The sequence below is a fragment of the Ruegeria sp. B32 genome (assembly GCF_025141855.1).
In the GTDB taxonomy this organism is placed as follows: domain Bacteria; phylum Pseudomonadota; class Alphaproteobacteria; order Rhodobacterales; family Rhodobacteraceae; genus Ruegeria; species Ruegeria arenilitoris.
The window spans coordinates 3,201,713-3,315,116 of the sequence record NZ_CP081106.1 but is presented as its reverse complement, the minus strand read 5'-3'; the positions used below and the strand labels follow the sequence as shown (position 1 = coordinate 3,315,116).

General features: G+C 62.4%; 108 protein-coding genes, 1 tRNA gene and 1 riboswitch (2 of these 110 cut by a window edge). Of the genes, 57 read left to right on the top strand and 52 right to left on the bottom strand.

Features of this window, described 5'->3' with window-relative positions; all coding sequences use genetic code 11:
- The 3 genes in view from gltB to K3752_RS16760 are tightly spaced (at most 29 nt apart) and all read right to left on the bottom strand, a layout consistent with a single transcriptional unit that may run on beyond the window.
- Positions 1–3,999 carry the 5' portion of a glutamate synthase large subunit gene (gltB, locus tag K3752_RS16770; protein WP_260063860.1) on the bottom strand. The gene continues 534 nt to the left of window position 1, outside the view, so the window shows 3,999 of its 4,533 coding nt (coding positions 1–3,999); its start codon is at positions 3,997–3,999; the stop codon falls past the left edge of the window.
- Positions 3,996–4,433 carry a GFA family protein gene (locus K3752_RS16765; RefSeq protein WP_170459404.1) on the bottom strand — a complete coding sequence of 146 codons (438 nt, stop codon included), beginning with the start codon at positions 4,431–4,433 and terminating at the stop codon, positions 3,996–3,998. The genes gltB and K3752_RS16765 overlap by 4 nt, the downstream gene beginning before the upstream one ends.
- Positions 4,434–4,462: 29 nt before the next feature.
- Positions 4,463–5,896: an NAD(P)-dependent oxidoreductase gene (locus K3752_RS16760; protein WP_260063859.1), complete on the bottom strand. Its 1,434-nt coding sequence runs from the start codon at positions 5,894–5,896 to the stop codon at positions 4,463–4,465.
- Between the two features lie 228 nt (positions 5,897–6,124).
- Here K3752_RS16760 and K3752_RS16755 point away from each other — a divergent pair, with 228 nt between their 5' ends.
- Positions 6,125–6,928, top strand: a complete 804-nt coding sequence (locus K3752_RS16755; protein ID WP_260063858.1) for an undecaprenyl-diphosphate phosphatase — start codon at positions 6,125–6,127, stop codon at positions 6,926–6,928.
- On the opposite strand, the gene K3752_RS16750 is transcribed toward K3752_RS16755, so the two are convergent.
- Entirely contained in the window at positions 6,929–7,912 is a 984-nt protein-coding gene (locus K3752_RS16750; protein ID WP_260063856.1) for a complex I NDUFA9 subunit family protein, read from the bottom strand.
- Between the two features lie 211 nt (positions 7,913–8,123).
- Here K3752_RS16750 and K3752_RS16745 point away from each other — a divergent pair.
- Positions 8,124–8,210 (top strand) — tRNA-Leu (locus tag K3752_RS16745).
- A 56-nt stretch (positions 8,211–8,266) separates the two neighbouring features.
- Here the strand turns inward: K3752_RS16745 and K3752_RS16740 are convergent.
- From K3752_RS16740 to K3752_RS16685, 12 genes are all read right to left on the bottom strand, one after another.
- Positions 8,267–9,247 carry a hypothetical protein gene (locus K3752_RS16740; RefSeq protein ID WP_260063855.1) on the bottom strand — a complete coding sequence of 327 codons (981 nt, stop codon included), beginning with the start codon at positions 9,245–9,247 and terminating at the stop codon, positions 8,267–8,269.
- 91 nt (positions 9,248–9,338) lie between these two features.
- Positions 9,339–9,791, bottom strand: coding sequence for a carbon monoxide dehydrogenase subunit G (locus tag K3752_RS16735; protein WP_093963846.1), 453 nt, complete (start codon positions 9,789–9,791; stop codon positions 9,339–9,341).
- Between the two features lie 106 nt (positions 9,792–9,897).
- On the bottom strand, positions 9,898–10,710 hold the full coding sequence (locus tag K3752_RS16730) for an XdhC family protein (protein WP_170447156.1): 813 nt from the start codon (positions 10,708–10,710) through the stop codon (positions 9,898–9,900).
- Positions 10,711–10,722: 12 nt separating this feature from the next.
- Positions 10,723–11,913: a VWA domain-containing protein gene (locus tag K3752_RS16725; protein WP_260066346.1), complete on the bottom strand. Its 1,191-nt coding sequence runs from the start codon at positions 11,911–11,913 to the stop codon at positions 10,723–10,725.
- Complete coding sequence (locus tag K3752_RS16720; protein ID WP_254430801.1) at positions 11,913–12,713, bottom strand: MoxR family ATPase; 801 nt, start codon at positions 12,711–12,713, stop codon at positions 11,913–11,915. The genes K3752_RS16725 and K3752_RS16720 overlap by 1 nt, the downstream gene beginning before the upstream one ends.
- A 167-nt stretch (positions 12,714–12,880) precedes the next feature.
- Positions 12,881–15,298, bottom strand: coding sequence for an aerobic carbon-monoxide dehydrogenase large subunit (locus K3752_RS16715; RefSeq protein WP_170438855.1), 2,418 nt, complete (start codon positions 15,296–15,298; stop codon positions 12,881–12,883).
- Positions 15,295–15,789: a (2Fe-2S)-binding protein gene (locus K3752_RS16710; RefSeq protein WP_093963851.1), complete on the bottom strand. Its 495-nt coding sequence runs from the start codon at positions 15,787–15,789 to the stop codon at positions 15,295–15,297. Before K3752_RS16710 ends, K3752_RS16715 begins: the two co-directional genes overlap by 4 nt.
- A gap of 14 nt (positions 15,790–15,803) precedes the next feature.
- Entirely contained in the window at positions 15,804–16,637 is an 834-nt protein-coding gene (locus tag K3752_RS16705; RefSeq protein WP_260063854.1) for a xanthine dehydrogenase family protein subunit M, read from the bottom strand.
- A gap of 133 nt (positions 16,638–16,770) precedes the next feature.
- Positions 16,771–17,847, bottom strand: coding sequence for an MHYT domain-containing protein (locus tag K3752_RS16700; RefSeq protein WP_260066344.1), 1,077 nt, complete (start codon positions 17,845–17,847; stop codon positions 16,771–16,773).
- Between the two features lie 141 nt (positions 17,848–17,988).
- Entirely contained in the window at positions 17,989–19,527 is a 1,539-nt protein-coding gene (locus tag K3752_RS16695) for a tripartite tricarboxylate transporter permease (protein ID WP_170361033.1), read from the bottom strand.
- Positions 19,528–19,536: 9 nt separating this feature from the next.
- On the bottom strand, positions 19,537–19,968 hold the full coding sequence (locus tag K3752_RS16690; protein ID WP_170340610.1) for a tripartite tricarboxylate transporter TctB family protein: 432 nt from the start codon (positions 19,966–19,968) through the stop codon (positions 19,537–19,539).
- Positions 19,969–20,046: 78 nt separating this feature from the next.
- Positions 20,047–21,015, bottom strand: a complete 969-nt coding sequence (locus tag K3752_RS16685) for a tripartite tricarboxylate transporter substrate binding protein (RefSeq protein ID WP_170361035.1) — start codon at positions 21,013–21,015, stop codon at positions 20,047–20,049.
- A gap of 157 nt (positions 21,016–21,172) precedes the next feature.
- Between K3752_RS16685 and K3752_RS16680 the strand changes: the two genes are divergently transcribed.
- From K3752_RS16680 to K3752_RS16670, 3 genes are read left to right on the top strand one after another with little or no spacing between them, the layout of a single operon-like run.
- Positions 21,173–21,844 (top strand): response regulator transcription factor, encoded by a 672-nt coding sequence (locus tag K3752_RS16680; RefSeq protein ID WP_170340612.1) that lies wholly within the window; start codon positions 21,173–21,175, stop codon positions 21,842–21,844.
- Positions 21,837–23,234, top strand: a complete 1,398-nt coding sequence (locus tag K3752_RS16675; RefSeq protein WP_260063852.1) for a sensor histidine kinase — start codon at positions 21,837–21,839, stop codon at positions 23,232–23,234. The genes K3752_RS16680 and K3752_RS16675 overlap by 8 nt, the downstream gene beginning before the upstream one ends.
- A complete protein-coding gene (locus K3752_RS16670) occupies positions 23,231–24,271 on the top strand; it encodes an ABC transporter substrate-binding protein (RefSeq protein ID WP_260063851.1) in 1,041 nt (346 codons plus the stop codon). Before K3752_RS16675 ends, K3752_RS16670 begins: the two co-directional genes overlap by 4 nt.
- On the opposite strand, the gene K3752_RS16665 is transcribed toward K3752_RS16670, so the two are convergent.
- The 3 genes from K3752_RS16665 to K3752_RS16655 are packed head-to-tail and all read right to left on the bottom strand — an operon-like array spanning position 24,268 to position 27,819.
- A complete protein-coding gene (locus K3752_RS16665; protein ID WP_170510682.1) occupies positions 24,268–25,776 on the bottom strand; it encodes a heme biosynthesis protein HemY in 1,509 nt (502 codons plus the stop codon). The genes K3752_RS16670 and K3752_RS16665 overlap by 4 nt on opposite strands.
- A gap of 10 nt (positions 25,777–25,786) precedes the next feature.
- Positions 25,787–27,052 (bottom strand): COG4223 family protein, encoded by a 1,266-nt coding sequence (locus tag K3752_RS16660; protein ID WP_260063850.1) that lies wholly within the window; start codon positions 27,050–27,052, stop codon positions 25,787–25,789.
- A gap of 53 nt (positions 27,053–27,105) precedes the next feature.
- Entirely contained in the window at positions 27,106–27,819 is a 714-nt protein-coding gene (locus tag K3752_RS16655; RefSeq protein ID WP_260063849.1) for a uroporphyrinogen-III synthase, read from the bottom strand.
- A 97-nt stretch (positions 27,820–27,916) separates the two neighbouring features.
- Here K3752_RS16655 and tsaD point away from each other — a divergent pair, with 97 nt between their 5' ends.
- Genes tsaD through K3752_RS16635 form a run of 4 tightly spaced genes read left to right on the top strand, consistent with a single transcriptional unit; the run spans position 27,917 to position 30,666 of the window.
- Positions 27,917–29,014 (top strand): tRNA (adenosine(37)-N6)-threonylcarbamoyltransferase complex transferase subunit TsaD, encoded by a 1,098-nt coding sequence (tsaD, locus tag K3752_RS16650; RefSeq protein WP_260063848.1) that lies wholly within the window; start codon positions 27,917–27,919, stop codon positions 29,012–29,014.
- Entirely contained in the window at positions 29,011–29,973 is a 963-nt protein-coding gene (locus tag K3752_RS16645) for an NAD(P)H-dependent glycerol-3-phosphate dehydrogenase (protein WP_260063846.1), read from the top strand. Before tsaD ends, K3752_RS16645 begins: the two co-directional genes overlap by 4 nt.
- A gap of 1 nt (position 29,974) precedes the next feature.
- Complete coding sequence (locus K3752_RS16640) at positions 29,975–30,244, top strand: YciI family protein (RefSeq protein WP_170539601.1); 270 nt, start codon at positions 29,975–29,977, stop codon at positions 30,242–30,244.
- Positions 30,244–30,666, top strand: a complete 423-nt coding sequence (locus K3752_RS16635; RefSeq protein ID WP_260063845.1) for an EVE domain-containing protein — start codon at positions 30,244–30,246, stop codon at positions 30,664–30,666. Before K3752_RS16640 ends, K3752_RS16635 begins: the two co-directional genes overlap by 1 nt.
- A gap of 218 nt (positions 30,667–30,884) precedes the next feature.
- On the opposite strand, the gene K3752_RS16630 is transcribed toward K3752_RS16635, so the two are convergent.
- Complete coding sequence (locus K3752_RS16630) at positions 30,885–31,226, bottom strand: DUF2853 family protein (protein ID WP_170340632.1); 342 nt, start codon at positions 31,224–31,226, stop codon at positions 30,885–30,887.
- Between the two features lie 188 nt (positions 31,227–31,414).
- Between K3752_RS16630 and K3752_RS16625 the strand changes: the two genes are divergently transcribed.
- Entirely contained in the window at positions 31,415–32,062 is a 648-nt protein-coding gene (locus K3752_RS16625; RefSeq protein WP_260063844.1) for a DUF899 family protein, read from the top strand.
- Between the two features lie 54 nt (positions 32,063–32,116).
- On the opposite strand, the gene ahcY is transcribed toward K3752_RS16625, so the two are convergent.
- Complete coding sequence (gene ahcY / locus K3752_RS16620; protein WP_170361058.1) at positions 32,117–33,505, bottom strand: adenosylhomocysteinase; 1,389 nt, start codon at positions 33,503–33,505, stop codon at positions 32,117–32,119.
- Positions 33,506–33,604: 99 nt separating this feature from the next.
- Complete coding sequence (locus tag K3752_RS16615) at positions 33,605–33,919, bottom strand: hypothetical protein (RefSeq protein WP_170340637.1); 315 nt, start codon at positions 33,917–33,919, stop codon at positions 33,605–33,607.
- 204 nt (positions 33,920–34,123) lie between these two features.
- Here K3752_RS16615 and K3752_RS16610 point away from each other — a divergent pair, with 204 nt between their 5' ends.
- Together K3752_RS16610 and K3752_RS16605 are read left to right on the top strand one after the other, a co-directional pair.
- Complete coding sequence (locus tag K3752_RS16610) at positions 34,124–34,717, top strand: HD domain-containing protein (RefSeq protein WP_170361062.1); 594 nt, start codon at positions 34,124–34,126, stop codon at positions 34,715–34,717.
- Between the two features lie 294 nt (positions 34,718–35,011).
- Positions 35,012–36,085 (top strand): alpha/beta hydrolase, encoded by a 1,074-nt coding sequence (locus K3752_RS16605; RefSeq protein ID WP_217353462.1) that lies wholly within the window; start codon positions 35,012–35,014, stop codon positions 36,083–36,085.
- A 50-nt stretch (positions 36,086–36,135) separates the two neighbouring features.
- Here K3752_RS16605 and K3752_RS16600 read toward each other — a convergent pair whose 3' ends face one another.
- Positions 36,136–36,690: an ActR/PrrA/RegA family redox response regulator transcription factor gene (locus K3752_RS16600; protein ID WP_170368977.1), complete on the bottom strand. Its 555-nt coding sequence runs from the start codon at positions 36,688–36,690 to the stop codon at positions 36,136–36,138.
- Positions 36,691–36,770: 80 nt separating this feature from the next.
- Positions 36,771–37,397 carry an SCO family protein gene (locus tag K3752_RS16595; protein ID WP_170340640.1) on the bottom strand — a complete coding sequence of 209 codons (627 nt, stop codon included), beginning with the start codon at positions 37,395–37,397 and terminating at the stop codon, positions 36,771–36,773.
- Between the two features lie 90 nt (positions 37,398–37,487).
- Here K3752_RS16595 and regB point away from each other — a divergent pair, with 90 nt between their 5' ends.
- The 8 genes from regB (at position 37,488) to trxA (ending at position 49,313) form a co-directional block, all read left to right on the top strand.
- On the top strand, positions 37,488–38,885 hold the full coding sequence (gene regB, locus K3752_RS16590) for a sensor histidine kinase RegB (protein ID WP_093963869.1): 1,398 nt from the start codon (positions 37,488–37,490) through the stop codon (positions 38,883–38,885).
- A 66-nt stretch (positions 38,886–38,951) separates the two neighbouring features.
- Entirely contained in the window at positions 38,952–40,460 is a 1,509-nt protein-coding gene (locus K3752_RS16585) for a PAS-domain containing protein (RefSeq protein WP_260063843.1), read from the top strand.
- 41 nt (positions 40,461–40,501) lie between these two features.
- Entirely contained in the window at positions 40,502–40,972 is a 471-nt protein-coding gene (gene tsaE, locus K3752_RS16580; RefSeq protein ID WP_170361068.1) for a tRNA (adenosine(37)-N6)-threonylcarbamoyltransferase complex ATPase subunit type 1 TsaE, read from the top strand.
- Positions 40,969–41,973: an aminoglycoside phosphotransferase family protein gene (locus K3752_RS16575; RefSeq protein ID WP_170361070.1), complete on the top strand. Its 1,005-nt coding sequence runs from the start codon at positions 40,969–40,971 to the stop codon at positions 41,971–41,973. Before tsaE ends, K3752_RS16575 begins: the two co-directional genes overlap by 4 nt.
- Entirely contained in the window at positions 41,970–42,656 is a 687-nt protein-coding gene (locus tag K3752_RS16570; protein ID WP_260063842.1) for a nucleotidyltransferase family protein, read from the top strand. Before K3752_RS16575 ends, K3752_RS16570 begins: the two co-directional genes overlap by 4 nt.
- The gene (gene addB, locus K3752_RS16565; RefSeq protein ID WP_260063841.1) at positions 42,649–45,576 is read left to right on the top strand and encodes a double-strand break repair protein AddB; all 2,928 of its coding nucleotides are present in this window, start codon (positions 42,649–42,651) and stop codon (positions 45,574–45,576) included. Before K3752_RS16570 ends, addB begins: the two co-directional genes overlap by 8 nt.
- Positions 45,573–48,932, top strand: coding sequence for a double-strand break repair helicase AddA (gene addA / locus K3752_RS16560; protein ID WP_260063840.1), 3,360 nt, complete (start codon positions 45,573–45,575; stop codon positions 48,930–48,932). Before addB ends, addA begins: the two co-directional genes overlap by 4 nt.
- A 60-nt stretch (positions 48,933–48,992) precedes the next feature.
- Positions 48,993–49,313, top strand: coding sequence for a thioredoxin (trxA, locus tag K3752_RS16555; protein ID WP_093963876.1), 321 nt, complete (start codon positions 48,993–48,995; stop codon positions 49,311–49,313).
- A 124-nt stretch (positions 49,314–49,437) separates the two neighbouring features.
- Here the strand turns inward: trxA and K3752_RS16550 are convergent, their stop codons facing one another.
- The gene (locus K3752_RS16550) at positions 49,438–49,632 is read right to left on the bottom strand and encodes a DUF1127 domain-containing protein (RefSeq protein WP_170361078.1); all 195 of its coding nucleotides are present in this window, start codon (positions 49,630–49,632) and stop codon (positions 49,438–49,440) included.
- Positions 49,633–49,827: 195 nt separating this feature from the next.
- Between K3752_RS16550 and hslV the strand changes: the two genes are divergently transcribed.
- On the top strand, positions 49,828–50,385 hold the full coding sequence (hslV, locus tag K3752_RS16545) for an ATP-dependent protease subunit HslV (RefSeq protein WP_093963878.1): 558 nt from the start codon (positions 49,828–49,830) through the stop codon (positions 50,383–50,385).
- A 3-nt stretch (positions 50,386–50,388) separates the two neighbouring features.
- On the opposite strand, the gene K3752_RS16540 is transcribed toward hslV, so the two are convergent.
- Positions 50,389–51,630 (bottom strand): MFS transporter, encoded by a 1,242-nt coding sequence (locus K3752_RS16540; protein WP_260063839.1) that lies wholly within the window; start codon positions 51,628–51,630, stop codon positions 50,389–50,391.
- Between the two features lie 200 nt (positions 51,631–51,830).
- Between K3752_RS16540 and hslU the strand changes: the two genes are divergently transcribed.
- The 3 genes from hslU (at position 51,831) to K3752_RS16525 (ending at position 55,554) form a co-directional block, all read left to right on the top strand.
- Positions 51,831–53,138, top strand: a complete 1,308-nt coding sequence (hslU, locus tag K3752_RS16535) for an ATP-dependent protease ATPase subunit HslU (protein ID WP_170342594.1) — start codon at positions 51,831–51,833, stop codon at positions 53,136–53,138.
- A 101-nt stretch (positions 53,139–53,239) separates the two neighbouring features.
- Entirely contained in the window at positions 53,240–54,337 is a 1,098-nt protein-coding gene (locus K3752_RS16530; RefSeq protein ID WP_170342596.1) for an alpha/beta hydrolase, read from the top strand.
- 71 nt (positions 54,338–54,408) lie between these two features.
- Positions 54,409–55,554 carry an MFS transporter gene (locus tag K3752_RS16525; RefSeq protein WP_260063838.1) on the top strand — a complete coding sequence of 382 codons (1,146 nt, stop codon included), beginning with the start codon at positions 54,409–54,411 and terminating at the stop codon, positions 55,552–55,554.
- On the opposite strand, the gene K3752_RS16520 is transcribed toward K3752_RS16525, so the two are convergent.
- Genes K3752_RS16520 through K3752_RS16510 form a run of 3 tightly spaced genes read right to left on the bottom strand, consistent with a single transcriptional unit; the run spans position 55,551 to position 57,834 of the window.
- On the bottom strand, positions 55,551–56,138 hold the full coding sequence (locus K3752_RS16520; RefSeq protein ID WP_260063837.1) for a Smr/MutS family protein: 588 nt from the start codon (positions 56,136–56,138) through the stop codon (positions 55,551–55,553). The genes K3752_RS16525 and K3752_RS16520 overlap by 4 nt on opposite strands.
- The gene (locus tag K3752_RS16515) at positions 56,138–57,178 is read right to left on the bottom strand and encodes a murein transglycosylase A (protein ID WP_260063836.1); all 1,041 of its coding nucleotides are present in this window, start codon (positions 57,176–57,178) and stop codon (positions 56,138–56,140) included. Before K3752_RS16515 ends, K3752_RS16520 begins: the two co-directional genes overlap by 1 nt.
- Positions 57,175–57,834, bottom strand: coding sequence for a Tim44/TimA family putative adaptor protein (locus K3752_RS16510; RefSeq protein WP_170340666.1), 660 nt, complete (start codon positions 57,832–57,834; stop codon positions 57,175–57,177). Before K3752_RS16510 ends, K3752_RS16515 begins: the two co-directional genes overlap by 4 nt.
- A 108-nt stretch (positions 57,835–57,942) precedes the next feature.
- On the opposite strand from K3752_RS16510, the gene K3752_RS16505 reads away from it, so the two are divergent.
- Positions 57,943–58,437, top strand: a complete 495-nt coding sequence (locus K3752_RS16505) for an FxsA family protein (RefSeq protein WP_170373143.1) — start codon at positions 57,943–57,945, stop codon at positions 58,435–58,437.
- 54 nt (positions 58,438–58,491) lie between these two features.
- Positions 58,492–58,992 carry a protein-export chaperone SecB gene (gene secB / locus K3752_RS16500; protein WP_170342607.1) on the top strand — a complete coding sequence of 167 codons (501 nt, stop codon included), beginning with the start codon at positions 58,492–58,494 and terminating at the stop codon, positions 58,990–58,992.
- Between the two features lie 25 nt (positions 58,993–59,017).
- Here secB and dnaQ read toward each other — a convergent pair whose 3' ends face one another.
- From dnaQ to K3752_RS16480, 4 genes are read right to left on the bottom strand one after another with little or no spacing between them, the layout of a single operon-like run.
- Entirely contained in the window at positions 59,018–59,740 is a 723-nt protein-coding gene (gene dnaQ / locus K3752_RS16495; RefSeq protein ID WP_170391391.1) for a DNA polymerase III subunit epsilon, read from the bottom strand.
- Positions 59,733–60,326, bottom strand: coding sequence for a dephospho-CoA kinase (gene coaE, locus K3752_RS16490; protein ID WP_260063835.1), 594 nt, complete (start codon positions 60,324–60,326; stop codon positions 59,733–59,735). The genes dnaQ and coaE overlap by 8 nt, the downstream gene beginning before the upstream one ends.
- The gene (locus tag K3752_RS16485) at positions 60,323–61,156 is read right to left on the bottom strand and encodes a shikimate dehydrogenase (RefSeq protein WP_260063834.1); all 834 of its coding nucleotides are present in this window, start codon (positions 61,154–61,156) and stop codon (positions 60,323–60,325) included. The genes coaE and K3752_RS16485 overlap by 4 nt, the downstream gene beginning before the upstream one ends.
- Positions 61,153–61,752 carry a nucleoside triphosphate pyrophosphatase gene (locus K3752_RS16480; protein WP_170370397.1) on the bottom strand — a complete coding sequence of 200 codons (600 nt, stop codon included), beginning with the start codon at positions 61,750–61,752 and terminating at the stop codon, positions 61,153–61,155. The genes K3752_RS16485 and K3752_RS16480 overlap by 4 nt, the downstream gene beginning before the upstream one ends.
- Positions 61,753–62,155: 403 nt before the next feature.
- Between K3752_RS16480 and K3752_RS16475 the strand changes: the two genes are divergently transcribed.
- From K3752_RS16475 to K3752_RS16445, 7 genes are all read left to right on the top strand, one after another.
- The gene (locus tag K3752_RS16475) at positions 62,156–62,605 is read left to right on the top strand and encodes a CopD family protein (RefSeq protein ID WP_093963892.1); all 450 of its coding nucleotides are present in this window, start codon (positions 62,156–62,158) and stop codon (positions 62,603–62,605) included.
- A gap of 135 nt (positions 62,606–62,740) precedes the next feature.
- Positions 62,741–64,012 carry a transcription termination factor Rho gene (rho, locus tag K3752_RS16470; protein WP_093963893.1) on the top strand — a complete coding sequence of 424 codons (1,272 nt, stop codon included), beginning with the start codon at positions 62,741–62,743 and terminating at the stop codon, positions 64,010–64,012.
- 31 nt (positions 64,013–64,043) lie between these two features.
- Positions 64,044–65,330: a tRNA uridine-5-carboxymethylaminomethyl(34) synthesis GTPase MnmE gene (gene mnmE / locus K3752_RS16465; RefSeq protein ID WP_260063833.1), complete on the top strand. Its 1,287-nt coding sequence runs from the start codon at positions 64,044–64,046 to the stop codon at positions 65,328–65,330.
- Positions 65,331–65,342: 12 nt separating this feature from the next.
- The gene (gene mnmG / locus K3752_RS16460) at positions 65,343–67,211 is read left to right on the top strand and encodes a tRNA uridine-5-carboxymethylaminomethyl(34) synthesis enzyme MnmG (protein WP_260063832.1); all 1,869 of its coding nucleotides are present in this window, start codon (positions 65,343–65,345) and stop codon (positions 67,209–67,211) included.
- Positions 67,208–67,831: a 16S rRNA (guanine(527)-N(7))-methyltransferase RsmG gene (gene rsmG, locus K3752_RS16455; protein ID WP_260063831.1), complete on the top strand. Its 624-nt coding sequence runs from the start codon at positions 67,208–67,210 to the stop codon at positions 67,829–67,831. Before mnmG ends, rsmG begins: the two co-directional genes overlap by 4 nt.
- On the top strand, positions 67,824–68,627 hold the full coding sequence (locus tag K3752_RS16450) for an AAA family ATPase (protein WP_311201679.1): 804 nt from the start codon (positions 67,824–67,826) through the stop codon (positions 68,625–68,627). Before rsmG ends, K3752_RS16450 begins: the two co-directional genes overlap by 8 nt.
- Before the next feature lie 20 nt (positions 68,628–68,647).
- Positions 68,648–69,544, top strand: a complete 897-nt coding sequence (locus K3752_RS16445; RefSeq protein ID WP_260063830.1) for a ParB/RepB/Spo0J family partition protein — start codon at positions 68,648–68,650, stop codon at positions 69,542–69,544.
- On the opposite strand, the gene K3752_RS16440 is transcribed toward K3752_RS16445, so the two are convergent.
- From K3752_RS16440 to rph, 4 genes are read right to left on the bottom strand one after another with little or no spacing between them, the layout of a single operon-like run.
- Positions 69,534–69,887, bottom strand: a complete 354-nt coding sequence (locus tag K3752_RS16440) for a YbaN family protein (protein WP_170361108.1) — start codon at positions 69,885–69,887, stop codon at positions 69,534–69,536. The two genes, K3752_RS16445 and K3752_RS16440, sit on opposite strands and share 11 nt — an antisense overlap.
- Positions 69,888–69,889: 2 nt before the next feature.
- On the bottom strand, positions 69,890–71,044 hold the full coding sequence (hemW, locus tag K3752_RS16435) for a radical SAM family heme chaperone HemW (protein WP_260063829.1): 1,155 nt from the start codon (positions 71,042–71,044) through the stop codon (positions 69,890–69,892).
- Positions 71,034–71,648, bottom strand: coding sequence for an RdgB/HAM1 family non-canonical purine NTP pyrophosphatase (gene rdgB, locus K3752_RS16430; protein WP_260063828.1), 615 nt, complete (start codon positions 71,646–71,648; stop codon positions 71,034–71,036). Before rdgB ends, hemW begins: the two co-directional genes overlap by 11 nt.
- Positions 71,645–72,358 carry a ribonuclease PH gene (gene rph, locus K3752_RS16425; RefSeq protein ID WP_260063827.1) on the bottom strand — a complete coding sequence of 238 codons (714 nt, stop codon included), beginning with the start codon at positions 72,356–72,358 and terminating at the stop codon, positions 71,645–71,647. The genes rdgB and rph overlap by 4 nt, the downstream gene beginning before the upstream one ends.
- A 113-nt stretch (positions 72,359–72,471) precedes the next feature.
- Here rph and hrcA point away from each other — a divergent pair, with 113 nt between their 5' ends.
- Both hrcA and K3752_RS16415 read left to right on the top strand, forming a co-directional pair.
- Positions 72,472–73,536 carry a heat-inducible transcriptional repressor HrcA gene (gene hrcA / locus K3752_RS16420; RefSeq protein WP_260063826.1) on the top strand — a complete coding sequence of 355 codons (1,065 nt, stop codon included), beginning with the start codon at positions 72,472–72,474 and terminating at the stop codon, positions 73,534–73,536.
- Between the two features lie 10 nt (positions 73,537–73,546).
- Positions 73,547–74,110: a nucleotide exchange factor GrpE gene (locus K3752_RS16415; protein WP_093963902.1), complete on the top strand. Its 564-nt coding sequence runs from the start codon at positions 73,547–73,549 to the stop codon at positions 74,108–74,110.
- 33 nt (positions 74,111–74,143) lie between these two features.
- Here K3752_RS16415 and mutS read toward each other — a convergent pair whose 3' ends face one another.
- Entirely contained in the window at positions 74,144–76,756 is a 2,613-nt protein-coding gene (gene mutS, locus K3752_RS16410) for a DNA mismatch repair protein MutS (RefSeq protein WP_260066342.1), read from the bottom strand.
- A 160-nt stretch (positions 76,757–76,916) separates the two neighbouring features.
- On the opposite strand from mutS, the gene K3752_RS16405 reads away from it, so the two are divergent.
- A complete protein-coding gene (locus K3752_RS16405; protein ID WP_260063825.1) occupies positions 76,917–79,172 on the top strand; it encodes an NADP-dependent malic enzyme in 2,256 nt (751 codons plus the stop codon).
- Positions 79,173–79,176: 4 nt separating this feature from the next.
- On the top strand, positions 79,177–80,049 hold the full coding sequence (locus K3752_RS16400) for a ribokinase (protein ID WP_260063824.1): 873 nt from the start codon (positions 79,177–79,179) through the stop codon (positions 80,047–80,049).
- Here K3752_RS16400 and msrA read toward each other — a convergent pair.
- From msrA to K3752_RS16380, 4 genes are all read right to left on the bottom strand, one after another.
- Complete coding sequence (gene msrA / locus K3752_RS16395; RefSeq protein ID WP_260063823.1) at positions 80,046–80,711, bottom strand: peptide-methionine (S)-S-oxide reductase MsrA; 666 nt, start codon at positions 80,709–80,711, stop codon at positions 80,046–80,048. The genes K3752_RS16400 and msrA overlap by 4 nt on opposite strands.
- A 95-nt stretch (positions 80,712–80,806) precedes the next feature.
- The gene (locus tag K3752_RS16390) at positions 80,807–81,088 is read right to left on the bottom strand and encodes an SCP2 sterol-binding domain-containing protein (RefSeq protein WP_093963906.1); all 282 of its coding nucleotides are present in this window, start codon (positions 81,086–81,088) and stop codon (positions 80,807–80,809) included.
- 80 nt (positions 81,089–81,168) lie between these two features.
- Positions 81,169–81,567: a DUF1810 domain-containing protein gene (locus K3752_RS16385; protein WP_170596735.1), complete on the bottom strand. Its 399-nt coding sequence runs from the start codon at positions 81,565–81,567 to the stop codon at positions 81,169–81,171.
- Positions 81,568–81,599: 32 nt separating this feature from the next.
- Positions 81,600–82,826, bottom strand: coding sequence for an argininosuccinate synthase (locus K3752_RS16380; RefSeq protein ID WP_170596661.1), 1,227 nt, complete (start codon positions 82,824–82,826; stop codon positions 81,600–81,602).
- Positions 82,827–83,139: 313 nt separating this feature from the next.
- Between K3752_RS16380 and K3752_RS16375 the strand changes: the two genes are divergently transcribed.
- Together K3752_RS16375 and ilvA are read left to right on the top strand one after the other, a co-directional pair.
- Positions 83,140–83,727, top strand: a complete 588-nt coding sequence (locus K3752_RS16375; protein WP_260063822.1) for a hypothetical protein — start codon at positions 83,140–83,142, stop codon at positions 83,725–83,727.
- A 59-nt stretch (positions 83,728–83,786) separates the two neighbouring features.
- Positions 83,787–85,013 carry a threonine ammonia-lyase IlvA gene (ilvA, locus tag K3752_RS16370; RefSeq protein WP_260063821.1) on the top strand — a complete coding sequence of 409 codons (1,227 nt, stop codon included), beginning with the start codon at positions 83,787–83,789 and terminating at the stop codon, positions 85,011–85,013.
- A gap of 4 nt (positions 85,014–85,017) precedes the next feature.
- Here the strand turns inward: ilvA and K3752_RS16365 are convergent, their stop codons facing one another.
- Positions 85,018–85,344 carry an Hpt domain-containing protein gene (locus tag K3752_RS16365; RefSeq protein WP_260063820.1) on the bottom strand — a complete coding sequence of 109 codons (327 nt, stop codon included), beginning with the start codon at positions 85,342–85,344 and terminating at the stop codon, positions 85,018–85,020.
- A gap of 157 nt (positions 85,345–85,501) precedes the next feature.
- Here K3752_RS16365 and K3752_RS16360 point away from each other — a divergent pair, with 157 nt between their 5' ends.
- Complete coding sequence (locus tag K3752_RS16360) at positions 85,502–86,767, top strand: PP2C family protein-serine/threonine phosphatase (protein WP_260063819.1); 1,266 nt, start codon at positions 85,502–85,504, stop codon at positions 86,765–86,767.
- Here the strand turns inward: K3752_RS16360 and K3752_RS16355 are convergent.
- Positions 86,764–87,207 (bottom strand): NUDIX hydrolase, encoded by a 444-nt coding sequence (locus K3752_RS16355; RefSeq protein ID WP_170340705.1) that lies wholly within the window; start codon positions 87,205–87,207, stop codon positions 86,764–86,766. The genes K3752_RS16360 and K3752_RS16355 overlap by 4 nt on opposite strands.
- A gap of 76 nt (positions 87,208–87,283) precedes the next feature.
- Between K3752_RS16355 and K3752_RS16350 the strand changes: the two genes are divergently transcribed.
- The 8 genes from K3752_RS16350 (at position 87,284) to K3752_RS16315 (ending at position 96,531) form a co-directional block, all read left to right on the top strand.
- A complete protein-coding gene (locus K3752_RS16350) occupies positions 87,284–88,270 on the top strand; it encodes an Hsp33 family molecular chaperone HslO (protein ID WP_093963913.1) in 987 nt (328 codons plus the stop codon).
- Entirely contained in the window at positions 88,260–88,859 is a 600-nt protein-coding gene (locus tag K3752_RS16345; RefSeq protein ID WP_260063818.1) for a CoA pyrophosphatase, read from the top strand. The genes K3752_RS16350 and K3752_RS16345 overlap by 11 nt, the downstream gene beginning before the upstream one ends.
- On the top strand, positions 88,856–90,010 hold the full coding sequence (locus K3752_RS16340; RefSeq protein ID WP_260063817.1) for a CCA tRNA nucleotidyltransferase: 1,155 nt from the start codon (positions 88,856–88,858) through the stop codon (positions 90,008–90,010). The genes K3752_RS16345 and K3752_RS16340 overlap by 4 nt, the downstream gene beginning before the upstream one ends.
- A gap of 191 nt (positions 90,011–90,201) precedes the next feature.
- Entirely contained in the window at positions 90,202–92,052 is a 1,851-nt protein-coding gene (locus K3752_RS16335) for an ABC transporter ATP-binding protein (RefSeq protein WP_260063816.1), read from the top strand.
- Positions 92,049–93,881 (top strand): ABC transporter ATP-binding protein, encoded by a 1,833-nt coding sequence (locus K3752_RS16330; RefSeq protein WP_260063815.1) that lies wholly within the window; start codon positions 92,049–92,051, stop codon positions 93,879–93,881. Before K3752_RS16335 ends, K3752_RS16330 begins: the two co-directional genes overlap by 4 nt.
- Positions 93,882–93,920: 39 nt before the next feature.
- On the top strand, positions 93,921–95,150 hold the full coding sequence (locus K3752_RS16325) for a class I SAM-dependent RNA methyltransferase (RefSeq protein WP_260063814.1): 1,230 nt from the start codon (positions 93,921–93,923) through the stop codon (positions 95,148–95,150).
- A 20-nt stretch (positions 95,151–95,170) separates the two neighbouring features.
- A complete protein-coding gene (locus K3752_RS16320) occupies positions 95,171–95,956 on the top strand; it encodes an ion transporter (RefSeq protein WP_260066339.1) in 786 nt (261 codons plus the stop codon).
- 56 nt (positions 95,957–96,012) lie between these two features.
- Positions 96,013–96,531, top strand: coding sequence for a murein L,D-transpeptidase family protein (locus K3752_RS16315; RefSeq protein WP_260063813.1), 519 nt, complete (start codon positions 96,013–96,015; stop codon positions 96,529–96,531).
- Here the strand turns inward: K3752_RS16315 and K3752_RS16310 are convergent.
- The 7 genes from K3752_RS16310 to cysQ all read right to left on the bottom strand — a co-directional run bounded on the left by K3752_RS16310 (position 96,515) and on the right by cysQ (position 104,535).
- Positions 96,515–97,951: a nodulation protein NodH gene (locus K3752_RS16310; RefSeq protein ID WP_260063812.1), complete on the bottom strand. Its 1,437-nt coding sequence runs from the start codon at positions 97,949–97,951 to the stop codon at positions 96,515–96,517. The two genes, K3752_RS16315 and K3752_RS16310, sit on opposite strands and share 17 nt — an antisense overlap.
- A gap of 6 nt (positions 97,952–97,957) precedes the next feature.
- Positions 97,958–99,661, bottom strand: coding sequence for a beta-1,6-N-acetylglucosaminyltransferase (locus tag K3752_RS16305; protein WP_260063811.1), 1,704 nt, complete (start codon positions 99,659–99,661; stop codon positions 97,958–97,960).
- Positions 99,658–100,644 carry a glycosyltransferase family 2 protein gene (locus K3752_RS16300; RefSeq protein WP_260063810.1) on the bottom strand — a complete coding sequence of 329 codons (987 nt, stop codon included), beginning with the start codon at positions 100,642–100,644 and terminating at the stop codon, positions 99,658–99,660. The genes K3752_RS16305 and K3752_RS16300 overlap by 4 nt, the downstream gene beginning before the upstream one ends.
- A gap of 185 nt (positions 100,645–100,829) precedes the next feature.
- Positions 100,830–101,873 carry a glycosyltransferase family 2 protein gene (locus K3752_RS16295; protein WP_260063809.1) on the bottom strand — a complete coding sequence of 348 codons (1,044 nt, stop codon included), beginning with the start codon at positions 101,871–101,873 and terminating at the stop codon, positions 100,830–100,832.
- 7 nt (positions 101,874–101,880) lie between these two features.
- Positions 101,881–102,864, bottom strand: coding sequence for a UDP-glucose 4-epimerase GalE (gene galE, locus K3752_RS16290; RefSeq protein ID WP_260063808.1), 984 nt, complete (start codon positions 102,862–102,864; stop codon positions 101,881–101,883).
- Between the two features lie 73 nt (positions 102,865–102,937).
- Entirely contained in the window at positions 102,938–103,738 is an 801-nt protein-coding gene (locus K3752_RS16285; RefSeq protein ID WP_170391361.1) for a manno-octulosonate cytidylyltransferase, read from the bottom strand.
- On the bottom strand, positions 103,738–104,535 hold the full coding sequence (gene cysQ, locus K3752_RS16280; RefSeq protein ID WP_260063807.1) for a 3'(2'),5'-bisphosphate nucleotidase CysQ: 798 nt from the start codon (positions 104,533–104,535) through the stop codon (positions 103,738–103,740). Before cysQ ends, K3752_RS16285 begins: the two co-directional genes overlap by 1 nt.
- Positions 104,536–104,657: 122 nt before the next feature.
- Between cysQ and K3752_RS16275 the strand changes: the two genes are divergently transcribed.
- The gene (locus K3752_RS16275) at positions 104,658–105,479 is read left to right on the top strand and encodes an ABC transporter permease (protein WP_093963926.1); all 822 of its coding nucleotides are present in this window, start codon (positions 104,658–104,660) and stop codon (positions 105,477–105,479) included.
- Here K3752_RS16275 and K3752_RS16270 read toward each other — a convergent pair.
- Positions 105,476–106,078 carry an alpha-ketoglutarate-dependent dioxygenase AlkB gene (locus tag K3752_RS16270; protein ID WP_170447253.1) on the bottom strand — a complete coding sequence of 201 codons (603 nt, stop codon included), beginning with the start codon at positions 106,076–106,078 and terminating at the stop codon, positions 105,476–105,478. The genes K3752_RS16275 and K3752_RS16270 overlap by 4 nt on opposite strands.
- Positions 106,079–106,291: 213 nt before the next feature.
- Between K3752_RS16270 and dnaK the strand changes: the two genes are divergently transcribed.
- The 8 genes from dnaK to K3752_RS16230 form a co-directional block, all read left to right on the top strand.
- Positions 106,292–108,199, top strand: a complete 1,908-nt coding sequence (gene dnaK / locus K3752_RS16265; RefSeq protein ID WP_170342692.1) for a molecular chaperone DnaK — start codon at positions 106,292–106,294, stop codon at positions 108,197–108,199.
- A 74-nt stretch (positions 108,200–108,273) separates the two neighbouring features.
- Positions 108,274–109,416: a molecular chaperone DnaJ gene (dnaJ, locus tag K3752_RS16260; protein WP_170361153.1), complete on the top strand. Its 1,143-nt coding sequence runs from the start codon at positions 108,274–108,276 to the stop codon at positions 109,414–109,416.
- A 126-nt stretch (positions 109,417–109,542) separates the two neighbouring features.
- Positions 109,543–109,645: riboswitch (TPP riboswitch) on the top strand.
- Positions 109,646–109,691: 46 nt separating this feature from the next.
- A complete protein-coding gene (gene thiD / locus K3752_RS16255) occupies positions 109,692–110,495 on the top strand; it encodes a bifunctional hydroxymethylpyrimidine kinase/phosphomethylpyrimidine kinase (protein ID WP_260063806.1) in 804 nt (267 codons plus the stop codon).
- Positions 110,492–111,469 carry an FAD-dependent oxidoreductase gene (locus K3752_RS16250; RefSeq protein ID WP_260063805.1) on the top strand — a complete coding sequence of 326 codons (978 nt, stop codon included), beginning with the start codon at positions 110,492–110,494 and terminating at the stop codon, positions 111,467–111,469. Before thiD ends, K3752_RS16250 begins: the two co-directional genes overlap by 4 nt.
- Positions 111,453–111,647: a sulfur carrier protein ThiS gene (gene thiS, locus K3752_RS16245; RefSeq protein WP_260063804.1), complete on the top strand. Its 195-nt coding sequence runs from the start codon at positions 111,453–111,455 to the stop codon at positions 111,645–111,647. Before K3752_RS16250 ends, thiS begins: the two co-directional genes overlap by 17 nt.
- 2 nt (positions 111,648–111,649) lie before the next feature.
- The gene (locus K3752_RS16240; protein ID WP_260063803.1) at positions 111,650–112,420 is read left to right on the top strand and encodes a thiazole synthase; all 771 of its coding nucleotides are present in this window, start codon (positions 111,650–111,652) and stop codon (positions 112,418–112,420) included.
- Positions 112,417–113,013 (top strand): thiamine phosphate synthase, encoded by a 597-nt coding sequence (locus K3752_RS16235; RefSeq protein WP_260063802.1) that lies wholly within the window; start codon positions 112,417–112,419, stop codon positions 113,011–113,013. The genes K3752_RS16240 and K3752_RS16235 overlap by 4 nt, the downstream gene beginning before the upstream one ends.
- Positions 113,010–113,404, top strand: the beginning of a protein-coding gene (locus K3752_RS16230) for a ThiF family adenylyltransferase (RefSeq protein WP_260063801.1). Its footprint extends 568 nt past the window's final position; 395 of the gene's 963 nt are visible here — the first part of the coding sequence; it begins with the start codon at positions 113,010–113,012; the stop codon falls past the right edge of the window. The genes K3752_RS16235 and K3752_RS16230 overlap by 4 nt, the downstream gene beginning before the upstream one ends.

Below are 113,404 nucleotides of genomic sequence, written 5' to 3'. Positions count from 1 at the left end.
GCCGCCCGACAGGCCCTTGCCCACATAGTCGTTGGCGTCGCCCGACACTTCCAGCTTGAGCCCCGGCGCGGCGAAGGCGCCCAGCGACTGGCCGGCCGAGCCCTGCAGTTTCACATGCAGGTGGTCCGGCTGGAACGTGTTGCGCATCCCAAAGTTCTGCACGATGTGGCTGGACACGCGGGTGCCCACCGTCCGGTGCGTGTTCTGCACGGCATAAGACAGCTGCATCTTCTCGCCATCCTTCAGGAACCGCGCAGCGTCGCGCACGATTTCAGAGTCCAGCGTATCGGGCACCGCGTTGCGGGGCTTGTCACGGTCATAGACGATGTTTTGCGCGCCATCGACGGTGATCAGAAGCGGATTCAGGTCCAGATCGTCCAGATGCGCCGAACCGCGGCTGACCTGCGCCAGCAGATCGGCCCGGCCGATGATCTCGTCCAGCGACCGCGCGCCGATGCTGGCCAGAATCTCGCGCACTTCCTGCGCATAGAAAGTGATCAGGTTCACCACCTTGTCGGCATTGCCGGTGAACTTGGCGCGCAGGCTCTCGTCCTGCGTACACACGCCCACCGGGCAGGTGTTCGATTGGCACTGGCGCACCATGATGCAGCCCATCGCGATCAGGGCGGCGGTGCCGATGCCGTATTCCTCGGCCCCCATCATCGCCGCCATGACGATATCGCGCCCGGTGCGCAAACCGCCATCGGTGCGCAGGGTCACCCGCTCGCGCAGGTTGTTCATCGCCAGAACCTGGTGCGCCTCGGTCAGGCCCATCTCCCACGGCAGGCCGGCATATTTGATGCTGGTCGCGGGCGATGCCCCGGTGCCGCCATTGTGGCCCGAGATCAGGATGATGTCGGCCTTGGCCTTGGCCACCCCGGCGGCGATCGTGCCCACGCCCGAGGACGCCACCAGCTTGACCGTCACCTTGGCGCGCGGGTTGATCTGCTTGAGGTCATAGATCAGCTGCGCCAGATCCTCGATCGAGTAGATGTCGTGGTGCGGCGGCGGCGAGATCAGCGTCACGCCCTTGGTCGAGTGACGCAGGCGCGCGATCAGATCGGTGACCTTCATGCCGGGCAGCTGGCCGCCCTCGCCGGGCTTGGCACCTTGGGCCACCTTGATTTCCAGCTCTTCGCACTGGTTGAGGTATTCGGCGGTCACACCGAACCGGCCCGAGGCCACCTGCTTGATCTTGGCCGAGGGGTTGTCGCCATTCGGCTCGGGCACGAAGTGTGCGGGATCTTCCCCACCTTCACCCGAGTCGGATTTCGCGCCGATCCGGTTCATCGCCACGTTCAGCGTCTTGTGCGCCTCGGGGCTGAGCGCGCCCAGCGACATGCCCGGCGTGACGAACCGCTTGCGGATCGAGGTGATCGACTCGACCTCCTCGATCGGGATCGGCTTGCCAAGCGGTTTGAAATCCATCAGGTCGCGCAGATGGATCGGCGGGTTGGCCTGCATCTTGGCCGAATACTGCTTCCAAAGCTCGTACGAGGCGCGGTTGCAGGCCATCTGCATCATGTGCATCGAGGTCGCTTCCCACGCATGGGTCTCACCCGATTTGCGGGCCTTGTAGAAGCCACCGATAGGCAGAACATCCAGGCCACTCTTCCAGCCTTTGGCGTGGATTCCTTCAGCCTTGGATTGAATGCCGGTGACGCCGATGCCGGAAATCCGGCTGGTCATGCCGGGGAAATACTCGGCCACCATGGCGCGGCTCAGGCCCACGGCTTCGAAATTCAGGCCGCCGCGATAGGACGAGATCACCGAGATGCCCATCTTGGCCATGATCTTCAGCAGGCCCTGGTCGATCGCCTCGCGGTAACGCGCGACGTTTTCAGTCAGGCTGCCTTCCAGCAACCCGCGTTCGATCCGGTCGGCCAGCGAATCCTCGGCCAGATAGGCGTTCACCACGGTCGCGCCACAGCCGATCAGCACCGCGAAATAATGCGGGTCGATGCATTCCGCCGAGCGCACGTTGAGCGAGCAGAAGGTCCGCAGGCCCTGACGGATCAAGTGCGAATGCACCGCGCTGGTGGCCAGGATCATCGGCATCGCCACTTGGCCGGGGCCGGAATACTGGTCGGTCAGCACCAGGTGACCCGCGCCCGAACGCACGGCCTCCTCCGCCTCGGCGCGGATGCGCGCCAGCGCGGCGCTCAGCGCACCGGTGCCGGGGTCGAAGGTGCAGTCGATCTCGGCCAGCGGCGCATCGAAATTCGCCACCAGTTCTTCCCACTGGGCGTTGCCGACAAAGGGGCTTTCCAGCACCACGATCTCGGTCTGGCTGCTGTCTTCATCCAGCACGTTCTTGAGGTTGCCGAATCGCGTCTTCAGCGACATCACGCGGTATTCGCGCAGGCTGTCGATCGGCGGGTTGGTCACCTGGCTGAAGTTCTGGCGGAAGAAATGGCTGAGCGGCCGGTACTGTTTGGACAGAACCGCCGAGGGCGTGTCGTCGCCCATCGAGGCGATCGCCTCTTTGCCATCCTCGGCCATCGGTGCGAGGATCTGCTCCAGTTCCTCGACCGTGTAGCCCGCCGCGATCTGGCGCTTGCGCAGTTCCTCACCGGTGAACAGCGGCTTTTCGGCGACCTTCGCCAGCTTTTCGTCCAGATCGTTGATCTTGCTGACCCATTCGCCGAACGGCAGGGCCGCGGCCAGCTTGTCCTTGATCTGCTTGTCGCGGTACAGCTTGCCCTTCTTCATGTCGACGGCCAGCATCTGGCCCGGACCCAGCGCACCTTTTTCCTTAACGCTGGCCTCGTTGATGGGGACCATCCCCGCCTCGGACCCGGCGATCACCAGACCGTCGCCGGTGACGACATAGCGCATCGGGCGCAGGCCGTTGCGGTCCAGCCCGGCGCAGACCCAGCGCCCGTCGGTCATGGCCAGCGCGGCAGGGCCGTCCCACGGCTCCATCACCGAGTTGCAGTAGGAATACATGTCGCGCCAGGACTGCGGCAGTTCCACCGCCTGTTTCGACCAGCTTTCCGGCACCAGCATCGTCTTGGCCATCGGGGCCGAGCGGCCCGCGCGCACCAGAACCTCGAACACCGAATCCAGCGCCGCCGAATCCGACGATCCGCCGGCGATGATCGGCTTGATGTCTTCGGCATAGTCGCCAAAGGTCGCCGAGGCCATGCGGATCTCGTGGCTTTTCATCCAGTTGATGTTGCCCTTCAGCGTGTTGATCTCGCCATTGTGGGCCAGCATGCGGAACGGCTGCGCCAGCCACCATTGCGGGAAGGTGTTGGTGGAATAGCGCTGGTGATAGATCGCAAAGGCGGATTCGAAACGCTCGTCCATCAGGTCGGGGTAGAACACAGCGACCTGCTCGGCCAGCATCATGCCCTTGTAGATGATCGACCGGCAGCTGAGCGAGGCCAGGTACAGACCCGAAATCCCCGCGGCGGCGGCGGCTTTCTCGATCCGGCGGCGGATGACGTACAGCTCGCGCTCGAACGTGTCCTCGTCAACGCCCTTGGAATTCGAGATCAGGATCTGCTCGATCTCGGGCCGGGTCGCGTTGGCCTTTTCACCCAAGCAGGTGACATCCACGGGCACGTGTCGCCAGCCATAGATGTAGTAACCCATCCGCAGAACTTCGGTTTCCACGATGGTCCGGCAGCGCTCTTGCGCGCCGAAATCGGTGCGCGGCAGGAACACCTGCCCCACGGCGATCAGCTCGTCCATCTTGGGCTCGTGCCCGGTGCGGCGGATCTGGTCATAGAAAAAGGGGGCCGGGATCTGCACATGGATGCCCGCGCCGTCGCCGGTCTTGCCGTCGGCATCCACCGCGCCGCGGTGCCAGATCGCCTTGAGCGCATTGATCCCCGCCTCGACCACCTTGCGGCTTTTCTTGCCGTCAACCGAAACCACCAGGCCGACCCCGCACGAGGAATGCTCTTCCTGCTCGGAATACAGGCCATTTTCGGCCATCCACTTGCGCTTGGCTTCCTCGGCCCGGACCCAATCGGCATCATATTTCGTCATTGGCTGTCTCCTTCTTCCGACGGGGCGTACATGGCCATGACCTCGGCTTCGGTCATCTGGCGGCGCTCACCTGCGAACGCGTAACCTTCGGGCTTCTTGTCGATGTAAAGTTCAAGTTTCAGCGTGTTGCCGGCCGCGTTGTCGAACAGGCCTGCCGCGATCTGTGTCTGGCCGTGCATCTCGCCCGGCAGGGTGATCCGGTACCACAGTGCCGAGCCGCATTCTTCGCAGAAGGCACGTTCGGCCCAGTCGGACGAGGTGAAGGTCCTGACCGGCCCCAGCGCCGCATAGCCCGGCTGGGCCGGAAAGGTGACCAGCGCGCTGCTGGTCCAGCGGCGGCACATGTCGCAATGGCAGGCGCCCAGCGCGTCGCGGGCGGGGGTCGCGGTCACGGTGACCGCGCCGCACATGCATTGGCCTTGCAATTCGGGCATCCTGTCCCTCCTGTCGCTGGGCTGCGGGGTCACTCGGCCGCAAGCGCGGCCTTGCCGTTGAACCGGTCGATGATGGCCTGCGCGCAGTCACGCCCGTCGCGGATCGCCCAGACCACCAGCGAGGCACCGCGCACGATGTCACCGATGGCATAGACGCCGTCCATCTCGGTCTCGCCGGTTTCGAACGCGGCCTTGACGGTGCCCCAGCGGGTCACGGGCAGGTCGGGCTGGCCGAACAGGGTGGGCAGGTCCTCGGGCTCGAAGCCCAGCGCTTTGATGACCAGATCGGCCTCTTCGACGTAATCTGCGCCTTCAATCACTTCGGGGGCCTGGCGGCCGGTGGCATCGGGCTGGCCTAGGCGCATCTTCTGCACCATCACGCCGGTGACCCGCTCATCGCCAACAAAACCCTTGGGCGCGCTGAGCCATTCAAAGATCACGCCCTCTTCTTCGGCGTTCTGGGTTTCGCGCTGTGAACCCGGCATGTTCGCCCGGTCGCGGCGATACAGACATTTGACCGAGGTCGCACCCTGACGGATCGAGGTGCGGACGCAATCCATCGCCGTATCACCGCCACCGATCACGACCACCTTCTTGTCCTTGGCGTTCAGGCGGCCATCGTCGAACTCAGGAACCGCGTCACCAAAGCTTTTGCGGTTCGAGGCAGTCAGGAAATCGATCGCCTTTTCGATACCGGGCAGGCCGCTGCCGGGCATGGACAGATCCCGCGACTTGTAGACGCCCGTCGCAATGATCACGGCGTCATGTTTTGCGTGGATCTCGGCGAACTTGGCAGCGTCGACGTCACAGTTCAGCTCGAAAGTCACGCCGCCCTCGGCCAGCAGGTCGTTGCGGCGTTGAACCACGTCCTTTTCCAGCTTGAAGCCCGGGATGCCGTACATCAGCAGCCCGCCCGCGCGGTCATAGCGGTCATAGACCGTGACCTGAATCCCGGCCCGGCGCAGCATGTCCGCCGCCGCCAGGCCACCAGGCCCGCCCCCGATGATGCCCACGCTTTCGGGGCGCTCGGCGGTTGGAGCAACAGGTTTGACCCAGCCTTCTTCCCACGCGGTGTCGGTAATGTACTTCTCGACCGCACCGATGGTGACAGTGCCATGGCCCGATTGCTCGATCACGCAGTTGCCTTCGCACAAGCGGTCCTGCGGGCAGATACGTCCGCAAATCTCGGGGAAGGTATTGGTGGCCTGGCTGGTCTGATAGGCTTCTTCCAGCCGTCCGGTAGCGGTCAGGCGCAGCCAGTCCGGGATGTTGTTGTGCAGCGGACAGTGCGACTGACAGTACGGCACACCACACTGGCTGCAACGGCTGGCCTGCTCGGCGGCTTTTTCGGCAGCGTATTCGGCATAGATTTCATGAAAGTCCGCTCTGCGATCGGTTGCGGCGCGCTTTTCAGGCATGTCACGATCGATCTGCACAAATTTCAGCATCGCTTGCTTGGCCACGGTCAGACTCCATGAATTGGCTTGGTCGGATTTCTTTATGCGAAGCCAATTCGGATGAAAAGTCAATTGTACTGACCTAAATTGGAAAAAAACGGAAAGATCGATCTCTTTCGGCGACTTTCTGTGCATTTTTAGGGCCACTTCGGACCTAAATCCTGGCTTTCCTTTTGCTGATCGCGCTTATACGCCTTGAATGCAAAGAACGCAGGCGCAAACACGGGCGGGCAGATGAGTCTTTTTCAGCTGATTCTGGTGGCGATCATCCAGGGGATCACCGAGTTTCTGCCGATTTCGTCATCAGGCCACCTGATCCTGCTGCCCAGCCTCACCGGAATGGAAGACCAGGGGCTGGCCATCGACGTCGCGGTGCATGTGGGCACATTGGGCGCGGTGGTTCTGTATTTCTGGAGCGACGTGAAACTGGCCCTTGCGGGCCTGCCAAGTGCGTTGCGCGGGCGCATCGACACCCCACAGTCTCGACTGGCCATGGCCTTGATCGTGGCCACCATCCCGACCGTCATCGTCGGCGCGATCCTGCACCTGACCGGCCTCAGCAGCGCGATGCGATCCGTGGCAGTGATCGGGTGGACGATGCTGGGCTTCGGATTGCTGCTGTATTGGATGGACCAGAAAGGCCCCCAGACCAAAGAGGCCGCGGACTGGGGGCTGCGCGACGCGGCTATTTTGGGTCTGTGGCAGGTCCTGGCGCTGATTCCCGGCACCTCTCGGTCGGGGATCTGCATCACCGGCGCGCGGCACTTGGGATATACCCGCGAGGACGGCGCGCGCATTGCGATGTTGATGTCGATCCCCACGATCATCGCCTCGGGTGCGTTGCTGTCGCTGGACGTGATCGGGCAGGCCAACGCTCAGCTGGCCAAGGACAGCGCCATTGCAGCCGTATTCGCCTTTGTTTCGGCCCTGTTGGCGCTGAGCCTGATGATGCGTCTGCTGCGTAGCGTCAGCTTCACGCCATATGTGATCTATCGCGTGATTCTGGGTACGATCCTGCTGATTGTCGCTTACAGCTGATCAGATGCGCAGGTTCCGGGCCGAGTTCTGGATGTCGTCGTACTGACCCGACGGGCGGAATTTCCACAGGTATTCCGGCAGAACCGATTCCAGCGAAGCAGGCTCGATCCCCAGATCGGCGAAACCTTTCGCTCCTTCGGACACCACATTGTCACGGCGCAGGTTCTTCAACTGGTCGCGGGTCAGGATGTTGTTCGGAAACAGCTGGAAGCTGATGAATTTCAGCATGTCCAGAACCCCGGCCATGATCCGCCCAACCCAGAACGGCAGACCGATGATGATGCGGCGGCGGTGGATCACCTCGAGCATCTGCTGCATCAGTTCGCGGAAGGTCTTGGCCTCGGGTCCACCCAATTCGTAGACGCCCGTTGCGGCCTGGCCCAACACACCCTTGACCGCGGCCTGCGCCACGTCATCCACAAACACCGGCTGGAACCGGGTGTCGGCGCCAAAGATCGGAAGGAAGGGCGAGATACGGGTCATGCCGGCGAAACGGTTGAAGAACTGATCCTCGGTCCCGAAGATCACCGAGGGCCTCAGGATCACGGCATCGGGGATATGGGTCAGCACGGCAGCTTCGCCCGCAGCCTTGGTGCGTGCGTATTCGCTGTCGGAATTCGCGTCAGCACCGATGGCCGAAATATGGACCATACGGGAAATGCCTTGCTCGGCCGCCAGACGGGCGATGCGGCCCGCGCCTTCGTCTTGCACGGCGCCAAATCCATTCTTGCCCAGTTCGTTCAGAACGCCCACGCAGTTGACGACCGCATCGGCACCATGCATCGCACTGGCCACCGAGGCATCGTCGCGGATATTGCAAAGAATCGGCTCGACCTGGCCGACGACGCCATAGGTCTTGACGAAGATCGCCTCGTTCGGACGACGGACCGCCACCCGTACACGCCACCCTTCGTTGGCCATGCGTCGCGCGATATAGCGGCCGACGAATCCCGATCCACCGTAAATCGTGACCAGTTTGGACATGGTTGGGCTCCTGCTGTGTAGGTCTTGTTCCGATCTACCGCTCCAAAGCCCGGCAAACAAGGCGCAATAACGCCGCGCATCAGGCAAAAAACACTGCCGGAACCTGCGGGATCGCGCCGCGGGAAGATGGCTGAAAAAAAACTTTCGAAATTCCGTTCGAATCCTGTTGACGCCCTCGGCGAGTAGGCTTAAACGCCCCTCCACGACACCTGCCCAGGTGGCGGAATTGGTAGACGCGCTAGCTTCAGGTGCTAGTGTCCGTATGGACGTGGAGGTTCGAGTCCTCTCCTGGGCACCATATCCCCGAACAGATGTGACGACCGCACAAACCTTCCTCGAACGGGTGGTCGGCTCTCATTCCGTCTTCTGCAATTCCTCCATCTCGCGGCGACGGATCTTTGCCTGAGACCGCACCCGCTTGGTGAATTGCTGGGGAAGGTCCGGTCCGCGCAGCGCCGCGTAGGCCTTGCTGGTCGGGTCGCCGATCAGCTCGGCGTATTTGACCCATGTGCAGAAGGCAAAGACATCGCGCAGGCTGACATGCTCACGGGTGTTGCTGTCCCGGGCTTGTGCCGGAAGCTTGATCGACCTGAAATAGGCCTTTTCGATAGCAGGCCATTGCGGATCGGGCACGAACTCGGGCGCGTCATCGGTTTCCGGGAATTTGAATGCCGGATACTTCTGCCCGTATTCCGAACATCCGTGCGAGATCTTGCTGCTGATTCCTTCAGTCCCATGCTTGGCCTGAAGATCGCGGAACGCCTGCAGGCAGGCGCGCACGTCATCAACGGTGTCGCAATAAATATAGGCCTTGTACGGAAATTTGATCCCGTCGCGCAGCTCGATCATGCATTTGCGGGCATTGTCATTGGGTAGATCCAGCTTCAGCAGCAGAGCATAAGTCTGGAACATCGCACGCAGGTCATGCGGTAAAATCTGCACCTTGTAGCAGTCATTGCACAGCGCCGGGATGGCGCCGGTATCTTTGAAGAAGTCCAAAAAAACGCCGCAATAGGCGTTCTGCCCGCGCACCTTGAGGACGCGCCCGGAAAAGACCTGCCCGATCGGCACCGCTTGCGAAACTCCGCGGCTTCGCAATGCAGCCAACCATGCGCGGTACTGTTTGACCATGTGCTCGGGCTCAAATAGATCCGCCTGCCAATCGGCGCCCAGCGAGGTAACGATGTCCGCTTGTGCCGCAGAAAAACGCCCGGCCGAACCCGGAGCCTTGGGCGCATGTTCCAGCCGTGTGACCAGCTGACGAATCGACTTGAGGTCAGCGGGCTTCATCACCAGCCAATTCTCAAGTTCGGCAATTTTCAAGGTGGGGGGCACCATTGTCTCCTGCTGCATCAGCGCCAAACGCTATGCAGGTGCATACCCCCCTCACGCAATTCGTCAACCGGAACGGCGCCGGGCGCCTGCTTCAGGCAGCGGTTTGCGCGGCAACGACCTCGCCGAACCGGGTGAAGAACTTGCCCGAGAGCTTCTTGGCCGTTCCGGCAATCAGACGACTGCCCAACTGGGCAATCTTGCCCCCGACATCAACTTTGGCGGTATAGGTCAGAACGGTCTCATCACCATCCTCGGTCAGCGTCACGTCCGCACCACCCTTGGCAAAGCCCGCGGCTCCGCCCTTGCCCTCGCCCACCAGCGAAAATCCGTCGGGGGCGTTGGTCTGGTCCAGTGTCACCTCGCCAGCGAAACGCGCCTTCACCGGACCGATTTTCAGAACCACCTTGGCCTCAAGCTCGTTGGGGGCGGTCTGGGTCAGCTCTTCGCAGCCGGGGATGCATTCCCGCAGAACCTCGGGATCGTTCAGCGCGCGATAAACCGCGTCCCGGGGGGCCGCAATGCGAATTTCGTCAGTCAGTTCCATTGGGTATTCCTCTGCTCAACAACATCTGGGAAAGACGCGCAGCGCCTGTTCCGCGGCATCCTCGGGGGTTTGAGCGGGTCGGGGCGGCCATAGCCGCGCCACCCAGCTACGCAAGTTTTTCATCATGAGTTGTCTCCTCGGCGGTGTCCGCATTTCGCCAGCGCACGATCTCGGCCAGGATCGACAAGGCGATTTCATGCGGATCAATGGCCCCGATATCCAGCCCGGCAGGCGACTTCAGGCGCGCAACCTTCTCGGTGTCCATGCCCTGCGATACCAACCTGGCCGACAGCACCTTTGCCTTGCGCTGGCTGGCCACCATCGACACCCGCCTTGCCGGCGTACCCAGCGCCGAGGCCAACGCGGCCCTGTCGTTCTGGCCTTGCGAGGCGACGACCACAAAATCGCGGGGCTCAACCCCCAACGCATCCACGTCGTTTGGGTCGAAACATGATTGCGCCGCTTCGTCGCTGGCCTCAAACGAAACGAATACGCGCAACCCGGCCAATGCCGCATGAGCCGCCAACGCATGGGCAATCGGGGTATCGCCAAAGATCACCAGGCGGGGTGCGTGTTGATAGGGTTCGACCAGCAGATCGACCGTACCGCCGGATGGGCAGCCACTCTTGAAGGTCTGAACGCCATCCGGATCGGTCATTGCCACCACCTTGTCCGAGGGTTTCACGCGGATCATCCGCGACGCACCGCTGGCCAGCGCTTCCTGTGCCGAGGCGCGCACCGCCCGCTGGACACAGGCTCCGCCCAGATGGCCGAGAATCCGCCCGTCCCGGGTGATCGCCGCCTTGGCGCCCGCCTTGGCCGAGGTCGCATCTGCCGTCCGCACCACCGTTGCGACGCAGAACGCCTCGCCGCTGCTGCGCAACTGGTCAATCGTGTCGAAAATGTCGAAACCAGGCATGATCGGTTCCTCTCACAACTTTTGAAACTCGGGCTCCAACGCGGCCAGCGCGTCGAGCGTGTTTGCCGGAAGGTGCGCATCCAGTTGGGGCAAGGCGGCCTGCATGGCGGCGGCGACGGGCTGATAATTCTCCCAACCTTTCAGAGGGTTCAGCCAGACGATCCTGCGCGCCTTGCGCCGGATCCTCGCCAGAGCCGCACCCAGCGCCTGCGGGTCAGAGCTGCAATAGCCATCCGAAAGGATCAGCACGATGGTGCGCCCATTCAGCGCCCGCGCACCGTATCCGTCCAGAAACCTTTCGAGACTGCCAGAGATGTCCGTGCCGCCGCCAAAACCTTCGGCCATCAGTGACAACCGGCCAGCGGCGCGCAAGGTGTCGTGGTCCCGCAACGCATCGGTGACCCGCATCAACCGCGTGTGAAACAGATAGGCATCCGCATCCGTGCCGCTGGCCACAAGGCCCTTGAGAAAGGCCAGAAATACCCGCGAATAGACGGTCATCGACCCGCTGACATCGCACAGCGCGACGATCCGCATCGGGCGAGGCAGTCGGGCACGGCGAAACAGCTCCAAAGGCTCGCCCCCGCGCGCAACGCTCGCCCGCTGGATGCGACGCATGTCCAGCGCCGGACCCCGCCGCGCCTGTTTGCGCCTGCGCGAACGTCGATCCCGGATCGCCCGCGCCAGGGCGAGCGCCGCGGCTTCGGCCCGGCGCAGGGATTGCTCATCCATCAACTCGCGCAGATCGCGGCGTGACAGGTTGTCGGTCCGGGTTGCGATCAGCTTCCCGTCTGTTCCTTCGGCCTGTCCATCCCCGGAATCCGAGGTGCTGGCATCCTGCGCATCGGGGGAGTCGTCAGCGGAATCTCCGCGATCTTCGGTCTGCCAGATCATCGGCTTGGCCGACTGGACCCTGACATGGGTGTTCTGTGCGACACCGCTCCGCTGCTTGCCCGCGTTGAACCAATAGGCGTCGAACAAATCGTCAAAGCGCCGCCAATCCTCGGCATCCCCGGACATCAGGGCACACAAGGCATCCCGCGCCTGCCCGACATCGGTGGCCTCGACCGAGGCCAGTGCGGCCAGCGCATCTCCGGTCTCACGCGGTCCGACCCGCAAACCGTTCCCGCGCAGATGCGCCACGAACCCCGCCATCCGGTCAGCCAATCCATGCGCCCGCGATGGAAACCGTGTCACCTGCATCACGCGACCTTTCCGATCAGGCGATCCATCACCTCGGGCGGAACGGCATCATAGTCCGCAGCGGTCTTCAGCAGACAAACCAGAGTGGCCTGTACAGCCTCGGGCGTTTGGGACAGATCGTTGACGCCAAGACCCGACAGGGCCGCGGCCCAATCCAGCATCTCGGCAATACCGGGTGTCTTTTCCAGATCTTCCTTGCGCAGGTTCTGAACCACTCCGATGATCTGCCGCGCCAGCAGCCCTTCGACTTCGGGCATCCGGGCCCGCAGGATGGCCATTTCGGTCTCGCCAGACGGATAGTTCAAAAAGCTGTACAGACACCGCCGCCGCAGCGCATCCGAAAGATCGCGCGTACCGTTCGCGGTCAGAATGACGATGGGTCGCGTTTTGGCGGAAATCGTCCCCAATTCCGGGATCGTGATCTGAAAGTCCGACAGTATTTCAAGCAGATAGGCTTCAAATTCTTCATCCGCCCGGTCAATCTCGTCGATCAGCAGTACGGGCGGATCATCGGCGCTGATCGCCTCCAACAACGGCCGCTTCAGCAGATAGTCATCGGAAAACAGTTGGGCCTCGCTGGTTCCGCCACGCGCCTCGGAGGCTCGGATGGCCAGCAGCTGCCGCTGGTAGTTCCACTCATAGATCGCGTGACTGGCGTCCAACCCTTCGTAACACTGCAAGCGGATCAAACGGGCGTCACGCCACGCCGCCAACGCCTTGGCCACTTCGGTCTTGCCGACACCGGCCGGACCCTCCAGCAGCAGCGGTCGTCCCAGGGTCTGGGCCAAATGCAACGCCATCGCCAACCGGTCGTCGGCAACATAGCCCTGCTGGGCCAAACCGTTCTGAACGTCACTCAGTGTCACACCAGGGTCCAATCTTCGTTTGACCAAAATATCCCGAGGGGGTCGGAGGGGTCAGCACCCCCTCCGTTGGGTCGGACCGGGCCCCGCCGGTCCGAAACCGATTACCCGTGCATCCCCAAGCCGTTGGCGATCTTCCAGATCCGCCAATGGTCATGCGGCATGTGGCTCTGAACTAGGCCAAACGGCCGGAACGCATCGTGCACCGCATTCGAGAACGCCGGCACGCCACCCACATTCGGGCTTTCGCCGACACCCTTCGCGCCGATCGGATGATGCGGCGAGGGGGTCACCGTGTGATCGGTCGTATAGTTGGGCGTTTCCCACGCGGTTGGCAGGAAGAAGTCCATCAGCGTGCCGGTCTTGACGTTGCCCATCTCATCATAGGCAATCTCTTGACCCATCGCGATGGCCAGCGCCTCGGTCACACCGCCATGAACCTGACCTTCGATGATCATCGGGTTGATCCGGGTTCCGCAATCGTCCAGCGCATAGAACTGCCGGACCTCCCATTCACCGGTATCCACATCGATCTCCATGACACAGATATAGGCGCCGAACGGATAGGTCATGTTGGGCGGGTCATAGTAGCTGACGGCTTCCAGACCCGGCTCCAACCCCGGGATGGCTTGGTTGTAAGCGGCAAAGGCGATCTCTTTCATCGTCTTGAACCGCTCGGGCGCGCCTTTGACCGCGAACCGGTCCACGTCCCATTCGACATCGTCGTCGTGAACCTCAAGCAGATAGGCCGCGATCATCTGCGCCTTGGCGCGGATCTTGCGTGCAGCCATGGCTGTTGCAGCACCCGCAACCGGCGTGGACCGTGAACCATAGGTGCCCAAGCCATAGGGCGCGGTGTCGGTGTCTCCTTCCTCCAGCGTGATGTCGTCGGCTGGAAGACCGATCTCGCTGGCGATGATCTGGGCAAAGGTCGTGGCGTGACCCTGGCCCTGTGAGATCGTCCCCAGCCGCGCGATGGCTGACCCGGTCGGGTGGATGCGGATTTCGCAGCTGTCGAACATCCCCAAGCCCAGAATATCGCAGTTCTTCACAGGCCCTGCCCCGACGATTTCGGTAAAATGCGTCAGACCAATCCCCAGAAGCTTCCGCGTCTTGCCGGCCTTGAAGTCCTCGACCCGCTGTGCCTGTTCGGCACGCAGATCCTCGTATCCAACCGCAGCCAGCGCCTTGTCCCAGGCGGTGTGGTAATCGCCCGAGTCATATTCCCATCCCAGCGCGGACTGATAGGGGAACTGGTCGGCCTTGATGAAATTGATCCGGCGCAGCTCGGCCGCGTCCATGTTCAACTTGATGGCCAGAACCTCGATCATCCGCTCGATGAAATAGGCGGCCTCGGTCACGCGGAAGGAACAGCGATAGGCCACACCCCCCGGCGCCTTGTTGGTGTAGACGCCGTCCACGGCCAGATAGGCGGTCGGGATGTCGTAGGACCCGGTGCAGATGTTCATGAACCCGGCCGGGAACTTGGTCGGGTCGGCGCAGGCGTCGAACCCACCGTGGTCCGCGGTGGTGTGGCACCACAGGCCCGTGATCTTGCCGTCTTTGGTGGCGGCGATCTTGCCCTGCATCCAGTAGTCGCGGGCAAAGGCGGTGGACATCAGGTTTTCCATCCGGTTCTCGACCCATTTCACCGGCTGACCGGTGACGATCGAGGCCACGACCGAACAGACATAACCAGCATAAGCGCCCACCTTGTTGCCGAAACCGCCGCCGATATCGGGGCTGATCACCCGGATATTGTGCTCGGCCAGGCCCGAAATCAGGGACACGACGGTGCGGATCGCATGCGGCGCCTGAAAGGTGCCGTACAGCGTCAGCTTGCCGGTCACCTTGTCCATGCTGGCCACGCAGCCGCAGGTCTCAAGCGGGCAGGGGTGTGTCCGGTGGTAATAGACCATCTCCTCGGCCACCACATCGGCTTCGGCCAGAACGGCTTCGGTCGCGTCCTTGTCGCCCTGTTCCCAGGTGAAGATGTGGTTGTGATGCTTGCGCGGCCCGTGGGCGCCTTCGGTCTGACCTTCCAGATCTTCACGCAGCACCACGTCAGATTTCAGCGCCTCGAACGGGTCGGTCAGAACCGGCAGTTCCTCGTATTCGACTTCGACCAGTTCGACGGCATCTGCGGCGACATAGCGGTCTTCTGCAACCACATAGGCCACCTCCTGGCCCTGGAACAGGACCTTGCCGTCGGCCAGTACCATCTGCTTGTCGCCGGCAAGCGTGGGCATCCAGTGCAGACCCAGCGGCGCCAAGTCCTCGGCCGTCAGAACGGCCACGACACCGGGCACGGCCAGAGCGGCCTCTTTGTTGACACTGACAACGCGGGCATGGGCATAGGGTGAACGGACAAAGGCGCCGAACAGCATTCCGTCCAGCTTGATGTCATCGACGTAGTTGCCCTTGCCTTGGGTAAAGCGCACGTCCTCGACGCGTTTGCGAGAACTACCCATCCCCTTGAGGTTGGCGGCGCGTTCTTCGGGGGTCATGGTCTGGTCGTTCATTCCGCGGCCTCCTTCTGCGCGTTCAGCATGTCAGCCGAGGCCGAGATCGCCTTGACGATGTTCTGGTACCCGGTGCAGCGGCAGAGATTGCCGGCCATGCCAAAGCGGATTTCTTCTTCGGTCGGGTTGGGGTTTTCCTGCAGCAGGCGATGCGCACGGGTGATCATGCCCGGCGTGCAGAAACCGCACTGAAGCCCGTGATGCTCGCGGAACATTTCCTGCAACACGCCAAGGCTGCCATCGTCATTGGTCAGCCCTTCGACGGTCGTGATATCGGCCCCGTTCACCTGCGCCACGAAGGTCGTGCAGGATTTGACGGATTTGCCATCGATATCCACGGTACAGGCTCCGCAATGGCTGGTTTCGCAACCGATATGCGGGCCGGTGATTTTCAGATCTTCCCGCAGGAAGTGGATCAGCAACGTGCGCGGCTCGGCCAGGCCCTCGACCTGCTTGCCGTTCACGGTGAGTTTGACATGCATCTTCGACATCTGTGTTCCTCCCCTCAGCTCGCGCGGCTCTGCGCACGGTCGATGGCGCGGCGCAGCATCACGGCGGCCACGTGTTTCTTGAATTCGACGGGGCCGCGGTTGTCGGCCACCGGGTCGATCGCCTCGAGCATCGCGGCCACGCAGCCGTCGACATCGCCCGAAGCCAGTGCCGCGCTGGCCGCGTCAGACCAGACGGGCGTGTCGGACAGGTTGGTCATCGCCACCGATGCCTGACCGTTGCCAACCATCACTGCGGCAGCCGCGGTTGCGTAGTCGCCGATCTTGCGTTTCTGCTTTTCATAGGCCTGCCCGACACCGGGGCCCGGAACAGGGATGGAAATCCGTGTCAGGATCTCCTCGTCCTCGCGGGCGGTAAAATAGGCCGCCTCGTAGAAATCGCGGGCCGGGACGTTGCGGGTGCCGTCTGGGCCGGACAGTTCGAACGACGCGTTCAGGCACTGCATCAGACCCGGCATGTCATTGCCCGGATCCCCGTTGGCCACGTTCCCGCCGACCGTACCCATGTATCGCACCTGCGGATCCGCGATCTGCAGCGCCGCTTCGCGGATCAGCGGGATCGCGTCGGCCAGACCGTCGTGGGTGATCAACTCGTGCTGCGTGACCATCGCGCCCAGGGTCACAGTATCGGACCCGACCTCAATGCCTTTGAGTTCCTCGATGGCCTGCAGGTCGACCAGATGGCCCATCTCGGCCATGCGCAGCTTCATCATCGGGATCAGGCTGTGCCCGCCTGCGATCACGCGCGCTTCGTCCCCGTGTTCCTGCAGAATGCCGATGGCCGAGGCGATGTCGCCTGGCCGGTGATACTCGAAACCGGCTGGTATCATGTTTTCCTCCCTTGGCCCGTTCACGTCGGGGCCTTGGGATCAAGCAAAGTCCTGAGGGCGTGCGCAGGCTATCGCGCAGGAACGGGGGGCGCGGGTTGTTTCACGAAATGCGAATGGGCTGCACGAGTTGCGATCAGAGGCCCAGCGCCTCGCGGATGTCCGTCAGGCGGGATCGGCTGACCGGCACCTTGCTGAGCGCATCGACCTGGTCGAAATAACAGGTGCCGTTGTCCTTGTGCCGCTCAAACCGGGAAACGTGTCTGGGGTTCACAAGGTAACTTCGGTGGGCCCGCAAAAAGCCGTCTGGTTTCAGGCGGGTTTCGGCCTCGGTGATCGACCAAGGGCAGAACAGTTTCTCGGCGCCCATGTACAAAACGGTGTAGTGCCCCTCGGCCCGAATGGCGGCGACGCGCGCTGGTTCGGTGAAAAAGGTCTGGCCCTCGCGCTCGAACGGGACGCCGGCGCGCAGAGCCGGTTCCGGCTGCGGCGCTTCGACCGCCGGCTCGGGCCCGATAAAGGTGATTCCGGTCAGCAGAAATGCCCCGCAAATCAGGAACACCGCAACGGTCACCCCCATCGCAAGAACCTGATTGTTCAAAGCCGGGCCCGCGCCACCTGCGTTGTCACTGGCGGTAAAATCGGTCAGGCCCGTGGCGACGAAGTGCATGGTGAACACGGCCAGGCCGAAGCAGACGGTGCCCAGCAGGATATTGCGCTGGGTGCGATTGTCGTAGGCAACCCAGATCGCCAGCACTGACAGCAACACCGAAGCCACGGTCGCGATCGCAACGTCCGATGCGGTGTAGACGGGGCGGCACAGCTCCATCCCGGCCATGCCGATATAGTGCATCACCACGATACCAAGACCCACGATCACACCCGCGCCGACAATCGTGCCCGGGCTACGCGCGCGAAAATGCAACAGCAGCAGCGCCAGCCCGACCATCAGAATGGCAACCAGGGCCGAGATCAGAGTGATCAACGCGTCATAGTAAAACAGGATCGGCAGTTGCAGGCCCAGCATGGCCACGAAATGCATCGACCAGATGCCGCCGCCCAGAATGGCCGCAGCCAGGGCGACGACGAACTTCCGCCTCTGGTCATCCAGCTTTGAAGCACCATGCGTCAGATACAGGCCGGTGAAACCGGCCATGAGTGCGACGGCCAACGAGGCCGCTACGAGCCAAGCGTTATGCGAGTAATCCAGCATTTCGGTTTGCACGCCCTCCCCGACGCGAGAGTGACGTTAGCAAAGCGAAGTGTCTGGGACAATCGGCAGGCGGACCCTGCAGGTCACGGGCCGGCAAACGATCCGCCGCCCGACCATTTCGGCGGGCGGCGGACAGGCAGATCAATCGCTGATCGCGCCTTCTTCGTCACGACGCTGGTGCATCTTGGCCTTGACCCGGGCGCCCACGATCAGGGGCAGGACAAAGCCGATGATCGCGATCGCCCACAACCCGATGGACAGCGGGCTGTCGATCAGGGTCCACCAGTTGCCATTGTCGATGGTCACGGCGCGACGCAGGTTGTTCTCCATCGCGTTGCCCAGCAGGGTACCCAGAATGATCGGCACCAGTGGCACGTCCAGCTTGCGCAGGACCCAGCCCATCACGCCGAACCCGATCATCACCAGCAGGTCAAAGCTGGACCCGGAAATGCCGTAGATGCCGACAAAACTGACCATGGCCACGATCGGCATCAGGATGCGCGACGGGATCATCAGCACGCGGGTGAACAGGCCCACCATCGGGATGTTCATGGCCAGCAGCATGAAGTTGGCGATGAACAGCGCCGCGATCAGGCCCCAGACCACATCCGGGTTCTGGGTGAACAGCAGCGGGCCGGGCGTGATGTTCAGCGCCAGCAGCACCGCCAGCAGCACCGCCGTGGTACCCGACCCCGGAACGCCCAGCGCCAGCATTGGTACCAATGCGCCTCCGGCGGCGGCGTTGTTGCCAGCCTCGGGCGCGGCCACGCCGCGCGGATCACCGGTGCCAAAGGTGTTTTTCTTGTCCACCAGCCGCTTTTCCATCGAGTACGAAATGAACGACCCCAGTGATGCCCCGGCCCCGGGAAGAACCCCGGCAATGAAGCCCAGGAACGAGGTGCGCAGCATCGTCGGCGTGCAGCTCTTGATCATCGACATCGGAGGGTAGAGCTTGCCGATTTTCAGCTTGCTGCCCTCGGCGTCAGACCCGCCATGCCGGTGTTCGAGGAAAATGAACACCTCGGACAGGGCAAACAGGCCGACGATGGCCACCAGGAAATCGATCCCGTCGTACAGATGCACTTCGCCATAGGTAAAGCGCGGCACGCCCGTTTGGGTATCAACGCCGATGGTCGCCAGCCCAAGCCCCAGCGCGGCGGCAAAAGCCGATTTGGCCTGGTTGGTCGACGACACACCGCCCAGTGTCATGAATGCCAGCGCAAAAAGGGCAAAATATTCGGCCGGGCCGAACAGCAATGCCACTTTGACCAGCTGAGGCGCCAGCAGGATCAGGCCCCAGGTCGCCAGGAACGCGCCGACGAATGAGGCGATACCCGACAGCGAAAGAGCTTCACCCGCCAGGCCTTTTTTGGCCATGGGATGCCCATCCAGACAGGTCATCATCGCAGGCTCGTCACCGGGGATGTTCAGCAGGATCGACGAGATCCGCCCCCCGTACATCGCCCCGTAATAGACACTGGTCAGCAGGATCAGCGACGGCGTCGCGCCCAGCCCCAGCGTGAAGGCCAGCGGGATCAGGATGGCCACGCCGTTCGACGGGCCAAGGCCCGGCAGCGCGCCCATGACCGTGCCCAGAAAGCAGCCCAACAGGGCCAGCATCAGGTTCTGCCAAGTCAGCGCGATGGCGAACCCATCGGCCAAGGATGCAAAAGTTTCCATGATCGCCCCCTAGAAACCCAGCGGCCCTTTGGCCAGCGACAGGCCCAGAACCAGGTGGAAAATGACGTAGATGCCAACCGAGGTACCCACGCCGACCAGAACGCTTTCGATCGGGCCGGACCCCAATCGCCAGGCCAGGTAGGCCGCGGCAAAGGCCGTTGCGATGACGAAGCCCAGCTCGGGCAGCAATTCGGCATACAGGATCATGACCACCACCGCGGCGGCGATCTCGACCAGACGGCCAAGGGCCGGCCACTCCGGCTCGGCGTCCGGGCGCAGGGCGATCACCGCGCTGGACACGCCCAGAATGGCGGCGATGATCAAAGGAAAGGCCTTGGGCCCAACGGCATCGGACAGAAAGCTTTCTTCGATCGCCAGCGCGGATATCGCGAAACCAATGGCAAGAAGAAGTCCGACAACCCCGAAGATGCGGTCACTCATCGGTGTCTCCTGTTGTTCGGGAAAAAAGAGTGCGGGCGCCACGCTGTCGCGGCACCCGCCTGCACGTGAGTGGTGCGGTTACTTGATGATCCCGATCTCTTTCGAGATGGTCTGGATCTGACCGACGGACTCGGCAACGAAGTTCTGGAAGTCCTCCCCCTGCAGGTCCAGCGGAGCCAGACCGTTGGCGGCCATCACTTCTTTCCACTCGTCCGACGCATACAGGTCACCGATTTTTGCGACCCAGTCGTTGTAGGCCTCGTCCGACATGCCGCCCGGAGCGTAGAAACCGCGCCAGTTGGCGCCGATGGCATCCACACCCTGTTCCTTGGCGGTCGGGAAGTCAGCGAATTCACCGGGCAGACGCTCGGGCGCCAGAACCGCGATCACTTTGATGTCGCCGGAATCCACGAAACCCTTGGCTTCGGAAATGTCACCGGTAAAGGCCTGGACCGAGCCGGCCAGCAGCTGGGTCACCGCCTCGCCACCGCCGTCAAAGGCGATGTACTTGACCGAGCGGACATCGTCGATGCCATAGGCGTTGGCCGCGATCAGCACCTTCAGGTGGTCCCAGCCGCCCACGGCCGAACCGCCAGCAACCGAAACCGAAGCCGGGTCGGCTTTGATCTGGTCCAGCAGCTCGGGCAGGGTGTTGACGGGGCTATCGGCAGCCACGGCGATCACGCCATAGTCGGCGCCGATCGCGGCCAGCCAGCGGACCTGATCCATGGTGTTGCCCGGATAGGCGCCCTGGGCCAGACGGGTTGCGGTTGCGGCACTTGCGGCGACAATCAGGTTGTTGTCGTCATTGCGCTTGTTCACCACCTCGGCAAAGGCCACGCCACCGCCGCCACCGGCCAGGTTCACGACCTGCATGGTCTGGTCGATCAGGCCCAGATCCTGCAGCGACTTGCCCACCTGACGGCAGGTGAAATCCCAACCACCACCGGGGTTTGCCGGTGCAATACATTCCTGAGCGCTGGCGGCAAAGCCGGTCAGGGCGAATACGGCAGCGGCTACGACGCCGCCGGTTCCAAACAGTTTCATTTGGTTCTCCTCCTAGTGTCTTCTTGGCCTGCTGTTACGCAGACGAAACCGGTCCCTGCAGGGAGTCGGGCGCGCAGCCCTTCCTTGCAGGTTGATTTTCTTTAACGAATAATGCTGTCACGAACCTGTCATGTTGCGACGGGCGTTCGGGGGGACAATGCGTGTATTGATGATCGAAGATGCCGAGGATCTGGCCGAGGGCGTCGTGGCCCATCTGGGCCGGTCCGGTGTCGTCTGCGATCTGGCGACCTCGGTCGAGGCCGCGCGCGATTTCCGAGCGGTCCAGGGCTATGACGCGATCCTGCTGGACATCAACCTGCCCGACGGGTCGGGCCTGGGCTTTCTGGACGAAATCCGTGGCGGGGGTGACCGCATTCCGGTCTTGATGCTGACCGCACTGACTGCGGTCGAGGACCGGGTCGCTGCGCTGGACAAAGGGGCCGACGACTACTTGGGCAAACCCTTCGACCAGCGCGAGCTCGAGGCGCGGTTGCGCGCGCTGGTGCGCCGAGATGCCGACCGTAAAAGCGAACAGATCACGCTGGGCCCGCTGGTCTATGCCCCCAAGGACCGCAGCGCTACGCTGGGCGGCAAACGCCTGAACCTGACCGCGCGCGAGGCCGCCGTGCTGGACGCCTTGATCCGGCACGAGGGGCAGTTCCTGTCCAAGGCGCGGCTGTACGACTCGCTTTACGGGTTCGAGGATGCCGATGTGGGCGTGAACGCGATCGAGCTTTATATCGCCCGGCTGCGCAAGAAATTCTCGGGCAGCGGTGTGACCATCACAACCCAGCGCGGGGTCGGGTACCGGATCGGCCTGCATGGTTAGGCCGCCCCTGCCCCACAGCCTGACCGCCCGGGTGCTGAGCGCGGTGATGCTGATCCTTGTTCTGGGCGGCGTGCTGGTCGGCCTGTCGATCTGGGCCAACGGCCGGTTGGCGGCCCGTCAGGCCTATGACCGGCTGCTGTTGGGCGCTGCCAGCGACATCGCCGAATCCGTACGCATCCAGGACGGCCAGCCCATCGTCGACCTGCCGGTTTCGGCCTTTGAACTGCTGGCCCAGGCCCCGGATGACCGGATCTACTACGCGGTGCGCGGGCCCGACGGGCGCTTCATCACCGGGCTGGACCCGGACACGGTGATCGCGCCCCCGCAGCCCGTCAGCCAGTCGGCCCAATATTTCGCGGCAGACCTGAACGGGGAACCGGCCCGGTTCGTCCGACTGCCCCGCCTGTTCGCCGAGCGCGACTTTTCCGGCGAGGTCGAAATCGTCGTCGGGCAGACCTTGCTGGCACGACGCGCGATGACCGCCGGGCTGATGCTGGACGCGCTGCTGCCGATGGCGGTGGCCGGCGCGTTGCTGCTGATCATGTCGTGGTTCGTCACCCGTTCGGCGCTGCGCCCGCTCGAGGCGATGTCGGACGACCTGATCCGCCGCGACCCCTATGATCTGACGCCCGTGGCCAGCGACGGTCTGCCGCGCGAATTGCAGGTCATGATCGCGGCGATGAACCGGTTCATGGGGCGGCTGGACCGGCAGGTTCTGTCGATGCGCAACCTCATCGCAGACACCGCACATCAGTTGCGCACCCCGGTCGCGGCGATCCGGGTGCAGGCCGAAATCGCGCAGGCGGATCCGGATGCCCCGGCTCGCCACCGCGCGTTGGACCGGCTGCTGAACCGTACGCGGTCGCTCGGGACACTTCTGGATCAGCTTTTGTCGCGCGCGATGGTCATCCACCGCATCGACAGCGCTCCGCGCTTGCCGGTCGATCTGCGCGAAGTGGCACTCGAGGCGCTGGAGCAGAGCGACCACGAGGTGATCGCCCCCGGTGTCGAGGTGCATCTGAAAATCGGGGAAGACCCGGTCTGGGTGCGGGGCGATGCATTCTCGCTGGGCGAGGCCACCAAGAACCTGCTGGGCAACGCGCTGCGCCACGGCAAGGCCCCGGTCAGCATCGGGGCCAGCCTGGACGGTGGCCGCGCCGTTCTGTGGGTGCGCGACAGCGGCCCTGGGCCGGACATGTCGGTCTCTGCCCGACTGGGCGACCGGTTCAACCGCAACGCAGGCTCGGGCGAGGACAGCAGCGGGCTGGGTCTGTCGATCGTCAAATCCACCGCCGAAGCCTTTGACGGCACCGTCGAGATGACCCGCACCGATGACGGGTTTCGCGTATCGCTGAACTTTCCGGCCGCCACCGAAGGAACAGGCGCATGATACGGTTTCTGATCCCGCTGGCCCTGTGCCTGCTGACGTTGGGTACCCGCACCGCGGCGCAGGAAGCAGTTACCGAATTCGGCACCGGGCCCACCCCCCTGCTTGTGCGCTCGACCACGGATATCGGCATTATCCGCCCGGTGATGGAACAGTTCGCGGCGCAGAACCCAGACCTGACCATCACCTATGAACAATGGGGCTCGAACGCGCTGTTCCAGCACAGCAAGACGGCCTGCAAGACCGGCCACAGCCCGGCCGATGCGGTGTTTTCCTCGGCCGTTCAGCAGATGGTCTGGTTGGTCAATACCGCCTGCGCCCACCGCTACAGCTCGGCCCAGACGCAGGCGCTACCCCCGGCCCGGCGCTGGCGGGACGAGCTGTGGGGGATCACCACCGAACCCGCGGTCATCGTCTACAACAAGGATCGTCTGGACGATCTGGAGGTGCCGCGCAGCCGCTTTTCCCTGCTGGACGCGATGCGCACCCGCCCCGACCTTCTGCGCGGCCGGGTGGCGACCTATGACATCGCGGCCTCGGGGCTGGGGTATCTGTTTGCCTATGGCGACAGTCTCGAGGCGACCACCTTCGGGTCACTGATCGAAGGTTTCGCGCGCATAGATGCCATCGCCACCTGTTGTTCCGCCGAGATCATTCGCGACGTTGCCGAGGGCCGGTTCCTGATCGCCTACAACGTGCTTGGCTCATATGTCGCGAATGCCCAGGACCCGGCGGTTGGGGTGATCTTGCCTGAGGACTACACTCTCGTTCTGTCCCGCGCCTTTCTGATCCCGAAGAATGCAGGCAACAGTGCCGATGCAGCCCGTTTGCTGGATTTCCTGCTCTCTGCACAGGCACAGGACTTGCTCGCAACCTCGGGGCTTGTGTCCCGGATGGACTCGGCCGAGACCGGACTGACGCCCAGCGCACGACGGTTCATCCCCCTGTCGCCCGCCCTTCTGGTGGCCAGCGACCCGAACCGCCGGGCAGAGTTGTTCAAACTGTGGAACGACGCGTTCGAGGTCGAAACCGCCCGTTAGGCCGGTTTCGGTCCGGCGTCTTCGGTCTCAGGCTCTTCGGGGGCCTGATCAGCCATGCTGGCGTCGACAATCTCGGGCTCGGGGATATCCTCGATCTCGGCGTCCTCGGCCATATCCGAGCGGTCTTCCAACGCCCCCACGATCAGAGGAAGCATGTGAACACCCGTCGCCGTGGCGATCTCGGGGGTTTTGGGCGTCTGCCAGCTGAGCGTGTCAAAGCTGTGACAGTTGGGGCAGACCGGCGCCCATTCAGCCTGGATGTCATGGCAGTTGTCGCAAACCCATTGCGGCCCGCGCGGCGCATTCAACGCTTTGGCCAGCCAGCCCTGAACCACCGCGTCCGAGGCTCCTTCGCCGCGCTCGATGGCGGCCATCAGGGTATAGGCTCGGGCATCGGCACCTTTCTCGACCACATCTCCAAGCGCCCGGCGGGCCTCGGGAAAGTCTTCGGCGACGATGTTCAGCTCGGCCAAAATCAGGCGGGTTTCCAGATGCTCGGGATGAATGCGCGTCAATGCCGTAAAGCGCTTGACCCGTTCCTCGGCGGTTTCGTCGGGCACGATCTCGGCAAAGGCATGGGCCAGATCCGGATGCGGCTGCGCCTCCCATGCCTTTTTGAGAATCTTTGTCGCGGCGCGCGGCTTGCCCTTGGCGATGTAGGCCCGTGCGGCCATGGCTGCCGCCGGCACCAGGTCGGGTGAGAGGCGGTTCGCCTCGATCGCGCGCTCCTGCTGTTCGACACTGGCGGTTTCGTCCAGAATTCCCTTGGCCTCGGACAGGGCCAGAACTGCGTCGCGTCGCTTGTACACATCACGCGGCAGCGCGCCGGACTTCAACTTGGCGGTCAGGGTCGACCGTGCGCCGGCCCAGTCCTGCGCCTTGGTCTGTAGTTTCAGAAGCACATCCTGCGTTTCCTGATGCCGCGGCTTCAGCGCCAGTGCTTTTTCGGCGAGTTTGCGCGCGGTTTCGTCGTCGCCCTCGGCCAACTTCTGTTTCATGATTCCGCGCACGCCGACGAAACGTGTGGCCTGATCCGTCACCAATTTCTTGTAGGTTTCCGAGGCCTTCTTGGTGTCACCGACCATTTCGGCCGCCTGGGCCACCAGAAGGTTGGTCAGCTCCGGCTTGTTCAGCAGCCGTTCTGCCTTGTGCGCCATCGTCATGGCCGTCCGCCCTTCTCCTGAGGCCAGCGCCATCAACCCGTCAGCCAGCGCCTGATAGCCCCGTTTCTCGCGGCTGCGGTCGAAATAGCGCGAAAGGGCAGTTTCATCACCGTTGAGGAATTTCAGGGTCGCAATCAGCAGGTTGAGCAGCTTGAAGAACAGCCAAACCGCCAGAACCAGCAGGCCCAGCGCGATCACCGACTGCAGCGGGCTGAGCGTGACCTCGGTTCCCATCGCGGTGATCTGGATGCCACCGCTGGTTTCCATCAGAACGCCTGCCCCCATGGCCAGAAGGCCGACGATCGCGACAAAAACCAGGATCTTCAACAATGACCAGAGCATGGCAGGCCCCTCAGTTCGAGTTCACGCTTGTCACAAGCGCATTGGCGGCTTCGACCGCGGATTGGCGGGTTTTGGCAGCCGCGATCCATTCGGCCATTGCTGGCTGCGCCGCTTCCGGAAGCGCGCCCAGCTCGGTCAAGGCCGTGCTGATGTCACCTTTGCCCAACGCGGCCTCTGCTCGTGACAGGATGGCGTCGGGATCATTGCCATCTTTTGGCGAAACGGACCGGGCGCCGGTCTGCCGCTGAAGAAAGGCGACAAGGCCCGTTCCCTTGTCGGCTTCGCGCGCATCTGCCAGCGCAGTTCGGGCGGCAGGCGCAAAACTCTCGCGCAGATCCGTCAGTGTCGGTACACCTTCGCCAGCCGGAGCGGACAGGGCTTCCGGCACCTGCACGCCGCCGGTCTGCAACTGGGCCACCAGATCGGCATAGGGTGCGCCGGCATCCAATTGACCCTGAACCTTGGACAGCACGGCCAGGTTCTCTGCCGCCTGTGCCCGGGCTTGGGCCTGCGCGTCCAGGGTTTGCGCTTCGGCGACCATCTTTTCGACTTCGGCACGCTGGGCGGCCAGCGACTCCTGCAGCTTCTTCAGCTCGGCCTCGACGGCCGCAACGGTTTCGGGCGAGGCGGCGTCGGTCAACGGACGTGCCTCAAGCTGTGCGACGCGTTGCACCAAGGGGTCGAGCTTGCCGGACAGATCGTCGACATTGGATTTGAGCGCGGAAAGGTCGCTTTCGATCGGCGTCAGATTGGCGCTCAGCGCCGCGATATCTGCGGACGGGTCGGGAACTTCAGACAATTGCTTGCTCAGGTCAGCCAGTTGCTGGGCCTGGTCGGACACCTTGGTCTCAAGCGCTGCAATCGCCTCGGACGGATCGGACCCCGCCGGCCAAAGCAGATCGCTGCGTCCGGCGGCGAACCCCAGCGCCGCCGCGATGACGCCACCAATCAGCGCCGGCATGAACCCGCTTCGCTTGGCCTCAGGTTGCGGATCGGTTGCCGCAGCCCGATCGGCTTCGGCTTCGGCTTCGGCTTCGGCTTCGGCTTCGGCTTCGGCTTCGGCTTCGGCTTCGGCTTCGGCTTCGGCTTCGGCTTCGGCTTCGGCTTCGGCTTCGGCTTCGGCTTCGGCTTCGGCTTCGGCTTCGGAAGGGCTTTGTTCAACCCGATCTTCCGGGTCAAGCGTGTAGGCGTCAGTCTTGGCGTCGACCGCTTCGGGCACCTCATCGACCTTGGGGTCGTCGGCCGGTTTCTGGTCTGTGTCTTTCTTGGCAGCCACCGTCACTTCCCCCTGTCGATTCCCATAAAACCTGACGCGCAGACGCGTCCAAGTTAATCCGCGCCCATCGCACCCTCAAGCCGGATCGCGTATTTAACGAGTTTTTTCACGGCTTTCCGCATTTTCTTGGGCGTCGGGCGTTTGGCAATCCGCAAACAGGCAATCGCCAAGTTTTCAAGGGACTCGGCGGTCGGTCCGCTCATCGCGGCGACCAAAAGCGGTGCCGGTCCGGGCCAAAGGTCGGCAAATTGTCGCGCGGTTCGCGGCGAGAACAAGGGCGCAATCACCGGGGCCGAACCAGCCGCAGCCGCCCGGGCCTCGGGCGTCAAAGGCAGCAAATGCTGGCGATAGACCGGCTGTTCCCGCACGGTCAGGCCCAGTTCGGTCAGCCGGGCCGCGATGTTTCCCCGGCTGTGTTCGCCGCGCAGATGCAGCAGCGGGCTGTCCGGGCGCTCTTTCAGCAGTTTGGCGACCAGCTCCTCGGCGGTTTCGCCGGCCATCCGGGCCTCCCACCCGGACTGGCGGGCCGTTTCGGTGGTGGCCGGCCCCACGCAATAGGCGGGCAGATTCCGGCGCACATCCTGCGCCGCGGCGGCCGCCACGCCATTGGCCGAGGTGAAGATCAGGCCCCGGATTCCGGTCGTGTCCACCGCCTGTTCCATCGGTCGGATATCCAGCAGCGGGGAATAGATCACCTGAACCCGCGACCGTACACGTTCGGGCAACTGCGCCACGAACCTCTCCGAGGCGGCGCGGGGGCGGGTCATCAACAGGTACACGGGCGGGCGTTCGGGCCTTGAGGATTGTTTGCTGCGGCGCGGGGTGATACCCCGCGACCAGATCATGATGCAATGGTTCAGGCCGATGGTGCAAACACTTACCGTTCTGGGATTGGAAAGTAGCTGCGATGACACGGCGGCGGCCGTGGTGCGGCAGACCGAGGGCGAACCGGCGCAGGTTCTGTCTTCGGTCGTGCATGGCCAGACGGAGCTGCACAGCGCCTTCGGCGGCGTGGTGCCCGAGATCGCGGCCCGCGCGCATGCCGAAAAGCTGGACGTCTGCGTGCAGCAGGCGTTGGAACAGGCGGGCCTGACCCTGCAGGACATGGACGCCGTGGCCGTGACCGCCGGGCCGGGGCTGATCGGCGGGGTCATGTCCGGCGTGATGTGCGCCAAGGGGATCAGCGCGGCCACCGGCCTGCCGCTGATCGGCGTCAACCACCTGGCCGGCCACGCGCTGACCCCGCGGCTGACGGACGGGATCGCCTTTCCCTACCTGATGCTGCTGGTGTCCGGCGGGCATTGCCAATACCTGATCGCCCACGGTCCCGAGCGGTTCACCCGACTGGGCGGCACCATCGACGACGCCCCGGGCGAGGCATTCGACAAGACCGCGCGCCTGCTGGGCCTGCCCCAGCCCGGCGGCCCCTCGGTCGAGGCCGAGGCGCACGATGGCGACCCCAAACGCTTTCGCTTCCCGCGGCCGCTGCTGGACCGGCCCGGATGCGATCTGTCCTTTTCCGGGCTCAAGACCGCCTTGATGCGGATGCGCGACCAGATCGTGGCCGAAAAGGGCGGGCTTATGCGTCAGGACCGCGCCGATCTGTGCGCCGGGTTCCAGCAGGCGGTCGTGGATACGCTGGCCGAAAAGACCCGCCGTGCCATCGCCTTGTATCTTGAAACCAATCCTGCCGAGCCGGTCATCGCCGTGGCGGGTGGCGTTGCGGCCAATACGGCCATTCGGACCGCTTTAGAGTCTGTTTCGGCCGATGCCGGCGCGCGGTTTACCGCCCCGCCGCTGCACCTGTGCACCGACAATGCGGCGATGATCGCCTATGCCGGGTTGGAGCGGTTCCGGCTGGGCGAGCGTGACGGGCTGGACCTGACCGCCCGGCCCCGCTGGCCGCTGGACCAGACCAGCCCGGCCATGCTGGGCGGCGGGCGCAAGGGGGCCAAGGCATGAACGTCTCGGTCCTTGGGTCGGGCGCCTTCGGCACCGCGCTGGCGATCTCGCTGGCGGGCAAGGGTCCGGTCACCTTGTGGGCCCGGTCAGGCGAACAGGCGCAGACGATGCAGGCGACCCGCCGCAATGACACCCGCCTTCCGGGTGTCACCCTGCCCGACGCCATCACGGTGACCGCTGAAATCACGCTGGCCTGTCAGACCGACGTGTTGTTGCTCGCCGTGCCCATGCAAGAGCTGCGCGATGTCCTGTCAGACCATGCGGCGGACCTGCAGGGTCGCAGCCTGGTGGCCTGCTGCAAAGGCATCGAACTGTCCACAGGCCTCGGTCCGATTGCCGTGATCGAACAGGTGCTGCCCAGCGCCCGCACTGCCTTGCTGACCGGGCCCAGCTTTGCCGACGACATCGCCCGCGGGTTGCCTACGGCGCTGACCCTGGCCTGCGCCGACGCGGATCTGGGCACCCGGCTGCAACAGGCCCTGACCACCGGCAACCTGCGGCTCTACCGAACCACCGACGTGACCGGGGCCGAACTGGGCGGCGCACTGAAGAACGTGATGGCCATCGCCTGCGGAGCCTGCATCGGCGCGGGTCTGGGGGACAGCGCCCGCGCGGCCCTGATGACCCGCGGCTTTGCCGAGATGCAGCGCTTTGCCACGATGCGCGGCGCCCGGCCCGAGACCCTAATGGGCCTGTCGGGTTTGGGCGATCTGGTTCTGACCTGCTCGTCCGAACTGTCGCGCAATTTCCGGTTCGGGCTTTCGCTGGGCCGCAACGAGTCCTTTGACGCCGCGACCACCGTCGAAGGCGTGGCTACAGCAAATGCCATGGCCGCCATCGCCGCGACCGAGGGGCTGGACATGCCCATCTGCCAAACGGTGGCGCAGCTCAGCCGTGGCGCCTACAGTGTCGCCGAGGCCCTGCAATCCCTGCTCAATCGCCCACTCAAGGAGGAATAACATGCTTATCGCCCTGATCGCCCGGGACAAAGACGGCGCCCTGCAGACCCGTCTGGACAACCGCGCCGCGCACCTGGCCTATATCGAAGAAACAGGCGTGGTCGCACAGGCCGGGCCGCTTCTGAACGGCGATGCCATGATCGGGTCGCTGGTCATCCTGGATGTCGAGGATCTGTCCGCCGCACAGGCCTGGGCCGACAAAGACCCCTATGCCAAGGCCGGTCTGTTCACATCGGTCGAACTGATCCCGTGGAAGAAGGTCATCGGTTGATGGCGTATTGGCTGTTCAAATCCGAACCCTCGACCTGGAGCTGGGACCAGCAGGTCGCCAAGGGCAACGCGGGCGAGGAATGGGACGGGGTACGCAACTATCAGGCCCGCAATTTCATGCGGCAGATGAAGATGGGCGACCGGGGGTTTTTCTATCATTCGCAGAAGGACAGGGCGATCGTCGGCATCGTCGAGGTCTGCGCCGAGGCCCACCCCGACAGCACCACCGACGACGACCGGTGGGACTGCGTGGACATCAAGGCGGTGCGCCCCTTCGCCAAACCGGTCACGCTGGACCAGATCAAGGCCAATCCGCGACTGACCGACATGGTGCTGGTGAAAAACTCGCGCCTGTCTGTGCAGCCCGTCTCGGATGCCGAATGGGCGGTGATCTGCGAACTGGGCCAGACCCAGGCGGATTGAGAAAAAAGGGAAGGCCCTGACGATGCAGAACCTTCCCTACCCCGCGTGCTCCCTACTCACCACACGCAAAGAAATCTCTGGTTCTGACCGTCCTGGTCACGGGCTGAATGTAGCCCAAGGCGGGCCGATTTTTCAAACGTGAAATCAATAGATTATGATTCAAATGCAAAACGCCCGCCGAACCAGTCGGGCGGGCGTTTCCGAATGTCGCGGCGGGATCAGCCGTAGACCGACTCTTTGCCGAAATGCTTGGTCAGCATGTAATAGACCACCGCGCGGTATTTGTTGCGCTCGGACATGCCATAGGTCTCCATGACCTTGTTGATCGCTGCCATCAGCTCGGGGCCATCCGACAGGCCCAGTTTCTTGATCAGAAAGTTGTTCTTGACGGTCTCCAGCTCACCTTCCTGGCTGGCGGCGACGGTCGCGGCATCCGCGTCATAGATGGCCGGGCCGCATCCAATGGTAACCTTGGTCAGCAGGTCCATGTCGGGGTCCATCCCGCACTTGTTCTTCAGATCATCCGCGTATTTGGCGATCAACTCGTCACGTTTTCCCATTGTCCTCTCCTGTGTGGGTTGGGTTCCGGCCTTTGCGGCGCTGGCTGAACGGTAACGGCTGACAGCTTTTCAACAAAGGGAAAAATCCTACGGTTTCCCCCCAAGGCAGGGATACGCGCACCTTCGGGTTGATCATTGTTTCAGTTTTATTTAACATTTTAGTTAATCATTGAGTCGAGGAGACTGCCATGACCATCGCCCTACCGAACGAAAGCGCCGAATACCGAACCGCCCGAAATGCTCTGTTGGCCGCCGAAGCCGATCTGCGTGCGCGGGTCGAGGAAGTGGCCGCGCTGCGCCGGACCTTGCCCAAGGGCGGCCAAATCCCGCAGGATTACGCTTTTCGGGACCTCGGGGGCAAAATTGCCCCGATTTCAAGCCTGTTCGGTGATCATGACACTCTGGTCGTGTATTCGCTGATGTTTGGCCCCAAGGCGCAGGACCCCTGCCCCATGTGCTCGGCCTTTCTGGACGGGCTGACCGGGCAGGTCGCACATCTGACCCGAAAAACCGCCTTTGCGGTCGTGGCGCAGAATACACCGGATGCCTTGGCTGCGCTGAGCCGGCGCATGGGCTGGCAGGATCTGCCGCTGTATTCCGCGTTGGATACAACGTACCAGCAAGACTATCTGGCCGAGACCGAGAACGGAAACCAGTTGCCGATTCTGAACGTGTTTCAACGCGATGCAGATGGCATTCACCATTTCTGGAGCTCCGAGCTGTTCTTTCAGCCCAGCGACTGGCATCCACGCCATGTCGATGCTGCCTGGCCCCTATGGAACATTCTGGACCTGACGCCGCAGGGGCGCGGCGATTTCGTGCCGCCGCTCCGCTGAGCGCAACAAAAAAGGCGGCCCAAATGGCCGCCTTCTCCGCGTATTTCTGACGGATCAATACCGGTAATGCTCGGGCTTGAACGGGCCTTCGGGCGTAACGCCGATGTAATCCGCCTGTTCCTTGTCCAGCTTGGTCAGCTTGACGCCGATCCGGTCCAGATGCAGGCGTGCAACCTTCTCGTCCAGGTGCTTGGGCAGGATATAGACCTTGTTCTCGTACTGGTCGCCTTTGGTGAACAGTTCGATCTGGGCCAGAACCTGATTGGTGAACGAGGCCGACATCACGAAGGACGGGTGTCCGGTGGCATTGCCCAGGTTCAACAGACGGCCTTCGGACAGCAGGATGATGCGGTTGCCCGAAGGCATCTCGATCATGTCCACCTGGTCCTTGATGTTGGTCCATTTGTGGTTTTTCAGGCTGGCCACCTGAATCTCGTTGTCGAAATGGCCGATATTTCCGACGATGGCCATGTCCTTCATCTCGCGCATGTGCTCGATGCGGATCACGTCCTTGTTGCCGGTGGTGGTGATGAAGATGTCGGCGGTCGAAACCACGTCTTCCAGCAGAACCACCTCGAACCCGTCCATGGCGGCCTGCAGGGCGCAGATCGGGTCGACCTCGGTCACCTTCACGCGGGCGCCCGCGCCGCGCAGCGAGGCGGCCGAGCCCTTGCCCACGTCGCCATAACCGCAGACCACGGCAACCTTGCCGGCCATCATCGTGTCGGTGGCGCGGCGGATACCGTCGACCAGCGATTCCTTGCAGCCGTACTTGTTGTCGAACTTCGACTTGGTGACGCTGTCATTCACGTTGATCGCCGGGAACGGCAGTTGGCCGTCCTTGACCAGCTGATACAGGCGGTTGACGCCGGTGGTGGTTTCCTCGGACACGCCCTTGATCTGATCGCGTACCTTGGTGAACCAGCCCGGGCTGGCGGCCATTCGCTTCTTGATCTGCGCCTTGATGACTTCTTCCTCTTCCGAGGACGGGACGGGAATGATGTCCTCACCCGCTTCGGCGCGCGCGCCCAGAAGGATGTACAGCGTGGCGTCGCCGCCATCATCCAGGATCATGTTCGGGCCGTCTTCGAACAGGAAAGACTTGTCGAGATAGTCCCAGTGCTCTTCCAGAGTCTGGCCCTTGATGGCAAAGACAGGAATGCCCGCCTCGGCGATGGCCGCTGCCGCATGGTCCTGGGTCGAGAAGATGTTGCACGACGCCCAGCGCACATCCGCGCCCAGCGCGACCAGCGTTTCGATCAGCACGGCGGTCTGGATCGTCATGTGCAACGACCCGACGATGCGCGCCCCTTTCAGCGGCTTGCTGTCGCCGTATTCCGCGCGCAGAGCCATCAGGCCCGGCATTTCGGTTTCAGCGATATCCAGTTCCTTGCGGCCGAACCCGGCCAGTGAAATGTCTTTGACGATGTAGTCGCCAGCCATCAGATGCTCCATTCCGATCAACAACGGTTTGGGCAGCCCCTAACACCGTTGGGGAAAAGTGGCAATGTGGGTGGCAGTGGACCGCGAGCGGCGCTCAGTTCAACTGGGCGTCCCCTCGGCTTGAATCTTTGGGATCGCTTCAAAGAAATCGGTGCCGGCGGCGACAATGCAGCTGATGCCGTTGGCGTGGGTCACCAGAACGGTATAGGTCCCGCTTTCGCGTGAGGCCCATACCTCCATGACCGTTTGTCCGCCTCGCGAGTTCTGCAAGCCGCCAAAGGCAAGCTCCTCTGAATAGGTTTGCTGCAGTTTGGCGATCACATCTCCGCGCAAGGCACAGTTCTGTGCCAATGCAGGCGGCGCGGCCGCAGCCATTCCAAAGACAAGTGCCAGTCCGAATACACGCTTGAACATGACAGGCTCCTTTCGGTTGGGTTTCAATCCGAGAGGGGCACACTGGGAGGAGCGCGTGCCCCCCTCAGTCTTCATGTCGTGATCACAAGGTGCCGGTTCAAAGCACGATTGCTCAAGAAATTGTTGGCAGCCAGTGATCAGGATGGCTTAAGCATAGCATAAAACCGGGTCACAGGCACGGTGGACAAGATGGGGCATGGCGGAATGGCAACACAACCCAGGGCATGGCAACGGATGCTGTCGGGCCGCAGGCTGGACCTGCTGGACCCGACACCGGTGGATATCGAGATCGAGGATATCGCCCATGGGTTGGCTTTCGTGGCGCGCTGGAACGGCCAGACGGCGGGTGATTTCGCCTATTCCGTGGCCGAGCATTCCCTGCTGGTCGAAGAACTGTTCGGCCGGATCGCCCCCAAGGCGCCGGTGAAATGGCGGCTGGCGGCGCTGCTGCACGATGCGCCGGAATATGTGATCGGCGACATGATCTCGCCGGTGAAGGCCGCGGTCGGCCCGGGTTACGGCGCGCTGGACGACCGGCTGGCGGCGGCAATCCACATCCGCTTCGGCCTGCCCGCCGCGGTGCCGAAAACGGTGAAACGTCAGATCAAGAAAGCCGACAAAATCAGCGCGTGGATGGAGGCCACCCAGATCGCGGGGTTTTCCGAGGCCGAGGCAACCAAGTTCTTTGGCCGACCGGACGCGGCGGTGATGGAGAGGTTGCAGATCACACTCAGGCCACCGGTTGAGGTTCGGCAGGCATATACGGCGCGGCACGCGGAGCTGTTGGCGGAGCTATGAAACTCGAATGGTAACGGAATCTTGCTTGCCCCCAGCCGCATATTTGCCTTTGCGGCGCCCACGCAGTCCGTGTGACTAAACTCCGAAGAACGGCCTCATTTACTCAATATCGTTCCGCAGAGAAGACACTGCTTGAGCCAAAAAAAGCGGCTCCAGCGTTCGCCGGTTGACAGAAGAACGACACCGTCAGTCTAATGAGGCGCAACCGAGCCGAGTGATCGTCGTTGTATGAAACGCCTCAGAATTGGAACTTCGGATCTACCGCGCGCATTCCGGCTTCTGTGTTTATCCACGATGATGTTGCTGGGAGCGGCTTCATGCGGCCGCCCGCCGGAATTGGTAGGGATCGATAATCCAAGACTTCCTGCATCTGAGGTAAAAGAGGCCAAGCGCCAAACAGTCTTCATTGCCACGACGCGTCAAGCGTCCGGTGCAGAAGGGGTCTTCTTTTCCGGTGACCGCGGTGAGGGTTTGGGCTTGGCTTCAGTAGTCGTCACCATCCCGCCAATTCACAAAGCAGGGAAAATTGAAAGAGCCAGCTCTCTGCCACCTATTGCCTCAAAGCACTTCACCATAGTTGAACCAAAAGTCTATGTTTCGGAAGCCGCCTTTGTTTCTGAAATTGACAATCAGTTACTGAACCTCAGCGTTTCCGACAGAAACGTTCTGGTCTTTGTGCACGGCTACAACACGACCCTGAGCGATGCCATCCTTAGATTGGCACAGTTTGTCGAGGATACCGAGTATGACGGGATCCCCGTATTGATGTCATGGGCGTCTGCTGCAGAGACTCTGAAATACGTCTACGATATCAACAGCGCCCTGGCTGCCAGATCAGACTTTTTGAAAGCCGGTGAGATCATTTCGCGATCACAGGCTCAACAATTTGACATACTCGCATTTTCCATGGGAGCGTTCCTTACGATGGAAGCCATCTCGCAAGCCGAAATTGCTGGCGAGTTCAATCCCAACAAGAAAATTCGAAACATAATTCTGGCGGCACCCGATATCGATTTGGCGGTATTCGAAAGCCAGCTCTCAACTATCACCCACGACAATCAGAAAATCTTTGTTCTCGTATCCTCGGACGACGGAGCCTTGAGTTTTTCGAAGTTCATTTCTGGCGGAGTCGACCGTGTTGGCGCGGCCGATGCAGCCGAACTCGCAAGGTCAGGAGTCACCGTTATTGATCTCAGCCAAGTCCAGGACTCTCAAAGCACAAGTCACTCGAAATTTGCTTCGTCCCCTGAGGTGGTTCGAATTGCTGGTGAAGCGATCCGCACAAGCAGACGGACCGGCAGGCGTTCCACTACAGAACTTCAGGACCTTATTGGCGAAGGTTCAGTGGAAGTTGTAGGCGAACCTTAATTTCTTGATTTCCCAAGCCTGTTTCCAGAATAGTGCCGATCGGCAAAAAGCTACCGCGGGCTGCGTTTCGCCAGAATCCGCTGCAAGGTCCGGCGGTGCATGTTCAGGCGCCGCGCGGTTTCCGAGACGTTGCGGTCACACAGCTCATAGACCCGCTGGATGTGCTCCCACCGCACGCGGTCGGCGCTCATGGGGTTTTCGGGGGGCGGGGGCAGTTCGTCGCCCTTGGCCAGCAGCGCGTTGGTGATGTCGGTGGCGTCGGCGGGTTTCGACAGATAGTCGGTCGCGCCGATTTTCACCGCCGCCACGGCAGTCGCAATTGCACCGTATCCGGTCAGAACCACCACCCGGCTGTCGGGGCGCTTTTCCCGCAGCACCTCGACCACGTCCAGCCCGTTGCCGTCCTCGAGCCGCAGGTCCACCACGGCAAAGGCAGGCGGGCGGGCGGTGGCGATCGCGCGTCCGGCGGCGACGGAACCGGCGGTTTCCACCTCGAACCCGCGCTTTTCCATCGCTCTGGCGAGACGTCTCAGAAACGGCTCGTCATCATCCACCAAAAGCAGGGATTTGTCGGGGCCGATGTCAAGCTGAGCAATGTCTGCCATGGTGTGGTCTTTCTGCTATTTCATGCCGATAGGCTTTGAGATGAGTAATAGCAGCGCCACACCAAAGGTCAAACCGACGGTTACTCTGCCGCCTGGTCCACAAAGCAGGCAACGGTGTCGGCCATCTGCTCGGCCGTCGCGTCGCGTTTGAAAAACTCAAGGAACCCGTCCTGCGGCGTGACGAGGTAGGTAAATGTCGAATGGTCGACGAGGTAGTACTCGTCGCTCTTGTCCTGGGCCTTGTAATAGGTCTTGTAGGCCTGGCTCGCGGCCTTGACCTGTTCCGGCGTACCGGTTAGGCCGATCATCTTTTCATGCAGGTTGTAGGCAAAATCCCCCACGACGTCGGGGGTGTCCCGGTCTGGGTCCACCGAGATGAAAATCGGAGTGACCGAATAACCGCGCTCGGTCAGCAGGTCGACGGCCTCGGCATTGCGGGTGGTGTCCAGCGGACAGACATCGGGGCAGAAGGTATAGCCGAAATAGATCAGCGAGGGCTCGGTGATCACGTCCTTGTCGGTCACGGTTTCACCCTTGGAGTTGATCAACTCGAACGGGCCGCCGATGGTTGCGGTGCCGCCTGCAATCTGGCTGGACCGGCACTGGGCAAACTTGTCATCCGAGCCGCCGCCGCGCGTCATCAGCCACATGGCGCCCAGGCCCACGGCCAGCACGACGGTTGCAAGAATGGCATAAAGGCGGGTCATGGCGAAATTCCTGACACATGGGGTTGTTGATCGGTTCGGCCGGGACACCTATCAAGTTGACCAGCGGACGCAACAGGACATAATCGCCCGATGACGGATTCCAACACCAGCCTCTGGCGCGGACAGGAACGCAGCAGCTGGATCCGGCTGCGCACGTTGATCCTGCTGCGGTGGGTGGCAATCATCGGCCAGATCACGGCCATCACCGTTGCCCAGCAGACCTATCACGTCCAGCTGGAGCTTGGGCTGTGCTACCTTGCCATCGGTGTTTCGGTCATGGGCAACCTGACCGCCATCCTGCTGTTCCCGCAGAACAAGCGCCTGTCGGAATTCGAAAACTTCCTCATGGTGATGTTCGACCTGCTGCAGCTGGCTTTCCTGCTGTATCTCACAGGCGGTCTGAACAACCCGTTTGCCCTGCTGTTGCTGGGCCCCGTGACGATTGCGGCCAACGTCATGAGCACCCGGTCGACCCTGATCATCGGGGGCGCCGCAATCGTGCTGGCGACGCTTCTGGCCCAGTTTCACCTGCCGCTGCGCACCGATCTCGGCCTTGTTCTGGACATCCCCGACATCCTGCTGTTCGGCAACTGGGCCGCCATCGTGATCGCGATCGTATTCATCGGCGCCTATTCGCACCGCATCAGCGCCGAAGTTCAGTCGATGTCCGAGGCGCTGGCCGCCACCCATATGGCCCTGGCGCGCGAGCAGAAGCTGACCGACCTCGGCGGCGTTGTCGCCGCCGCCGCGCACGAGTTGGGGACCCCACTGGCCACGATCAAGCTGACCAGCTCGGAACTGATCGAAGAATTGGACGACCGCCCGGACCTGAAAGAAGACGCCGCCCTGATCCGCGAACAGGCCGACCGATGCCGCGACATCCTGCGCGACATGGGTCGGGCCGGCAAAGATGACCTGCACCTGCGCCAGGCACCTTTGTCCGCCGTGATCCACGAGGCGGCCGAGCCCCATATACACAGGGGCAAACAGGTACATTTTGACGAAGGCCCGGGGCCTGACGGGGATGTCCAGCAGCCCTCGATCCTGCGCAAGCCCGAGATCATTCATGGCCTGCGAAACCTGATCCAGAACGCCGTGGACTTTGCCCGCGCACAAGTCTGGGTCGAGGCCGAATGGACGCCGGACCGGATCACCGTCAGCATCATGGATGACGGGCGTGGTTATCCGTCACACATCATCGGCCGTATCGGTGACCCGTTCATGCGCCGCAGACGCGCCGAAAGCGATCTGCGCACACGCCCCGAATATGAGGGTATGGGGTTGGGCCTATTCATCGCAAAAACGCTCTTGGAGCGCAGCGGCGCCGAACTGAAATTTGCAAATGGGTCAGACCCTTACCAGGCGGTGACGGACCAGGCCGAGCGACGCGGCGCGATCGTGCTGGTGACATGGCCGCGCAAGCTGATCGATGCGCAGACAGGCGACAACCCGGTGCCGTCGGGCGTGAACGAACGGTTCCAGGTCTGAGTTAAGACACCGTTAACTATTTAAGCGCAAAGTCGGGTCCGGTTTGTTTTTGGGGTAGGCGGCACTGTGGCCGACTGGATCATACTTGCGGCGACCAGCCTGGTTTCGTCGGGCTTTGCCCTGCAGTGGCTCATGCCGCGCCGTCCGCGGCGCGGTGACAATTTTGGTTTGTCTGCGCCGGCTTCGTTGTTGGATGCGGTGTTTCTGTTCAACGGAAGCCACCTGATCAGCCATTCCGACATCGCCTTGTCCGGGTTCGAAGCGGTGAATGACTGGGATGATCTCAGGCGCCTGTTGCAGCGCGACTTTCCGGCCTTCCCCGAGACTTACGAAACCGTCCGCCAGCAAGGCAATATCGTGGTTTCGGCGATAGATTGTACGGTCGAGCGCGAGGTTCGGTGTGAATGGATCGACGGCATCGTCCGGGTGCAGTTGCGTGATCTGACCGGCATCACCGAACCGACAAGGAGGGATCCGAACGATCCGATCCGCCTCGCCATGGACCGCGCGCCCTATCCCGTGTGGCTTCTGGATCATGCCAACAAGGTAAGATGGTGCAACGCCGCCTATGTTGCACTGGCCCGCAAGGCGCGCGGGCAGGACACGGATCTGACGCAACCCATGTTCCCCGAACTGACCGAAGAATCGCGGCCCGGCAAGAAGACCCGGGTTTCGATTCCGGTGAAGGATAGCAGCAGCAAGTTGTGGTTCGATCTGACGCATGTGGAGCTGGACGAAGGTCACCTGCATTACGCGGTCGACGTAAACGCCATTGTCGAGGCCGAGACCGCCCAGCGCAAATTCGTCCAGACGATGACGAAAACCTTCGCGCAACTGTCGATCGGCCTGGCAATCTTTGATCGAAACCGCCAGTTGGCGCTGTTCAACCCCGCCTTGATCGACCTGACCGCATTGCCGCCCGACTTCCTGAGTTGCCGGCCGAATATCTCAAGCTTCTTTGACCGCCTTCGGGATCAGCACATGATGCCCGAACCCAAGAACTACCGCAGTTGGCGCCGGCAGATGAACGATCTTCTGGAAGCAGCCGAGGACGGAAACTATCAGGAAACCTGGTCACTACCGTCGGGCTCAGTCTATTCGGTCAGCGGTCGCCCCCATCCCGACGGCGCCGTCGCCTTTCTGTTCGAGGACATCACGGCCGAGATCACCCTGACCCGCCGGTTCCGGTCCGAGATGGACCTTATGCAGTCAATCCTCGACAAGCTTGCGGACGCCGTCGCCGTTTTTGCCGATGACGGGACACTGGCTTTCACCAACTACGCCTACCAGCTGCTGTGGGGAGACTCGGACGAGGTCGGCTTTGAACCAGCCACGGTTCTGGACGTCACGCGCCAGTGGCAGTCGCGATGCCAGGCCAATCCAATTCTGGGTGACATTCGGGACTTCGTGGAAATGCGCAACAACCGGGCCGAGTGGAGCTCTGATCTGTACAAGCGCGACGGCACCCGGCTCTTGTGTACGGTCAGCCCTATCCAGAATGGCGCAACCATCGTCCGGTTCACGATCGAACACGCGCGTGGAGAAACGCCGGATATGTTGCAGATCACCGCCTGAACCGGGTTGCAGAGGGTTCGGCCCCCGTTCATTGTGGCGCCATGAATTCGCCCGCTTCGATCACTCTGACATCACCGGAAGAAACCGCCGATCTGGCCAGCCGCCTGTCCGCCCATTTGGCGCCCGGCGACGTTATTTTGCTGGACGGCCCAATCGGCAGTGGCAAAACCCATTTTGCACGCAATCTGATCCAATCGGCACTGCCTGTGCCCGAAGATGTGCCATCGCCCACATTCACGCTGGTTCAGGTTTACGATGGTGAAGCCGGCGAAATCTGGCACTCCGATCTGTACCGGCTTACCTCGGTGGATGAGATCGAGGAATTGGGCCTGACCGGGGCCTTTGATACGGCGATCTGCCTTGTGGAATGGCCTGACAAGCTGGGTCCGCTACAACCGGCCTCGGCCCTGTTGGTGCAGTTTCATGCCGACCCCGCTGCCGAAGAAACCCGACACCTGACCCTGACGTGGTCCGACCCCAAGTGGACCGAAAAACTGAAGAGGATCGCATGACCAACCGCGCAGTTCTGGCCGAGGCGCTGGTCGCACGGACCCCTTGGGCCAAAGCCTCTCGCGCGCCGCTGGCTGGAGACGCCTCGAACCGCCGGTATGAACGCCTGACCGACCCGGATACCGGGCGGACCGCCGTTTTGATGGACGCGCCCCCGGACAAGGGGGAAGACGTGGAACCGTTTGTCAGGGTGGCAGAATACCTGCGGTCCGTCGGTCTGAGCGCGCCCGAGATTCTTGCCGAGGACGCCGAGAACGGGTTCCTCCTGCTGGAGGATTTCGGCGACGACCTGTTTGCCCGCCTGATCGAGAAGCAGCCGGAGGTCGAGCGTGAATTGTACGAGGCCGCAACCGACGTGCTGATCCATCTGCACTCTGGGCCCCTGCCCTCATTGGACAGCTATGACCCGTCCCTCATGGCGGAATTGTCGGCTCTTGCCTTCACCAAATATGCCCAAGGGATACAAGGCGCCTATGACCAAGACGCCCATGATCGTTTTCAGCATCGGTTCGCCGACATATTGCTGCAGGAAACCTCGGGCACGCGGGTGGTTACCCTAAGGGACTACCATGCCGAGAACCTGATCTGGCTGCCTGAGCGCGACGGGGTCCGCAGGGTCGGCCTGCTGGATTTTCAAAGCGCAATGCTGTGCCATCCCGCCTATGATCTGATGTCGTTGCTGCAGGATGTCCGCCGTACTGTCCCGGCCGCAATCGAAATGAGCATGGTCAACCGCTACATCACGGCAACAGGTGTGGATGACCACGATTTCCGCACGGCGTACAGTGTCCTCGGCGCCCAACGCAACCTGCGGATACTGGGGGGATTTGCCCGCCTTGCCACCGACTATGGCAAACCGCATTACGTGGATCTTATCCCGGCAGCCTGGGCTCATCTGATGCGCGATCTCGAGCATCCGGCGCTGGTCTCGGTCGCGGATCTGGTTCGGCAGGCGCTGCCATCCCCAACGCCCGAAAACCTTGCAAGGCTGAGGGCCGGATGACCGATACACCCGAGGCCATCATGCTGTTTGCCGCCGGTTTCGGCACCCGCATGGGCGCGTTGACCCGCACCCGACCCAAGCCGCTGATCCCAGTGGCCGGACGGCCCTTGATCGACCATGCTCTGGAGTTGACGGATTCGGTGCGGCCGCGCCGGGTGGTCGCGAACCTGCATTACCTGGCCGACCAGTTGGCCGATCACTTGGCGCCGCGCGGCGTCCTGCTGTCGCATGAACAGCCGGACATCCTGGAAACCGGCGGCGGATTGCGGGCGGCCTTGCCGCTGCTTGGTCCGGGGCCGGTTTTCACGATGAACACCGACGCGATCTGGTCCGGGCGCAACCCTTTGGAATTGCTGTTGGATGCCTGGGATCCGGCGCGAATGGACGCGCTGTTGATCTGCGTACCGATCGCACAGACGATCGGACATGCAGGCCCCGGAGATTTCAGGATCGACCCCCAAGGCCGGCTGGCACGCGGGCCGGGTCACGTCTATGGCGGCATTCAGATCCTCAAGACCGACGGCCTGGCGGACATTCCTGAAAAGGCTTTCTCGCTCAATGTCTTGTGGGACCGGATGCACCGCGATGGCCGGCTGTTCGGGCTGCAATACCACGGGCGCTGGTGCGATGTGGGCCGCCCCGATGGCATCGCCCTGGCCGAGGAGATGCTGGCCGATGTTTGACCCCGGCGCCACCCCTCGGGTCTTTGCGGTGCCGCCCGGTGCGGATTTTCCGCAGGCATTGGTGCGTGGGCTGCGGGCGCGCTGCGACGGCCACCCGCCCGAGGCACTGGCCCGCGTGCAACTGGTGCTGAACACCCGCCGCATGGCCCGCCGCGCGCGCGAGCTGTTCGATCAGGGTCCGCCCTGCCTGTTGCCCCGCATTTCGCTGGTGACCGATCTGGGCGAAAGCGTCGATCTTGATCGTGTACCGCCCGCCGTACCGCCCTTGCGTCGCCGGCTGGAACTGACGCAGCTGGTGGCGCGACTGCTGGACCAGCAACCGGACCTGGCCGCGCGGTCGTCGCTGTTTGACCTTTCCGACAGCCTCGCTGCCCTGATCGAAGAGATGCAGGGCGAAGGCGTCCCGCCCGAGGCGATCCGGCAACTGGACGTGACTGACCTGTCGGGCCATTGGGCACGGACGCAGGCCTTCATCGGCATCGCCGACCAGTTCCTGAAGACCGAGGATGGCAGTCTGGACGTGCAGGCCCGCCAACGCCGCGTGGTCGAGAACCTGATCGCCCGCTGGCAGGACGCGCCGCCGCAACACCCCGTGATCCTGGCCGGGTCCACCGGCTCGCGCGGGACCACGCTGATGCTGATGCAGGCGGTGGCGCGGCTGCCGCAGGGGGCGCTGATCCTGCCGGGGTACGATTTCGACCAACCCGCTCATGTCTGGGAACGGTTGGATTCGGCAATGACCTCGGAGGATCACCCGCAATACCGGTTCCGCAAGCTGATGACCGAACTGGGAATAGGGCCGGATCAGATCGCATCCTGGACCCCGGACCAGCCCCCCTCGCCCGCGCGCAACCGTTTGGTTTCATTGGCATTGCGCCCTGCCCCGATCACCGATGCCTGGATGAGCGAAGGCCCGCAGCTGCGCGATCTGGATGCCGCGACGCGCGACATCACCCTGGTCGAGGCGCAATCACCCCGGGCCGAGGCGCTGGCCATCGCCCTGCGCCTGCGGCAGGCGGCCGAGACCGGCCAGACCGCCGCCCTGATCACCCCCGACCGGATGCTGACCCGCCAGGTCAGCGCCGCGCTGGACCGCTGGAACATCCTGCCCGATGACAGCGCCGGCCTGCCGCTGCAACTGTCGCCACCGGGCCGGTTCCTGCGCCATGTGGCCGGGCTGTTCACGAGCCGTCTGGATGCCGAGGCACTGCTGACCCTGCTGAAACACCCTTTGTGTCACAGCGCCGGCGACCGCGGCGCGCATCTGTTGCACAGCCGCGATCTGGAACTGCACCTGCGCCGCAACGGCCCGCCCTTCCCCGACAGCGCCAGCCTGACAGGTTTTGCCGTCGAAAAAGACGTGCCGGATGCGTGGGCTCTGTGGCTGATCCGCAATTTCTGCAACCAACAGATCAGCGGCACTCTGCCCCTGACCGGCTGGGTGCAGCGCCTGCGCGATCTGGCCGAGGCGATTGCCGGTGCCGGAACCGACGGCGCAGGCGAGTTGTGGGAGAAAAACGCTGGCCAAACGGCGCTGGCGGTGATCTCGGGCCTTGCGGACGAGGCCGAGCATGGCGGCAAGGTGACGGCGCTGGATTTCGCCGATCTGCTGGGCGCGCTGCTGGCCGGGCAGGAGGTCCGCGACCGCGACGCCCCCCACCCGCGGATCATGATCTGGGGCACGCTCGAAGCGCGCGTGCAGGGTGCCGACCTGCTGATCCTGGGTGGGCTGAACGAAGGCAGCTGGCCCGAGGCTCCCGCGCCCGACCCCTGGCTGAACCGCCAGATGCGCGACCGTGCCGGCCTGCTACTGCCGGAACGGCGCATCGGTCTGTCGGCCCATGATTTCCAGCAGGCCATCGGCACGCCCGAGGTCTGGCTGACCCGCGCGGTCCGTTCGGATGATGCCGAAACCGTTCCGTCACGCTGGCTGAACCGATTGACCAACCTGTTGCAGGGCCTGCCGGATCAGGGCGGCCGCGCGGCGCTGGAACAGATGCGCGACCGGGGCAAGACATGGCTGCGCTGGTCCGAGATGCTGGAACAGGCGCCCCGGATCGCCGCCGCACCGCGCCCCTCGCCGCGCCCGCCGGTGGCCGCGCGCCCGCGCCGCCTGTCGGTGACCGAGATCAAGCGGCTGATCCGCGACCCCTATGCGATCTATGCCAAGCACGTTCTGCGCCTGAAACCGCTGGACCCGCTGGTACAGGCGCCCGACGCCCTGCTGCGCGGCATCGTGATCCACGAGATCCTGGAACATTTCGTCAAGGACAGCGTGTTGGACGGCGCGCTGCTGACCCGTGACAACTTCCTGAAACGGGCCGAGGCTCTGCTGGATAAGCATGTCGCCTGGCCCACCGCCCGGAAACTGTGGCTGGCGCGGCTGGAACGGATCGCCGACGACTTTCTGCGCGCCGAGATCAACCGCCGCAGCGACGGCGGCCCGATCGCGTTCGAGGCAAAGATGCGCCTGACGCTGGAACCGCTTGGGTTCACCCTGAATGGCCGCGCCGACCGGATCGACCGAAACAGCCGCGGCGCGCTGACCATCATCGACTACAAGACCGGCACGCCGCCCTCGGAATCGCAGCAGGCCAAGTTCGACAAACAGCTGCTGATCGAGGCCGCGATGGCCGAGCAGGGCGGGATCGACGGATTTGACCCGATGGCCGTGGCCAGCGCCGTGTTCATCGGTATGGGCGGCACCTACAAAGAGGTCCCGGCACCCCTGGACAAAGAGCCGCCCGACAAGGTTCTGGCCGAGCTGAAAGAGCTGATTTCTGCCTATTTAGAGCCTGATCAGGGCTTTTCGTCGCGCCGGATGATGCACAAGGACAGCGACGTGGGCGATTATGACCACCTGGCGCGGTTCGGCGAATGGGACCGCACCGCCGAAACCAGGCCCGAGGATCTGACATGACCCCGCGCGACGATGCGACCGAACGGCAGGTTCAGGCGGCGCGGCCCGATGCGTCGACCTGGCTGGCGGCCAATGCGGGCTCGGGCAAGACGCGGGTTCTGACCGACCGCGTGGCGCGGCTGCTGCTGGACGGCGTACAGCCGCAGCACATCCTGTGCCTGACCTATACCAAGGCCGCCGCCAGCGAGATGCAGAACCGCCTGTTCAAGCGGCTGGGCGAGTGGGCGATGCTGGACGACGCGGCGTTGCTGCGGCAACTGACCGAACTGGGCGTCGAAGGGGTGATCGACCCCGACCGCCTGGCCCGGGCCCGCACCCTGTTCGCGCGCGCCATCGAAACGCCGGGCGGGTTGAAGATCCAGACGATCCACTCGTTCTGCGCCTCGCTGCTGCGGCGGTTCCCGCTCGAGGCCGGGGTCAGCCCGCAGTTTTCCGAGATGGAAGACCGCGCCGCGGCCCTGCTGCGCGAGGAAATCGTCGAGGATTTCGCCGAAGGCCCCCAGGCCAGCCTGATCGAGGACGTGGCCCGCCACATCACCGATACCGGCTTTGACAAGCTGACCGCCGCAATCGCCCAAAAGCGCACCCTGTTCACGCCCGCGCTGCAATGGCCCGACTTGCTGGCCCGTTTTGGCCTGCCCGAGGGGTTCGACGAGGACGCGCTGCTGGCGCAGGTGTTTCTGGGCGGCGAGGTCGAGCTGATCCGGTCGATACTTCCGGCGCTGGCGGGCGGCGGCAAGACCGACGCCAAGGCGGCCGAGAAACTGTCGGGCTTCACCGAACCCGCCTTGGGTCAGTTGCCGGAGCTGGAAGACGTGTTCCTGACCGGAAAATCCGCCAAAGAGCCCTTTACCGCCAAGATCGGCAGTTTTCCTACCAAGGCGCTGCGCGAGGGGGTCTTGGCGGGGCAGATGGATCCGCTCGAGGCGCTGATGCGGCGGGTCGAGGCCGCGCGGGAAGGACGCCTGGCGCTGGCAGCAGCCCGAAAATCCATGGTGCTGCACCGCTTCGCGGCGGCATTCCTGCCGGAATATGAGCGCCTCAAGCAACTGCGCGGCTGGCTGGACTTCGACGACCTGATCCTGCGCGCGCGCCTGTTGCTGAACGATCCGGCGGTGGCCGCTTGGGTTCTGTACCGGCTGGATGGCGGCATCGACCACATCCTGGTGGACGAGGCGCAGGACACCAGCCCCGATCAATGGGATGTGGTCGAGAAACTGGCGCAGGAATTCACCAGCGGCGAAGGCGCACGATCAGGGGTCGAGCGCACGATCTTCGTGGTCGGCGACAAGAAACAGTCGATCTATTCCTTCCAGGGGGCCGACCCGCAGGCCTTTGACCGGATGCAGGCCGAATTCGGGCGAAAACTGCAGGAATCAGGCTCTAAACTGTGGGATTGGACGCTGGAATATTCGTTCCGTTCCTCCAGCTCCATCCTGTCGCTGGTCGATATTCTGTTCGAAAACCGCGCCGAGGCAGGGTTTCAGAAAGAGTCGCAGCACCGCGCCTTCAAAGCCGATCTGCCGGGCCGGGTCGATCTGTGGCCGGTGGTGGAAAAGGTCGAGGACGCGGACGAGGGCGACTGGACCGATCCGGTCGATCGGCCCGCGGCGCAACATCACACGGTGATCCTGGCCAACCAGATCGCCGCGCGCATCAAGGCCATGATCGACGCCGGCGAAACCATCCCCGAAGACGGCCCCACGCGCGGCACGTTCGTGCGCCGCAAGGTGCGGCCGGGGGATTTCCTGATCCTGGTTCAGCGCCGCTCGGACCTGTTCGCCGAGATCATCCGCGCCTGCAAGGCCCAAGGTTTGCCGATCGCAGGGGCCGACCGGTTGAAGGTGGGCGCGGAACTGGCGGTCAAGGATCTGGCCGCGTTGCTGAGCTTTCTCGCCACGCCCGAGGATGACCTGTCGCTGGCCACGGTGCTGAAATCGCCGCTGTTCGGCTGGTCCGAGCAGATGCTGTTCGACCTCGCTCATCGCCGGCAGGAAAGGTACCTGTGGGCGGCGCTGCGCCAACGCGCCGGGGATTTTCCCGAAACGCTGGCTGTCTTGAACGATCTGCGCGGGCAGGTGGACTTTCTGCGCCCCTACGACCTGATCGAACGGGTGCTGACCCGCCATGACGGCCGTCGCAAATTGTTGGGCCGCCTGGGCGCCGAGGCCGAGGACGGCATCAACGCGTTGCTGTCACAGGCGCTGGCCTATGAACGGTCGGACATTCCCAGCCTGACGGGTTTCCTGGTCTGGATGCAGACCGACGACCTTGAGATCAAGCGCCAGATGACCGGCGTGGGCAACATGATCCGGGTGATGACGGTGCATGGCTCAAAAGGGCTGGAGGCGCCGATCGTGATCCTGCCGGACACCGGCAAGCGGCAGCCGCCCCGCGATGCCGAGATCATGGTCGCCGACGGAACGCCGCTGTGGAAGGTGCCCACCGACCTGTCGCCCAGCCTTGTCGCCCGCGCCCGCGAAGACGCGCGCCAACGCGAGGAGAACGAGCGGCTACGTTTGCTGTACGTCGCGCTGACCCGGGCCGAGAAATGGCTGATCGTGGCGGCTGCCGGCGATCTGGGCAAGGACGGGTCCAGCTGGTACCAACTGGTCGAAGAGGCGATGGGCCGGGCAGGCGCCACCGAGACCCTCGGCACCGGCAACCGCCGTCTGGCGCATGGCGATTGGGAGGGTCTGCCGCTGGACCATCGCCCGACCCCGGAGCCGGTGCAGGATACCCTGCCGGACCTGTTCCACCGGCCCGCGCCCGAGCCGATACCCGATCCCGAGACGCTCAGCCCGTCCGATCTAGGCGGGGCCAAGGCTCTGCCGGGCGAGACCGGGCTTGAGGAAGAGGCTGCCAAGCTGCGCGGCACCCGCCTGCACCTGCTGCTCGAACATCTGGCCCAGGCGCCGCGCGACCGGTGGGATCAGCTCTGCGCCCGGCTTCTGCCCGATATGCAGGACGGCGACCGCCGCGACCTTCTGGCCGAGGCGTCGGGCGTGCTAACCGCACCGGACCTGGCCCCCGTCTTTGCACCGGCCGCGCTGGCCGAGGTGCCCGTCTCGGCCACTTTGGACGGTCGTCGGATCCACGGGGTGATCGACCGGTTGATCGTGACGGATGACGTGGTGCAAGTCATTGATTTCAAATCAAACTCCACGGTTCCCGATCGGGCCGAGACCTGCCCCGAGGGCCTGTTGCGCCAGATGGGCGCCTATGCCGCCGCGCTGTCGCAGATCTATCCCGGCCGCGAGATCCGCACCGCGATCCTGTGGACCCGGACGGCGCGCCTGATGTGGCTGCCACACGATCTTGTGACAGATGCGCTGGTGCGCGCCCAGATATCTTGACCTCCCCAATGGGCGCACCTACGTTCGACTCCCAACCGCATGTCATTCAGGAGACAGAATATGTCGACCGTAGCCGTAACCGACGAAACCTTTGACGCCGAAGTCAAGAACTCGGACGTCCCCGTCGTGGTGGATTTCTGGGCCGAGTGGTGCGGACCCTGCAAGCAGATCGGCCCCGCTCTGGAAGAGCTGGCGGCCGAATATGGCGGCAAGGTCAAGATCGCCAAGGTCGACGTGGACAGCAACCCCAACTCGGCCGCAGCCATGGGCGTACGCGGAATTCCCGCGCTGTTCATCTTCAAGGACGGTCAGGTGGTTTCGAACCGCGCAGGCGCTGCCCCGAAGGCCGCCCTGCAAAGCTGGATCGACGAATCCATCTAATACCGAACTGAACTCAAAAAAAGGCGCTCCTCATGGGGCGCCTTTTTTTGTGCATGGTCTGCGCAAAAAAAAGCCGCCCGGAAATCCAAGCGGCCATTCGTCTTTAGTCGAATTCGGTCTGAATTCAGATCTTTGCGATATCTTCGCGGACCAGACCGATATCTTCCAGCTGGGCATCGCTCAGTTGCGACAGCAGCTTGCGGGTCTTGCGGGAGGTGTTCCATTCGGCGGCAGCTTCGAAAGCGTGCGAGATGCCGTCCACTACACGCAGGATGGTAGCTGCTCCGAGCGGCGCATGGATGTTTGCGGTGGTTGCCATTTGCGCATTCCTTTTTTGAAACAGCCGACCCTGTGTCGGTTGTAAGCGTCATCTAGTCTTGCGACAGGCGACTCACAATTGCTGGTCCGACAACCCCGTGATGCACGGATTGCATATCTTTTGGGCAGTTTGAGAACGGGTTGCGCGGATCGCGCCTCCGGCCCATATAGGGCATCAACGGATACGGAGGCTTGAATGGCGGAGAACGACTTTCCCGGTTGGCACGGCACCACGATCATCGGCGTCAAGAAAGGCGGCCAGATCGTCATCGCGGGTGACGGGCAGGTCAGCCTGGGCCAGACCGTGATCAAGGGCACCGCCCGCAAGGTGCGGCGCCTGTCGCCCGGCGGGTTCGAGATCGTCGCCGGGTTCGCCGGCTCGACCGCCGACGCCTTCACACTGCTGGAACGGCTGGAAGCCAAGCTGGAGGCCACGCCCGGTCAACTGGCCCGCGCCTCGGTCGAGCTGGCCAAGGACTGGCGCACCGACAAGTACCTGCAGAAGCTTGAGGCGATGCTGATCGTCACCGACGGCCGTGACCTGTTCGTGATCACCGGGGCCGGGGACGTGCTCGAACCGGAACATGACGTGGCGGCGATCGGGTCGGGTGGCAACTTTGCCCTGGCAGCCGCGCGCGCGATGATGGACAGCGACAAGTCGGCCGAGGAGGTTGCCCGCGAGGCCATGGCAATTGCCGCCGACATCTGCGTCTACACCAACGGCAACCTGACGGTTGAGAGCATTTCGGGCTAGGGGTCAGGCCAGCAGGGCCGAAATCTCCTTGCCCTTCCACCGGCGGTGCATCCCGATCAGCCCCAGAATGGCCGAGGCGATCACGATGTAATAGGGCAGGCGGATATCGATGCTCATCAACCCGCCGCCGATCAGCGACATGATTCCACCCGCCAGGCAGAACACGGCCGTGGTTACGCCCATGACCCAGCCCTGATCCGCCTCGCTGACCGACGAGGAGAACAGGCCCAGAAGGGTCGGGTAGGCCACGCCGAACAGGAAATAGAACAGGAACACCGGCACGTAGCTGAGCACGCCGCTGGGGCTGAAGGCAAAGGCAAAGCCGCAGATCACCATGACGATCAGCGAAACATATATGATGTTGTGCTTGCTGAAACGTTCCTGCGCGGGTTTCACGAGAAACGTACTTGAGAAGGCCAGCGCCGCACCAATGACGACCATGGCCATGCTGCCGCCGATCACGCCGTAACCAAAAGCGCTGGTCAGGAAATTGTCCACAAACACGTAGAAGGTGACGTTCGCGATCATGAAGAACGCGTAGACGGGCAGGATCTTCAGAACCATGGGGTGGCCACGTACGGCGACCAGGCTGTCGGTCACATCGCGGGGGCGAAAGACGAAGGGTTCGCGTTCGGTTCGGGTATCCTTGAAAAAGAACAGCACCAGCAGGATCGCGATAAGCACCAGGACAAACGCGCCGTAGAATGGGGTCTTGAGCGTGGCAACGCTGCCCAACAGCGCCGCATCCGACAGGACCGCTCCGATGATCGGGCCGCCGACCAGGCCAAAGCTGACCCCTGTCACGATATAACCCATGTTCCGGTCACGATCGGCCGCATCCGTGCTGCCGTCGATCATGGCCGCCTGCGCAATGGGCTGGTTTCCGGCCGTGAACCCGGTGATCGACCGGCCCACGATCAACAGGATCAGGCTGTTGAGATACAGCGCCGCAATGGTGATCGCATAGCCGGCCAGCGCGCCGCCCAGGCAGACCAGAAGTGCATTCTTGCGCCCGATGGAGTCCGAAACTTTCGAGACATAGACGACGCCCAGAAACCAGGACAGGAAGAAACACCCGATCACCAGACCGTAGTAGAAGTGACGGCTGCCCATTGGCGTGCTTTCCGGCAGAAAGCCCGATTTCGTCTCCATGATCAGCGAGTTGATGATCGGAAAAACCAGCCCTTGGCCGATCAAGTCCACGAACACCACGAACAGCAGGGTAATCTTGGCAATCTTGGACATTTCACTCTCCGGGTCCCGCGCACATTCCGCCAACCCTATCAGAGGACACCGAAATCTCCCAACACGGAGGTCAGGAAAGAATTGCATTGGCGCCGGGTCATTGTTAACCAACGCGGCCAAATGTGCGGTCTCGGTTGTTTTTGCCGACCCCGTGCTTACCTAAGCCGCAGCTGACTGCCGACCATCGAAAGGACTGCCCTGTGACCGACCTGACCCCGCGCGAGATCGTCTCGGAACTGGATCGTTTCATCATCGGGCAGAAGGATGCCAAGCGCGCTGTCGCCGTGGCCCTGCGCAACCGCTGGCGGCGCAAGCAGTTGCCGGACGACATCCGCGACGAGGTCTATCCCAAGAATATCCTGATGATCGGGCCCACCGGCGTGGGCAAAACCGAGATCAGCCGCCGCTTGGCCAAGCTGGCCCGCGCGCCTTTCATCAAGGTCGAAGCGACCAAATTCACCGAAGTCGGCTATGTCGGCCGCGATGTTGAACAGATCATCCGCGATCTGGCCGATGCCGCTATCATCCAGACCCGTGAATACATGCGCGAAGAGGTCAAGGCCAAGGCGCATCAGGCTGCCGAGGACCGCGTGATCGAGGCCATCGCCGGCTCGGACGCCCGCGAGAGCACCCGCGAGATGTTCCGCAAGAAGCTGAAATCCGGCGAGCTGGACGACACGGTGATCGAGCTTGAATTGGCCGACACGTCCAACCCGATGCCGATGTTCGACATTCCCGGCCAGCCGGGCGGTCAGATGGGCATGATGAACCTGGGCGACATTTTCGGCAAAGCTTTCGGCGGGCGCACCGTCAAGCGTCGCATGACCGTTGCCGAAAGCTATGACATCCTGATCGGGGAAGAGGCCGACAAGTTGCTGGATGACGAGGCCGTCACCCGCGCGGCGCTGGAATCGGTCGAGCAGAATGGCATCGTATTTCTGGACGAGATCGACAAGGTCTGCGCCCGGGCAGAAACCCGCGGCGGGGATGTCAGCCGCGAAGGGGTGCAGCGCGACCTGCTGCCGCTGATCGAAGGCACGACCGTGTCCACCAAGCATGGCCCGGTCAAGACCGACCACATTCTGTTCATCGCCAGCGGCGCGTTCCATATCGCCAAGCCTTCGGACCTGTTGCCGGAACTGCAGGGGCGTCTGCCGATCCGGGTCGAGCTGCGTGCGCTGACCGAAGAGGATTTCGTTCGCATCCTGACCGAGACGGACAACGCGCTGACCCGCCAGTATACGGCTTTGATGGGCACCGAAAACGTTACCGTCAGCTTTACCGAGGACGGGATCGCCGCGCTAGCCCGGATCGCCGCCGAAGTGAACCAGAGCGTCGAGAATATCGGCGCCCGGCGCCTGTACACCGTGATGGAGCGCGTTTTCGAAGATCTGTCCTTTGTCGCGCCGGACCGTGCCGGCGCGGAAATCGTGGTCAACGCGGCCTTTGTGGATGAAAACCTTGGTGAGCTGACCAAATCCACGGACCTGAGCCGTTACGTTCTGTAACATGATCAGCCGGTTTTCGCCGGTTGATCCTGCGCAATTATCTGGACGCGTCGGCAGGTTACGCTATGCGTAGCACGTAACTGTTGGTCTGGGATCGATCCGTGCTGCGCTATCTGATCATTTTCGTCACGGTTTCCGTTTTGGGAGGCTGCGTTGATCGATCCATCTCGGTCACCTTGCCCGAAGCGTTGGACGTCGGAACGGCGCAGACCGTGTTCGCGGCCACCACCCGCGCACGCGAGGCCGATGGCTCGTACGGGTATCGTCGCGCTGACCGGCTGCAATTCCTCGAAACCACCGTCTCGATCCCGCCGAACCACCGCCCCGGGACGCTTGAATTTTCCTATTCGGACCCGAATCCGAGCCGGCAGTTCGTTTTGGCCGGTGTGCGCGAATTTCCGTCCGAGCAGGATCTGAAAGCACGGCTGAACGGCGCCAAGGAAGTCACGATTTTTGTTCATGGCTACAACGCCACCCAGACCGAGACCGTTTTTCGCGCGGCTCAGTTGGCTCACGATATCGGCCTGCCTGGCAAGACGTTGGTCTATTCCTGGCCCAGCCGGGGGGCCGGATCGGGCTATGCCTATGATCTGGACAGCATGCTGTTTGCCCGCGACGGGCTGCAACAAACCATCTCTACGCTGAAATCCCTGGGCGTCCCGCGCGTGCTGATCGTTGCGCACTCGATGGGAGGCGCGCTGACCATGGAGATGATGCGCCAGGCCGAGCTGCGCGAGCCAGGCTGGTCGCGGCGCAATCTGGAAGGTGTGTTGCTGATCTCGCCCGATCTCGACGTTGACGTGTTCCGGTCGCAGATGGCGGTGATCAAATCTCCGCCCGAGCCATTCGTGATCATGGTCTCGCGCAAAGACAAGATCTTGAACGTGTCCGGACGCCTGCGCGGAACTGCCAAGGGCGAGCGGCTGGGCAACATCAGCTCGACCGAGAAGCTGGCGCAGTACCCGGTCAGCATCATCGACACCACGGCCTTCAACAAGGATGCGGAATCCTCGCATTTCGTGGCCGCCACATCTCCGGCACTTCTGTCGATTCTCAACGCGGCGGGCCGGGTCAGCAGGACCTTTGGCCGGGATCAAGGCGGCATTGATCTTCTGGTGCCGCCTGCCGTGCGAAACGATGCCGGCGCGACCGAGGTAGTTCTGACCGAAACCGGACAGGTGCGGGTCAGCACCCCGTGATAGGGCGAGGGGTCCGCCTTTTCCTTGCGGACAATGCTCCGTGGTTGGGCGCGGGGGTCTTGCTGACCTTCATGTCCAGTTTCGGACAGACCTTTTTCATTTCGATCTTCGCCGGGCAGATCCGGGCTGAGTTCGGCCTCAGCCACGGCGCATGGGGCGGCCTTTATTCGTTGGGCACGACTGTTTCCGCGATTTTCATGATCTGGGCCGGAGGGCTGACCGATATCTATCGTGTCCGAGTGCTGGGACCGGCTGTCCTGCTTGGGCTTGCGTGTGCCGCGCTGGCGATGGCGGTCAATCACTGGGTGATCCTGTTGCCCCTGGTCATCTTTCTGCTGCGTCTGTTCGGCCAGGGCATGTGCAGCCACATTGCCATGGTTGCGATGGCCCGGTGGTTCACGGCCACGCGGGGCAGGGCACTCTCCATCGCAACGCTGGGATTTGCCGTCGGTGAGGCCCTGCTGCCCGTGCTGTTCGTCGCCGCCATGGCCTTTGTCGACTGGCATTTTCTTTGGGCGATCTCCGCCGCCATCGCGTTGTTGGGAATACCCGCATTGATGCGGATGCTGCGTCAGGAACGGACACCACAAAGCCTGGCCCGGGAAACCAGCGCGACCGGGATGCTTGGGCGGCACTGGACCCGGCGCGAAACGTTGTTGAACCCGCTTTTCTGGTTCATGATGCCTGCGCTCATGGGGCCTTCGGCATTCATTACCGCGTTCTTCTTTCACCAGGTCCATCTGGCGCAGACCAAAGGATGGGCCCATATCCAACTGGTCGCGTTGTTTCCGGTCTATACTGGGGTGTCGATCTTGGCGATGTTCGCCTCGGGCTGGGCGCTGGACAGATGGGGCACGGCGCGGATGATGCCGTTCTATCAGCTTCCGATGGCTGCCGGGTTTGCCCTGTTTGCGTTTGTCCAGACAATCCCCGGCGCCGTTATCGGTTTGTCCTGTCTTGCCATTTCGGTCGGCGCCAACAGCACGCTGCCCGCCGCGTTCTGGGCCGAGTTCTACGGCACCCGTCACATCGGCGCGATCAAGGCGATGGCTGCGGCCGTCATGGTGCTGGGGTCTGCTGTCGGGCCCGGCCTGACTGGCGGGCTGATCGATCTGGGCGTGCCGCTCAGCACGCAGTTCCTGTGGATCGCCTGGTTCTTCGTGGCGACGTGCGGCATAGTTTGGATCGGTATTCAGAGGGCGCGGCGACTGCTTTAGCGGATCCGCCTCAGATACACGTAGTAAGCCCCATCACCGCCATGGCTGATATGGGCCGGACTGACCTGAAGAACCGCTTGGGCCAGGGGCGGCAAATTCAACCACTGAGGCACCTGGTTGCGCAGCACGCCGCGGGGCGTCGGGATCGGGCCAGGTTCGTCCCTGTCCTTGCCTTTGCCGCTGACCACCAGAACCAGTCGTTTTCCCGATGCCTGCGCCGACAGGATGAACCGGATCAAAGCAGGATGGGCTGTGTCGACCCGCATTCCGTGCAGATCCAGCTTGCCTTCGGGTTTCAGCTTGCCGCGTTTCATCCGCGCAAAGGCCTTGCTGTCCATCTGTACGGGTGCGGCGCGCAGGCTGTCGCCGATTGCGGGCTTCAAGCTGTGACCGCGTCCATTTGTCGGTGCATTCTGACCCAGTTCAAAGGTGTCTATCCGCGCTTTGGGGGTTTTTCGCGGCTTGGGCTTCGGCAATGTCGATGGGTGAACGGATTGGGGAATCTCCGGGTGCAGCCGCTCGGTCTGCCGGGTCACCTTGTGCCACAATTCAATCTCGTCTTCGGTCAGCTTGCGGCGGGTCATCAGAACTCATCCGGCAGCATGGCATAAGCGCGTTGGATCGGCAGCAGAACGATCATGCGACCGGGATCCTTGAGCCGGCCTGCTGCCTGTCCTGCGGCGTCCCCGGTTCCGAAAAAGATGTCGGCCCGTTGTGCGCCCTTGATTGCCGAGCCGGTGTCCTGTGCGATCATCAAGCGCCGCAGCGGAGTCTTGCCGTCTTTTTCGACCCAGACCGGCGCACCCAACGGGGTATAGGCCGGGTCCACGGCGATGCTGCGCATTGCAGTGATCGACCGGTTCATTGCGCCCAAAGGCCCGCGGTCTGCAGCTACCCGCGAAACCTCGCGGAAAAAGACGTAGGACGGGTTGTGCATCAACAGCTCGGCCCCAATCTCGGGGTTCTTGCGCACCCACGACTGGATCATCCGGGCGCTCACATCATGCGCACCCAGAATACCGCGCCGGACCAGCTCAACCCCAACCGACCGATAGGGGTGGCCGTTGGCCCCGCCATATCCGACACGCACCGAACTGCCATCCGGCAAACGGATGCGCCCCGAGCCTTGAATCTGCAGAAAAAACAACTCGACCGGGTCATCGACCCAGGCGATTTCCAAGCCGCGGCCCTTCATCACGTCACTGGTCAGCAACTCGCGCCGGCTGAGCCATTGCCCAGCCGCCCGCGCCTCGGGCGGCATCTTGTAGACCGGGTATCTGTAGGTTTCAGTCCGCGTCCGCGAGCCGTTCAATTCCGGTTCAAAGTATCCGGTGAACAGCGCGGCCTTTTCATCCTCGATCAGGATGGGCCGGAAGAACAGCTCAAAAAAGGCGCGCGCGGCATCGGGCTTGTATGTCCGTGCGGCCGCACACAACGAACGCCAGTCCGGATCGTCCAGGTCCCCGCAAGTGTCCAGAAAAACGGACAAGGCCGCGCCGTGGTCATCCTCGGCCCAGCCATCGAGGTCAGCAAATGACAGGATGGATCGCGTCGCCTCGGCTCCGGCGGCATTGGCGGCGGTCAGAACCGCCACCAGCATCAGCGACCGGAGCGTTCCGATCATGCGTCCGTGGCGACAAGCAGCCAGTTCGGATCATCCGCGCCCATGACGCGGGCAAAGGTCCAGCTGTCCTTTTGGCGCTTGATCGTGTTGGGGCTGCCTTCGATGATGTCACCGCCCCGGTCACGCACGACCGACGTCAGCTCGCCGACGAACCGCACGGTGATCTCGGCGCGGTTGGAATCCTTGTCGAATTGTGCATCCACCAGGCCCATCTCACGCACACCGATGAACTCGGCCTCGATCGTCAGGCCCTTGTCCTCGCGATCAGCGACAACCGAGACGAAGGTTTCGAACACTTCCTCGGACAGGAAGGGCTGGATTTCATCCAGATTGCCCCGCTCGAACCCCATGACGATCAGCTCATAGGCGCCACGGGCGCCCTGCAGAAACTCGCTGACCGAAAAGCTGGGCTCGACTCGCTTCATTGCGGCCAGCGTCTGCGCCAATTCGCTGTCTTCGGGCACATGGTCGGTAATGTCACGATCCGGACCGCCGTCGATCACTTCGAAATCACGACGCGACTTCCCGGTGTCGGGTTGCTGCGGCACCGGTGGTTTTTCAAAGCCTTCGCGCGTGCCCAGCACGCTTCTGAGACGCAGGATCAGGAAGATGGCTATGCCAGCCAGCACCAGAAGCTGGATCAGGGGTGAATTCATTTCGTCCTCTTTTCAGCACCGAGACTTTGTACACGCGGCCTCGTGCCACTATGTAGGTGACAGTTGGTGGCAAGTCCACAGCCCGGCCTATGGGAAAGGATAGCGCATATGTATCTGTTCTTGGCATTTTTATTGGTGCCGATCATCGAAATCGCCCTTTTTATCCAGGTCGGCGGTCTGATCGGCCTGTGGCCGACGCTGGCAATCGTGGTTTTGACCGCCGTTCTGGGTACCGCGATGGTGCGGACACAAGGTCGCATGGCGATGGGTCAGCTGCAGCGCGCCTTTTCCGAACTGGACGACCCGACCGAACCGCTGGCCAATGGTGCAATGATCCTGCTGTCGGGCGTTCTGCTGATGACGCCCGGGTTCTTCACCGACGCAATCGGCTTTGCGCTGCTGGTTCCCGGGGTGCGGGCCGCGGTTTTTCGGTATCTCAAATCACGGGTCACGATTGCCCAGTTCCAGATGGGTCCCGGCCCGCAATATGGGGCGGCGCGCGATCCGTTCGGTGGGGATGACATCATAGACGGAGAGTATTCGGAAGTGCGCACAAAACCCGCACAACCGTCGAAATGGGTGGAAGGGCCGCACCAGCATTGAGGTGCCCGGCCCAACTTGATAAGCAGTGGCGAATTTAAATTTTGGAGCGGATCCATGACCGAAGAAACCGCCGCCGGCACAACCGAGCCCCAGGCAGCCCCCCAAATCCAGATGCGCATTCTGGGACAGTTCATCCGGGACATGTCCTTTGAAAACGTGATGGCGCAAAAAGGCGTCTCGGGCGACGTGCAGCCCGAGATCTCGGTCCAGGTGAACCTGGATGCGAAAAAGCGCTCGGCCGATCACCAGTACGAGGTGTCGATCAAGCTGAACCTCAAGTCCAAGGCCAAGGGTCTGGAGGACATCCTGTTCCTGTGCGAGATCGATTATTGCGGCCTGTTCCACGTGGAAGGCGTGCCAAATGATCAGTTGCACCCGTTCCTGATGATTGAATGCCCGCGGATGCTGTTCCCTTACCTGCGCCGCATCGTCAGCGACATCACCCGCGACGGTGGCTACCCGCCGGTCAACCTGGACAACATCGATTTCGTCGGTCTGTACCGCAACGAGTTGATGCGCCGTCAGGCCGAGGCGTCCGACAAGACCGAGGCGTGATCAGGCAACCCGCATCTGACCCGGATCAGGTGCGGGACCACAGGGCGTTTTCGCCCAGCTTTTCGACAAATGCATCATGCGCAGCGCGCTCATCCTCGGTAATCCGGGGCTGCAGTGGGCTGGGCCGTGGACCGGGGCGCCAAATGTCGCCACCGGTTGAGCTTTCGGCAGACGCCGAAGACAGGCCAAAATCAGGTTGGCGTCCGCCGATCAGCTCCAGATAGACTTCTGCCAGGATTTCCGAGTCGAGCAACGCACCGTGCAGAACCCGGTTCGAGTTGTCGATGTTGAACCGCCGGCACAGCGCATCCAGCGAGGCGGGCGAGCCGGGAAACCGCTTGCGCGCGATCGCCAGCGTGTCCAGCGCCTGCTCCATCGGGATCGGAGGCAGACCCATCCATCCCAATTCGGCATTGAGGAACTTCATGTCGAATGACGCGTTGTGGATCACCAGGCGTGCATCCCCCACGAAATCGCGGAAGGCCTGCCCGACCTTCGCAAAGACGGGTTTGTCCTTCAGGGTGATCTGGCCCGGTTCGGGAGTTTGCGGCGGCTCCAGCAAGTCAGGACCGATGCCGTGCACGCCGAAAGCCTCGGACGGCATCGAACGTTCGGGGTTGATGTAGACGTGATAGGTCTCGCCCGTGGCGACGTGGTTCCACAACTCGATTGCGCCGATCTCGACGATCCGGTCGCCGCTTTCGGGATCGAATCCGGTGGTTTCCGTATCCAGTACGATTTCACGCATCTGCCAATCCTGCCCTGATCTGCCTGACCACATCCTGCACCTGAGCGCGGGCATGGTCCAGAGTGTCGGTGACGATCACGAAATCCGACCGCGCGCATTTTTTGTCATTCGGCATCTGCTTGGCGCGGATCTGCTCGAACTGCGCCTCGGTCATCGTGCCCCGCGCCATAACGCGGCGCTTCTGCTCGTCGGCGGGGATCGAAACGCAGGCCACCGCATCCATCTGCGCCTCGCCGCCAGTTTCGAAAAGCAGAGGAATATCAAAGACAAGGATGTCCGACTTGGCCGCCTGCCGAAACGCCTCGCGATCCTGGGCCACCAGCGGGTGCACGATGACTTCGATCCGTTTCAACGCGGTCGGATCGGCACCGATGATCCGTTTCAGGACATCACGGTTGACAGCGCCATTCTCGATGGCCTCGGGAAATGCCGCGCGGATCGGCGCGACCGCCGCGCCGCCGGCCGCGTACAGCCGATGCACCGCGGCGTCGGCATCCCAAACGGCGCAACCTTCCTGCGCGAACAGGTTGGCGGTGGTGCTTTTGCCCATGCCGATCGACCCGGTCAGACCCAGCGCAAAGCTCATCCCAGAACCGCCGCGCGGGTTTCTTCCGTAACCTCGGGGCGCAGGCCGAACCACCGCTCGAACCCGGGCACCGCCTGATGCAGCAACATGCCCAGCCCGTCGACGACCGTGCAGCCCGCAGCCTCGGCCTGTTCAAGAAGGCGGGTCTTCAATGGCGTATAGACCAGATCGGTCACCACCGTTCCCGGCTGCAACCCGTCCAAGGGGACGCGCAGCTCGGGCTGACCCTGCATGCCCAGTGACGTAGTGTTCACCACCAGCTCGGCGTTTTCGATCACGTTTCCGGCCTGGACCCAATCGACCACGGTGATGCGCTGGCCGAATTCATCTTTCAGGTGATCGGCGCGCGACCGCGTGCGGTTGGTCAGCAGGATTTCGGGCACGCCGGCCTCGGCCAGCGCCTGCAGCACCGCCCGCGCGGCCCCGCCCGCGCCGAACACCACCGCCGGGCCATCCTGCGGCACCCAATCCGGCGCACCCGCACGCAGGTTCTGCATAAACCCGTACCCGTCGGTATTGTCCGCGTGGATCGAGCCATCGGACCGGAACACCAGCGTATTCGCCGCTCCGATCACCGAGGCGCGGTCCGACACATGATCTGCCAGCCGCATCGCGGCCTCTTTGTGCGGAACGGTGACATTGGCCCCGACGAACCCGGCCTTGGGCAAGCTGCGCAGGACCGTTTCAAGATCGGCGGGCGCAACATCCATCGGCACATAATGTCCCGGCAGGCCATAGGTCTTCAGCCAATAGCCATGCAGGGCAGGCGATCGGGAATGGGCAATCGGGTGTCCGATGACTCCGGCCAGTGGAATGCGTTTGTCGGTCATTGTTCGATCACCCCTCGGACCGCTAGAAAATTGAGCAGCTCCAGCAGGGGCATACCCAAGACGTTAAAATAGTCGCCGTCAATGCTGCTGAACAGGCGCACACCCTCTTCTTCCAGCTTGTAGGCCCCGACCGCATGGCGAATGCTGTCCCAGTTGCGCGCGACATAGCCCTTCAGATAGGCATCCGAACTGGCGCGCATCCGCAACCGCACCTGACCGACATGGCGCCAGACCGGTTCGCCGTTCTGATAGATCACCGCCGCCGACAGCAGCATGTGACGCTTGCCGCGCATCGCCTTCAACTGCGCCAGCGCCTCTTCGGGCGTTTCGGGCTTGGACAGCAGGCGTCCGTCGAAATCCAGAACCTGGTCACAGCCCAGAACCATCGCGCCGGGCGTCTTGTCACTGATCTTGCGCGCCTTGAGCTCGGCCAGAGCGTCGGCGATGTCGCGGGGCGGCGCGCCCTCAGCCAGAAGCGCGCGTTTGGCGGTATCCTCGTCCACGCGGGCGACCTGGACGGAAAACGGCACTCCGGCGTTCCGCAGTAACTGCGCGCGGATCTCGGACCCCGAGGCAAGAACGATGGGGACAGTCATGTGGAAAACCCCGTGGGCAAGTTGATCATTGGTTTTGAACGGTTTGTATGGTTTTCCAGTTGACACGCAAGCCCGCGATTTCGGCCTGAAACTTCCCTGAGTCGCTCAAAGACTGTCCGGTCGGGACAAGGATAACTCGGGATCTTGGGACTTCCTGTTCATCAAAAGATGTCCCTTGAGTTATCCCCAAGACAGGTCCGCGATTTATAATTTAACTGTTTGTTTTTATTATGTAAAAAACGAAATCACCAGAATCAACCAGTTTTGGAATTTATTCATCCACCTGGGGAAAACTGGCGGACAAAACAATAATCCACGGATTTTGCCCACCCTACAAAACCATCATCCTTTCTCTTTTCTATTTTTTTTATTAGGGAGGGTCCGACCAGTGCCGGGAAACCCGATGACCGATCTTCTCTTCACGCTGTACCCTTGGGTGAAATCGCTGCACATCATGGCGGTGATCTCGTGGATGGCGGGTTTGTTCTATTTGCCTCGTCTGTTCGTCTATCACGTCGAAAAGGCGCAGGCCGTCGACGGCGCGCCCGAGATCTTCTTTGAAATGGAAGAAAAGCTGCTGCGCGTGATCATGCGGCCGGCGATGATCGTAGCCTGGGTCTGTGGCCTCATCATGGTATTCACTCCCGGCATCGTCGGGTGGGACTGGTCCTGGCCCTGGGTCAAGGGCGCGGCGGTGATCGGCATGACCTGGTTCCATCACTGGCTGTTGGCCCGGCGCAAGGATTTCGTCGAAGGCCGCAACACGCTCACAGGGCGCCAGTACCGCATGATGAACGAGGTTCCGACCGTTTTGATGGTCATCATCGTTCTGGCGGTCATTCTGAAGTTCTGAGGGCCATTTCCGCACCGGTTTGACTCGGGCGGCGACCGGCCTTATGTAGGGATCAACCCATCCGTCCGGATGGCGCATCTTCCTGTTTGAAATTCAACGCTGTGCCGCACCCTTGCGGCCAAGGTCCGTATCATCATGACAACCGAATCCCTGAATCTGGCCGATCTGAAGGCCAAAAGCCCCAAAGACCTTCTGGCCATGGCCGAAGAGCTCGAGATCGAAAACGCCTCGACCATGCGCAAGGGCGAAATGATGTTCCAGATTCTGCGCGAACGCGCGGATGAGGGCTGGACCGTGGGCGGTGACGGCGTGCTTGAGGTGCTGCAGGACGGCTTCGGCTTTCTGCGCTCGCCCGAGGCGAACTATCTGCCCGGCCCGGACGACATCTATGTCTCGCCCGAGATGATCCGCCAGCACTCGCTGCGCACCGGCGACACGGTCGAGGGCGAGATCAAGGCCCCGGAAGAGAACGAGCGATATTTCGCGCTGACGAAGGTGACCAAGATCAACTTCGAAGACCCGGAAAAGGCGAAACACAAGATCGCCTTTGACAACCTGACGCCGCTCTATCCGGACGAGCGGCTGAAGATGGAGATCGAAGATCCGACCATCAAGGACAAATCCGCCCGTGTGATCGACCTGGTTGCGCCGATCGGCAAGGGCCAGCGGTCGCTGATCGTGGCACCGCCGCGGACCGGTAAAACGGTGATCCTGCAGAACATCGCGCATTCGATCGAGCGCAACCATCCGGAGTGCTACCTGATCGTCCTGCTGATCGACGAGCGCCCCGAAGAGGTGACCGACATGCAACGCTCGGTGAAGGGCGAGGTGGTATCCTCGACCTTTGATGAACCGGCGACCCGCCACGTAGCCGTGTCCGAGATGGTGATTGAAAAAGCCAAGCGCCTGGTCGAGCACAAACGAGATGTTGTTATTCTTCTCGACTCGATCACAAGACTTGGTAGAGCGTTCAACACCGTGGTGCCGTCCTCGGGCAAGGTTCTGACCGGCGGTGTGGACGCCAACGCCCTGCAGCGGCCCAAGCGGTTCTTCGGTGCGGCGCGCAACATCGAAGAGGGCGGTTCGCTGACCATCATCGCCACCGCGCTGATCGACACTGGCAGCCGGATGGACGAAGTGATCTTTGAAGAATTCAAGGGTACCGGTAACTCGGAGATTGTTCTGGATCGCAAGATCGCAGACAAGCGGGTGTTCCCGGCGATCGACATCCTCAAGTCCGGCACCCGGAAAGAGGACCTGCTGGTCGACAAGGGCGATCTGGCCAAAACCTTCGTTCTGCGCCGTATCCTCAACCCGATGGGCACAACCGACGCGATCGAGTTCCTGTTGTCCAAGTTGAAACAGACCAAGACCAATTCCGAGTTCTTCGACTCGATGAATACCTGATACGGTCTTGTAACCGACGCGAGGCCTTCGAATGGATACGATATTCGCCTTGGCCAGCGCGCAAGGCAAGGCAGGGGTTGCTGTGATCCGCCTGTCAGGACCGCAGTCGCACCAAGCGGCCAAGGTTCTGTCGGGAGGAGATTTGCCGTTGCGTGGCATGTGCCTGCGTGAGTTGCGGGCACCTGACGGGTCGCGTCTGGATGACGGGCTGGTCCTGACCTTCCACGGTCCGTCAAGCTTTACCGGCGAGGATGTGGCCGAGCTGCAGATCCATGGCAGCACGGCTTCGGTCAACGCGGTTCTGCGCGTCCTGTCCGAGATGCCGGATCTGCGACTGGCCGAACCGGGCGAGTTCACCCGGCGTGCTCTTGAAAACGGGAAGATGGACCTTGCACAGGTCGAAGGCCTGGCCGATCTGATCGACGCAGAGACCGAGGCACAGCGCAAGCAGGCTCAGACCATCCTAGCGGGCGAATTGGGCGACCTGGCGGAACGGTGGCGGCGGGATTTGATCCGGGCGGCCTCGTTGCTGGAAGCCGTCATCGATTTTGCCGATGAAGACGTGCCAACGGATGTGTCACCCGAAGTCCGATCGCTTGTGACTGCTGTCATGGCGGATTTGGAGCGGGAGGCGAAGGGCGTGAGGATTGCCGAGCGGATTCGCACCGGCTTTGAAGTGGCTATCGTCGGCCCACCGAATGCGGGCAAGTCGACCTTGCTGAATGCGCTTGCGGGCCGGGAGGCGGCAATTACTTCGGAATATGCTGGCACCACCCGCGATATTATCGAGGTGCGGATGGACCTGGCAGGCGTGCCGGTCACGTTGCTGGATACGGCCGGGTTGCGCGAAACCGAGGACCACGTAGAGGGTCTTGGGATCGCTCTGGCCAGAAAGCGGGCGGAAAATGCCGACCTTCGCGTATTTCTGACCGAGGACCCGCAAGCTTTGGGAATCGGTATGCAATCCGACGACATTCAGGTTCTGCCGAAGTCCGACCTTCGTTCAGGTGGGACCGAGGGTGTATCGGGGAAGACAGGTCAGGGAATCGATCGCCTGATCGACAACATATCGGTGGTTCTGAAAGAGCGAACCGCAAGTTATGGTATTGCTACCCGGGAACGCCATCGTGTTGCAATGCTGAAATCCTCGGCCGCTCTGTCCGAAGCACTCAGAGTTCTGGATTCCGGCCCGGACCTGTACGATATTGCAGCAGAAGAGCTGCGAACCGCCATCCGCGCGTTGGAGTCTTTGGTCGGTCGAGTAGATGTGGAAAATCTGCTGGACGAAATTTTCGCCAGCTTTTGTTTGGGTAAATGAGGAGTGTTTCACGTGAAACATTCGGAGTTTGACGTCGTCGTTATCGGAGCGGGGCATGCGGGGGCCGAGGCGGCCCATGCCGCGGCCCGGATGGGTGCGCAGACAGCTTTGGTAACACTTTCGGAAACCGACATCGGTGTCATGTCGTGCAATCCAGCGATCGGTGGACTTGGAAAAGGCCACCTGGTTCGAGAGATCGACGCGCTGGACGGCGTTATGGGGCGGGTTGCAGACCGGGCGGGAATCCAGTTCCGCCTTCTGAATCGCCGTAAAGGGCCCGCCGTTCAAGGGCCTCGTGCGCAGGCCGACCGTGCGCTGTACCGGGCTGCAATGCAACGGGAAACAAAGGCGCGCAAGAACCTCGAAGTCATTACAGGAGAAGTCATAGATTTCCGAATGGCCGGTCATCGCGTTGCCGGGGTGGTTCTGTCCGACGGATCTGAAATCACTGCGAAATCGGTGATTCTGACCTCGGGAACGTTTCTGCGGGGCGTGATTCATATCGGCGATGTTCAGAGGCCCGGAGGCCGTATGGGCGACAGGCCGTCTGTACGACTGGCTGAGCGGTTGGATAGCTATGACCTGCCGATGGCGCGGCTGAAAACAGGAACGCCTCCTCGACTTGATGGACGCACGATCGACTGGGACGGATTGGAACGGCAGGACGGTGATGATGACCCGACCATGTTCTCATTCTTGTCCAAAACACCGGTGGCGCCGCAAATCTCTTGCGGCATCACTCATACGAACGCGCAAACCCATGAAATCATCGAAAAGAACCTGAGTCGCTCTGCGATGTATGGGGGGCATATCGAGGGAGTGGGGCCGCGATATTGCCCTTCGATCGAAGACAAGATCGTTCGGTTTGCGGATAAGGACTCTCATCAGATTTTCCTAGAGCCTGAGGGGGTCAATGACCACACTGTGTATCCAAACGGGATTTCGACTTCGCTGCCGCAGGATGTCCAAGTCGAGTATGTCCGATCAATCAAAGGCCTTGAGTCTGCAGAGATCTTACAGCCGGGCTACGCCATTGAATACGACTATGTGGACCCGCGTGTGTTGAACGCATCCTTGGCCTTGCCGGATATCCCAGGACTATATCTTGCGGGGCAGATCAATGGAACCACAGGATATGAGGAGGCGGCCGCTCAGGGCTTATTCGCAGGCCTGAATGCCGCGCTGGAAGTTCAGGGGCGAGATGCAATTCATTTTACCCGAGCCAATAGCTATATTGGTGTGATGATTGACGATCTGACCACACGGGGTGTAGCGGAACCGTATCGGATGTTCACCTCGCGCGCCGAGTTCCGTCTGTCCTTGCGCGCGGACAATGCGGATCAACGCCTTACGCCGCAAGGCCTGGAAATTGGGTGTATATCGGATCATCGTCGCCTGGCTTTTGAAACAAAAATGGAAAAGCTGGGTGCTGTGAAGTCAGTACTGACCGAACGGACCTATACACCCAAGGAAATCCGCGCAGCTGGCATCGAAGTAAATCAGGATGGTAACCGCAGGGACGGAATGGCAGTCTTGGCGTTTCCGAACGTGTGCTTCGAGGACCTTGTGCCGCTGATCCAGCAGTTGGAGGATGTCGACCAAGACACCCGTCGGCAGATCGAAAGGGACGCGCTCTACGCTAACTATATAGCTCGGCAACAACGAGACGTTGAAGCCATGAAGCGCGACGAAATCTATGCCATACCCGCGGATTTTGACTATTCCTCGCTCACAGGTCTTTCGAATGAGTTGAAACAGAAGCTGTCAGCCGCGCGACCGGCAAACATTGCCCAGGCGAGCCGCGTGGAGGGTGTTACGCCTGCTGCTTTGACCTTGGTACTGGCAAAACTCAGAAGCAGTCAGAGAGCAAAAAAGGCATGAACGGCGACTCGTGCGCTTCGCCCGATGGCTTGAGTGTTTCACGTGAAACATTCGAAAAGCTGTCAATCTTTGTCGATCTTCTGCGGAAGTGGAATCCAAAGATTAACTTGGTTTCGCGCAGCACTCTGCCTGAAGTTTGGTCGCGGCACGTAAAGGACTCGATCCAGGTCTTTAATTTGGTTGAGCCGAAGAATCACTGGGTCGACCTAGGAAGCGGTGGCGGATTTCCCGGGTTGGTCTGCGCGATACTGGCCGCTGAAGCTTCGCCTGAGACGGAATTTACCCTGGTTGAGAGCGATCAGAGAAAATCGGCGTTTTTGCGCACCGTCATCCGCGAAACCAAGGCCAACTGCTCGGTGATTTCAAAACGGATTGAGGCTGTTGATCCTTTGGGCGCTGATGTCCTTTCCGCAAGGGCGCTCGCGGACCTGACGACTTTATTGTCATTTTGTGACAGGCATTTAAAGGAAGATGGAGTGGCCGTGTTTCCCAAAGGCGCCACCTGGAAAAAAGAAATCGACGCGGCCCAACGGGAATGGAATTTTACCACGGAGACAGCTAATAGTTTAACTGACCCCCAGGCTGTCATCCTGAAGATCAAAGGAGTCTCACGTGGTTGATCTGTCGCGCCCTGCAGGACCTCGTATCATGGCGGTTGCCAATCAGAAGGGTGGGGTTGGCAAGACCACGACAGCGATCAATCTGGCGGCGGGTTTGGCCGAGGCAGGATGCAAGGTTCTGGTCGTGGATCTGGACCCGCAGGGAAATGCGTCCACCGGGCTTGGGGTCGAGGATCGTGATTGGACCACGTATGATTTGATCCTGGACGAGGCGCCCTTGGAGGCTGTCGTACAGGAAACCGAAATCAAAAACCTCAGTATCGTTCCGGCCACGGTTGACCTCAGCTCGGCAGATATTGAGCTGATATCGAATGAAAAACGCAGCTACTTGCTGCACGACGCGCTCAGGCAACCGGCGATCGACAAATTCGGTTTTGACTTCGTTCTGATCGACTGTCCGCCGTCCCTCAATCTTCTGACAGTCAACGCGATGGTGGCGGCGCACTCTGTGTTGGTTCCGTTGCAAAGCGAGTTCTTTGCGCTGGAAGGCCTGTCGCAACTGATGCTGACGATTCGAGAGGTTCGCCAGTCCGCGAATCCAGACCTCAGAATCGAAGGTATTGTGTTGACCATGTATGACAACCGCAACAACTTGTCCCGGCAGGTCGAAAAGGATGCGCGTGACAATCTGGGAGAGATGGTATTTAAAACCAAGATACCCAGAAATGTCCGGGTCAGCGAAGCGCCGTCATTTGCACTTCCGGTCCTTCAATATGACTCGGGGTCTCTGGGGGCGATGGCGTACCGGCATCTGGCACGCGAAATCATGCAAAAGAACAAGAAAGTGGCTGCCTGAGCGGCTGTCAGGAGGGCGAAGTGAGCGCCAGAAAAGGAAAACCTCGCGGATTGGGGCGCGGCTTGTCCGCCTTGATGGCGGATGTATCACAGGATCCTGAGGGCCGGGTTACGGCTGAACCACGTCGGCCGGACATGAAGGTACCGATCGAGAAGCTGCGGGCTAACCCGAATCAGCCACGCCGCACATTCTCGCAGGATCAACTGGACGAGCTTGCTGCCTCGGTCAAAGAGAAAGGGATCATCCAGCCCCTGATCGTTCGCTCGGTCGGCGGCGGCGAATATGAAATCGTCGCGGGTGAGCGCCGCTGGCGGGCCGCGCAGATGGCGCAGTTGCACGACATTCCGGTCGTCGTGCGCGAATTTGACGACACCGAAGTACTTGAAGTCGCCATCATCGAGAATATCCAGCGCGCTGATCTGAACGCCGTGGAGGAGGCCGCTGGGTACAAGCAGTTGATGGATCGGTTCGGTCATACGCAAGAAAAACTGGCCGAGGCCTTGGGCAAAAGCCGCAGCCACATCGCCAACCTTCTGAGGCTTTTGTCACTGCCGGGTGACGTTCAAGCCCTTGTTATTGAAGGTAAAATCTCGGCCGGACACGCGCGCGCCCTTATCACTGCGGATAATCCGTCCGAACTGGCAAAAATTGTCGTGAAAGACGGCTTGTCAGTCCGCGCGACCGAAGCGCTGGTCAAGAAGCAGCAACAGGGCGACAAAGATCGTCCCGCACCGCGGTCGCGTGACCTCAATGCAGGCAAGGACGCAGATACGCGGGTTTTGGAAAAAGACCTTTCCGCGATTCTGGCGATGAAGGTGGTCATCAACCACAAGCCCGGAACCGAGACCGGGCAGGTCGTGCTGACCTATGAAAACCTGGATCAACTGGATGATCTCTGCGCCAAGCTCAGCCGTTAGGGCGTGACCAGATAAAGATCATCACCGCGCCCAAGGTCACGGCCTGAATAATCAGGACATGGCTGGGCACAGAAACCAGAACCGACAAACCAAAGACGGCGGCAACCGACAGGGTCGCCGCCTTTTTTGCGGCTGGCCGGATCGCGCCCGAGGTTTGCCAATCAAGGATCAACGGGCCGAAGGTTCGGTGAGACATCAGCCAGTTGTGCAGACGGGAAGAAGAGCGCGCGAAACAGAAGGCGGCCAACAGTAGGAACGGAACGGTGGGCAGCAGGGGCAGGGCAACGCCGATCATGGCCAAGGCGACGCAGAGCAATCCAAATGTGGCCCACAAATAGTGCATGACTAATCCAGCAACTCACGGATCACCGCATTGAGAACCGCGCGGCCGTCAGCAGTGGCGGAAACGCGGGGGCCGTCTTGGGCGATCATTCCGATGTCCTGCAGGTAGCCCAGTTTGCGTTGCGGCAAAGGGTGCCCGGACAGGCAATTGAAACGGTCCATATCTAGACCCTCAGTCAAGCGAAGACACATCATGAGGTATTCATTCGCTTGTTCTTCGGCGGTCAGCGGGGTCCGCAGCTTTTCGCCATTTCCTTGCGTGGCAGCATTCAGCCACGCGGTCGGAGCCAAATGGGTTTCGGTTGCGATCCGTTGGCCGTTCACCGTGATCCTTCCATGTGCGCCCGGTCCGATGCCGACATAATCGCCATAGCGCCAATAGATCAGGTTGTGCCGAGACTCGGCCCCGGGAACAGCGTGGTTCGACACCTCGTAGGCGGGCATGCCGTGGGCTTCGCAGATCTCTTGCGTGGCCAGATACATATCGGCTGCGTTGTCGTCCTCGGGCAGGCCACGCAGCTTGCCGACAGAATAGCGGTCGCCGAATGCGGTGCCGGCCTCGATGGTCAGCTGGTACAGCGACAGATGGTCGATCGCCATCGACAGCGCCTCGGTCAGCTCGGCGCGCCAGGCTTCAAGCGTCTGGTACTGGCGGGCATAGATCAGGTCAAAGCTGACCCGGTCGAAACAGGTGCGGGCGATGTCGAAGGCCGCGCGTGCCTCGGCCACGCTGTGGATGCGGCCCAGCCGCCGCAGATCTTCGTCATTCATCGCCTGAATACCCATCGAGATCCGGTTCACACCGGCATCGCGATAGGCGGCGAACCGTCCGGCGTCGACCGAGCCGGGATTGGCCTCGAGCGTGATTTCCATGTCATTGGCGGGCCGCCAAAGGCTGCGGGCGGTGTCGATCACGGCGGCGACGGTTTCGGGCGCCATAAGCGACGGGGTGCCGCCGCCAAAAAAGATCGTATTCAGAACCCGGTCAGGGGTTTCGGCGGCCGAGCGCTTCAGTTCGGACAGATAGGCGTCAAGCCATTGTTTTTGATCAATATTTCTGGAAACATGACTGTTGAAATCGCAATAGGGGCACTTGGCCTCGCAAAAGGGCCAATGCACGTACAGGCCAAAGCCCCCGTTGCGCCAATCATCCGCCAAAGCAGCCTTTCACGAACAGCTCGACCGCGCGACCACGATGGCTGATCTTGTTCTTTTCCCAGCGATCCATCTCGGCAAAGGTAATGTCGAATCCGTCAGGGAGGAACATGGGGTCATAGCCGAACCCGTCCTTGCCGCGGATCGGCCAGACCAGATGCCCGGGTGCGACGCCCTCGAACACCTCGTCATGGCCGTCGGGCCAAGCCAGTACCAGCGTGCAGCGGAACTGGGCAGTGCGAGGATGCGGAGCGTTGAGCGCCTCAAGCTCATCATGGGCGCGGGTCATGGCCATCAGGAAATCGCGGCCATTTCCGGTTTCGGCCCAGTCGGCGGTGTACACGCCCGGCGCACCGTCCAGCGCATCAATGGTGATGCCGGAATCGTCGGACAGGGCGGGCAGGCCGGTGGCCTGTGCGGCGGCGTGGGCCTTGATGCGCGCGTTGCCGACAAACGTGTCCTCGGTCTCTTCGGGTTCGGGCAGGTTCATCTCGGCTGCGCCGACTACGGTCACGCCAAAGGGCTCGAGCAGATGGGCCATCTCCTCGAGCTTGCCTTTGTTGTGCGTGGCCACCAGCAGCCGATCGCCTTCGAGCCGGCGTGTCATGCGGTGGCGGCCTTTTGCGCAGCCACCAGCTCGGACACGCCTTTTTCGGCCAATTCCATCAGCTGATCCATCTGCGCGCGGCTGAAGACGGAACCTTCGGCGCTCATCTGCACCTCGATCAGCTTGCCCGAGCCGGTCATGATGAAGTTGCCGTCAACGCCGGCCTCGCTGTCTTCGGGATAGTCCAGGTCCAGAACCGGCTGGCCGGCATAGATGCCGCAGGATACGGCGGCAACCGGATCAACCAACGGGTCCGAGATCACGTCTCCGGTCTTCATCAGCTTGTTCACCGCCAGCCGCAGCGCGACCCAGCCGCCGGTGATCGAGGCGCAGCGGGTGCCGCCATCGGCCTGCAGCACGTCACAATCGACGGTGATCTGGCGTTCGCCCAGGGCGACGCGGTCGACACCGGCGCGCAGGGCGCGGCCGATCAGGCGCTGGATTTCCACGGTCCGGCCACCCTGTTTGCCGCTGGCGGCCTCACGCCGCATCCGGGTGTTGGTCGCGCGTGGCAGCATGCCGTATTCGGCGGTGACCCAGCCCAGGCCCGACCCCTTGATGAAGGGCGGCACGCGATCCTCGATCGTGGCGGTGCACAGAACATGGGTGTCGCCGATCTTGATCAGGCAGGAACCTTCGGCATGTTTGGTAAACCCGGTCTCGATTGAAACCGGGCGCATTTCGCTTAAATCTCGTCCAGAGGGTCGCATGAGATATCCTTTGTCTGCTGGCTTGGGGATAACGCCCGGCATGGCAGCGATGCAACCCCGATTGACCTTTCTGTTGGCAGCTATTTAATGACCACCCAGCAAGGGAACCACCGATGAGTGAAGCGAGCAAAATTCTGGACGAGTTGAACGACCGGTCGCGGGAAGTGTTTCGCCTGATCGTCGAAAGCTATCTGGAAAGCGGCGAGCCTGTGGGCAGCCGCACCCTCAGCCGGTCGCTCAGTGAAAAAGTCAGCGCGGCAACGGTTCGCAATGTCATGCAGGATCTCGAGTTTCTGGGCCTTTTGGGCAGTCCGCATGTCAGCGCCGGCCGGGTGCCCACACAGGTTGGGCTGCGCATGTTCGTCGACGGCCTGCTGGAAGTTGGCGACCTGGGCGAGGACGACCGCAAGAAGCTGGATGAGACGCTGGGCAGCAATTCCGGTGATGTCAGCGGTATGCTGGATCGCGTCGGGGCCGCCTTGTCGAACGTCACGCATGGCGCGTCGCTGGTGCTGACACCCAAGCACGAATCCGAAATCAAGCATATCGAGTTCGTTTCCCTGGGCCATGACCGGGCCCTGGTGGTATTGGTTTTCGCAGATGGTCATGTGGAGAACCGGCTGTTCACGCCACCACCGGGTCAGACGCCCAGTTCGATGCGTGAGGCGGCCAATTTCCTGAACGCCCTGATCGAGGGCCGGAAACTGTCCGATGTGCGCCGGATGATCCAGACCGAGATTGCGGCGCGCAGGCAAGAGATCGACGTGCTGGCCCGCGAGCTTGTGGAAAGCGGCCTTGCGGCCTGGGAGGGCGAGGCGTCGGACTCGGCGCGTCTGATCGTGCGTGGTCGGGCGAATCTGCTGGGCGACACCGGTCAGGAAGAGGAGCTGGAGCGAATCCGGGTCCTGTTTGACGATCTGGAACGCAAGCGTGACATAGCCGAATTCCTCGAATTGACCGAGGAAGGCGAAGGCGTGCGCATTTTTATCGGCTCGGAGAACAAACTTTTCTCACTTTCGGGTTCCTCTTTGGTGGTGTCTCCTTATATGAACGCTGATCGAAGGATAATCGGCGCCGTTGGCGTGATCGGGCCGACCCGTTTGAACTATGGGCGGATCGTGCCGATCGTGGACTATACGGCGCAACTGGTTGGGAAACTGATTTCCGATCGGAGCTAGAGGGTAAAAGATGGCAGAGCCGAAGAACGAAGACTTTCTGGACGACATTGCAACTGCCGAGGCGGAAGAACTGGCCGAGGAGATGGCCGAGATCAGCGAAGAAGCGCTGGAACTGGATGCCCTGAAGGCCGAGCGCGACGAGTTGCGCGACAAGTTCATGCGCGCCCTGGCGGATGCGGAAAACGCACGCAAGCGTGGCGACAGGGCCCGCCGTGAGGCCGAACAGTATGGTGGGTCCAAATTGGCGCGCGACATGCTGCCGGTCTACGACAACATGAAACGCGCGCTCGAGGCGGCTACGGACGAGCAGAAAGAGGTCGCAGCCGGCCTGATCGAAGGTGTCGAGCTGACCATGCGCGTGTTGAAGGACGTATTCCAGAAACACGGGATCGAGGTCATCACACCCGAGGTTGGCGACAAGTTCGACCCGAACCTGCACGAAGCCATGTTCGAAGCCCCTGTGCCGGGCACCAAGGCGGGCGAGATCATCCAGGTCTCGGCCGAAGGGTTCATGCTGCATGACCGCCTGCTGCGTCCGGCGCAGGTGGGGGTCAGCTCGACCCCGGCCAGTTGACGGGCCAGTTCCGCTGACAATCGAAAGGGGCGGTCAGGATCTGGCCGCCTCTTTCAGTTTGTAGATCAGGTCCAGCGCTTCGCGCGGGGTCAACTCGTCCGGCAGAATGTCCTTTAGCATCTCGTCCACCGCCGAGGTTTTCGGCGCGGGTGGCGGCGGCGGTGCAGCGGAAAACAGCGGCAGATCGTCGATCAGCGCCTTCTGCTTGCCGCCTTCACGCTCGGTCTTCTCCAACTGGTCCAGAACCACACGCGCGCGCTCGACGACCGAAGCCGGCAGCCCGGCCAGCTGCGCGACCTGCACACCATAGGAACGGTCGGCCGCGCCTTTGTGGACCTCGTGCAGGAAGATCACTTCGCCCTCCCATTCCTTGACCGCGACGGTGGCGTTTTCGACGCCCTCCAGCTTGCCGGCCAGCGCGGTCAGCTCGTGGTAATGGGTGGCGAACAGCGAGCGGCAGCAGTTAACGGCGTGCAGATGTTCCAGCGTGGCCCAAGCGATGGACAGGCCGTCATAGGTGGCGGTGCCGCGCCCGATCTCATCGAGGATCACCAGCGCCCGGTCATCGGCCTGGTTGAGGATGGCCGCGGTTTCGACCATCTCAACCATGAAGGTCGACCGGCCCCGCGCCAAATCGTCGGAGGCGCCCACGCGGCTGAACAGCTGACTGACCAGCCCGATATGGGCGGACTCGGCCGGAACGAAACTGCCCATCTGCGCCAGCAGCGCGATCAGCGCATTCTGGCGCAGGAAGGTCGATTTACCGGCCATGTTCGGACCGGTCAGCAGCCAGATGGCCGCACCGTCCTCGGCGTTGAGGTCGCAGTCATTGGCGATGAAGGCATCACCGGACTGCCGGCGCAGCGCGTGCTCCACCACCGGGTGGCGGCCCGCGACGACATCAAAGGCGCGCGAGCCGTCCACCTGCGGGCGGCACCAGTTCTCGCCCCGCGCCAGATCGGCCAGCGCGGTGGTCAGGTCCAGTTCGGCCAGCCCGCGCGCGGCCTGGTTGATGCGGGCGGCCTGCGCCAGAATCTCGTCGGAAAGCCTGTGATAGAGCCGCTTTTCGATCTCAAGCGCCAGGTTTCCGGCGTTCAGGATGCGGGTTTCGATCTCGCTGAGCTCTACCGTGGTGAACCGCACCTGGTTGGCGGTGGTCTGTCGGTGGATATAGGTCTCGCTGAACGGCGGGTTCAGCATCTTTTCGGCATGGGTGGCCGTGGTTTCGATGAAATAGCCCAGCACGTTGTTGTGCTTGATCTTCAGCGAGGCGATGCCGGTATGTTCGGCGTATTTCTGCTGAAACCCGGCAATGACCGAGCGGCCTTCGTCGCGCAGGGTGCGGGCCTCGTCCAGTTCGGCGTCGAAACCGGGGGCGATGAAGCCGCCATCGCGCGCCAGCAGCGGCGGGTCGGCGATCAGCGCCTGATCCAGCAGGTTAAGCAGATCGTCAAAGCCCACGAGATTCTGCACCGCGGTCGCCAGTAGCACCGGAAGATCCTGCTCGGTGCAGATCTCGGCAATCGCCTGTGCCTGCGCCAGCCCGTTGCGGATGGCGGCCAGATCGCGCGGGCCGCCGCGCTCCAGCGACAGGCGCGACAGGGCGCGGTCCAGATCGGGCGTCTTGCGCAAGGCTTCGCGCAGATCGGCGGCGATCAGGCTATCCTGCGCGGCAAAATCGACCGCGTCCAGCCGCGCATGGATCACATCCAGGTTGCGCGAGGGGCTGGACAGCCGTTGTTCCAACAGGCGCGCGCCGCCCGGGGTCACGGTCCGATCCACCACCGACAGCAGCGATCCGGCCCGTCCGCCCGACAAAGATCGCGTAAGCTCAAGGTTGCGGCGGGTGGCCGCGTCGATCTGCACGACGCGATCCTCGGATTCTTTCATCGGCGTCTGCAGCAGCGGCAGTTTGCCCTTCTGCGTGATCTCCAGGTAGTCGATCAGCGCGCCCATGGCCGAGATCTCGGCCCGGCCAAAGCTGCCGAACGCATCCAGCGTGCCCACGTGAAACAACCCGCAGATGCGTTTTTCTGCCGCAGTGCTGTCGAAACTGGCCCGCCCGATGGGGGTGAGCGCGATGCCAAGGTCACCGACCGTGTCACGCAGGTCGGCCTCGGCGCCATCGGCCACGATCAGCTCGGACGGGGCCAGCCGGGCCAGCTCGGGGCTGAGGCGGACCGAGGTCAGCGGCATCACGTGAAACGCCCCGGTCGAGATGTCGGCCCAGGCCAGCGCGGCCTCGTCGCGCACCTTGGCATAGGCGGCCAGAAAGTTGTGGCGGCGCGCCTCCAGCAGGGCGTCTTCGGTCAGGGTGCCGGGGGTGACAAGGCGCACGACATCGCGCTTTACCACCGATTTAGAGCCTCTTTTCTTGGCCTCGGCCGGGCTTTCCATCTGTTCGCAGACGGCGACGCGAAAGCCCTTGCGGATCAGCGTCAGCAGATAGCCCTCGGCCGAATGTACCGGCACGCCGCACATGGGGATGTCTTCGCCATTGTGCTTGCCGCGCTTGGTCAGGGCGATGTCCAGCGCCTCGGCGGCGTTCACGGCGTCCTCGAAGAACATCTCGTAGAAATCGCCCATGCGATAGAACAGCAGGGCGTCTTTGTGGGCCTCTTTGATTTCCAGGTATTGCGCCATCATCGGCGTGACGTTGGACAAGGCTGCTCCCCTCTGGCGTATTTCGGCGCGACCTTACAAATCCCCCAACCGCGACGAAAGGTGAAATCGCATAGTCGTTGAGGCGCGCCCCCGCCTGCGGTATGAGGCGAAAAGCCCCGAAGTCATGGAACCGACCGTCAAAATGCCCAAAGCGAAGATCACCAAAGAAGAGGCGCTGGCCTTTCACCTGGAACCCACCCCCGGAAAGTGGGAGGTGCAGGCCACCGTTCCCATGACCACGCAGCGCGATCTGTCGCTGGCCTACAGCCCCGGCGTGGCGGTTCCGTGTGAAGCCATCGCCGAAAACCCCGAGACCGCCTATGACTATACCAACAAGGGCAACCTTGTGGCCGTGATCTCGAACGGAACGGCGGTTCTGGGGCTGGGCAATCTGGGCGCGCTGGGCAGCAAGCCGGTGATGGAGGGCAAATCGGTCCTGTTCAAGCGCTTCGCTGACGTGAACTCGATCGATATCGAGCTGGACACCGAGGACCCCGACGAATTCTGCCGTGCAGTGCGGCTGATGGGGCCGACCTTCGGCGGCATCAACCTGGAAGACATCAAGGCGCCCGAGTGCTTCATCATCGAACAGCGCCTGAAGGAAGAGATGGACATCCCCGTCTTTCACGACGACCAGCACGGCACGGCGGTGATCTGCGCGGCGGGGCTGATCAACGCGCTGCACATCTCGGGCAAGAAGATCGAGGACGTGAAGATCGTCCTGAACGGGGCCGGGGCGGCGGGAATCGCTTGTATCGAACTGCTCAAGGCGATGGGCGCCCGGCATGAAAACTGCATCGTCTGCGACACCAAGGGCGTGATCTATCAGGGCCGGACCGAGGGTATGAACCAGTGGAAATCGGCCCACGCGATTTCAACCGAGCTGCGCACGCTGGAAGAGGCCATGAAGGGCGCCGACGTGTTTCTGGGCGTATCCGTCAAGGGCGCGGTCACGCAGGAGATGGTCGCCAGCATGGCCGACAATCCGGTGATCTTCGCCATGGCCAATCCCGATCCGGAAATCACCCCGGAAGAGGCACACGAGGTGCGCGTTGACGCCATTGTGGCCACCGGGCGCAGCGACTATCCCAACCAGGTCAACAACGTTCTGGGCTTTCCCTACCTGTTCCGCGGGGCGCTGGACATCCACGCCCGCGCCATCAATGACGAGATGAAGATCGCCTGCGCCCACGCGCTGGCCCGTCTGGCGCGCGAGGACGTGCCCGACGAGGTGGCGCTGGCTTATGGCAAATCGCTGACCTTCGGGCGCGACTACATCATTCCCACGCCGTTTGACCCGCGCCTGATCTATCGCATTCCGCCTGCCGTCGCGAAGGCAGGGATGGACACCGGCGCGGCCCGGCGGCCGATCATCGACATGGAGGCCTATGAGTTGAGCCTCAAGTCGCGCATGGACCCGACCGCCAGCATTCTGCGCGGCCTGAACGCCCGGGCCCGCGCGGCGCAAAGCCGGATGATCTTTGCCGAGGGCGACGATCCGCGGGTTTTGCGCGCGGCGGTGACGTATCAGCGGTCGGGCTTCGGCAAGGCGCTGGTCGTGGGCCGGCCCGACGACGTGAAGACCAAGCTGGAAGCCGCCGGTCTGGGCGACGCGGTGCGCGAATTGGAGGTGGTCAACGCCGCCAACACCACGCATCTCGATGCCTACAAGGACTTTCTGTACCAGCGGTTGCAGCGCAAAGGCTTTGACCGCAAGGACATCCACCGCCTGGCCGCGCGCGACCGGCATGTGTTCTCGGCCCTGATGCTGGCGCATGGGCATGGCGACGGTCTGGTGACCGGGGCCACCCGCAAATCGGCGCATGTGCTGGACCGCATCAGCCATGTGTTCGACGCCGACGCCGCCCATGGTGCCGCCGGGATCACCGCGCTGCTGCACAAGGGCCGGATCGTGCTGATCGGCGACACGCTGGTGCATGAATGGCCCGACGAGAACGATCTGGCGACGATTGCCGAACGCGCCGCCGTGGTTGCCCGCCACATGGGGCTGGAGCCTCGGGTGGCGTTCGTCAGCTTCTCGACCTTCGGCTATCCTGTCTCCGAGCGGACCGAGAAGCTGTACAAGGCCCCGCAGGTGCTGGAGGCGCGCGGCGTCGATTTCGAATACGAAGGCGAGATGACCGTCGACGTGGCGCTGAACGCCCACCAGCAAGAGGCCTATCCCTTCTGCCGCCTGACCGGGCCGGCCAACATCCTGATTGTGCCCGCGCGGCACTCGGCCTCGATTTCCACAAAGCTGATGCAGGAAATGGCCGATGCTACGGTGATCGGCCCGATCCTGACCGGCATCGACAAGCCGATCCAGATCTGTTCGACCGGCTCGACCGCGAATGACATCCTGAACATGGCCATCCTGGCCTCGTGCGACATGGCGTGATCCGATGGCAATCTGGAACCTGGGCTCGATCAATGCCGACATGGTCTATGCGCTGCCGCACCTGCCGGCGCCGGGTGAAACCCTTGCGGCCAGCGGTTTGCAGCGATTTCTGGGCGGCAAGGGCGCGAACATGTCGGTTGCGGCGGCGCGGGCCGGGGCGCATGTGCGCCATATCGGTGCCGTGGGGTCCGACGGGCTGTGGGCACGCGGCCGGTTGACCGAATACGGGGTCGACACGCGGCACATCGCGCAGGTCGATCAGCCCACGGGCCATGCGATCATCGCGGTGGATGCGCAGGGCGAAAACCTGATCATCCTGTACCCCGGCGCCAACCACGCGATCGGCGCCGATCAGGTTTCCGCCGCACTGGCAGACTCTGACACGGGCGATCTTCTGGTGTTCCAGAACGAAACCACCGCACAGGTCGCGGCCGCGAAACTGGGCCGCGAGCGGGGTCTGACGGTGTGTTATGCCGCAGCCCCCTTCAGCGCAACGGCGGTGCAGGCGGTGCTGCCCTATCTGGATTTCCTGATCCTGAACGAGGTCGAGGCCGCCCAGCTGCAACAGGCCACAGGGATGGCTCCGGCCGATCTGCCGGTCGAGCATGTGATCGTCACGCTGGGGTCAAAAGGCGCCCGCTATCATCAACGCGGGCAGGCGGCGGCAGAGTTTCCCGCCCACAAGGTCAAGGCCGTGGACACGACCGGGGCCGGGGACACCTTTACCGGATATGTTCTGGCGGGAATGGACCGGGGGATGCCGATGGCGCAGGCCATCACCCAAGCCAACCGGGCCGCTGCCCTGATGGTGATGCGGCCTGGTACGGCGGACGTCATTCCCGATCTGAAAGAGGTGCGCGAGGCCGCGCTGGATTAAGATCCGGCAAACGGCGCGGCGTTGCCCCACAATTGCCGGACCCGTGCATCGCGGCCGCAGGCCTTGCGATACGCCTTGTAGGCATTCAGCTGGCGTTTCGGCCCGAACCGGGTGAACACCAGCTTTTTGCCCTTGTAGTAATCCTGATGATAGGCCTCGGCCGGATAGAACGCCCCAAGCGACAGGACCGGAGTCACGATGGCCTGACCCAGCGCACGCTGTGCTTCGGCCTTGCTGCGTTCGGCCAAAGCTTTTTCGCCTGTGTCAGAGACGAAAATCGCGGTGCGATAGCTGTCGCCCCGGTCACAGAACTGTCCACCGGCATCGGTGGGATCGACCGAGCGGAAAAACAGGTTCAGCAGCGTTTCACGGGAGACGCGGGCCGGGTCGAAGGTGATCTGTACCGCCTCGTAATGGCCGCTGCCTCCGCTCGTGACCTGGCTGTAGGTGGGGTTCGGAGTCGTGCCGCCGGTATAGCCCGAAACCGCTTCGATCACGCCGGGCACGGATTCGAAATCGGCCTCGACGCACCAGAAACAACCGCCCGCCACGGTCAACGTTTCGGTACCGGCCGCCGGGGCCGGCTGAGCGCGCAGGATCAGCGCCAGCGCAATCAGCGCAAACAGAAGGGTCAGCTTGATCTGGTCGAGGCAACGGGTCATGGCGGACCTCCTTTCCGCCTCAGGCTGCCGCGCAACGGGGCGGCTGGCAATCGGTTGAAACCGTTTGTCACGCGGTGGTGAGACGAGTTTATCGCCTAGCCCAGCAGCTGCCCCAGCTTCATCGCGACGCCCATGTCGCCCGAGATCTTGAGCTTGCCCATCATCACCCCTGTCATCGGGTTCAGCTTGCCGGTCAGAAGTTTGCCCAGATTGTCGCGCGAGATGCGGATGGTGCAATCGGTCTCGCGGTCCTGGGTGGTGGCCGTGTTGTCGGCCAGCACGATCACGCCATCGGCGCCGCAATCGAATTTCAACGAGCCGTCAAAGCGCTTGTCGGCCAGTCCCTTCTGGATTCCCTCGGCGATCTCCTGCAGCATCCCTGCCTCCCTATTTCGCACTTGCGTTCGGGGTGACAGAGGGCAGGGGCCGGGGCAAGCGTGACCTTACGGGAAACCGCTCAGCCCAGAGCCTGCTGCGTGCGCGGGCAGGGCTGCCCGTCGTAGAACGCATCCAAAACCGCCTGGAATTCAGGCGGAGCATCGGGCACGGCGGCGAACAGGGTCATGGACGACCGCAGCTTCTTGGCATCCACCTTGCCCAGAATTTCGGCCGGGTCCTTGCCCGCGTGGGTCAGCATCAGCCGGGCCACCTCGGTCAGGCGGCGGCGCAGTTCGGGGTGAGCCAGATAGGCGGCAGCCTCGTCCAAATCCTCGATCCCGTAGAGCTGCGCCATGTGCGACTGGCCCAACTCGGCCAGTTGCGGAAAGACGAACCACATCCAGTGGCTGGTCTTCTGCCCCTGTTCCAGTTCGTGCAGGACATCGGACCAGACCGTGTCCTGCGCTTCGATGAACATTTCCAGTTCGTCGTTTATGCCGTCATCCTCGGTCACTTGGACAACCGCTTGTCGCGTGCCGCCAGCAGCTTGAGCCGTAGCGCGTTCAGCTGGATGAAGCCCGCGGCGTCTTTCTGGTCATAGGCACCGGCGTCTTCTTCGAAGGTCACATGCGCCTCGGAATACAGCGAATGATCCGACCAGCGGCCCACGGTCGAGGCCAGACCCTTGTACAGCTTCACGCGGACGGTGCCGGTGACGTGTTCCTGGCTTTTGTCGATGGCGGCCTGCAGCATTTCGCGCTCGGGGCTGTACCAGAAGCCGTTGTAGATCAGCTCGGCATATTGCGGCATCAGCTGGTCCTTCAGGTGCATCGCGCCGCGGTCCATGGTGATGGATTCGATGCCGCGATGCGCTTCCAGCAGGATGGTGCCGCCTGGTGTTTCATAGATGCCGCGCGACTTCATGCCCACGAACCGGCCCTCGACCAGATCGAGACGGCCGATGCCGTGCTTGCCGCCGTATTCGTTCAGCTTGGTCAGGATGGTGGCGGGGCTCATCACCTCGCCATTGATGCTGACCGGGTCGCCTTTTTCAAAGCCGATCTCGATATATTCCGGCTCGTTCGGGGCGTCCTCGGGGTGGACGGTGCGCTGATAGACATAGTCCGGCGACTGAACGGCGGGATCTTCCAGCACCTTGCCTTCGGACGAGGTGTGCAGCAGGTTTGCGTCGACAGAGAAGGGCGCCTCGCCGCGCTTGTCCTTGGCGATCGGGATCTGGTGCGCCTCGGCAAATTCCAGCAGCTTGGTGCGGCTGGTCAGGTCCCACTCGCGCCAGGGCGCGATCACCTTGATGTCGGGGTTCAGCGCATAGGCCGCCAGTTCGAACCGCACCTGGTCATTGCCTTTGCCGGTGGCGCCGTGGGCCACCGCATCGGCGCCGGTTTCCTTGGCGATCTCGATCAGGCGCTTCGAGATCAGCGGACGCGCGATCGAGGTACCCAGCAGGTACAGCCCTTCGTACTGCGCATTGGCGCGGAACATCGGGAAGACGAAGTCGCGGACGAACTCTTCGCGGATGTCCTCGATATAGATGTTCTCGGGCTTGATCCCCAGCAGCTCGGCCTTCTGGCGGGCGGGCTCAAGCTCTTCGCCCTGACCCAGGTCGGCGGTGAAGGTCACCACCTCGCAGCCATACTCGGTCTGCAGCCATTTCAGGATGATCGAGGTATCAAGGCCACCGGAATAGGCCAGAACAACTTTCTTGGGCGCGGACATCTGACTTCCCCTTATGCGTAAGACGATTGGCCCCTAGCGGGTTTTCGACGTGGGGGCAAGAAGCTGTGGATTGACCGGGCGGCGGAATTGCAGTCAAACGGTATCAACCATGGATTGATCAAGGAAATTTCGGAATGCTCGGATGGAATATTTTTGCCCACTCGCTTCGGATGGTTTTTGGCAATCTCAAGCAGGTGGCGCAAATCGTTATCGGACCGGCCGTAATCGGAACGGTTGCAATCATCGGCCTGTTCATGGTGTCGGAATTCCACTTGAGGCATTCGATGACAATCCGAACGGGCTGCCGCCGGGAGTGAACCCGGGGGCCATTGTTCTGTTCGCGTTTCTCCTGTTCGTCGTGATGGTCCTCATCATGGGCTGGATCGCGGTGGCCTGGCACAGATACATTCTTCTGGAAGAGTATCCTTCCGGCGTGCTGCCTACCTTTCGGTTCGATCGCATTCTGGCCTATTTCGGACGCGGGCTGATGCTCGGGATCCTGATGGCAATTGCATTCCTGCCGATGGGGATCCTGACAGGCATGCTGGGCGAAGGACTGATCGCCATTTCGATCATCCTGACCATCGGCTACATGGTTTTCCTGGCTATTTGCTTCTACCGGCTGTCCATCATCCTGCCGGCTGCGGCAATCGGCAAGCCGATCACGTTGAGCGAGGCATGGAACAACACTCGGGGTACCGCTGGATCAATCGTCGTTCTTATCGTGGTCTCGTTCCTGTTTCAGTTCCTGGTTCAGCTGGCGATCGGAGTTTTGTCGATCATTCCGGTACTGGGTGTATTGATCGCCCTGTTTTTCGGAATCTTGATCCTGCCGATGATCAACGTCAGCATCCTGACCACGATGTACGGCGTGTTCATCGAAAAGCGCGAACTGGGCTGATCGCCCGTACACTGATGTATTCCTTGCCCTTGTCGGCCTGATGGGGCAGGGAATGCGGCATGAAAGATTTCATGACCCGCGCCCGCGCCGCCGAACAGGCGATGCGCACCGTGTTTCCTGCAACACCGTTGCAGCGCAATGCCCATCTGTCCGAGAAATACGATGCCGACATCTGGCTGAAACGCGAAGACCTCAGCCCGGTGCGGTCCTACAAGATCCGCGGCGCGTTCAACGCCATGCGCAAGCAGCAGGGGCAGGACCTGTTCGTCTGCGCCAGCGCTGGCAACCACGCGCAGGGCGTGGCCTTTATGTGCAAGCACATGGGGGTCAAAGGCGTGATCTTCATGCCGGTGACGACACCTCAGCAAAAGATCCAGAAGACCCGAATCTTTGGAGGCGACAACGTCGAGATCCACCTGACCGGCGACTATTTCGACCACACGCTTGCCGCGGCTCAGGACTGGTGCGCGCAGCAGGGCGGGTATTTCCTGTCGCCCTTCGACGATGATGACGTGATCGAGGGGCAGGCCTCATTGGCCGTGGAGATCGAAGAGCAGCTGGGCCGCCTTCCCGATCACGTGGTGCTGCCGGTAGGCGGGGGCGGCATGTCCTCGGGTGTGGCGACATGGTTCGGCGACCGCACCCATTGCCTGTTCGTCGAACCCGCGGGCGGAGCTTGTCTGCGCGCGGCGTTGGCGGCGGGCCATCCAGTGTCGCTGGACAAGGTAGATAATTTCGTCGACGGAGCGGCGGTGGGCCGGATCGGAGACAAGCCGTTTCAGTTGTTGCGTGACCGGCATCTGTCGGATGTGATCGTTCTGTCCGAGGACCGCATCTGCACCACAATGATCGAGATGCTGAATGTTGAAGGCATCGTGCTGGAACCCGCCGGAGCCCTGGCGATCGAGGCGGTCGGCGACGTCCAGAGCTTTGTACGCGGCAAGACGGTCGTCTGCGTCACCTCGGGCGGGAATTTCGATTTCGAGCGTCTTCCCGAGGTCAAAGAGCGGGCGCAGCGCTATTCGGGCGTCAAGAAATACTTCATCCTGCGCCTGCCGCAGCGCCCCGGAGCACTGAAGGAATTTCTGAACATCCTCGGCCCCGAAGATGACATCGCCCGGTTTGAATACATGAAGAAATCGGCGCGCAATTTCGGTTCGGTCCTGATCGGGATCGAGACCAGCAAGCCGGACAATTTCCTGCGCCTGTTTGCGCATCTGGACGATGCCGGGTTCGTCTATACCGACATCACCGAGGACGAGACGCTGGCGCAGTTCGTGATCTGACCGATTACAGGTTGTCCTTTAGGCCGGACATGAATTCCGCGCGCGAGCGGTCAAAAGCCGCAATGACCGCGTCCAGATCGACTTCCGCCCCATGGCCCGCAGCAGCGCGCAGTTCGCCATCCTGACAGAGTTTGGACAGGCTCTCAAAACCAAGGCTCAATGCACTGCCTTTGAGGAAATGCAGGTTCTGCTCAAGCGCGGACCGGTCGGTGTCCGACGTCAAGCGGCCCATGACCTCACCGACCTCATCCAGAAAAATCCGGACGACCTCGTCGAATTCCTCGGACCCGACTTCGTCACGCAGCTGGCGCACCCTGGGCCAGTTTATCATCACCGTCCTCCACCTTGACCGGTACCGTCTCTGATTACCGGTCCGGGGTAAAATCCGGGTTAAGCCGCTGCGGAGAACAGCTTTCATCGGTTGTTAAGCCGAGCGCCGTAGCTTTGCCCCACCCCCGTTGGAAAATGCGCAGAGGTTTCGCGTGCGAATGTCCAGCCAAATTGAGGCCAAGGCTGACCTGGATTTTGGAGCCATCCGGACTGTGCTGGTGGTCGATGACAGCCGCCTGCAACGCCGTATTCTGGTGGCATCGCTGAAGAAATGGGGATTCACGGTTGTCGAGGCCGACAGCGGTGAAGAAGCGATCGAGATCTGTAAAAAGGCCCTGCCTGATCTGGTGCTCAGTGACTGGGTGATGCCGGGCATGGGCGGGCTGGAATTCTGCCGCGCGTTTCGCGCGCTGGAGAACGACCAGTACACCTATTTCATCCTTCTGACCTCAAAAAGTGAGAAGCAGGAAGTCGCGCTCGGCCTGGATGCCGGTGCGGATGATTTCCTGATCAAACCGCTTGAAGCAGACGAGTTGCGGGCCCGCATTTCGGCAGGGGCCCGCATTCTTGATATGCAGCGCGAGCTTTCGGACAAGAACCGGTTGATCGAAACCGCTTTGGCCGAACTGCGCCTTGCGCATGACGCCATCGACAAGGATCTGATCCAGGCGCGCAAGATACAGGAATCACTGGTGCCGGAACTCTATCGGGAATTTGGCAGGTCCCGGGTCAGCCTGCTGCTCAAACCCTGCGGCCACATCGGGGGTGACCTGGTGGGGATGTTTTCGCCGGGCGCGAACCGGATCGGGTTCTACAGCATCGATGTCTCCGGCCACGGTATCACGTCAGCAATGATGACGGCGCGGTTGGGCGGGTATCTGACCAGCCAGCATTTCGATCAGAACGTCGCAATGGAGAAGCGGTTCAACAAGTTCTACGCCTTGCTGCCACCCGAGCAGGTGGCCGCCATCCTGAATGCCCGCCTGATGGCCGACACGGGGATCGAGGAGTATTTCACCATGGTCTACGCCATCGTGGACCTGCGCAACGGCCACCTGAGGATGGTTCAGGCTGGGCACCCCCATCCACTGCTGTTGCGCCGGACCGGCCGGGCAGAGTTCCTTGGGGATGGCGGCCTGCCCATCGGATTGCTGCCCGATGTGGCGTTCCAGCAGACCGAAACCTATCTGCAGCGCGGTGACAAGCTGCTGTTGTACTCGGACGGCTTCACCGAATGCCGTGTCAAAAACGGTGATCTGCTGGATGAGGACGGGCTGCGACGGATGGCGCTGGAATGTCTTGGTGCGAACAGCGGGCCTGAGTTTCTGGACGACATGTTCTGGCGATTAACTCAGGGTATGCCGCCGGGTGCCGGGATGGAGGATGACGTTTCAGCCGTGTTTTTCGAGTACAACGGAAACTAAAGCCCAGATAGATGCAGCCGCGCGAAGTGCCGGTCGCCTGCATTGCCCAACATGTGAACCGCATCGCCGGTGTTCATCCAAACCGCCTCGTGAAAGGGTTCGGTCGGTGGTCCTTTGCGTTGAACCGGGCGAGCGCGGTAGATCAGACAGACCTTCTCGGCCCACAAATCATATTCGGGCATGTAGGTGAATCGCCGGAACGCACCAACCCGCCGCGGGTCCGCGATCGACCAACCGGTTTCTTCGAACACTTCGCGATGCAGGGCGACTATTGGCGACTCGCCGGGGTCGATCCCGCCACCAGGCAGCTGCAAGTCGGGTCCGGGTTCGGTCTGGCAGGTCAGCAGCAGGCTGGCCCCGCGCGGCAGCAGCGCATAGACGCCGACCCGGCGCGTGTATTTCCGTCCCGGTTCCGGGGTTTCGCCGAACCGTCTGATCATGTAAGGACCCTTTCAACCCCGAATGTACGACCTATATGGTGGCGATATGCCAACTTGCGGCGCTTAAGGAAACCCCATGTCTCTTGGAACGAAAATAGCGTGGGACGATACCGTCCTGCCCTTTCAACTTGATGTATCGGATATGCGTGGCCGCGTGGCCCGGCTGGACGGGGTGCTGGACGGCATCCTGAAGCAGCATAACTACCCCGCGCAGGTCGAGGCGCTGGTGGCAGAGATGGCCTTGCTGACCGCGCTGATCGGCCAGACCGTCGCGCTGCGCTGGAAGCTGTCGCTGCAGGTTCAGTCCAAGGGGCCCGTGCGGATGATCGCCACTGACTATTACGCCCCGCGCGAAGAGGGTCAGCCCGCGCAGATCAGGGCCTATGCCAGCTTTGACCGCGACCGTCTGACCGAAGGTGCTCCCTTTGATCAGGTGGGCGAGGGATACTTTGCGATCCTGATCGACCAGGGCAAGGGGACGCAACCCTATCAGGGGATCACGCCGCTGGCCGGAGGATCGCTCAGCGCCTGCGCCGAGGCGTATTTCGCGCAGTCCGAACAGCTGCCGACCCGCTTCTCGCTCAGCTTTGGCCGGTCGACCGAGCCGGGTGTGGGCGAACGCTGGCGCGCCGGCGGCATCATGCTGCAGCACATGCCAAAGGCGTCTCCGTTTGTCGCCAGCGGCGAGGGTACGGGCGAAGTTCTGACAGCCGCCGATCTGGTCGATGGTCAGGAAGAAGAGAACTGGGGTCGGGTCAACATACTTCTGGACACGGTCGAGGATCTGGAAATGATCGGACCATCCGTGGCGCCGACCGATCTGCTGGTGCGCCTGTTCCACGAGGAACAGCCCCGCGTGTACGAGGCCCAGTCGGTGCAGTTCGGCTGCACCTGCTCCGAGGACCGCGTGCGTCAAAGCCTGTCGATCTACTCGGCCCAGGACATCGAGAAGATGACCACGGATGAAGGTACCGTAACCGCCGACTGCCAGTTCTGCGGCGCGCATTACGTGCTGGATCCGAAATCGGTCGGGTTCGAGGCCGAAGATCCGGATGCCGGCTGATCTGATCCCGCGTCTGAGCGCGGCGTTGGCCCGTCCCGGTGACGGGTCCAGCGACTTCGACCTCAATCCCGGGACGGTTCTGCCTGCGGGGCGCAAGCTGCGCCCGGCAGGTGTTCTGGTTGCCGTGGACCTGGCCCGTGGCGATCCGCGCTTGATCCTGACCAAGCGGTCCTCGGCCCTGAAACACCATCCGGGGCAGATCGCCTTTCCGGGCGGCAAGCAGGACGACACCGATGCGGATGTGACCGCCACGGCCCTGCGCGAGGCGCAGGAGGAGATCGGCCTGCCGCCGGACCTGCCACGTATTCTGGGCACATTGCCGGTGCATGAAACGGTCACGTCATTCGCCGTGACACCGGTGGTTGCGGTTCTGGAGCGCGGCTTTGACCCGGTGGCCGAACCGGGCGAGGTGGACGAGGTGTTTTCGGTTCCGCTTGCGCATGTGCTGAACCCTGCGAATTATGTGGTTGAATCGCGCATCTGGCGCGGAACACGGAGGTACTACTTCGCGGTGCCCTACGGCCCCTACTACATCTGGGGCGCCACGGCCCGCATGTTGCGCGGGCTGGCGGCACGGATGAGCGAATGATGCGGATCACCGAAGACTGGATCACGAACCCGGCCACGCAGAACGTGTGTGCGGCGCTGACCGAGGGCGGCGCGCAGGCGCTGTTCGTGGGAGGGTGCGTCCGCAATGCGCTGCTGGGGGCACCGGTCTCGGATCTCGACATCGCCACCGATGCCCGCCCGCAACAGGTGATGGACCTGGCCGAAAAGGCCGGGCTGAAGACGATTCCGACGGGGATTGATCATGGCACCGTGACCGTGGTCAGCGACGGCATACCACATGAGATCACAACCTTTCGCCGCGACGTCGAAACCGACGGGCGGCGCGCGGTCGTTGCCTTTTCCGACCAGGTGGAAGAGGACGCCGCCCGTCGCGATTTTACGATGAACGCGCTCTATGCCCGCCCCGACGGCACCATTCTGGACCCGCTGGGCGGCCTGCCCGACCTGCAGGCGCGGCGCGTGCGGTTCATCGGCACGGCGCAAGATCGCATCCGCGAGGACTATCTGCGCTCGTTGCGGTATTTCCGGTTCCACGCCTGGTATGGCGACGCGCAGGCCGGGATGGACCCGGATGCGCTGGCGGCGATTGCGACCGATCTCGACGGGCTCGACCGGCTGTCGCGCGAGCGGGTCGGAGCCGAGATGCTGAAACTGCTGGCCGCGCCCGATCCGGCCCCATCAGTGGCGGCCATGCGCAGCATCGGCGTTCTGGCGCATCTGCTGCCCGGCGCCGACGATCGGGCGCTGCCGATCCTGATCCATCTTGAATCACAGGCCGGGCTTGCCCCCGACGCGCTGCGCCGTCTGGCAGCCATCGCTGCGCCCGAGGTTGCTGGGACTCTGCGCCTCAGCAAGGCGCAACTGGCCCGCCTGACCCGGATCCGGGACGGCGCGCAATGCGGTGCCGGGGCGGCCGAATTGGGGTATCGGCTGGGCCAGCCAGACGGACAGGACGCGGCCCTTCTGCGCTGCGCCTTTCTGGAACAGCCCTGGACGGCTGAGACGGGCGCGGCCGTTGAAAAAGGGGCCGCAGAGACATTCCCGGTCAGGGCCGCCGATCTGCTCGGGCGCTACTCCGGCCCTGCGCTGGGCGCGAAACTGGCCGAACTGGAGAGCCGCTGGATCGCCTCGGAATTCACGCTGGACCGGGACGCGCTGCTGCAATATTGACGGGAAGTCTCAAAAGGGGATGACAAGCCCGCAGGTGTTCGGCTAGGTTGCGCCTGTCACATGGATGGAGGACTGCGAATGTATTACGGGATCTGGTTCGGCTAAAGCCAGAACACCTGACCCGTACGGGTGGTGTTTTGGCGCCATCTGCTTTCGCATTTTCAATTTTCCTGCTCAATCGGAGCACCTCCATGTTTCGCTATTTCGAAAACCTCGTAGACCCTTTTGTTGCATATGAAGAGGTGGACACGCCGCCGACGCGGCTGTGGCCTTTCATGCTGGATTATTCCCGCCCTTTTCGGCGCGTCTTCTTCTGGGCCGCGCTGATGTCGATCATCGTGGCCGCGGTCGAGATCGGGTTGATCTATTACATGGGCCGGGTCGTCGACCTGCTGGGCGGATCACCGTCCGAGGTCTGGCAGGCCCACGGGACCGAGCTGGTTCTGGTCGCGCTGTTCATCCTTTTCCTGCGGCCCATCCTGCATGTGCTGGACGTGCTGTTGCTGAACAACGCGATCCTGCCCAATTTCGGAACGCTGATCCGCTGGCGGGCGCACAAGCACGTTCTGCGCCAGTCGGTCGGTTGGTTCGAGAATGATTTTGCCGGGCGAATCGCCAACCGCATCATGCAGACCCCGCCCGCCGCGGGCGAGGTGGTGTTCCAGGTGTTCGATGCGATCTCGTTCTCGCTGGCCTATCTGATCGGCGCGGCGATCCTGCTGATGGCTGCCGATCCGCGCCTGCTGCTGCCGCTGCTGATCTGGTTCGCGCTCTATGCGCTGCTGGTGCGCTGGACGGTACAGAGGGTCGGGCCGGCGTCGCAGGCCGCGTCCGATGCGCGGTCCACGGTGACGGGCCGGGTGGTCGACAGCTATACCAACATCCACTCGGTGAAGATGTTCGCCCATGCCCAGCAGGAGCTCGACTATGCGCGCGAAGCAATCGAAGAGACCCGGCGCACCTTCCAGACCGAAATGCGCATCTTCACCATCATGGATGCCGTTCTGGTCGCGCTGAACGGCGTGCTGATCATCGGTGTGGTCGGCTGGGCCATTTACCTGTGGATGCAGGGCAGTGCCTCGGTCGGGGTGGTGGCGGCGGCCACCGCGCTGACGCTGCGGCTGAATGCCATGACCGGCTGGATCATGTGGGCTCTGACCAGCTTCTTCCGCCAGCTGGGCGTTGTGGCCGAGGGGATGGAGACCATCGCCCAGCCCGTCGACCTGCTGGATGCGCCGGGCGCCAAACCATTGCAACTGACCGACGGCCGGATCGAGATCCGCGACCTGTCGCACCATTATGGCCGCGAGACCGGCGGGCTGGATCACGTCAATCTGACCATCCAGCCGGGCGAGAAGGTCGGGCTGATCGGGCGCTCGGGGGCCGGGAAGTCGACCTTGGTCAAGCTGCTTTTGCGGTTCTACGACGTGGAAAGCGGTGCGATCCTGATCGACGGGCAGGACATCCGCACCGTCACCCAGGACAGCCTGCGCCGCAATATCGGCATGGTTCAGCAGGACAGCGCGCTGCTGCACCGCTCGGTGCGCGACAACATCCTGTATGGCCGCCCCGATGCCACCGAAGACCAGATGATCGCCGCCGCCAAACAGGCCGAGGCGCATGACTTCATCCTCGACCTGCAGGACCCGCAGGGCCGCACCGGCTATGACGCCCATGTGGGCGAGCGCGGCGTCAAGCTGAGCGGCGGGCAGCGGCAGCGGGTGACGCTGGCGCGGGTGATCCTGAAGGACGCGCCGATCTTGTTGTTGGACGAGGCCACATCCGCCCTAGATTCCGAGGTCGAAGCCGCTATCCAGGAGACGCTGTACGGTATGATGCAGGGCAAGACCGTGATCGCCATCGCGCACCGGCTCAGCACCATCGCCCAGATGGACCGCATCCTGGTGATGGACGGAGGCCGGATCGTCGAGGAAGGCACTCATGGCGATCTTTTGGAGCAGGGCGGTCTTTACGCCCAGTTCTGGGCGCGCCAATCTGGCGGCTTCATGAACCCCGAGGCCGCGGACGAGGCAGCAGAATGACGGTCGCAGACCTAATCAAACCGTTTGAACCCACCCAGACGCCCCCGCCGCAAAGGCTGGGGGCGTTCATTCGCTGGTGCCTGACAGGGGCCTGGCCCATGTTGTTCGCCGCTGCGCTGTTTTCGGCCCTGGCAGGCGCGATGGAGGCCGGAACCGCCTGGATTCTGGGCTGGGTGATCGACATCGCGACCGCCAGCGGCCCCGAGAACTTTCTGACACCGCGAAACCTGTGGATGATCCTGGGCGCCGTGGCGTTCTTCATGCTGATCCGGCCGCTCCTGTTCGGGCTATCCTCGGTGTCGAACAACTATATCGTCATGCCCAACATCCCGCCGTTGGTCCTGGCCAAGCTGAACCGCTGGACGTTGGGGCAGTCGGTCACCTATTTCGACGACGATTTTGCCGGCCGCATCGCCCAGAAACAGATGCAGACGGCCAATGCCCTGACCTCGGTCGTATCGGAAACCATCAGCGCCATCGTCTTTGCCTTGGCCTCGCTTGTGGGATCTTTGCTTTTGTTAGGGTCTATTCATCCCCTGGTCATGCTGCCCTTCGTGGCTTGGCTGGCGGTGTATTTCCTGCTGGTGCACTGGTACCTGCCACGGATCCGCACGCGCTCGGCCGCGCGCGCCGGGGCACGGGCGATGGTGTCGGGACAAGTGGTGGACACGATCACCAACATCAAGACGGTCAAGCTGTTTGCCCATTCCGAGTTCGAGGATCAGGCCGCGCGCGACTCGATGGTTGCGCTGCGCGACAAGTCGCTGGCTTTTGGCAAACTGTCGGCCAGTTTCCGGTTCATTTTGATGACCTTGGCGGGGCTTCTGCCGGTTCTGCTGTTGGGCGCGACGCTGTGGCTGTGGCAGGCGGGGTCGGCGACCACCGGGGATATCGTGGCGGCGGGTGCCATTTCGATCCGCATCGCTCAGATGACGGGATGGGTCAGCTTTACCCTGATGGGGATCTACGCCCATGTGGGCGAGATCGAGAACGGCATGAAAACCCTGGCGCGGCCCGACCGGGTCGAGGATGAGCCGGACGCCACCGAGCTGACGGTGCCCGAGGGCCGGATCGAGTTCCGCGATGTCAGCTTTGCCTATGGTCGCGACGTGGGCGGAGTCTCGGACCTGACGCTGACGGTGCAGCCGGGCGAGAAACTGGGCATCGTCGGTGCCTCGGGGGCGGGGAAGTCCACCCTGGTTTCGCTGCTGCTCAGGCTCTATGACAGGGAAAATGGGCAGATTCTGATCGACGGGCAGGACATCGCCCGCGTCACGCAGGACAGCCTGCGCCGCCAGATCGGCATGGTCACGCAGGAAACCGCGATGTTCAACCGCTCGGCCCGCGACAATATCCTGTACGGTCGGCCCGATGCCACCGAAGACCAGATGATCGCCGCGGCCAAAAAGGCCGAGGCGCATGATTTCATCCTCGATCTGCAGGACGGGCAGGGGCACAGGGGTTATGACGCGCATCTGGGCGAGCGCGGCGTCAAGTTGAGCGGTGGCCAGCGTCAGCGTATCGCGCTGGCCCGCGCGATCCTGAAGGACGCGCCGATCCTCGTGCTGGACGAGGCCACCTCGGCGCTGGATTCCGAGGTCGAGGCCGCGATCCAGACCGCGCTGCACCGGGTGATGGAGGGCAAGACCGTTCTGGCCATCGCCCACCGCCTGTCCACCCTCAGCGAGATGGACCGGATCATCGTTCTGGATCACGGGCGCATCGTGGAAAGCGGTCCGCATGACACTCTGCTGGCGCAGGGCGGGTTGTATGCGCGGTTCTGGCACCGTCAGTCGGGCGGGTTCATCCAGACCGAAGCCGCCGAATAAGGGTTTTGTTGGCGCATCAGCCCGGCTATCAGGCAGGCCATGACGCAGGAATACAACATTCTCCGCCTCGGGCATCAGGGCGACGGCATCGCCGAGGGCCCGGTCTATGCCCCCCGAACGCTGCCCGGAGAGCGGGTCAGCGGCGCGTTGGACGGCTCGGTGCTGACCGATATCAAGGTGCTTACGCCGTCGGACGATCGGGTCAAGCCGCCCTGCCGCCACTACAAAAGCTGCGGCGGTTGCCAGTTGCAGCATGCCTCGGACGCCTTCGTGGCCGATTGGAAGGTCAAGGTGGTGCGTACCGCCTTGGCCGCTCAGGGGCTGCAGGCCGAGATGCGCCCGATCCTGACGTCGCCACCGCAGTCGCGTCGCCGCGCCACCATCGCTGTGCGCCGCACCAAGAAGGGCGCGCTGGCGGGGTTCCACGGGCGCGCCTCGGACGTGATCACCGAGATTCCTGATTGCCAGCTGCTGGACCCGGCTCTGACTGCCGCCATCCCCGTGGCCAAGACGCTGGCCGAACTGGGCGGCAGCCGCAAGGGCGTGTTGTCGGTCACCCTGACCCTGTCCGAAGCCGGACTGGACGTGGCGGTGCAGGGCGGCAAGCCGCTGGATGGCCCGCTGGAACTGGCGCTTGCGCAGGCGACCGAGCAGCACGGGCTGGCGCGGCTGGCCTGGGATGGCGAGGTGATCGCCATGCGCAACCCACCAAAACAGCGGTTCGGACCGGCCACAGTGGTCCCGCCGCCGGGGGCCTTCCTGCAGGCCACGAAAGATGGAGAACAGGCTCTGACACAGGCTGTTTTCGAGATTGTCGGCCCAGCCAAGCGGGTGGTTGATCTGTTCGCGGGCTGCGGCACGTTCTCGTTGCCGCTGGCGCAACGGGCCGAGGTTCATGCCGTTGAAGGCGCGGCCGACATGACCCGCGCGCTGGATCAGGGCTGGCGCAAATCCACGGGATTGAAACAGGTCACGACCGAGGCGCGCGACCTGTTCCGCCGCCCCTTGATGCCGGACGAGCTGCGCCGCTTTGACGCCGTGGTTCTGGACCCTCCGCGCGCCGGCGCCGAGACCCAGGTGACCGAGCTGGCTCAGGCCCGCCGTCCGGTCATCGCCTATGTGTCCTGCAACCCAGTGACCTTTGCGCGGGATGCAAAAATTCTGGTTCAGGCGGGCTATGCCCTTGAATGGGTCCAAGTGGTTGACCAATTTCGATGGTCATCCCACAGCGAATTGGTGGGCAGCTTCAAACTGGCAGAGAATCCATGACCCGACAGGAGACCCTTCGCATGACGATCCGGCAGCGCCTGCAGGCCTTTGTCGAAAACCCGCGGTTTTCGCAATTCATCACCGGCGTCATCTTGGTGAACGCAGTTCTGCTGGGCATGGAAACCTCGGACGGCCTGATGGCCAAATTTGGGCCGGTGATCGTGCTGCTCGACACCATCTGCCTGAGCATCTTCGTCGCCGAGATCGCGATGAAACTGGTGGCCAACGGGCGCCGTTTCTTCCTCAATGGTTGGAACATCTTCGATTTCGTGATCGTCGGCATCGCCTTGGTGCCCGGCGGAGCGGGTCTTTCGGTGTTGCGTGCGCTGCGGATTCTGCGGGTGCTGCGGGTGATCTCGGTTGCGCCACGCCTGCGCCGGGTGGTCGAGGGCTTCATTTCGGCGTTGCCGGGCATGGCAAGCGTGTTCCTGTTGATGGCGATCCTGTTCTATATCGGCGCGGTGATCTCGACCAAACTGTTCTCGGACAGCTTTCCGGAGTGGTTCGGTGATCTGGGTCTGTCGGCCTATACCCTGTTCCAGATCATGACGCTGGAAAGCTGGTCGATGGGCATCGTCCGCCCGGTGATGGAGGTCTATCCCTACGCCTGGCTGTTTTTCGTGCCCTTCATCATGGTCACGACCTTTGCGGTCGTGAACCTGCTGGTCGGTCTGATCGTGAATTCGATGCAGGATGCCCACCACGCCGAGGATGAAGTCAAGACGGATGCCTATCGGGACGAGGTGCTGGACCGGCTTGAGTCGATCGAACGCCGCCTGACCGAGCATATGAACAGCAAAAAGTGATTTCCGTTTCTGCCGGATTTTGGCATTATGCGAAAAAACGAGCAGGCAGTGAAATCATGGATCGTCGAGCATTTGGATTGGGTGCACTGGCAACACTGAGCCTTTCGGCTTGTGGAAGTGCGGGCCCCCGGTTTCTGACCTACAACGGACCCGAGGTGACATCCATCGTGGTGAACAAGGGCGCACGCAAGATGTACCTGCTGCATCACGAGCAGATCTTGCGCGAATATGATGTCGAGCTTGGGTTCGCTCCAAGCGGCACAAAGGTCCAGCGCGGAGATGGTCGCACACCCGAAGGCACCTACCTGATCGACCGCCGCAACCCTCGCAGCCGATATCACCTGTCGCTGGGGATTTCCTATCCCAACAGCCAGGATATCGCCAAGGCAAAGGCGATGGGCTTCGACCCGGGTGGAGACATTTTCATTCACGGCCAACCGAACCTGCGCAAGGAGTTCAAGCGCGCGAAGAAGACACCGGATTGGACCGCTGGCTGCATCGCCGTCAAGAACGAAGAGATCGAAGAGATCTATGCGATGGTGAACGAAGGTACGTTGATCACCGTTCGGCCTTGATACGCCGCCATTTCCCGAATCCGAACTGCAGATAATCGCGCTGATAGGTTTCCTCGGCCAGCGCCTCGAGTTTGTCATCGTAGATCTGATCCAACGAATAGGGCTGGTCCGGCGCGGGCACGCCGGGCTTCGGCGGGGCATTGTGCCCCAGGCCGCGGGCCAGATTCGGTAGCGCGGTGGCCATCTCTTCCTCGCGCAGTATGAGATCGGGCAGGGCAAAGCCCGCAATCCCCTCCAGCATGCGGGCCTGCGTGCACCACAGCCCGTCGACCCGGATCGGGGTCTGGCCAGAGAGATTCAGCTGCAGAAACTCAAGAAACGCCGAAAACGCCTGATAGTGCTGCTCGAGCGAATAGTTCCCATCGCGCACCTGGCCCGGGATCGGCAACTTGAACCCGTTGCGCAGCCGGTTGCGGATTCCGGCATATGCGCCGGGCCCGGTGCCCAGGATCCGTTCGCAAAACACCGAATGTGCCCGCGCCAACGGGTGCCGCAGGACCGTGAATTTCCGGTGACCCGGATGCGCCTTCATCCAGCGGCGCACCTGTTTCTGGTTTCGGTCGGTGATCAGCTCGCCGCCATCCAGTTCGGACATCCATTGAACCACGATCTGTTCCGGTCCACCACGGATCGGCAGATACATCAGCGGCGTTTCCGCGGCCGCGATATGACGCGAAACGGCAGGCCCCCGTCGTGGTTCGAAGTTCGGCGTTCGGTGCAGGTTGAACCGGTCCAGCGCCGCAAGGGCCGCATCCATGGCTTCGGGATTGGTCACCTTTGACAAGGCCGGTTCCGGGTTCTGGGGTTTGAGATCCGGAGCCAGTTGATCCAGACGCGCCTCAACCCCCAGCCATGCCGCCAGTCCGTTCAGAACATCCAGTTGGGTCAGATCCTCGTAACCGATGTAAAATGCGGTCTGGCCAGTTTTTTGCAGCTGATTGACCAAACTCAGCTGAAACGCCTGCTGCTCATCCACGTAGTCCCGAAACTCGTCCCCATCAAACGCAACCTTGGTGGCGCGCCTGCGTTTCACGTTGGTCAGCATCCACTGTTGGGTCTCCCGCGCAATCTTGAGCGAGATGTAGCTGTCCAACGGGTTGCGGTTGAGAATGATCTTTGCGCAGCGCGGATCGTTCAGCGCCATCGCCAGGGCCCGCGGGTCGTGCGAGTGAAAAAACCGGAACCCGTGCAGACCCTCCGGCGCGGAACGCATTGCTTCGATCAGGCGGTCCGGCGCAGCATCCCTGTCTTCCAGTGAAAGTCCCAGCACTTCGGTTGCTTTCGGGTATCCGATGAAGTGCGGATTGAACGCCTCGCCATGACACTGCACGCCGTCCAACGCATTCAGGTTTGCCTCCAGCAGGTTCGACCCGGTGCGCATTTCGGCAAGAATGATGAAATAGTCAAAGTCGGTCGGCATGCGGGGTCATTGCACCAGGTAGGGCTTGCGATACGGGCGGGTCTGATTGCCGAATACATCGTCGGCAGGAAAGTCGCCCATCAGGTGAGGGTGCATTCCCTGGTTCTTGAGGTTTTGCAGGAACTTTCCAAACCCGGCCAGATCAACCATCGTCGGCGCCTCGATCAGATGGCTGGGCTGCGTCGCGCCCATCCCTTCAAGAACGGTTTGCAGGTGTTCCATCGGGGATTCAACGAACTCGGCCATTGACCAAACATGCACGCGCGCTTTGGTCCACACGGAATCCAGCACCTCAAGCTGTTCGGTCTCAATCTTTTGCAGGCGGGCCGCTTCGGCGCGGATGTCGGCGAAATTCATGTTCGACCGAAACAGGGGAACAGCCCAGGCACCGGTGACCACGCAGACCTGTGCGTTCTTGTCTCTCGCCAGAAACCAATTGATCTTCTGGGTGTCAGCGGGGCCGAATTGAAAACACTGGCGTTCGCCCCGGGTGTTCCAGATCAGGTTCGACAGAAACGCCGTCGGATTGTAGTCGCGCAAATTGGCGTTGTCGCTGAGGGACCCGTTCAGGATAGTCTCTCCTTCGGCGAATTCGGCGCGCTTGGGGTTGAAAAGATGCCCATGGACGCGGGCGCCTGACGCATTGCCCAGCCAGCTTTCAAAGCCCTCAAACAACTCGGAAAAACCCTGAAACACGGAGTAAGGAAACGCGGTCAGGCCGTTTTCGCTGCCATGGCGGGGAAAACGGCTTTGCATGTACAGGCCGTCGCGGCCGCGGGTACGACGCTCGACCGCTTTGGAAAATACGCGGTCAATCTTGCCGGGATTGGGCTCGGCGGGTTTTCCGGCGAGGGACTGATCGTTCAGAAACGCCTGATACAGCCGGTCGGCGCGCGGCCAGATCTTGCGGGCGACGAAACAATCGGATCGGCGCAGCAACTGCAGGTGATCGTCATAGAAGATGTGCGGGCGGCCCTGATAGTCGAATTTCGACAGGGTCAGCGATCGGCTTTCGATCTGGGTGGAATAGAGCCGCGCCAGCGTCTGGAAATAGCTTTCGTCGGGGATCCATACATGCCGGAAATATCGATCATAGACACCTCGCTTGGGGTCCTGCAGGATCGCGGTCAGGGTCTGCCGCGTCAGGCACCACCACTGGCTGCCCATATGCGGGATCAGCCCGTTGGGGATTGTCCGCCGATATCCGACCGCGCGCTGAAGCTTGACGAAGCGGTCAAACAGCTTGCGGTGTTTGCGCCACGAGAAGGGAAACCTCAGAGTAAAGCGTTCGAGGTCCAGCCCGCCCACGGTCCAGCTGACATCGGCGGTGGTGGCGCTTTCAATGAAATCCACGCGGGGCCGGTCGCTCAGGTAATCGATCAGGTCCTGAACCGGGCGCAATGGCAGGCAAGAGCCGGATGACAGAAAGACATGGCGTATGTCGGGAAAGCGCTCCAGCATCAGCGTCGCGGCCGATTGCGAAGCGGCAACGATGCCCCAGCCGCCCCACTCGCAGATCTGGCGGTCGCAGAACAGGATCAGCGGATCATCCCCGCAGGCCGCGACAAAGTCTTTGAACACGGCCGGGTCGACCTTGCGGTCGACGTGGATGACCACCGGACAACCTGCCGCGGTCCAGTGCCGGGCAACCTGCTCAGCCCGGTCCAGCGCAGTGTGGACCAGCATCACGATGCCCAGGGTCCCGCTCATGCCCAGTTCCCTTTGGACATCAGGCCCAGAATCTCAAGTTGGCGCCAATTGATGTATTTCTCGGACCATTTGCACCAGAAAACCGGTTTGCTCTCCAACTGGTCGACATAGGCCCTGTATTCGCCGGACGCGCGGTAGTGTTCACCGCGCTGCAGTTCTTCGCGGGCTTTGTCACCCAGCGTGTTGATCAGCTTGGCATGCAGCAATGCGCCGCTGGTTTTCTCGCCGCCCCACTCGTCGTAGACTTGGTTCAGGCCGCGCGGCAGCAGCGCATGGGTCGAGCTGACATAGACAAAGCGCCGATCCCACTTGACCAGAGGGATCTTGTTCAGCGCGGGCGCTTTCGCGGGCTTGTCCTGAAAGAAAACCCTTGCCCGTGGCCCGCCCTGAATCCACAGGTTTCCATAGGCCGGGTTCTTGGTGATCATGTAGTTGCCCGAGTCGAACCATGCGGCAATCTCGAACGGGTCCTGCCCCTCGTGATAGGTGGCGTCCTGTATCGGCCCCTCGGGATACATGTCCAGCAGCATCGTCCCGAAACTGCGCACCCCGGTGCCGTCCAGCCAGTCGGTCAGCGCGTCGATGGGACGTGTGTCGCAGAACGGATAAATCAGGAACTCGTCCGGATCTACGGTCAGGACCCAGTGTCCATGGGCGTATTTGCGCAGCAAGTAGTTGGACCAGTCGATCCCGAATGTCGAACGGCGATAGCTGGCATTCGTATACCAGACCGAGACATCGGGCTGCGCCTTGAGATAGCCCAGCGTGCCATCCGTGCTGTCATTGTCGACGAACAGGAAATGCCGGACGCCCAGCTTGCGGTAATAGTCAAGAAAATAGGGCAGGCGGATCTTTTCGTTGCGCACGACGCTCATAAGCAGAACATCACCGGACCGGATCTGCCGGGTGTTGTTGCGGACGGTGCGCAGATCGCGTCTTCGGCGGATGCAGCGCACAAGACGGCGCTTGCGCCGCAGTCTCATCCGGTAAGAATCCAAAAGGCTCACGCGCTGCCCAACCTTCTTGTAATACGCGAGCATGCCCGGGGTCCGCATTTGGTCAGACGGGAGCCGGACACTAACGTTTTATGACATTTTCGCACCTTGCGAAGCAATGTATTTAAAAGCCGTTAGCCAAGCATGGGTTTTTGAGGCACAGGATTCCCCGTTCACGTCCACCCGCCCGCTGACAGCATTCCGAGGCTCTGCAGATGCGCCCAGCCTGAATACCGTTCTGATTGTGGAGTCCAAAGGTCGGGCCCGGCAATGATGCCATCATAGTATGGCCCGAATTGGTCGGGATCATGAAAATGCTGGCGCCTTTGTTTTTCGATGCGCGACTTCTCGACGACTTGCGGCAGGAATTTCGTGTGCAACAGGACGCCCGAGGGGGTTTGCCCGGAAGGCCCGCCATAGGCAAAATTCAGGTGTCGGGGCAGGGCTGAATGACAGGAGTTCACGAAGGCATAGCGACGGTCCCACTTCACCAACGGAATCTTGTTCAGGGTCGGAGACCGGTCCGGGCAATCGGCAAAGAAGGCGCGTTCGCGAACGCCGCCTTGCACCCACAGGTTTCCCAGCGGCTCTTGCCGGCGGGCCCTGTAAGGGCCGGGATCGAACCAGTTCAAAGTTTCGGTCGGGTCGGTTTCGGAGTCATGGGGCGCCGTGCCCAACGGGCCTTTCGGGTATAGATCAAGCATCAGCGCGCCAAAGGCCGGCTGTCCGATTTGGTCCAGCCATCGGGTCAGGTCATGCAGGGTGCGGCTGTCGTGATGGGCATACATCAGCAGTTCGTCGGCATCCACCATAAGGGTCCAGTGGCCATGGCCACAGCGCATCTGCAACCAGGTCAGCCAATCCAGCCCGAACCGCGCCTCGCGATAGCTGGCCCCGGTCTGCCAAAGCGACACGTCGGGCTGGTTCAGCAGATAGGTGGTCGAGCCGTCATCGCTGCCGTTGTCGACCATCAGGAAATGATCGACCCCCAGCCGGCGATAGTGGCGCAGGAACCAGGGTAGGCGCTCGATCTCGTTGCGCAGCGTGGTAAAGGCCAGAATGTCGGTGGGCGCGATCAGCCGGGTCTTGTCTGACACCGGCGTCAACGCGTGGCGGCTACGGAAGGACCGCCACAGCAAACGCTTGCGCTTCAGGCGCAGACGGTATCTGCGAACCCAGCCCGGGGCGTTTTCGTCATGGTGGTGCGCTGCGCCCATGGCATGATCACTTTTCGTAATGGCCGTTCTGATGCCAGCGCCAGGCATCGGCGATCATCACTTCCAGCCGCGACCGTTTGGGCCGCCAGCCCAGTTCGGCCTCGGCCCGGGTCGAGCCTGACACCAGCTTGGTGCAGTCGCCCGCCCGGCGCGGACCGACATTGAAGGGCACCTCGCGATTGGTCACGCTGTGCGACTGCGCGATCACCTCTTTTACTGAAAACCCGGTGCCGGTGCCCAGGTTGAACACCCGGCTGCCCTTGCCCTGTTCCAGCCAGCGCAGGCCCAGCACGTGCGCATCCACCAGGTCGCAGACATGGACATAGTCGCGGATGCAGGTGCCGTCGGGCGTGTCGTAATCGGTGCCATAGATGGTCAGAGCGTCGCGCTTCCCGTCGATCGCGTCCAACAACAGCGGAACCAGATGGGTCTCGGGGCGGTGGAACTCGCCCACGTCGCCGTCAGGGTCGGCACCGGCCACGTTGAAATAGCGAAAGATCACGTGGTTCAGCCCGTGCGCCTGTTCGAAATCGCGCAGGATGTCCTCGATCGCGCGTTTCGAGGCGCCATAAGCGTTCAGCGGGTGTTGCGGCGTGGTTTCGTCCAGCACCACGTTGTCGTGGTCGCCATAGGTCGCGCAGGTGGACGAAAACACGAAATCCATGCAACCGGCGGCCACGGCCGCCTCGATCAGGTTCAGCGATCCGGTGACGTTGTTGCGCCAGTACCGGCCCGGCTCGCTCATGGCTTCGCCGACCTGGCTGAGCGCGGCAAAATGCATCACTGCCGCCGGTTGGTACTTGGCAAAGACCTGATCCAGCCGCGCGCGGTCCAGCAGATCGCCCTGTTCGAAGGGGCCGAATTTCACCGCATCCTGCCAGCCGGTGACAAGGTTGTCATAGGTCACGGGCACATAGCCCGCCTGCGCCAGCGCCTTGCAGGCATGAGATCCGATATATCCGGCGCCGCCGGTCACAAGTATGTTGGTCATCCGTGGTCCTGCCGAATGTCTGCCCGTCATGGGGTAGCTGCCAGGCTGCCCGCGCGGAACGGGGAATTTGCGCCTATTCCAACCCCATCGCAGCCATCATGCTTTCGATCTTGGCTACGTCCTGCGGATTGTTCAACTCCCAGAACTGACGGCCTTTGGCCTCGACCTCTACACACAGAACCTTGCGCCCGTTTTCCATGAATCGCAGCTGTTCCAGCCCCTCGAGCTGCTCCAGCGGTCCGACCGGCCAGCCCGGATAGGCGGCCAGCGCGTCGGGGCGGTAGGCATAGACGCCCACATGGTGGAACACCGGCGTCGGATCCGACCCGGCATAGGTTTCGGCGGTGAAGGGGATCACTTCCTTCGAGAAATAGAGCGCGCTGTGATCGGCCGCGAAGACGGCGGTGGTGCCGCCCACCCGGCCATGCCTGCGGTCGTTCAGCAGCCCGTTCAGCGCCTCGCCGTCGCACCGCAGCACCGGCGTGGCCACGCCGGCCTCGGGCGCGGCGCGCAGGCCATTGACCAGATCCTCGATGAACCAATGCGGGGTCAGGGGGGCGTCGCCCTGCAGGTTGACCACGATCTCGTAGCCGCCGCCCAGCCTGTCATGCGCCTCGGCGCAGCGCTCGGTGCCGTTGGCGCAGCTTTCCGAGGTCATCACCACCTCGGCGCCAAAGCCCTGGGCCGCGGCGCGGATGCGGTCGTCATCGGTGGCCACCACCACCCGGTCGACGTCTGAGACCGACATGGCCGCGCGCCAGGACCTTTCGATCAGGGTCATGGGCTTTCCCGTTGCGCCGGTCAGCGGCACCAGCGGTTTGCCCGGATAGCGGGTCGAGGCATAGCGGGCGGGGATCGCGATCAGAACCGACATCAGGCCTCCTTGAGTTCGACGCCGGGGGCATAGGCGATGAAGAACGGGTTGGCATAGCCCTCCTTGCCGTAGGTCAGCGGCGTGTGGTCGTCGAAACGCACCACATGGCCCCCGGCACCGGCCAGAACCGCGTGGCCTGCGGCAGTGTCCCACTCCATCGTGCGGCCGACACGCGGGTAGAGGTCGGCCTCGCCCGTGGCCACAAGGCAGAATTTCAGCGAGGAGCCCGCCGACTTGCTGTCTTTGACATGGTATTTGTTGATGTAGTCATCCGTAGCCTGGTCGCGATGCGATTTCGAAGCCACCACCAAAAGCGCCGAATTGTCAGGATCAGAGACTGAAATCGGAGTCACTTCGCCCGGTTTGTCCTTGTCCAGGGCGCCAGTTTCCTCGGCCGAGCGGCCATCGGCCAGGGTATAGAACATGCGCCCGCGGGCCGGGGCATAGACCACGCCGCGGGTGGGCACGCCGTTTTCGACCAGCGCGATGTTCACGGTGAAATCGCCACGTCGGTTGATGAATTCCTTGGTGCCGTCCAGCGGATCGACGATCAGAAAGGTGTCGCCCTGCTTGCTGTGCGATGCGGCCTGTTCCTCGGTCACCAGCAGGATGTCGGGGAAGGTGGCGCGCAGCCCGGCCGAGATCAGGGCATCGGCAGCTTCGTCGGCTTCGGTCACGGGGCTGGAATCGGACTTGACCTTCACGTCAAAATCATCGGCATCGTAGATCTCCATGATCTTGTCGCCCGCTTCCAGGGCCAGGCGTCTGATCACGGGGATGAGGTCGTCATAGGTCACAAAAATGCTCCGTTTCCATGGTTTGTTGATCCGAAAACCTGACGAACTTATGCTGTGCCGGATACGGAACGGCAAGGAATTCGTGCCACGCTGGCGGAACAAAACCGGGAAAGAGCGTTCGAGTGTTCTATTACAAGCGAAGCAGCAGCCTTGTGGGTGGGGCATTCAACCTTGCGGAACTGGTGTTTCACGCCGTGGTCCGCAACATCCGCTCGCAGCATTCCAACGCCGTAATCGCCATCATGATGAACATCGTGCAGGTCGTTTTGATGGCGACCGTGTTCTATTTCATCATGTCGTTTCTGGGCGGACGGGTGGCCAAGATCCGGGGTGAGTTCATCCTGTACATCCTTTCCGGCATCTTTCTTTTCATGACGCACATCAAGTCCGTCGGTGCGATCGCGGGGCTTGGGGGCACCAACAATCCCATGATGCTGCATTCGCCGATGAACATGATGGTTCTGCTTTTGGCCGCGGCCTTCGGAACCTTGTACACGCAGGTCGTTTCAATCCTGGTGATCCTGTTCGTCTACAGCGTTGCGGTCAATCCGATCGAGATGCAGGACCCGGGCGGTGCGTTCGCCATGCTGATCCTTGCGTGGTACACCGGCTGCGCGGTCGGTCTGGTCTTCATGGCGCTCAAGCCGTGGATGCCGCAGACCTCCACCATACTGAGCAATGTCTATCGCCGGATGAACATGATCTTCTCGGGCAAGATGTTCGTAGGCAATGCGCTGGGCGGATGGATGCTGGCCATGTTCGCCTGGAACCCGTTGTTTCACGTGATCGATCAGTGCCGCGGTTTCGTGTTTCGCAACTACTTTCCGCGCAACTCCAGCTGGGAATATGCGCTGTGGGTCGGTATCGCGCTGATGATGATCGGGTTGCTGGGAGAGTTCTTTACCCGCAAGCACATCTCAAAAAGCTGGGATGCGCGCCGTTAGGTTGCCACGCGCAGCGTCAGGTTGATCCGGCCCCCTTTGGGCAGCAGGCGCGAAGAGCCGAACCGGATCCGGTCGATGCCGTGATAGGCCAACCGGGCGGGACCGCCCATGACGACCACGTCGCCGGAGCTCAGCCAGACGGATTCGGTCTTACCGCCGCGGGTCGTGTTGCCGATCCGGAACAAGGCGTCATCGCCCAGCGAAACCGACAGGACCGGCCACGAGAAATCGGCCTCGTCCTTGTCTTGGTGCATCCCCATCTTTGCGCTTTCGCCGTAATAGTTGATCAGACAGCAATCGGGGTCTCGAGAGGTTCCGGCAAGGTCGCGCCAGATCGACAGGATCGGGTCCGGAATGGCCGGCCACGCCATGCCCTTGGGGTGCGCGTCCTGGTACCGGTATCCGGCCCCGTCCGACACCCAGCCCAACGTTCCGGCAGACGTCATGCGCACCGACATCTTGCGCCCCGAAGCGGTGCTGGGATGAAACAGCGGAGCGGCTTTCAGAATCGGCCGCAGAAGCTCGATGATCTGCCGCTGAGCGGCGCCGTCCAGATGGCCTTTTCGGATGTCGAACCCCCGTAAATTCAGGCGCGTCATGACAGAAACCTCATTCCTTTCGAAATCCTTGCCAAAAAAGGCCCAAGATTCCCGAAAACCTGCATTTCACAACGCTTGCAGGCCTCAGGCCTCGCCCTTATATACGCCGGGACGCGCGATGGTGTAGACCTGTCGCGCCCAGCAGATCGGGGCAGGGATGCCGTAACGGGTTCCGGCCTCGGGACATCGCCTTGAAAAGAAAGGGATCGAAAAATGGGAAAAGTAATCGGGATTGACCTCGGGACCACCAACTCGTGCGTAGCCATCATGGACGGCGCGCAGCCGAAGGTCATCGAAAACGCGGAAGGGGCGCGGACCACGCCCTCGATCGTCGCCTTCACCGAAGACGAGCGACTGGTCGGGCAGCCGGCGAAACGCCAGGCGGTCACCAACCCCGACAACACGATTTTTGGCGTCAAGCGCCTGATCGGGCGTCGTGTGGATGACGCAGAAGTCCAGAAGGACAAGAAAATGGTGCCCTACGCCATCGTCGATGGCGGCAACGGCGACGCTTGGGTCGAGGCCCGCGGGCAGAAATACTCTCCAAGCCAGATCTCGGCCTTCATCCTCGGCAAGATGAAAGAAACCGCTGAAAGCTATCTGGGTGAAGAAGTCACGCAGGCCGTGATCACCGTTCCGGCCTATTTCAACGACGCTCAGCGTCAGGCCACCAAGGACGCAGGCAAGATCGCCGGTCTGGAAGTGCTGCGGATCATCAACGAACCGACTGCCGCCGCGCTGGCCTATGGCCTGGACAAGCAGGACAGCCAGACCATCGCGGTCTATGACCTTGGCGGTGGTACCTTCGACGTGACCATTCTGGAAATCGACGACGGCCTGTTCGAGGTCAAATCGACCAATGGTGACACCTTCCTGGGTGGTGAAGACTTTGACATGCGCATCGTCAACTACCTGGCCGACGAGTTCAAAAAGGAACACGGCGTCGACCTGAGCCAGGACAAGATGGCGCTACAGCGTCTGAAAGAAGCCGCTGAGAAGGCCAAGATCGAGCTCAGCTCGACCACCCAGACCGAGATCAACCAGCCGTTCATCTCGATGGGCGCGAACGGTCAGCCGCTGCACATGGTCATGAAGCTGACCCGTGCCAAGCTGGAATCGCTGGTCGGCGACCTGATCAAGAAGTCGCTGAAGCCCTGCCAGGCCGCTTTGAAAGACGCCGGCATCTCGGCCAGCGACGTGGATGAGGTTGTTCTGGTCGGTGGTATGACCCGGATGCCGAAAGTCATCGAAGAGGTGACCAAGTTCTTTGGCAAGGAGCCGCACAAAGGTGTGAACCCGGACGAAGTTGTGGCCATGGGTGCTGCGATCCAGGCCGGTGTTCTGCAAGGCGACGTCAAGGACGTGGTTCTGCTGGACGTGACCCCGCTGTCACTGGGCATCGAAACTCTGGGCGGCGTGTTCACCCGCCTGATCGACCGCAACACCACGATCCCGACCAAGAAGTCCCAGGTCTTCTCGACCGCCGAGGACAACCAGAACGCCGTGACCATCCGGGTGTTCCAGGGTGAGCGTGAAATGGCTGCGGACAACAAGATCCTGGGCCAGTTCAACCTTGAAGACATCCCGCCGGCCCCGCGCGGCATGCCTCAGATCGAGGTGACCTTCGACATCGACGCCAACGGCATTGTTTCGGTTTCGGCCAAGGACAAAGGCACCGGCAAGGAACAGAAGATCACCATCCAGGCCTCGGGCGGACTGTCGGAAGAAGACATCGAGAAGATGGTCAAGGACGCCGAGGAAAACGCCGAAGCCGACCGCAAGCGCAAGGAGCTGGTCGAAGCCAAGAACCAGGCCGAAAGCCTGATCCACGCGACCGAGAAATCGATCGAGGAGCATGGCGACAAGGTCGATCCGTCGACCATCGAGGCCATCGAACTGGCGCTGGCGGCCCTCAAGGACGAGGTCGAGTCGGACAATGCCGACAAGATCAAGGCTGGCATCCAGAACGTGACCGAAGCGGCCATGAAACTGGGTGAGGCGATCTACAAGGCGCAGTCCGAAGAGGCCAGCGACGAACCGGCAGCCGCGGATGCGGGTCCCGGCGATGACGACATCGTCGATGCCGAGTTCGAAGACCTGGACGATGACAAGCGCAACTAACGGGTAACCGGGCCAATTCGGGCCGGTCCGGATACCGGGCCGGCCCGTTTACGTTGAGGCAGAAGGAAATACCGATGTCAAAACGCGACTATTACGAAGTGCTCGGCGTGTCCAAAGGTGCTTCGGCGGATGAGATCAAAAAGGCTTTTCGCCGGAAGGCGAAAGAGCTGCACCCCGATCGCAACAAGGACAACCCGGATGCCGAGGCCCTTTTCAAAGAGGCCAACGAGGCCTATGACGTTCTGCGCGACGCTGACAAAAAGGCCGCGTATGACCGGTTCGGCCATGCTGCGTTCGAGAATGGCATGGGCGGCGGCCAGCGTGGTGGCGGCTTTGGATCGGGCGATTTCTCCAGCGCGTTTTCCGATGTGTTCGATGACCTGTTCGGCGATTTCATGGGTGGACAGCGTGGCGGCGGCGGACGCCGGGCTGCTCGCGGTTCGGACCTTCGCTACAACCTGAGGGTTTCGCTGGAAGAGGCCTATTCCGGCCTGCAGAAAACCATCAACGTCCCGACAGCCGTGGCCTGTTCGTCCTGCGAGGGCACCGGCGCCGAGGGCGGAGTTGAACCAACCACCTGCCCGACCTGTTCCGGCATGGGCAAGGTACGCGCACAACAGGGCTTTTTCACTGTCGAGCGCAGCTGCCCGACCTGTGCTGGTCTGGGACAAATCATCAAGAACCCCTGCAAATCCTGCCATGGCTCGGGCCGGGTCGAGAAGGAACGCGCGCTGTCGGTCAACATTCCGGCGGGCGTCGAAACTGGCACCCGTATCCGTTTGGCGGGCGAGGGCGAGGCCGGAATGCGCGGCGGTCCTCCGGGCGATCTCTACATCTTTGTCGAGGTGACTCCGCACAAACTGTTCGAGCGGGACGGCCCGAACCTGTATTGCCGCGTGCCTGTCAGCATGGCGAAGGCGGCGCTGGGCGGCTCGATCGAAGTGCCCACCATCGACGGTGGCCGCGGCCGGGTGCAGATTCCGGCCGGCAGCCAGTCGGGCCGGCAGATGCGCCTGCGCGGCAAGGGTATGCCTGCGCTGCGGGGCGGCGGTATCGGTGACATGTTCATCGAGCTTGCGGTCGAGACTCCGGTCAACCTGACCGCGCGGCAAAAAGAGCTGCTGCAGGAGTTCGACGATCTGGGAGAGGACAACCACCCGGAATCGAAAAGCTTTTTCTCGTCCGTTAAATCCTTCTGGGAAAGGATGCAAAGCTGATCCCAGCGTTCCAGACCCCGAAAGGCCGGCGTATCATCGCCGGCTTTTTTGTTTTCTAAGTCCAGATTGGCCCGAAACTGCGCGGAATTGGCCCTTGATTCTCGGCCTCAGCCTTGAGAATGTCCGCGCCAACCGTTGGGGTGCCCCGGAACCGGGGCTGAGAGGCGCGAGCCAACCCATCGAACCTGATCCGGGCAATACCGGCGGAGGGAACGGTCTAAAACACTCAGACGTTTTCCATGCCCGCGTTGCCCCACATGCAAGAAGGGAGCGACATGGCGCATATCGCTTTGACCATCGCAGGATCCGACAGCGGCGGAGGGGCCGGTATTCAGGCCGATCTCAAAGCGATGTCGGCGCTGGGTGTGTTCGGTGCCAGTGTCATCACCGCGGTCACCGCCCAGAACACGCAGGCGGTCACCGCTGTGCATGGTATCCCGCTGGACGTGATCGCCGCGCAGATCGACGCGGTTCTGTCCGATCTGGACGTGCGCGCGGTCAAGATCGGCATGTTGGCCACGCCCGAGATCATCCAAACCGTCGCCGACGGCCTGTCCGGCTTTGCCGGGCCCATCGTGCTGGACCCGGTGATGATCGCCAAATCGGGCGATGCCCTGCTGGCGCGCGAGGCGGTGCAAACGTTGCGCGAGGTGCTGCTGCCCCGCGCCACCGTCCTGACCCCGAACCTGCCCGAGGCCGCCTGTCTGCTGGACCGGCTGGTCGCCGAAACGCCCGAGGAGATGGTCGCGCAGGGCCATGACCTGTGCACCCTGGGGGCTGGGGCCGTCCTGATGAAAGGCGGACACGGCAAGGGCGATACCTGCCATGATCTGCTGATCGATCAGAACGGCGTCATCGGTGAATTTACCGCGCCCCGTCAGGACACGCGCAACACCCACGGCACCGGATGCACCCTGTCCTCGGCCGTCGCGGCCGGTCTGGCCAAGGGGCTGTCTCTGGTCGATGCGGTGGCGCAGGCGCATGACTACCTGCAAGGCGCGATCACCCGCGCGGATGAGTTGCAGGTCGGCTCGGGCCACGGGCCGGTACATCACTTCCACCGGGTATGGCCGGCGTGACGGTCTGGTCGGTCATAGGTGCCGGCGTCGCCGGCTTGGCCGTGGCCTCGGAACTGGTGGCGCGGGGCGCGCAGGTACAGGTGTTCGATCCGGGCGGGCCGCCCGGTGCGCATGGGTGTTCCTGGTGGGCCGGCGGCATGCTGGCGCCGTGGTGCGAATATGAAAATGCCGAGGAACCGGTGCTGAGGCTGGGGCAGCAGGCGATCGACTGGTGGGCGGCCCGCACCCCGGTCGCGCGGCAGGGAACGCTGGTCGTGGCCAACACGCGCGACCTGCCCGACCTGCGCCGCTTTGCCCGCCGGACCGAGGGATTCACGCAGGTCGATCAAGCGAAAATCGCCAAATTAGAGCCTGATCTGCACGGGTTTTCCCAAGGCCTGTTCTTCGCCGACGAGGCCCATCTGGACCCTCGCCGGGCATTGCAGGACCTCTATCGCGGCCTGCAGGACAAAGGGGTCGAATTCCTCCGCAAGCTGGCCCCATCGCGGCTGGACAACGCCATCGATTGCCGGGGCTTGCACGCACGCGACATCCTGCACGACCTGCGCGGCGTGAAGGGGGAAATGCTGGTGATCCGCTGCCCCGACGTGACCCTGACCCGCCCCGTGCGGCTGCTGCATCCCCGGATGCCGCTCTATGTCGTGCCGCGGGGCGAGGGCATCCACATGTTGGGTGCAACGATGATCGAATCCGAGGACAGTAGTCGGATCACCGCGCGCTCGATGCTGGAACTGCTCAGCGCGGCCTATGCACTGAACCCCGCATTCGGCGAGGCCGAAGTACTGGAGATCGGCGTCGATCTGCGCCCGGCCTTTCCCGACAATCTGCCGCGCATCCGCCGGCTGGGCCGGACGATCTATGCCAATGGGCTGTATCGTCACGGCTATCTGCTGGCGCCGGCGCTGGCCAAGGGCGTGGCCGATCTGGCGCTCGAGAACACACATTCGGAGATGGTCGATGAAGATCGTGCTTAACGGCGAGTCGCGCGAGGTGCGCGCCGAAACCCTTGGCGAATTGCTGGCCGAATGCGGCTTTTCCGGCCGCGTCGCCACTGCGGTGAACGAGGAATTCGTGCCCTCCAGCCTGCGCATCGCGCACAAACTGGCCGAGGGCGACCGGGTCGAGGTCGTCGCACCGATGCAGGGGGGCTGAGGATGAAAAGGTTTTACGGCACCGAACTGCCCAACCCGCTGATGCTGGGCACCGCGCAATATCCCAGCCCGGCGATCCTGGAACAGGCGTTCCGGGCCAGCGGCGCGGGTGTCGCCACCGTCTCGCTGCGGCGCGAGGGCGCGGGCGGGGCGGGTCAGGCCTTCTGGTCGATGATCCGCGATCTGGGCGTGCTGATCCTTCCCAATACAGCCGGCTGTCACACCGTCAAAGAGGCCGTCACCACCGCCCACATGGCGCGCGAGGTGTTCGACACGCCGTGGATCAAGCTGGAACTGATCGGCCACACCGACAGCCTGCAACCCGACGTGTTCCAACTGGTCGAGGCCGCGCGCATTCTGACCGACGAGGGGTTCCAGGTGTTCCCCTACACCACCGAAGACCTGATCGTGGCCGAACGCCTGCTGGCCGCCGGGTGTCAGGTGCTGATGCCCTGGGGCGCGCCGATCGGGTCGGGGCGGGGCCTGAACAACGAATACGCCCTGCGCGCGATGCGGGCCGAGTTTCCCGACGTGCCGCTGGTGGTGGATGCGGGCATCGGCCTGCCCAGCCACGCCGCCCACGCAATGGAGCTGGGCTATGACGCGGTTCTGCTGAACACCGCCGTCGCCCGCGCGGGCGACCCGGTGGCGATGGCGCGGGCCATGGCGCTGGCGGTGCAGGCCGGGCAACTGGCGCATCAGGCCGACCCGATCGAGCCGCGCGACATGGCCGAACCCTCGACCCCCGTGATCGGAAAGGCCTTTCTGTCATGACGCTCGACCGTTTCTATCCGATCTTCGATCATAGCGACTGGCTGCGGTGGATGCTGCCCTTGGGCGTGAAGCTGGTGCAGCTGCGCATCAAGGATCAGCCCGACGCGGTGGTGCGCGCGGAAATCGCCACCGCGCAGGCCCTGTGCCGCGACCACGGCGCGGTGCTGGTGGTGAACGACTATTGGCAGGCCGCCATCGACGCGGGCTGCGACTGGATCCATCTGGGGCAGGAGGATCTGGACGACGCCGATCTGCCCGCCATCCGCAAGGCCGGGCTGAAGCTGGGTGTCTCCACCCATGACGATGACGAGCTTGAGCGCGTGCTTTCGATGGATCCGGACTATGTGGCGCTGGGGCCGGTCTATCCGACCATCCTGAAAAAGATGAAATGGCACCAACAGGGCCTTCCGCGCGTGACCGAGTGGAAACGGCGCGTGGGTGACATCCCTCTGGTCGGCATTGGCGGCATGAGCGTCGAGCGCGCGCCGGGCGTGTTTCAGGCCGGGGCCGACATCGTCTCGGTCGTGACCGACATCACCCTGAACGCCGACCCCGAAGGCAGGGTGCGCCAGTGGATCGAGGTCACGCGATGAGCCGCTATGCCCGCCAGATGATCCTGCCCGAGGTCGGGGCCGAGGGGCAGAACCGCCTTGCTCGCGCGCGGGTTCTGGTGGTGGGCGCCGGGGGTCTTGCCGCGCCCGCCCTGCCTCTGCTGGCCGGGGCCGGGGTGGGGCATCTGACCATCGTCGATCCCGATACGGTGGACCTGTCGAACCTGCACCGCCAGACGTTGTTTGCCGAGTCCGATTGCGGCCGCCCCAAGGCCGAAGCGGCCGCCGAACGCTGCCGGGCGCTGAATGGTGAGATCACCGTTGAAGCGCGAAAACAGGCTCTAACACCGGCAAATGCTGCTGATCTGGTGGCCGAGGTCGACCTGGTTCTGGACTGCGCCGACAGCTATGCGGCCAGCTATACGCTGTCGGA

Excerpts from the sequence above, each read along its gene's own strand:
- K3752_RS16765 (WP_170459404.1), bottom strand. The coding sequence starts at position 4,433 with ATGCCCGAATTGCAAGGCCAATGCATGTGCGGCGCGGTCACCGTGACC.
- K3752_RS16755 (WP_260063858.1), top strand. The coding sequence starts at position 6,125 with ATGAGTCTTTTTCAGCTGATTCTGGTGGCGATCATCCAGGGGATCACC.
- K3752_RS16750 (WP_260063856.1), bottom strand. The coding sequence starts at position 7,912 with ATGTCCAAACTGGTCACGATTTACGGTGGATCGGGATTCGTCGGCCGC.
- K3752_RS16735 (WP_093963846.1), bottom strand. The coding sequence starts at position 9,791 with ATGGAACTGACTGACGAAATTCGCATTGCGGCCCCCCGGGACGCGGTT.
- K3752_RS16730 (WP_170447156.1), bottom strand. The coding sequence starts at position 10,710 with ATGCCTGGTTTCGACATTTTCGACACGATTGACCAGTTGCGCAGCAGC.
- K3752_RS16725 (WP_260066346.1), bottom strand. The coding sequence starts at position 11,913 with ATGCAGGTGACACGGTTTCCATCGCGGGCGCATGGATTGGCTGACCGG.
- K3752_RS16720 (WP_254430801.1), bottom strand. The coding sequence starts at position 12,713 with ATGGCGTTGCATTTGGCCCAGACCCTGGGACGACCGCTGCTGCTGGAG.
- K3752_RS16715 (WP_170438855.1), bottom strand. The coding sequence starts at position 15,298 with ATGAACGACCAGACCATGACCCCCGAAGAACGCGCCGCCAACCTCAAG.
- K3752_RS16710 (WP_093963851.1), bottom strand. The coding sequence starts at position 15,789 with ATGTCGAAGATGCATGTCAAACTCACCGTGAACGGCAAGCAGGTCGAG.
- K3752_RS16705 (WP_260063854.1), bottom strand. The coding sequence starts at position 16,637 with ATGATACCAGCCGGTTTCGAGTATCACCGGCCAGGCGACATCGCCTCG.
- K3752_RS16700 (WP_260066344.1), bottom strand. The coding sequence starts at position 17,847 with ATGCTGGATTACTCGCATAACGCTTGGCTCGTAGCGGCCTCGTTGGCC.
- K3752_RS16695 (WP_170361033.1), bottom strand. The coding sequence starts at position 19,527 with ATGGAAACTTTTGCATCCTTGGCCGATGGGTTCGCCATCGCGCTGACT.
- K3752_RS16690 (WP_170340610.1), bottom strand. The coding sequence starts at position 19,968 with ATGAGTGACCGCATCTTCGGGGTTGTCGGACTTCTTCTTGCCATTGGT.
- K3752_RS16685 (WP_170361035.1), bottom strand. The coding sequence starts at position 21,015 with ATGAAACTGTTTGGAACCGGCGGCGTCGTAGCCGCTGCCGTATTCGCC.
- K3752_RS16680 (WP_170340612.1), top strand. The coding sequence starts at position 21,173 with ATGCGTGTATTGATGATCGAAGATGCCGAGGATCTGGCCGAGGGCGTC.
- K3752_RS16675 (WP_260063852.1), top strand. The coding sequence starts at position 21,837 with ATGGTTAGGCCGCCCCTGCCCCACAGCCTGACCGCCCGGGTGCTGAGC.
- K3752_RS16670 (WP_260063851.1), top strand. The coding sequence starts at position 23,231 with ATGATACGGTTTCTGATCCCGCTGGCCCTGTGCCTGCTGACGTTGGGT.
- K3752_RS16665 (WP_170510682.1), bottom strand. The coding sequence starts at position 25,776 with ATGCTCTGGTCATTGTTGAAGATCCTGGTTTTTGTCGCGATCGTCGGC.
- K3752_RS16655 (WP_260063849.1), bottom strand. The coding sequence starts at position 27,819 with ATGACCCGCCCCCGCGCCGCCTCGGAGAGGTTCGTGGCGCAGTTGCCC.
- tsaD (WP_260063848.1), top strand. The coding sequence starts at position 27,917 with ATGGTGCAAACACTTACCGTTCTGGGATTGGAAAGTAGCTGCGATGAC.
- K3752_RS16645 (WP_260063846.1), top strand. The coding sequence starts at position 29,011 with ATGAACGTCTCGGTCCTTGGGTCGGGCGCCTTCGGCACCGCGCTGGCG.
- K3752_RS16640 (WP_170539601.1), top strand. The coding sequence starts at position 29,975 with ATGCTTATCGCCCTGATCGCCCGGGACAAAGACGGCGCCCTGCAGACC.
- K3752_RS16635 (WP_260063845.1), top strand. The coding sequence starts at position 30,244 with ATGGCGTATTGGCTGTTCAAATCCGAACCCTCGACCTGGAGCTGGGAC.
- K3752_RS16630 (WP_170340632.1), bottom strand. The coding sequence starts at position 31,226 with ATGGGAAAACGTGACGAGTTGATCGCCAAATACGCGGATGATCTGAAG.
- K3752_RS16625 (WP_260063844.1), top strand. The coding sequence starts at position 31,415 with ATGACCATCGCCCTACCGAACGAAAGCGCCGAATACCGAACCGCCCGA.
- ahcY (WP_170361058.1), bottom strand. The coding sequence starts at position 33,505 with ATGGCTGGCGACTACATCGTCAAAGACATTTCACTGGCCGGGTTCGGC.
- K3752_RS16615 (WP_170340637.1), bottom strand. The coding sequence starts at position 33,919 with ATGTTCAAGCGTGTATTCGGACTGGCACTTGTCTTTGGAATGGCTGCG.
- K3752_RS16610 (WP_170361062.1), top strand. The coding sequence starts at position 34,124 with ATGGCAACACAACCCAGGGCATGGCAACGGATGCTGTCGGGCCGCAGG.
- K3752_RS16605 (WP_217353462.1), top strand. The coding sequence starts at position 35,012 with ATGATGTTGCTGGGAGCGGCTTCATGCGGCCGCCCGCCGGAATTGGTA.
- K3752_RS16600 (WP_170368977.1), bottom strand. The coding sequence starts at position 36,690 with ATGGCAGACATTGCTCAGCTTGACATCGGCCCCGACAAATCCCTGCTT.
- K3752_RS16595 (WP_170340640.1), bottom strand. The coding sequence starts at position 37,397 with ATGACCCGCCTTTATGCCATTCTTGCAACCGTCGTGCTGGCCGTGGGC.
- regB (WP_093963869.1), top strand. The coding sequence starts at position 37,488 with ATGACGGATTCCAACACCAGCCTCTGGCGCGGACAGGAACGCAGCAGC.
- tsaE (WP_170361068.1), top strand. The coding sequence starts at position 40,502 with ATGAATTCGCCCGCTTCGATCACTCTGACATCACCGGAAGAAACCGCC.
- K3752_RS16575 (WP_170361070.1), top strand. The coding sequence starts at position 40,969 with ATGACCAACCGCGCAGTTCTGGCCGAGGCGCTGGTCGCACGGACCCCT.
- K3752_RS16570 (WP_260063842.1), top strand. The coding sequence starts at position 41,970 with ATGACCGATACACCCGAGGCCATCATGCTGTTTGCCGCCGGTTTCGGC.
- addB (WP_260063841.1), top strand. The coding sequence starts at position 42,649 with ATGTTTGACCCCGGCGCCACCCCTCGGGTCTTTGCGGTGCCGCCCGGT.
- addA (WP_260063840.1), top strand. The coding sequence starts at position 45,573 with ATGACCCCGCGCGACGATGCGACCGAACGGCAGGTTCAGGCGGCGCGG.
- trxA (WP_093963876.1), top strand. The coding sequence starts at position 48,993 with ATGTCGACCGTAGCCGTAACCGACGAAACCTTTGACGCCGAAGTCAAG.
- K3752_RS16550 (WP_170361078.1), bottom strand. The coding sequence starts at position 49,632 with ATGGCAACCACCGCAAACATCCATGCGCCGCTCGGAGCAGCTACCATC.
- hslV (WP_093963878.1), top strand. The coding sequence starts at position 49,828 with ATGGCGGAGAACGACTTTCCCGGTTGGCACGGCACCACGATCATCGGC.
- K3752_RS16540 (WP_260063839.1), bottom strand. The coding sequence starts at position 51,630 with ATGTCCAAGATTGCCAAGATTACCCTGCTGTTCGTGGTGTTCGTGGAC.
- K3752_RS16525 (WP_260063838.1), top strand. The coding sequence starts at position 54,409 with ATGTCCAGTTTCGGACAGACCTTTTTCATTTCGATCTTCGCCGGGCAG.
- K3752_RS16520 (WP_260063837.1), bottom strand. The coding sequence starts at position 56,138 with ATGACCCGCCGCAAGCTGACCGAAGACGAGATTGAATTGTGGCACAAG.
- K3752_RS16515 (WP_260063836.1), bottom strand. The coding sequence starts at position 57,178 with ATGATCGGAACGCTCCGGTCGCTGATGCTGGTGGCGGTTCTGACCGCC.
- K3752_RS16510 (WP_170340666.1), bottom strand. The coding sequence starts at position 57,834 with ATGAATTCACCCCTGATCCAGCTTCTGGTGCTGGCTGGCATAGCCATC.
- K3752_RS16505 (WP_170373143.1), top strand. The coding sequence starts at position 57,943 with ATGTATCTGTTCTTGGCATTTTTATTGGTGCCGATCATCGAAATCGCC.
- secB (WP_170342607.1), top strand. The coding sequence starts at position 58,492 with ATGACCGAAGAAACCGCCGCCGGCACAACCGAGCCCCAGGCAGCCCCC.
- dnaQ (WP_170391391.1), bottom strand. The coding sequence starts at position 59,740 with ATGCGTGAAATCGTACTGGATACGGAAACCACCGGATTCGATCCCGAA.
- coaE (WP_260063835.1), bottom strand. The coding sequence starts at position 60,326 with ATGAGCTTTGCGCTGGGTCTGACCGGGTCGATCGGCATGGGCAAAAGC.
- K3752_RS16485 (WP_260063834.1), bottom strand. The coding sequence starts at position 61,156 with ATGACCGACAAACGCATTCCACTGGCCGGAGTCATCGGACACCCGATT.
- K3752_RS16480 (WP_170370397.1), bottom strand. The coding sequence starts at position 61,752 with ATGACTGTCCCCATCGTTCTTGCCTCGGGGTCCGAGATCCGCGCGCAG.
- K3752_RS16475 (WP_093963892.1), top strand. The coding sequence starts at position 62,156 with ATGACCGATCTTCTCTTCACGCTGTACCCTTGGGTGAAATCGCTGCAC.
- rho (WP_093963893.1), top strand. The coding sequence starts at position 62,741 with ATGACAACCGAATCCCTGAATCTGGCCGATCTGAAGGCCAAAAGCCCC.
- mnmE (WP_260063833.1), top strand. The coding sequence starts at position 64,044 with ATGGATACGATATTCGCCTTGGCCAGCGCGCAAGGCAAGGCAGGGGTT.
- rsmG (WP_260063831.1), top strand. The coding sequence starts at position 67,208 with ATGAACGGCGACTCGTGCGCTTCGCCCGATGGCTTGAGTGTTTCACGT.
- K3752_RS16440 (WP_170361108.1), bottom strand. The coding sequence starts at position 69,887 with ATGCACTATTTGTGGGCCACATTTGGATTGCTCTGCGTCGCCTTGGCC.
- rdgB (WP_260063828.1), bottom strand. The coding sequence starts at position 71,648 with ATGACACGCCGGCTCGAAGGCGATCGGCTGCTGGTGGCCACGCACAAC.
- rph (WP_260063827.1), bottom strand. The coding sequence starts at position 72,358 with ATGCGACCCTCTGGACGAGATTTAAGCGAAATGCGCCCGGTTTCAATC.
- hrcA (WP_260063826.1), top strand. The coding sequence starts at position 72,472 with ATGAGTGAAGCGAGCAAAATTCTGGACGAGTTGAACGACCGGTCGCGG.
- K3752_RS16415 (WP_093963902.1), top strand. The coding sequence starts at position 73,547 with ATGGCAGAGCCGAAGAACGAAGACTTTCTGGACGACATTGCAACTGCC.
- mutS (WP_260066342.1), bottom strand. The coding sequence starts at position 76,756 with ATGATGGCGCAATACCTGGAAATCAAAGAGGCCCACAAAGACGCCCTG.
- K3752_RS16405 (WP_260063825.1), top strand. The coding sequence starts at position 76,917 with ATGCCCAAAGCGAAGATCACCAAAGAAGAGGCGCTGGCCTTTCACCTG.
- K3752_RS16400 (WP_260063824.1), top strand. The coding sequence starts at position 79,177 with ATGGCAATCTGGAACCTGGGCTCGATCAATGCCGACATGGTCTATGCG.
- msrA (WP_260063823.1), bottom strand. The coding sequence starts at position 80,711 with ATGACCCGTTGCCTCGACCAGATCAAGCTGACCCTTCTGTTTGCGCTG.
- K3752_RS16390 (WP_093963906.1), bottom strand. The coding sequence starts at position 81,088 with ATGCTGCAGGAGATCGCCGAGGGAATCCAGAAGGGACTGGCCGACAAG.
- K3752_RS16385 (WP_170596735.1), bottom strand. The coding sequence starts at position 81,567 with ATGTTCATCGAAGCGCAGGACACGGTCTGGTCCGATGTCCTGCACGAA.
- K3752_RS16380 (WP_170596661.1), bottom strand. The coding sequence starts at position 82,826 with ATGTCCGCGCCCAAGAAAGTTGTTCTGGCCTATTCCGGTGGCCTTGAT.
- ilvA (WP_260063821.1), top strand. The coding sequence starts at position 83,787 with ATGAAAGATTTCATGACCCGCGCCCGCGCCGCCGAACAGGCGATGCGC.
- K3752_RS16365 (WP_260063820.1), bottom strand. The coding sequence starts at position 85,344 with ATGATAAACTGGCCCAGGGTGCGCCAGCTGCGTGACGAAGTCGGGTCC.
- K3752_RS16360 (WP_260063819.1), top strand. The coding sequence starts at position 85,502 with ATGTCCAGCCAAATTGAGGCCAAGGCTGACCTGGATTTTGGAGCCATC.
- K3752_RS16355 (WP_170340705.1), bottom strand. The coding sequence starts at position 87,207 with ATGATCAGACGGTTCGGCGAAACCCCGGAACCGGGACGGAAATACACG.
- K3752_RS16350 (WP_093963913.1), top strand. The coding sequence starts at position 87,284 with ATGTCTCTTGGAACGAAAATAGCGTGGGACGATACCGTCCTGCCCTTT.
- K3752_RS16345 (WP_260063818.1), top strand. The coding sequence starts at position 88,260 with ATGCCGGCTGATCTGATCCCGCGTCTGAGCGCGGCGTTGGCCCGTCCC.
- K3752_RS16340 (WP_260063817.1), top strand. The coding sequence starts at position 88,856 with ATGATGCGGATCACCGAAGACTGGATCACGAACCCGGCCACGCAGAAC.
- K3752_RS16335 (WP_260063816.1), top strand. The coding sequence starts at position 90,202 with ATGTTTCGCTATTTCGAAAACCTCGTAGACCCTTTTGTTGCATATGAA.
- K3752_RS16330 (WP_260063815.1), top strand. The coding sequence starts at position 92,049 with ATGACGGTCGCAGACCTAATCAAACCGTTTGAACCCACCCAGACGCCC.
- K3752_RS16325 (WP_260063814.1), top strand. The coding sequence starts at position 93,921 with ATGACGCAGGAATACAACATTCTCCGCCTCGGGCATCAGGGCGACGGC.
- K3752_RS16320 (WP_260066339.1), top strand. The coding sequence starts at position 95,171 with ATGACGATCCGGCAGCGCCTGCAGGCCTTTGTCGAAAACCCGCGGTTT.
- K3752_RS16315 (WP_260063813.1), top strand. The coding sequence starts at position 96,013 with ATGGATCGTCGAGCATTTGGATTGGGTGCACTGGCAACACTGAGCCTT.
- K3752_RS16310 (WP_260063812.1), bottom strand. The coding sequence starts at position 97,951 with ATGCCGACCGACTTTGACTATTTCATCATTCTTGCCGAAATGCGCACC.
- K3752_RS16305 (WP_260063811.1), bottom strand. The coding sequence starts at position 99,661 with ATGAGCGGGACCCTGGGCATCGTGATGCTGGTCCACACTGCGCTGGAC.
- K3752_RS16300 (WP_260063810.1), bottom strand. The coding sequence starts at position 100,644 with ATGAGACTGCGGCGCAAGCGCCGTCTTGTGCGCTGCATCCGCCGAAGA.
- K3752_RS16295 (WP_260063809.1), bottom strand. The coding sequence starts at position 101,873 with ATGGGCGCAGCGCACCACCATGACGAAAACGCCCCGGGCTGGGTTCGC.
- galE (WP_260063808.1), bottom strand. The coding sequence starts at position 102,864 with ATGACCAACATACTTGTGACCGGCGGCGCCGGATATATCGGATCTCAT.
- K3752_RS16285 (WP_170391361.1), bottom strand. The coding sequence starts at position 103,738 with ATGTCGGTTCTGATCGCGATCCCCGCCCGCTATGCCTCGACCCGCTAT.
- K3752_RS16270 (WP_170447253.1), bottom strand. The coding sequence starts at position 106,078 with ATGACGCGCCTGAATTTACGGGGGTTCGACATCCGAAAAGGCCATCTG.
- dnaK (WP_170342692.1), top strand. The coding sequence starts at position 106,292 with ATGGGAAAAGTAATCGGGATTGACCTCGGGACCACCAACTCGTGCGTA.
- dnaJ (WP_170361153.1), top strand. The coding sequence starts at position 108,274 with ATGTCAAAACGCGACTATTACGAAGTGCTCGGCGTGTCCAAAGGTGCT.
- thiD (WP_260063806.1), top strand. The coding sequence starts at position 109,692 with ATGGCGCATATCGCTTTGACCATCGCAGGATCCGACAGCGGCGGAGGG.
- thiS (WP_260063804.1), top strand. The coding sequence starts at position 111,453 with ATGAAGATCGTGCTTAACGGCGAGTCGCGCGAGGTGCGCGCCGAAACC.
- K3752_RS16240 (WP_260063803.1), top strand. The coding sequence starts at position 111,650 with ATGAAAAGGTTTTACGGCACCGAACTGCCCAACCCGCTGATGCTGGGC.
- K3752_RS16235 (WP_260063802.1), top strand. The coding sequence starts at position 112,417 with ATGACGCTCGACCGTTTCTATCCGATCTTCGATCATAGCGACTGGCTG.